General features: G+C 47.9%; 87 protein-coding genes (2 of these 87 running past the window's edge). 46 read left to right on the forward strand and 41 right to left on the reverse strand.

Going from position 1 to position 115,343, the window contains the following annotated elements:
* The 4 genes from ppnN to rdgC all read right to left on the reverse strand — a co-directional run.
* On the reverse strand, window positions 1-1,040 hold the 5' portion of the coding sequence (ppnN, locus tag Q1B47_RS01025) for a nucleotide 5'-monophosphate nucleosidase PpnN (protein WP_299787241.1). Its footprint begins 313 nt before the window's first position; the window shows 1,040 of its 1,353 coding nt (coding positions 1-1,040); it begins with the start codon at window positions 1,038-1,040; its stop codon lies off the left edge, out of view.
* Between the two features lie 111 nt (window positions 1,041-1,151).
* Window positions 1,152-2,708 (reverse strand): GGDEF domain-containing protein, encoded by a 1,557-nt coding sequence (locus tag Q1B47_RS01030; RefSeq protein ID WP_299787244.1) that lies wholly within the window; start codon window positions 2,706-2,708, stop codon window positions 1,152-1,154.
* Window positions 2,709-2,848: 140 nt separating this feature from the next.
* The gene (locus Q1B47_RS01035) at window positions 2,849-5,005 is read right to left on the reverse strand and encodes a tetratricopeptide repeat protein (RefSeq protein ID WP_299787247.1); all 2,157 of its coding nucleotides are present in this window, start codon (window positions 5,003-5,005) and stop codon (window positions 2,849-2,851) included.
* Window positions 5,006-5,576: 571 nt separating this feature from the next.
* Window positions 5,577-6,488, reverse strand: coding sequence for a recombination-associated protein RdgC (gene rdgC, locus Q1B47_RS01040; RefSeq protein ID WP_299787250.1), 912 nt, complete (start codon window positions 6,486-6,488; stop codon window positions 5,577-5,579).
* A 292-nt stretch (window positions 6,489-6,780) separates the two neighbouring features.
* Between rdgC and Q1B47_RS01045 the strand changes: the two genes are divergently transcribed.
* The 4 genes from Q1B47_RS01045 to Q1B47_RS01060 all read left to right on the forward strand — a co-directional run bounded on the left by Q1B47_RS01045 (window position 6,781) and on the right by Q1B47_RS01060 (window position 11,397).
* Entirely contained in the window at window positions 6,781-7,725 is a 945-nt protein-coding gene (locus tag Q1B47_RS01045) for a porin (RefSeq protein WP_299787253.1), read from the forward strand.
* Between the two features lie 258 nt (window positions 7,726-7,983).
* Window positions 7,984-8,673 (forward strand): phosphate regulon transcriptional regulator PhoB, encoded by a 690-nt coding sequence (gene phoB, locus Q1B47_RS01050; protein ID WP_299787256.1) that lies wholly within the window; start codon window positions 7,984-7,986, stop codon window positions 8,671-8,673.
* A gap of 101 nt (window positions 8,674-8,774) precedes the next feature.
* A complete protein-coding gene (gene phoR, locus Q1B47_RS01055) occupies window positions 8,775-10,094 on the forward strand; it encodes a phosphate regulon sensor histidine kinase PhoR (RefSeq protein WP_299787259.1) in 1,320 nt (439 codons plus the stop codon).
* Window positions 10,095-10,425: 331 nt separating this feature from the next.
* The gene (locus tag Q1B47_RS01060; protein WP_299787262.1) at window positions 10,426-11,397 is read left to right on the forward strand and encodes a phosphate ABC transporter substrate-binding protein PstS family protein; all 972 of its coding nucleotides are present in this window, start codon (window positions 10,426-10,428) and stop codon (window positions 11,395-11,397) included.
* A 525-nt stretch (window positions 11,398-11,922) separates the two neighbouring features.
* Here Q1B47_RS01060 and Q1B47_RS01065 read toward each other — a convergent pair.
* Complete coding sequence (locus Q1B47_RS01065; protein WP_299787265.1) at window positions 11,923-12,072, reverse strand: hypothetical protein; 150 nt, start codon at window positions 12,070-12,072, stop codon at window positions 11,923-11,925.
* 812 nt (window positions 12,073-12,884) lie between these two features.
* Window positions 12,885-13,769, reverse strand: a complete 885-nt coding sequence (locus Q1B47_RS01070; RefSeq protein WP_299787268.1) for a collagenase — start codon at window positions 13,767-13,769, stop codon at window positions 12,885-12,887.
* A gap of 155 nt (window positions 13,770-13,924) precedes the next feature.
* On the opposite strand from Q1B47_RS01070, the gene Q1B47_RS01075 reads away from it, so the two are divergent.
* Window positions 13,925-15,715, forward strand: a complete 1,791-nt coding sequence (locus tag Q1B47_RS01075) for a M1 family metallopeptidase (protein WP_299787271.1) — start codon at window positions 13,925-13,927, stop codon at window positions 15,713-15,715.
* A 565-nt stretch (window positions 15,716-16,280) separates the two neighbouring features.
* Here Q1B47_RS01075 and Q1B47_RS01080 read toward each other — a convergent pair.
* Window positions 16,281-16,766: a glutathione peroxidase gene (locus tag Q1B47_RS01080; protein ID WP_299787274.1), complete on the reverse strand. Its 486-nt coding sequence runs from the start codon at window positions 16,764-16,766 to the stop codon at window positions 16,281-16,283.
* A 273-nt stretch (window positions 16,767-17,039) separates the two neighbouring features.
* Between Q1B47_RS01080 and Q1B47_RS01085 the strand changes: the two genes are divergently transcribed.
* Both Q1B47_RS01085 and Q1B47_RS01090 read left to right on the forward strand, forming a co-directional pair.
* On the forward strand, window positions 17,040-17,579 hold the full coding sequence (locus tag Q1B47_RS01085; protein WP_299787277.1) for a YfaZ family outer membrane protein: 540 nt from the start codon (window positions 17,040-17,042) through the stop codon (window positions 17,577-17,579).
* A 183-nt stretch (window positions 17,580-17,762) separates the two neighbouring features.
* Window positions 17,763-19,430: a diguanylate cyclase gene (locus Q1B47_RS01090; RefSeq protein ID WP_299787280.1), complete on the forward strand. Its 1,668-nt coding sequence runs from the start codon at window positions 17,763-17,765 to the stop codon at window positions 19,428-19,430.
* Between the two features lie 41 nt (window positions 19,431-19,471).
* Here Q1B47_RS01090 and Q1B47_RS01095 read toward each other — a convergent pair whose 3' ends face one another.
* From Q1B47_RS01095 to Q1B47_RS01115, 5 genes are all read right to left on the reverse strand, one after another.
* Window positions 19,472-19,639, reverse strand: a complete 168-nt coding sequence (locus Q1B47_RS01095) for a hypothetical protein (protein ID WP_299787283.1) — start codon at window positions 19,637-19,639, stop codon at window positions 19,472-19,474.
* A 267-nt stretch (window positions 19,640-19,906) separates the two neighbouring features.
* Window positions 19,907-21,289, reverse strand: coding sequence for an RsmB/NOP family class I SAM-dependent RNA methyltransferase (locus tag Q1B47_RS01100; RefSeq protein ID WP_299787286.1), 1,383 nt, complete (start codon window positions 21,287-21,289; stop codon window positions 19,907-19,909).
* A gap of 347 nt (window positions 21,290-21,636) precedes the next feature.
* Window positions 21,637-22,425 (reverse strand): transporter substrate-binding domain-containing protein, encoded by a 789-nt coding sequence (locus Q1B47_RS01105; protein ID WP_299787289.1) that lies wholly within the window; start codon window positions 22,423-22,425, stop codon window positions 21,637-21,639.
* Window positions 22,426-22,588: 163 nt separating this feature from the next.
* Window positions 22,589-23,257 (reverse strand): glutathione S-transferase N-terminal domain-containing protein, encoded by a 669-nt coding sequence (locus Q1B47_RS01110; protein WP_299787292.1) that lies wholly within the window; start codon window positions 23,255-23,257, stop codon window positions 22,589-22,591.
* A gap of 45 nt (window positions 23,258-23,302) precedes the next feature.
* Window positions 23,303-23,974 carry a DUF2461 domain-containing protein gene (locus Q1B47_RS01115; RefSeq protein ID WP_299787295.1) on the reverse strand — a complete coding sequence of 224 codons (672 nt, stop codon included), beginning with the start codon at window positions 23,972-23,974 and terminating at the stop codon, window positions 23,303-23,305.
* Window positions 23,975-24,275: 301 nt separating this feature from the next.
* Between Q1B47_RS01115 and Q1B47_RS01120 the strand changes: the two genes are divergently transcribed.
* Window positions 24,276-26,099 (forward strand): S8 family serine peptidase, encoded by a 1,824-nt coding sequence (locus Q1B47_RS01120; protein ID WP_299787298.1) that lies wholly within the window; start codon window positions 24,276-24,278, stop codon window positions 26,097-26,099.
* A 185-nt stretch (window positions 26,100-26,284) separates the two neighbouring features.
* On the opposite strand, the gene Q1B47_RS01125 is transcribed toward Q1B47_RS01120, so the two are convergent.
* The 3 genes from Q1B47_RS01125 to Q1B47_RS01135 all read right to left on the reverse strand — a co-directional run bounded on the left by Q1B47_RS01125 (window position 26,285) and on the right by Q1B47_RS01135 (window position 31,511).
* A complete protein-coding gene (locus Q1B47_RS01125) occupies window positions 26,285-29,281 on the reverse strand; it encodes a PKD domain-containing protein (RefSeq protein WP_299787301.1) in 2,997 nt (998 codons plus the stop codon).
* 242 nt (window positions 29,282-29,523) lie between these two features.
* Window positions 29,524-29,904 (reverse strand): hypothetical protein, encoded by a 381-nt coding sequence (locus Q1B47_RS01130; protein ID WP_299787304.1) that lies wholly within the window; start codon window positions 29,902-29,904, stop codon window positions 29,524-29,526.
* Between the two features lie 8 nt (window positions 29,905-29,912).
* Window positions 29,913-31,511: a S41 family peptidase gene (locus Q1B47_RS01135; RefSeq protein WP_299787307.1), complete on the reverse strand. Its 1,599-nt coding sequence runs from the start codon at window positions 31,509-31,511 to the stop codon at window positions 29,913-29,915.
* 263 nt (window positions 31,512-31,774) lie between these two features.
* Between Q1B47_RS01135 and Q1B47_RS01140 the strand changes: the two genes are divergently transcribed.
* Entirely contained in the window at window positions 31,775-32,509 is a 735-nt protein-coding gene (locus Q1B47_RS01140; RefSeq protein WP_299787311.1) for a DUF599 domain-containing protein, read from the forward strand.
* A gap of 115 nt (window positions 32,510-32,624) precedes the next feature.
* The gene (locus Q1B47_RS01145; protein ID WP_299787314.1) at window positions 32,625-33,698 is read left to right on the forward strand and encodes a DUF6765 family protein; all 1,074 of its coding nucleotides are present in this window, start codon (window positions 32,625-32,627) and stop codon (window positions 33,696-33,698) included.
* A gap of 85 nt (window positions 33,699-33,783) precedes the next feature.
* Here the strand turns inward: Q1B47_RS01145 and Q1B47_RS01150 are convergent, their stop codons facing one another.
* Both Q1B47_RS01150 and Q1B47_RS01155 read right to left on the reverse strand, forming a co-directional pair.
* A complete protein-coding gene (locus tag Q1B47_RS01150; protein WP_299787317.1) occupies window positions 33,784-35,721 on the reverse strand; it encodes an EAL domain-containing protein in 1,938 nt (645 codons plus the stop codon).
* Window positions 35,722-35,930: 209 nt separating this feature from the next.
* Window positions 35,931-37,220, reverse strand: a complete 1,290-nt coding sequence (locus Q1B47_RS01155; protein ID WP_299787320.1) for an aminotransferase class I/II-fold pyridoxal phosphate-dependent enzyme — start codon at window positions 37,218-37,220, stop codon at window positions 35,931-35,933.
* 241 nt (window positions 37,221-37,461) lie between these two features.
* Here Q1B47_RS01155 and Q1B47_RS01160 point away from each other — a divergent pair, with 241 nt between their 5' ends.
* Entirely contained in the window at window positions 37,462-37,902 is a 441-nt protein-coding gene (locus tag Q1B47_RS01160; RefSeq protein ID WP_299787323.1) for a hypothetical protein, read from the forward strand.
* An 8-nt stretch (window positions 37,903-37,910) separates the two neighbouring features.
* On the opposite strand, the gene Q1B47_RS01165 is transcribed toward Q1B47_RS01160, so the two are convergent.
* Window positions 37,911-39,332 (reverse strand): ATP-binding protein, encoded by a 1,422-nt coding sequence (locus Q1B47_RS01165; RefSeq protein ID WP_299787326.1) that lies wholly within the window; start codon window positions 39,330-39,332, stop codon window positions 37,911-37,913.
* Complete coding sequence (locus tag Q1B47_RS01170) at window positions 39,325-40,011, reverse strand: response regulator transcription factor (RefSeq protein WP_299787329.1); 687 nt, start codon at window positions 40,009-40,011, stop codon at window positions 39,325-39,327. The genes Q1B47_RS01165 and Q1B47_RS01170 overlap by 8 nt, the downstream gene beginning before the upstream one ends.
* 202 nt (window positions 40,012-40,213) lie before the next feature.
* Here Q1B47_RS01170 and Q1B47_RS01175 point away from each other — a divergent pair, with 202 nt between their 5' ends.
* A complete protein-coding gene (locus Q1B47_RS01175; RefSeq protein ID WP_299787332.1) occupies window positions 40,214-41,479 on the forward strand; it encodes a hypothetical protein in 1,266 nt (421 codons plus the stop codon).
* A gap of 518 nt (window positions 41,480-41,997) precedes the next feature.
* A complete protein-coding gene (locus Q1B47_RS01180; RefSeq protein ID WP_299787335.1) occupies window positions 41,998-43,005 on the forward strand; it encodes a hypothetical protein in 1,008 nt (335 codons plus the stop codon).
* Window positions 43,006-43,107: 102 nt separating this feature from the next.
* On the opposite strand, the gene Q1B47_RS01185 is transcribed toward Q1B47_RS01180, so the two are convergent.
* Window positions 43,108-44,265, reverse strand: coding sequence for a multidrug effflux MFS transporter (locus Q1B47_RS01185; protein WP_299787338.1), 1,158 nt, complete (start codon window positions 44,263-44,265; stop codon window positions 43,108-43,110).
* A 100-nt stretch (window positions 44,266-44,365) separates the two neighbouring features.
* Between Q1B47_RS01185 and Q1B47_RS01190 the strand changes: the two genes are divergently transcribed.
* On the forward strand, window positions 44,366-45,148 hold the full coding sequence (locus tag Q1B47_RS01190; protein WP_299787341.1) for a helix-turn-helix transcriptional regulator: 783 nt from the start codon (window positions 44,366-44,368) through the stop codon (window positions 45,146-45,148).
* A gap of 113 nt (window positions 45,149-45,261) precedes the next feature.
* Here Q1B47_RS01190 and Q1B47_RS01195 read toward each other — a convergent pair whose 3' ends face one another.
* On the reverse strand, window positions 45,262-46,125 hold the full coding sequence (locus Q1B47_RS01195) for a nuclear transport factor 2 family protein (protein ID WP_299787344.1): 864 nt from the start codon (window positions 46,123-46,125) through the stop codon (window positions 45,262-45,264).
* Between the two features lie 209 nt (window positions 46,126-46,334).
* On the opposite strand from Q1B47_RS01195, the gene Q1B47_RS01200 reads away from it, so the two are divergent.
* Entirely contained in the window at window positions 46,335-47,009 is a 675-nt protein-coding gene (locus Q1B47_RS01200; RefSeq protein WP_299787347.1) for a Crp/Fnr family transcriptional regulator, read from the forward strand.
* 337 nt (window positions 47,010-47,346) lie between these two features.
* Here Q1B47_RS01200 and tsgA read toward each other — a convergent pair whose 3' ends face one another.
* From tsgA to Q1B47_RS01220, 4 genes are all read right to left on the reverse strand, one after another.
* Complete coding sequence (gene tsgA, locus Q1B47_RS01205; protein WP_299787350.1) at window positions 47,347-48,516, reverse strand: MFS transporter TsgA; 1,170 nt, start codon at window positions 48,514-48,516, stop codon at window positions 47,347-47,349.
* A 70-nt stretch (window positions 48,517-48,586) separates the two neighbouring features.
* Window positions 48,587-49,291: a purine-nucleoside phosphorylase gene (gene deoD, locus Q1B47_RS01210; RefSeq protein ID WP_299787354.1), complete on the reverse strand. Its 705-nt coding sequence runs from the start codon at window positions 49,289-49,291 to the stop codon at window positions 48,587-48,589.
* A gap of 248 nt (window positions 49,292-49,539) precedes the next feature.
* On the reverse strand, window positions 49,540-51,342 hold the full coding sequence (locus Q1B47_RS01215) for an HD domain-containing phosphohydrolase (RefSeq protein WP_299787357.1): 1,803 nt from the start codon (window positions 51,340-51,342) through the stop codon (window positions 49,540-49,542).
* A gap of 347 nt (window positions 51,343-51,689) precedes the next feature.
* The gene (locus Q1B47_RS01220; RefSeq protein ID WP_299787360.1) at window positions 51,690-52,052 is read right to left on the reverse strand and encodes an antibiotic biosynthesis monooxygenase; all 363 of its coding nucleotides are present in this window, start codon (window positions 52,050-52,052) and stop codon (window positions 51,690-51,692) included.
* Between the two features lie 187 nt (window positions 52,053-52,239).
* Between Q1B47_RS01220 and Q1B47_RS01225 the strand changes: the two genes are divergently transcribed.
* Window positions 52,240-52,932, forward strand: a complete 693-nt coding sequence (locus Q1B47_RS01225; RefSeq protein ID WP_299787363.1) for a pseudouridine synthase — start codon at window positions 52,240-52,242, stop codon at window positions 52,930-52,932.
* A gap of 3 nt (window positions 52,933-52,935) precedes the next feature.
* On the opposite strand, the gene Q1B47_RS01230 is transcribed toward Q1B47_RS01225, so the two are convergent.
* Together Q1B47_RS01230 and Q1B47_RS01235 are read right to left on the reverse strand one after the other, a co-directional pair.
* Window positions 52,936-54,417, reverse strand: a complete 1,482-nt coding sequence (locus Q1B47_RS01230; protein WP_299787366.1) for an FMN-binding glutamate synthase family protein — start codon at window positions 54,415-54,417, stop codon at window positions 52,936-52,938.
* Between the two features lie 194 nt (window positions 54,418-54,611).
* Complete coding sequence (locus tag Q1B47_RS01235; protein ID WP_299787369.1) at window positions 54,612-56,282, reverse strand: phosphoethanolamine--lipid A transferase; 1,671 nt, start codon at window positions 56,280-56,282, stop codon at window positions 54,612-54,614.
* A gap of 217 nt (window positions 56,283-56,499) precedes the next feature.
* Here Q1B47_RS01235 and Q1B47_RS01240 point away from each other — a divergent pair, with 217 nt between their 5' ends.
* The 8 genes from Q1B47_RS01240 (at window position 56,500) to Q1B47_RS01275 (ending at window position 69,280) form a co-directional block, all read left to right on the forward strand.
* Window positions 56,500-56,943: a hypothetical protein gene (locus tag Q1B47_RS01240; protein ID WP_299787372.1), complete on the forward strand. Its 444-nt coding sequence runs from the start codon at window positions 56,500-56,502 to the stop codon at window positions 56,941-56,943.
* A 170-nt stretch (window positions 56,944-57,113) separates the two neighbouring features.
* Window positions 57,114-58,475 carry a multiheme c-type cytochrome gene (locus tag Q1B47_RS01245; RefSeq protein WP_299787375.1) on the forward strand — a complete coding sequence of 454 codons (1,362 nt, stop codon included), beginning with the start codon at window positions 57,114-57,116 and terminating at the stop codon, window positions 58,473-58,475.
* Entirely contained in the window at window positions 58,468-60,549 is a 2,082-nt protein-coding gene (locus Q1B47_RS01250; RefSeq protein ID WP_299787379.1) for a diguanylate cyclase, read from the forward strand. Before Q1B47_RS01245 ends, Q1B47_RS01250 begins: the two co-directional genes overlap by 8 nt.
* A 219-nt stretch (window positions 60,550-60,768) precedes the next feature.
* Window positions 60,769-61,653, forward strand: coding sequence for a helix-turn-helix transcriptional regulator (locus tag Q1B47_RS01255; RefSeq protein WP_299787382.1), 885 nt, complete (start codon window positions 60,769-60,771; stop codon window positions 61,651-61,653).
* A gap of 549 nt (window positions 61,654-62,202) precedes the next feature.
* Window positions 62,203-63,810, forward strand: a complete 1,608-nt coding sequence (locus Q1B47_RS01260; RefSeq protein ID WP_299787385.1) for an Ig-like domain-containing protein — start codon at window positions 62,203-62,205, stop codon at window positions 63,808-63,810.
* Window positions 63,811-64,677: 867 nt separating this feature from the next.
* Window positions 64,678-66,324, forward strand: a complete 1,647-nt coding sequence (locus tag Q1B47_RS01265) for an amidohydrolase (protein ID WP_299787388.1) — start codon at window positions 64,678-64,680, stop codon at window positions 66,322-66,324.
* 354 nt (window positions 66,325-66,678) lie between these two features.
* Window positions 66,679-67,575 carry a type IV pili methyl-accepting chemotaxis transducer N-terminal domain-containing protein gene (locus Q1B47_RS01270; protein ID WP_299787391.1) on the forward strand — a complete coding sequence of 299 codons (897 nt, stop codon included), beginning with the start codon at window positions 66,679-66,681 and terminating at the stop codon, window positions 67,573-67,575.
* A gap of 28 nt (window positions 67,576-67,603) precedes the next feature.
* Window positions 67,604-69,280, forward strand: a complete 1,677-nt coding sequence (locus Q1B47_RS01275; protein WP_299787394.1) for a methyl-accepting chemotaxis protein — start codon at window positions 67,604-67,606, stop codon at window positions 69,278-69,280.
* A gap of 68 nt (window positions 69,281-69,348) precedes the next feature.
* Here Q1B47_RS01275 and Q1B47_RS01280 read toward each other — a convergent pair whose 3' ends face one another.
* Window positions 69,349-69,879, reverse strand: a complete 531-nt coding sequence (locus tag Q1B47_RS01280) for a GNAT family N-acetyltransferase (RefSeq protein WP_299787397.1) — start codon at window positions 69,877-69,879, stop codon at window positions 69,349-69,351.
* 411 nt (window positions 69,880-70,290) lie between these two features.
* Here Q1B47_RS01280 and Q1B47_RS01285 point away from each other — a divergent pair, with 411 nt between their 5' ends.
* From Q1B47_RS01285 to Q1B47_RS01295, 3 genes are all read left to right on the forward strand, one after another.
* Entirely contained in the window at window positions 70,291-71,043 is a 753-nt protein-coding gene (locus tag Q1B47_RS01285; protein WP_299787400.1) for a hypothetical protein, read from the forward strand.
* A 125-nt stretch (window positions 71,044-71,168) separates the two neighbouring features.
* The gene (locus Q1B47_RS01290) at window positions 71,169-71,738 is read left to right on the forward strand and encodes a Crp/Fnr family transcriptional regulator (protein ID WP_299787403.1); all 570 of its coding nucleotides are present in this window, start codon (window positions 71,169-71,171) and stop codon (window positions 71,736-71,738) included.
* A 101-nt stretch (window positions 71,739-71,839) separates the two neighbouring features.
* Complete coding sequence (locus Q1B47_RS01295) at window positions 71,840-72,346, forward strand: YgjV family protein (RefSeq protein WP_299787406.1); 507 nt, start codon at window positions 71,840-71,842, stop codon at window positions 72,344-72,346.
* 112 nt (window positions 72,347-72,458) lie between these two features.
* On the opposite strand, the gene Q1B47_RS01300 is transcribed toward Q1B47_RS01295, so the two are convergent.
* The 4 genes from Q1B47_RS01300 to Q1B47_RS01315 all read right to left on the reverse strand — a co-directional run bounded on the left by Q1B47_RS01300 (window position 72,459) and on the right by Q1B47_RS01315 (window position 76,403).
* On the reverse strand, window positions 72,459-73,766 hold the full coding sequence (locus tag Q1B47_RS01300) for a DUF3300 domain-containing protein (RefSeq protein WP_299787409.1): 1,308 nt from the start codon (window positions 73,764-73,766) through the stop codon (window positions 72,459-72,461).
* Between the two features lie 179 nt (window positions 73,767-73,945).
* Window positions 73,946-75,346 carry an ATP-binding protein gene (locus Q1B47_RS01305; protein ID WP_299787412.1) on the reverse strand — a complete coding sequence of 467 codons (1,401 nt, stop codon included), beginning with the start codon at window positions 75,344-75,346 and terminating at the stop codon, window positions 73,946-73,948.
* Window positions 75,339-76,034, reverse strand: a complete 696-nt coding sequence (locus Q1B47_RS01310) for a response regulator transcription factor (RefSeq protein ID WP_299787416.1) — start codon at window positions 76,032-76,034, stop codon at window positions 75,339-75,341. The genes Q1B47_RS01305 and Q1B47_RS01310 overlap by 8 nt, the downstream gene beginning before the upstream one ends.
* Window positions 76,035-76,076: 42 nt before the next feature.
* Window positions 76,077-76,403 (reverse strand): PepSY domain-containing protein, encoded by a 327-nt coding sequence (locus Q1B47_RS01315; RefSeq protein ID WP_299787419.1) that lies wholly within the window; start codon window positions 76,401-76,403, stop codon window positions 76,077-76,079.
* 318 nt (window positions 76,404-76,721) lie between these two features.
* On the opposite strand from Q1B47_RS01315, the gene Q1B47_RS01320 reads away from it, so the two are divergent.
* From Q1B47_RS01320 to Q1B47_RS01330, 3 genes are all read left to right on the forward strand, one after another.
* Window positions 76,722-77,702 carry a choice-of-anchor H family protein gene (locus Q1B47_RS01320; protein WP_299787422.1) on the forward strand — a complete coding sequence of 327 codons (981 nt, stop codon included), beginning with the start codon at window positions 76,722-76,724 and terminating at the stop codon, window positions 77,700-77,702.
* 105 nt (window positions 77,703-77,807) lie between these two features.
* Complete coding sequence (locus tag Q1B47_RS01325; protein WP_299787425.1) at window positions 77,808-78,314, forward strand: hypothetical protein; 507 nt, start codon at window positions 77,808-77,810, stop codon at window positions 78,312-78,314.
* A gap of 378 nt (window positions 78,315-78,692) precedes the next feature.
* A complete protein-coding gene (locus Q1B47_RS01330; RefSeq protein WP_299787428.1) occupies window positions 78,693-81,128 on the forward strand; it encodes a TonB-dependent receptor in 2,436 nt (811 codons plus the stop codon).
* 137 nt (window positions 81,129-81,265) lie between these two features.
* Here the strand turns inward: Q1B47_RS01330 and Q1B47_RS01335 are convergent, their stop codons facing one another.
* Window positions 81,266-81,700: a carboxymuconolactone decarboxylase family protein gene (locus Q1B47_RS01335; protein WP_299787431.1), complete on the reverse strand. Its 435-nt coding sequence runs from the start codon at window positions 81,698-81,700 to the stop codon at window positions 81,266-81,268.
* A gap of 169 nt (window positions 81,701-81,869) precedes the next feature.
* On the opposite strand from Q1B47_RS01335, the gene Q1B47_RS01340 reads away from it, so the two are divergent.
* Both Q1B47_RS01340 and Q1B47_RS01345 read left to right on the forward strand, forming a co-directional pair.
* On the forward strand, window positions 81,870-82,760 hold the full coding sequence (locus Q1B47_RS01340; RefSeq protein WP_299787434.1) for a LysR family transcriptional regulator: 891 nt from the start codon (window positions 81,870-81,872) through the stop codon (window positions 82,758-82,760).
* Window positions 82,761-83,142: 382 nt separating this feature from the next.
* The gene (locus Q1B47_RS01345) at window positions 83,143-85,665 is read left to right on the forward strand and encodes a zinc-dependent metalloprotease (protein WP_299787437.1); all 2,523 of its coding nucleotides are present in this window, start codon (window positions 83,143-83,145) and stop codon (window positions 85,663-85,665) included.
* Window positions 85,666-85,858: 193 nt separating this feature from the next.
* On the opposite strand, the gene Q1B47_RS01350 is transcribed toward Q1B47_RS01345, so the two are convergent.
* The 8 genes from Q1B47_RS01350 to Q1B47_RS01385 all read right to left on the reverse strand — a co-directional run bounded on the left by Q1B47_RS01350 (window position 85,859) and on the right by Q1B47_RS01385 (window position 94,833).
* Window positions 85,859-86,110, reverse strand: coding sequence for a hypothetical protein (locus Q1B47_RS01350; protein WP_299787440.1), 252 nt, complete (start codon window positions 86,108-86,110; stop codon window positions 85,859-85,861).
* Window positions 86,111-86,286: 176 nt separating this feature from the next.
* Window positions 86,287-87,921: a methyl-accepting chemotaxis protein gene (locus Q1B47_RS01355; RefSeq protein ID WP_299787443.1), complete on the reverse strand. Its 1,635-nt coding sequence runs from the start codon at window positions 87,919-87,921 to the stop codon at window positions 86,287-86,289.
* Window positions 87,922-88,091: 170 nt separating this feature from the next.
* Window positions 88,092-89,225, reverse strand: a complete 1,134-nt coding sequence (locus Q1B47_RS01360) for a hypothetical protein (protein ID WP_299788772.1) — start codon at window positions 89,223-89,225, stop codon at window positions 88,092-88,094.
* Window positions 89,226-89,593: 368 nt separating this feature from the next.
* Window positions 89,594-90,931 carry an MFS transporter gene (locus Q1B47_RS01365; RefSeq protein WP_299787446.1) on the reverse strand — a complete coding sequence of 446 codons (1,338 nt, stop codon included), beginning with the start codon at window positions 90,929-90,931 and terminating at the stop codon, window positions 89,594-89,596.
* 507 nt (window positions 90,932-91,438) lie between these two features.
* Entirely contained in the window at window positions 91,439-91,726 is a 288-nt protein-coding gene (locus tag Q1B47_RS01370) for a 4Fe-4S dicluster domain-containing protein (RefSeq protein ID WP_299787449.1), read from the reverse strand.
* Window positions 91,723-93,015: an FAD-dependent oxidoreductase FixC gene (gene fixC, locus Q1B47_RS01375; protein ID WP_299787452.1), complete on the reverse strand. Its 1,293-nt coding sequence runs from the start codon at window positions 93,013-93,015 to the stop codon at window positions 91,723-91,725. The genes Q1B47_RS01370 and fixC overlap by 4 nt, the downstream gene beginning before the upstream one ends.
* Window positions 93,016-93,106: 91 nt before the next feature.
* Complete coding sequence (locus Q1B47_RS01380) at window positions 93,107-94,051, reverse strand: FAD-binding protein (protein ID WP_299787456.1); 945 nt, start codon at window positions 94,049-94,051, stop codon at window positions 93,107-93,109.
* A gap of 8 nt (window positions 94,052-94,059) precedes the next feature.
* Complete coding sequence (locus Q1B47_RS01385; protein ID WP_299787459.1) at window positions 94,060-94,833, reverse strand: electron transfer flavoprotein; 774 nt, start codon at window positions 94,831-94,833, stop codon at window positions 94,060-94,062.
* A 1,114-nt stretch (window positions 94,834-95,947) separates the two neighbouring features.
* Here Q1B47_RS01385 and caiT point away from each other — a divergent pair.
* The 14 genes from caiT to Q1B47_RS01455 all read left to right on the forward strand — a co-directional run.
* Window positions 95,948-97,492 (forward strand): L-carnitine/gamma-butyrobetaine antiporter, encoded by a 1,545-nt coding sequence (gene caiT, locus Q1B47_RS01390; protein WP_299787462.1) that lies wholly within the window; start codon window positions 95,948-95,950, stop codon window positions 97,490-97,492.
* Window positions 97,493-97,550: 58 nt separating this feature from the next.
* Entirely contained in the window at window positions 97,551-98,687 is a 1,137-nt protein-coding gene (caiA, locus tag Q1B47_RS01395) for a crotonobetainyl-CoA dehydrogenase (protein ID WP_299787465.1), read from the forward strand.
* Window positions 98,688-98,898: 211 nt separating this feature from the next.
* On the forward strand, window positions 98,899-100,125 hold the full coding sequence (gene caiB, locus Q1B47_RS01400; protein ID WP_299787468.1) for an L-carnitine CoA-transferase: 1,227 nt from the start codon (window positions 98,899-98,901) through the stop codon (window positions 100,123-100,125).
* A 10-nt stretch (window positions 100,126-100,135) separates the two neighbouring features.
* On the forward strand, window positions 100,136-101,689 hold the full coding sequence (caiC, locus tag Q1B47_RS01405; RefSeq protein ID WP_299787471.1) for a crotonobetaine/carnitine-CoA ligase: 1,554 nt from the start codon (window positions 100,136-100,138) through the stop codon (window positions 101,687-101,689).
* Between the two features lie 70 nt (window positions 101,690-101,759).
* Window positions 101,760-102,545 (forward strand): crotonobetainyl-CoA hydratase, encoded by a 786-nt coding sequence (gene caiD, locus Q1B47_RS01410; protein ID WP_299787474.1) that lies wholly within the window; start codon window positions 101,760-101,762, stop codon window positions 102,543-102,545.
* A gap of 198 nt (window positions 102,546-102,743) precedes the next feature.
* Entirely contained in the window at window positions 102,744-103,595 is an 852-nt protein-coding gene (locus tag Q1B47_RS01415; RefSeq protein WP_299787477.1) for a MaoC/PaaZ C-terminal domain-containing protein, read from the forward strand.
* Window positions 103,596-103,887: 292 nt separating this feature from the next.
* Window positions 103,888-104,478 (forward strand): carnitine operon protein CaiE, encoded by a 591-nt coding sequence (caiE, locus tag Q1B47_RS01420; protein WP_299787480.1) that lies wholly within the window; start codon window positions 103,888-103,890, stop codon window positions 104,476-104,478.
* A 276-nt stretch (window positions 104,479-104,754) separates the two neighbouring features.
* Window positions 104,755-105,705, forward strand: a complete 951-nt coding sequence (locus tag Q1B47_RS01425) for an alpha/beta hydrolase (RefSeq protein ID WP_299787484.1) — start codon at window positions 104,755-104,757, stop codon at window positions 105,703-105,705.
* A 467-nt stretch (window positions 105,706-106,172) separates the two neighbouring features.
* Window positions 106,173-107,063 carry a LysR substrate-binding domain-containing protein gene (locus Q1B47_RS01430; protein ID WP_299787486.1) on the forward strand — a complete coding sequence of 297 codons (891 nt, stop codon included), beginning with the start codon at window positions 106,173-106,175 and terminating at the stop codon, window positions 107,061-107,063.
* A gap of 148 nt (window positions 107,064-107,211) precedes the next feature.
* On the forward strand, window positions 107,212-109,518 hold the full coding sequence (locus Q1B47_RS01435) for a penicillin acylase family protein (RefSeq protein WP_299787489.1): 2,307 nt from the start codon (window positions 107,212-107,214) through the stop codon (window positions 109,516-109,518).
* A gap of 299 nt (window positions 109,519-109,817) precedes the next feature.
* On the forward strand, window positions 109,818-110,366 hold the full coding sequence (locus tag Q1B47_RS01440; RefSeq protein WP_299787492.1) for a hypothetical protein: 549 nt from the start codon (window positions 109,818-109,820) through the stop codon (window positions 110,364-110,366).
* A gap of 415 nt (window positions 110,367-110,781) precedes the next feature.
* On the forward strand, window positions 110,782-111,423 hold the full coding sequence (locus Q1B47_RS01445; RefSeq protein ID WP_299787495.1) for an outer membrane beta-barrel protein: 642 nt from the start codon (window positions 110,782-110,784) through the stop codon (window positions 111,421-111,423).
* Window positions 111,424-111,731: 308 nt separating this feature from the next.
* Window positions 111,732-112,934 (forward strand): tryptophan synthase subunit beta, encoded by a 1,203-nt coding sequence (gene trpB / locus Q1B47_RS01450; protein ID WP_299787497.1) that lies wholly within the window; start codon window positions 111,732-111,734, stop codon window positions 112,932-112,934.
* Between the two features lie 343 nt (window positions 112,935-113,277).
* Window positions 113,278-115,343: the 5' portion of an OsmC domain/YcaO domain-containing protein gene (locus Q1B47_RS01455; RefSeq protein WP_299787500.1), read on the forward strand. Its footprint extends 115 nt past the window's final position; 2,066 of the gene's 2,181 nt are visible here — the first part of the coding sequence; its start codon is at window positions 113,278-113,280; the stop codon falls past the right edge of the window.

Raw genomic sequence — 115,343 nt, forward strand, 5'->3', positions numbered from 1 at the left:
CAGTTATATTGATAGGAGTCACCTGAGCTTTTGCGGTGATCCTTGATCACGTCCATACCATGGCTCATGATCCTCGCGACCCGTACCGGATCATCTATCACTATTTCATATTTTGACTGAGCCTCTTCACCTAAGGTTGCGCCAATAAACTCATCGATCTTGAGGAAGTATTCGGCGCTCTCCTTAGGCCCGGTTAATATCAGCGGGAAGGGCATCTGTTCGTTCTCTTTATTAAGCAATATGCCTAACAGGTAGAGTAACTCCTCTGCCGTGCCGGCACCGCCGGGGAAGATCACTACGCCATGTCCGAGGCGGACGAAGGCCTCCAGTCGTTTCTCGATATCGGGCAGAATAACCAGCTCGTTTACTATGGGGTTTGGCGGCTCGGCGGCAATGATGCTGGGCTCGGTCAGTCCGATATAGCGGGCCTGGCTGATGCGTTGCTTGGAGTGACCTATGGTCGCGCCTTTCATTGGCCCCTCCATGGCACCGGGCCCGCAGCCGGTACAGATATTCATCTCTCTCAGACCAAGCTCATAGCCGACTTCACGGGTATATTGGTATTCGTCGGCATTGATACTGTGTCCTCCCCAGCAGACCACCACGTTGGGATCTTCGAAGGGGATGACCCGCCCGTTTCGCAGTATGTCGAAAACGACATTGGTAACATGGCTGGAGTTAGTCAGATTGATATGTCTGAGGTTTTCGTATTTATCACTGAGGTAGACAATATCTCTCAGTACGGCAAACAGGTGCTCCTGGATCCCGGCAATGATCTTGCCGTCGACAAAGGCTTCTTCCGGTGGGTTTACCAGCTCAATCTTGATGCCGCGTTCCCGGCGAAGGACATTAATGTTGTAGTTACTGAACTGTTTGAAAAGATCTTCGGCATTATCGCCCTTAATCCCTGATGCGAGTACGGCGAGGGAGCAGTTACGAAAAAGCTGGTAGAGTTCGCTTTTGGCACTCTGTTTTACGCGGTCGACTTCGAGTTGAGAAAGCTGATCCATGCTTCCTCTCGGGCTGACTTTTACTATCATAGTAACTCCTTAGCTGTGACTGGAGTTCATGGATGTGTTGTAAGAGCACCTTAAAACCAAATAGGTGACAAGCCCGGTTCTTCATGTAGGAGCTGGCTGAATCAGATAGGCTTACACGTCGATGATAACTCTGTCTCTGCTTTCATGTTTGGCTCGATAGAGTGCCGCATCGGCTCTTTCAAAGGTTTCATTGATGAGCTCATTTTCCAAAATTTGTGCGGCACCTATAGATACTGTAACTGTAATCCGCTGATTTTTAAACTTAAAGGGGATACTTTTTACTTTTTCCCTTACTCTGTTTAAAAGATGTTCAATATCTTCGGCATTCACATCGGGGATGATAAGAACAAACTCTTCACCACCATAACGTGCGACAAACTCGGTATCTCGAAGGGAGTTTTTTAAAGCCATAGCAATGACTTGCAGGGTTTTATCCCCGGTGCTATGGCCAAAGTTATCATTAATTGTCTTAAAGTGATCGATATCGGCGACGGCCACCCAAAGGGGCAGCTTCTGGCGCTGAAAGTTACGGAACTCCTGCTCCATTCGCTCTTCGAGGGCGGCGCGGTTAGGGAGCTGAGTCAGGGTGTCAAGCAGGTTGAGCTTTTGTTGCTCGAACAGGCGCTCTTTATAGGTGTTGGCTTCTTTGCTGAGATCATTAAGCTCTTTGCGCATCGTCTCCATCGACTTACGCAGCAGAGTCTGTTCACGATCTTCCAGTGCATCTTTACGCCCGAGGGCGGTGCGTATCGAGGCCAGCTGTTCTGTGACCTGAGACTTGAGGCTTTGAATATCATCGATATCTATGATGGCTTCACCGACATCGTCCACTCTTGAGCTGATCTCGCGGTTAAGTTGCTTTTTAAGCTGAAAACTACGTTGGGTATTGTTATATGAGTCGGTTACCACCTCTCTTACAGCCGACAGTGAATCGTTGAGGGCAAACAGAAACTCCTGAGAAGCGGATTTCTCACGTGCGATATTGTCGAGCAGCAAGCTGAGAATACGCTGATAGGAGTCGATCAAGCTATCGACTTCGATATCGTTAGCCAGTGTCTCTTTAATCACCAGCACCTGATCTCGCTGATCCTTTCTGAACTCAACCTCCGATATCATATTGGCCAGCTCGTGGGCCAGCTGCCGGTGCTTGGGCTGCACCACCAGTTTTTCACCCTGAGCCAGCTGCTCTTCCAGAATCGTTTCGTAAAAGCCGACAAGTTGTTCGACCTTGGGAATATAGTCCCAAAACGTATGGAAAGGCTTGGTGAGATCTTTCTTATAGTAGTTGATCTCTTTTTTTACTTTATCCGGAACAGATTCAACACGTTGGATCTGTCTGATGACTCTGGACAGACTGGCTCTGCTGTCTTCGAGTTGAACCATGACGTGGTTATATTGATGCTTTAGGAGTTGTTCTACTTCGACGAGTTCCGGGAGAGACTCTTCGACATTATCTGAAGTGGTCAGCTGGTGTCTCAGTTTAGCCAGCTTATTATCTAACTCCAGGTTTTGTCCTTTACAGGCGAGGCTTAAGTGACCGATGAATTGGAGCAGTGTTTGTAACTTTTCATTGTTATCTTCCGTCACCTCTTCAAGGGCAACTTTTGCAGAATGAAGTTTTTGTTTTAACAAACTGAGTTGAGAAATGCTCGCCATCGAATCCTTCATTGATAATCACGTCCTACTTGGTCCTGACAAAAGAGAGCGGTACTTATATACAAACTCAAACAAGTATCATTAATGGTATAGCAATCCTTTTGGAGTGCAAATTTGATTTACCATATAGAGACATATATTAAGCATTTTAATTAAATAACTGGTGCCGGTTTGGAATTTTCATCATTTTCCCAGACCGGCCAACTAATTTTTTGCTTATTGCCGTTGGTTTCAACCTTTAGCAGCCCCCTGGCGACCCCTTTTCCTAAGTGCAGGTAGAGCGGGGTTGAGAAGATGGCCGACGGGGCAAAATCGAGTGCCTTGATGGTAACAAAGTAATCGCTCCCGGCTCCCAAACTTTGTGCGGCTGCCAGGGTCATCTGAGCGGCGCCGAAATGGAGTTCGGGAGTCAGTTTTATCTGGGGATCACTGAGCAGGGGGAGTGGAAGGAATCCCATATGAATACAGCCCTTACCCTGAACAGTATCTATGGCCGAACGGCATCTGCTCAACAACTCTGCGGCCGATACGGATTCTCTGATCGAGAGAACAAAGAGTCCCGGTCTCACCAGATAAGCCTGACCCGAAAAGCAGCCGGAGAGCGCGTTCAACTGCTCAGCGACAATGCCGCTGTTGTAATCGATACCTTGAGTGATGTCGTTATTTAATTGATCCGTCAAAGAGAGCAGGGCGATGGACTCAGGTTTAGCCAGCTGCTTATCGTCGAGCGTCTCGATAAAGCCTCTGTATCCGGGCAGGCTGCTAACGGGATCTTGGGTATTGGTTTCATTCACCCGGGCCAGCTCCGCCGTTAATTTTTCTCTGATGCGCCACTGTCCGAAAGAGAAGAGCGATATTAAAAAAGTGACGATCAGCGCCGTGATCAGGGAGATTCGGGTGCGCTCGAATTGAGCCGAACTCTGAGCCTGCTCCGTTTTTAATTGATTGAGTTTCAGCTTTAGTTTCTGTTCCGTCAGAATTGAGGGGCTGTAACTGTTTTTGGGGGCCTCCTTCTCCTGTTTCACCTGAGAGAGGGCAATCAGTTTATCGACAAGGTTAAAAGCAGCGTCATACTGTTTCAATCCCCTCAGGGCCTTGGCCGAGTATTCGAGGGCCTCTATCTGCTCATCTAGCAGGGATAACTCTTCGGCTATCGAGAGCGCTATCGACGCGTGCTTATCGGCCAGCTGCCAATTACTATCACCAATGGCCACCTGAGCGATCAGCAGGTCGCTGTATACCTGATAGTGTTTACTCTTTCGTTCAATAAAGAGGGCGTTGGATTTTTTCAGAAACCCTAAGGCTGTGGCGCTATCACCATTATTGAAGTAAGCCTCGCCAAGGTTATGAAAGTTTAATGCCTGGGCGGTGATATTTTTATTTTTGACATCCAGCTGCTGAGCATTGAGGTAGTAGTCGATGGCTTGGTTCCAGTTGCCCTGATTGGCATGTACCATAGCCATGACGGTCATGCTGTTAGAGCGATAGCCATTCTTCTCCAGCTTTTCAAATCCTTGAGCGGCTTCGTGGGCATATTGAAGTGCTTCATCCCAAAATTCCAGATCTCGATACACGCGGGCAAGTTGAAGTTGCAGATCGGCCTTAAGGAAGGGCCTGTCGAGTCGGTTAGACAGTCGTAAGGCTTCGCTATAGTGCTGCAGGGCGTCGGAGAGTTGATTTCGTTTGCTGTAAAAATTTCCCAGGGAGGCCTCGGCCTGAGCGATAAAGTAGTTATCCCTGAGTTGATAGGCGACCTCCCGGTACTTGGTCAGATGTACCAGGGCCGGCTTATCTTGTCGTATGATCCTATGTAAATTTCCCAGATGATCGTAATCCAGCAGTTTCAGCAGTTGTGACTGAATATCCTGTTCGGCGATTATGGTATTGATGGATTGACTATAGAAGGGGATAGCCGTTTTGAAATCACGAGTGCTTCGGGCGATAAAGCGTCCCTTGAGCATCTCAAGGTAGCCTTTATCGTAGGTTGTGGTACCGATTATCTCCAGGAGTTCGATCAGGGACTCGGCTTTTGCGTATTTATGTGTCGCTTTGATACTGGTATCCAGGTACAGTCGCGCAAGTAACTGCACTTTCTGCTTTAATTCCTCGACGCTGTAGCCCTGCTCGCGTGATATCTGGCTGAACTCGGCACTGGTTTTGGCCTGTATGGGTAAGGAGACAGATGCAATAACCTCTTCATAGAGCTGAGTAGGCGCTTCTCTTAACTTGATCTCGATTGCCATATGCTCTTGAGCATAGGCCATAGCCGAGCAGAGAAGGAGGGTTATTGCGATAAAAATGGTGCGCATAGATAGAGTACCGATACCTTGCCCTCAATTGGGGACTTTGTGTATACCGACTGCAGTTAACTCATGGTTACCTTTACTGCTCAGGATAGCCGATGACTGCATTATTATAATAAAAACCAGCTAACCCCTTTCCGGGAACCTCTGTTCAACGGGGAAAAGCGAGCGGTCAATAAATTCAATGAGTAATAGTGTTTATAGTTCTACTTGTTCGAATTGCTCAGCAATCCTTGTGCTGTTGTTAAAGCTACAGTCGAATGTCGTAAAAACAGACACAATAATAACAGAAGCAAGCAAGAGTGAAACCTGTTGTCTCATCGATTTTAACTTTTAAGCCATTATTCTGCAGACAGTTCAAGCAGTGTTGAACTGACTGGAATAATTGAGCGATTCGCGACATAACAGCTTTGAAGTGGACTCAGCAATGATTGGGGCGATAGTCTGGCGCCGAGTGAAGCCTGTGGCGTGATCCTAAGCTGTTATTTTGAACCTTGGTCAGGGGGGCTCAGCCAGGCTGGGAAGAGTTAATAAAAAAGGCGCCACAGGCGCCTTTTAAAACTGATGGACAAAAGGGTTAAATTGAATCCTCAACACCACCCAGTACTTCGACTAGAGAGTTCATCAGGGCGATTAGCTCGCTGCCCATCAGCGCAAAGTCGGCATCCAGTCGTGCCATAGGATCTTCTGTACCAACTTCATCGTTACCCGCTCTGAACTCCTCTGAGAATTTCAGACGTTTGATGCCGGCGTCTGACTGCAGAAGGAAAGCGATAGATTGGCCGAAGTGCAGTGCAAGTTTATGAACCTGCTTACCCACTTCAAGGTGGGCGAGCACCTCATCTTCGGTAAGATCTTGCTGCTTAAAGCGAACGATGCCGCCCTCATCCGAGTCAGTTTTGAGCTCGGCTTCATCTTGCATGATGAAGGGAGCCGGAGTCGAGTTGCTTTTCAACCACTCGGTTAACTGAGTCTCTATTGGCGTCTTAAAGCTCAACGGAACGATAGGCAGAGAGCCCAGCGCCTTGCGCAGCAGAGCCAGCAGCTCTTCAGATTTAGCCGCACTCGAACTATCGACCAATATCATCTCAATTTCAGGAATGATCAGAGCCCGGATCTGGCTGCGTCGTGTGAAGGCGCGAGGTAGCAGAGTCATGACGATCTCCTCCTTCATCGCGTCTTTCTCTTTCTTAGCCAGCTTGCGGTCTTCTTCGGCCTCAATTTGAGATATTTTTTCTTCCAAGGCTTCTTTTATCACCTGTGAAGGAAGGATTTTTTCCTCTTTCGTCGCGCAAATCAGGTGCCTTTCGCTGGCACTGTGTACCAGAGTCTGGCCTTGCTTTCCAAGTGCATTGGAGAAACCGAATTTGCTGATATCCTGGCTTGAGCATGGGGAGAATGTGAAGTCTTCCAATGACTTTTCAAGAGCTTCTGTATCAACAGAGAAAGGTTTATTAAAACGGTAAACAGTCAGATTTTTAAACCACATAATAAGCGCTCAATCATAAATAAAGGCGCAGTGTAAGCCATTGTCCAGCTCTGGTAAACCGCAAAAACATTTATCGAGATGAGTGGGTCAAACATAATTCATGAAACTGTCATATTCTGCTCGGCTACGCTGTAACCCTTGGTAACTATGACTTTTAACGCTGACAGACCAGGCTTATTTACGTTTAGTGATGAGCTTGAGTTGAATTGAAATAAAACTGAAACAGAAACGTTGCAAACTCTCGTTCGTCCAAACCAATAACCAAGACGAACTGATACGTCGAAAGGATTATATGATGAACGTTTTCTGTAAAACTCTACTGGCATCTGCGCTTGTTACTGCAACTCTGGCTTCAGCGCACGCTGCAGAGCCGCTCACCGTTTACGGTAAGCTGAATGTCACTGCTCAGTCTAATGATGTCGATGGTGATGCAACAACAACCATTCAGAGCAACGCCTCTCGTTTCGGTGTTAAGGGCGGATTTGAGCTCAGTAGCTCTCTGGAAGCTTTCTATACCATAGAGTATGAGGTCGATACCGGTGATGATACCAAAGAGAACTTCAAGGCTCGTAATCAATTTGTCGGTCTTAAGGGCAGTTTCGGAGCCGTGTCAGTCGGTCGTAACGACACTATGCTGAAAAAGTCACAGGGTAAAGTCGATCAATTCAATGACCTTTCTGCTGATTTGAAGAACTTGTTTAAGGGCGAGAACCGCCTTGCGCAGACCGCCACCTATATCACGCCGTCAATGAGTGGTTTTAAGCTGGGTGTTACCTATGCTGCCGAAGGCGATAGCGATCAGCAAGGTCAGGATGGTTTCAGTGTTGCTGCCATGTATGGTGATGCTAAGCTGAAGAAGTCTGCGCTCTACGCGGCCATCGCCTATGATTCAGATGTTAAGGGCTATGAGGTTGTACGTGCAACGGTTCAGGGAAAGCTTGCCGGTCTGAAGATTGGCGGCATGTATCAGCAGCAGGAGAAGACCTTCGATGGCGGGCAGTCAGTGTCTAATGACAGCGACACAGGTTACCTGTTGAGTGCCGCCTATAAAATCGATGCCGTGGTTTTGAAGGCCCAGTATCAGGATATGGAAAACAAAGGTGACTCATGGTCTGTTGGAGGTGATTACAAGTTAGGTAAGCCTACCAAATTGTTTGCCTTCTACTCGAACCGTGCCTTTGAGGGCGATGAAAACGATGATAAATTCTTCGGCCTGGGTCTGGAACATAAGTTCTGATTGCTCCCCCCAGAGATGAAATCAGGAGGCTTAGGCCTCCTTTTTTAGTTTCTCTCTCCGGTCTACCGCTTTCTACCCATTGGGATGACTGACCTGAACAGTTTTTATGCAAAAGCGGTAGTTGTTCATATATGACAATGTGAGGGTTTTATGACAAGTCGGGCCTCTTTATGACAATATAAAGATTGTCGATCATAATTTTGTAATATTACTGACCAATAATAGACGCGTGAACATTCATCGGATAGAAGATCGCATATGACTGCTAGGATATTAATTGTTGAAGATGAGTTAGCTATCAGAGAGATGCTAACCTTTGTGCTGGAACAGCACGGTTTTACCACTACGGCTGCGGAAGATTTTGAGTCAGCTCTGGACATGTTATCTGAACCATACCCGGATCTGATCCTGCTGGATTGGATGTTCCCCGGTGGTAGCGGTATTCAATTGGCAAAGCGCCTGCGTCAGGATGAGTTTACCAGGAAGATCCCGATAATTATGTTAACCGCCAGGGGCGAGGAGGAGGATAAAGTCAGGGGGCTTGAGGTCGGCGCCGATGATTATATGACTAAACCTTTCTCACCTAAAGAGCTGGTCGCCAGGATAAAGGCCGTGATGCGTCGCAGTTCGCCAACCAGCCTGGAGGAGCCTATCGATGTTCAGGGATTGATGCTGGACCCTACCAGCCATCGCGTGATGGTCGATGAACAGGTACTGGATATGGGGCCGACCGAGTTCAGATTACTGCACTTCTTTATGACCCATCCGGAGCGTGTTTATAGCCGGGAGCAGTTACTCGATAACGTATGGGGCACCAACGTCTATGTCGAGGACAGAACGGTTGATGTACACATAAGACGGCTTCGCAAGGCCGTAGAACCTTCGGGCCACGACCGCTTGATTCAGACCGTCCGTGGTGCTGGATATCGTTTCTCTACGCGCCTCTAGTTTTATGCTTGCCGGCATGACGTTAAATGAAGTTAAGTTGGGCACCAGAGGTGATTTAAGTTATCTTGTGTCCAGCTTCTATTTATGGCCCCACAATACATATGTTTGATTCATATTCTGGTTACCGGCTACTTTCCCGCTTAATAACCTATCTGTTGTTATGTTTTATTCTGGGCCTCATTGTCGGTCAGGTGGTTTGGGTACTCCTAATCGGTGCAATCGCACTGCTTTTTTGGCATTACCGTCAACTCTCCCGGCTCAATTTCTGGTTGTGGCGTGACAGGCGCTTAACACCTCCCAACGGCCGTGGTAGCTGGGAAGGGGTATTTAATGGTATCTATCGGCTTCAGGGAAAGAACAGGAAGCGGGTGTCTCAACTCGCCTTCCTGCTAGGTCGCTTCAGGCAGGGAGCCGAGGCCTTGCCTGATGCTGCTGTGGTGCTGGATTCTGAACATAATATTATCTGGTGTAATAAACTCGCTCAGTTGCTGCTCGGGTTTGTTTGGCCGCTGGACAGTGGACAGCGAATAGATAATTTGTTGCGTCATCCCGATTTTTCCAATTACCTCAGGCTTGGCGAGTATCAGGAGCCGCTGGAGCTCGCCTCTCCCCATGCTGATGGGCGTATTCTTGAGGTGAGGGTGATGGGGTATGGCTCTGGCCAGTACCTGTTGATTGCCAGAGATATCACCAGAGTAAGACAGCTGGAGGGGATGCGAAAAGATTTTGTTGCCAACGTCTCCCATGAACTCAAGACCCCTCTGACCGTGCTGCAAGGGTACCTTGAGATGATGCAGGCGATGGCAGAGCCTGGGTCACCCAATGTTAAAGCCGTGGCGCAGATGCAGCAGCAGACCAACAGGATGCGTTCTATGGTTGAGCAGTTATTGGTACTCTCCAGGATCGAGGATTCGGCAGAGATAAACCTCGAGGTGACGGTAAATATGTCGCACCTGATGGAGGTGTTGAAGGAGGAGGCTCATGCGCTCGCTCAGGACGAATATGGCTTGAGCTTCTATTGCGAACCCGATCTCCACCTCTATGGAAATGAACTTGAGTTACGTAGTGCCTGCTCTAATCTGATCTCTAATGCGATTCGATACACAGAGCCAGGAGGGAAGATAGATGTTAGTTGGAGAAGGGTGGCGACAGGAGGACTCTTCAGCGTCACCGATAGCGGTGATGGTATCGCACCACAGCATATTGGCCGCCTGACTGAGCGTTTCTACCGTGTCGATAGTGCACGAACCCGTCAAAAAGGGGGGACAGGATTGGGGCTTGCCATTACCAAGCATGCCCTCAGTCACCACCAGAGCGAGCTGCTGATCAGTAGTGAATTGGGCAAGGGGAGTACATTTAGTTTTCTTATCCCTGTTAATCTAATCGTAAGTCAGAGCAATACAGAGATTGCAGAGGATTAACCCGAGCTGTTAGCTTCTATCCAAAAGAGAAGAGGGCCGTTCAGGTATCGGTTCACATTTCGTTATTGAGCTTAACGAGAAACATACCGAGACTGAAAAACAGGCCTGAAGGCCTGTTTTTCAGTTTTCAGTATATCTACTTACTTTGGTAATAAAAAACTGCATAAACCTCTAATAAGTTGGTCCTTGTCATCTAAGTGTCATATCCGGGTAATAGACTTGTCATCATTGAAACTGATACTGGCTGCAACTTAACTCGCTAGCCAACAGCTAGCAAGTCGACACTTAGTAAGTCAACATCTAGCAAGTTCGCTTAATACTGGAGCAAAGAATGAAACTGAAACAGCTTGTCAGCGCGGTAAGTTTTACAGCCGCTAGTGTATTCTCTGCAGCATCTATCGCTGCAATCGATCAGTCGCTACCTGTTTACGAAAAAACAAGTGGTGTATCGGGTAACCTATCATCGGTTGGCTCAGATACTCTGGCAAATATGATGACACTCTGGGCTGAAGAGTTTAAAGAGATGTACCCTAATGTGAACATTCAGATTCAGGCGGCCGGTTCCTCTACTGCGCCACCGGCTTTGACAGAAGGCACTTCTCAGTTCGGTCCTATGAGCCGTAAGATGAAGCCAAATGAAGTTGAGGCGTTCGAGAAGCATTATGGTTATCAACCAACGGCCATTCGTGTTGCTATCGATGCCCTTGCCGTATTTGTTCATAAAGACAACCCTATCAAGGGACTTAGCATCGAGCAGATCGACGGTATCTTCTCTGCGACCCACAAGTGTGGTGGCAACGATGTGAAGCGCTGGGGTGACCTTGGACTCGAGGGGGGCTGGTCTGCAAGAGATGTGCAGCTATATGGCCGCAACTCTGTTTCCGGAACCTATGGCTACTTTAAGAAGAAGGGGCTTTGTAAAGGTGATTTCAAGGCCAATGTTAACGAGCAGCCGGGATCTGCCTCTGTTGTGCAGTCGGTCTCTCAATCGCTTAATGCCATCGGCTACTCCGGCATCGGCTACAAGACTGCGGGCGTTAAAGCTGTCGCCATCTCCAAGAAAGGCACTAAGTATATCGAAGCGACGGCTGCTAATGCGGCAAGTGGCTCCTACCCACTGTCCCGCTACCTCTATGTTTATGTAAATAAACATCCAAACAAAGATCTGTCGCCGATGGACCGTGAGTTTCTGAAGTTTGCGTTGTCGAAGCAAGGTCAGCAAATTGTTGAGAAAGATGGCTATGTTCCAGTGCCCCTCAGTGTAACGGCTAAAGATCTAGCGAAAGCGGGTATCCGTCTTTAACCGCTAAACAATAAGTTCTACCCCCGCACAATCAAGTGCTTTAAGGCCTCATCGGAGGCCTTTTTTTGTACTTGAAAATCGGCTTTCGCCGTGAATACTTTCTCAACTCTCAACTCTCAACTCTCAACTCTCAACTCTCAACTCTCAACTCTCAATTCTCAACTCGTTATCTTTTTTACCTTTTAAATTTCAGGCAAAAAAAAAGCGACCTTAAAAAGGTCGCTGGATGTCCAATATTCGGAACAGCTTGAGTCGTTGCGCTAGAAACTACTCAAAAGTGGAGATGATGATGAACAATGAAAAAGCTGAAATCGATAACAGGCTAGTGCTAACAACATAAGCTATAAATCCGGTTCATATAGTCAGAGTGCTGTTATCCGGAAAAGTTCACCGCAGTGGTAAAAATAATTAAAAAAAACTAATAAAAATTCACAGCGGTATATGCCGGTGTCGCAATCCTGAGGTATGGGGTGCCTATGTACGTAAGGTAATGCTGTGAAAATAGGGCAAAAAAAAATGGCAACCTTATCGGGTTGCCATAACAAGTTCGGTAAACTTAAAGTGAAGAATCTGACTAAGCGCTAACAGTGCCTGAATCTTCAAACGATAACCTAAGCGGTTACCAAGAGAGATGATGATGAACAGTGAAAAAGCGGCAATCGATAATTTAACCAACTAACCATCGAAGCCATAAATTCGGTTCATATAGTCAGAGTGCAGTAATCTGATAAAGTTCACCGCAATAGTAAAAATTAGTTAAAAAAGACTAAAATAGTTCTAAATTGGAGATGGGTAGCGGGTATCACCGTCTGAAAGGCTGCTTGCCTGTGTAGTGATTAGGCGAACCATGATGGGGAAACCGATGGCAAAAAAAATGGCAACCCTTATCGGACTGCCATAACAAGTTCGGTAAACTTAAAGTGAAGAATCCGGCTGAGCGCTAGCAATGCCTGAACCTTCAAGCGATAACCTACAAGGTTATCAAGGGAGATGATGATGAACGGTGAAAAATGGACTGTCGATGAGCAATCTTTATCTGCCATCGAAGTCATAAATTCGGTTCATATAGTCAGAGTGCTTCAATCTGATAAAGTTCACCGTAATAGTTAAAATAGATAAAAAAATCTGATAAGAGTTTATTATTTAGCCATCTCAGGACTCGGCATCCCGGTTAAACCGATAATGAGGAGTGATCTGGTAAAGGGGTTATCAATCGTGTCGAGGGCGGGGTAAGCGGCTAAAAAAAATGGCACCCCTTATCGGGTTGCCATAAAAGTTCGATAAACTTAATAAAAAGAGATTGGCTGAGCGCTAGCAATGCCGGATCTCATTTTAAGATAACCTAAGCGGTTATCAAGGGAGATGATGATGAACGGTAACAAAACAATAATGATGCAATGTAACGGATTCATAAGTTAGGACCGGGCATTTCTCAATTGGTTCAATCTTTCATCTTTTTTTATTTTGAAACGGTTTGAAGTCTCAAGTTAACTTAAGGTCTTCAGCCAGAGCCGGAATTCCTCATCCATACTGGTTCCCCACTCCTTAACCAGGGCCTGATATCTAGGATAGTCGCCACTACGGGTAAAAGAGAGCATGGTATCGACCTTATCTTTGTGCTGTTCCATCATGAAGCGTACAGCGAGATAACTCCATCGGTAGACGCGCTCCGAGCCACCATTTTTTTCATAGCTGGTATTAAACAGCTCGCTCAGCTGGTAGCTCTCTCCCTCGTCGGAGGGTCTGTTTGCAACGGCGATGGCCGCGGCGTTGTCATCGCCATGGGAGATATACTCCCCTAAGCCTTCGCTCCACCACACTAGATGAGGCAGCAGAGGTGCCGGTTTCGGACAGTATTCGGGAGCGCTGTGAGAGTCATGCAGTGATGCGCAAAAGTCACCATATAAGTTGAAATGGCCATCTAAATAGTGCACATACTCATGTGCCAGATTCCAGATCTGTCCCTTTTTTTCATAGGCCACGAACTCTGCCTGGTTGTTTGCCTTATGTGGCAAGCCCTCTAAAAACATGCCTCCGTTGTCACTGGGCACATTGAAATGCTCGGTCACATAACGTTTGTAATCATCACTCGAGTGATACACATTGGCTCGCATGCTGACATTATTATCATTCATTACCGGTTTACCCTGAGTGCCAAAGAGGCGATGAAATTTCATCTCCTGTTGACTCATTAATTCACAGGCTTGCGCTATCTGCTCCTTGCTTAACGCTTGAGAGCGGATCACTATGGTGTCGCTGCAGGCATGATTTTGTGAAAGAACTTCAGATAGTGGGGCAAGCTCCTCTGCGAGGGTCACAGTTGAGCCCAGGCATACGATGCCGGCAATAGGGAGCAGATGAGATACTTTCACTCGATGTTTCCTTTGGGTTACTTTTGTATACAATATCCCCCAAGTGTTTCATCTTAGGATATTTATGTCAATTATCATGACAAGCCTGTATGTGCTGGTTACTATATTTGTAGCTCAATTCATGTTAACTCTGCGGCTTTTAGAAGGAAGGAACAGTGTCGAATCGATGGGATAATAATCATGACTATCACTCATTCTCCAATGTAGATGAAGTGGCCGTCAGGCACCTGGCATTGACGCTGGATGTCGACTTTAGCGCTAAGCTTCTGTCGGGGATTGCAGAGCTCTCGCTGGAGTTTATCGACGATACCTGTCGTGAGTTGTGGTTAGATCTAAGGGAGTTATCCATTCTTAAGGTTGAGGATGATAATGGTCAGCCGCTTAATTATCAGATAGACAGAGAAGACCCTGTTTTGGGGCAGAGATTGAATATTTCACTGCAGTCGGCCACGGGTAAGGTTAGGGTGCATTATCTTACCTCGCCCGAAGCTCAGGGGCTGCAGTGGTTGAGTCCTGAACAAACCAGCGGTAAGAGGTTGCCATTTCTTTTCAGTCAATCCCAGCCCATCAACGCAAGAAGCTGGATCCCTTTACAAGATACACCCAAAGCCCGAATTACCTTCGAGGCTGAAGTAACTGTGCCTGTCGGTATGCGTGCGGTGATGAGTGCCCTGAACGATGCCGATGCAGGGCTAAATGGACGGTTCTCCTTTGCGATGGAGAAGCCGATGCCGACCCATCTGTTAGCGATAGCCGTGGGGGAGCTTGGGTTTGGAAAAATCGGTGCAAGAACCGGCGTCTATGCCGAGCCTGAACTGCTCGACGCGGCAGTGAAAGAGTTTGAAGATACCGAGCAGATGGTAGAGATAGCCGAGTCTCTTCTCGGCCCCTATCCGTGGGGACGCTATGACATGATAGTGCTTCCGCCAAGCTTTCCGTTTGGGGGGATGGAGAATCCAAGGCTGGCGTTCATTACCCCGACCCTGATAGCGGGGGACAAGAGTCTGGTTTCCACCGTTGCCCACGAGTTGGCACATTCATGGACCGGTAACTTAGTCAGTAACGCAACCTGGCGGGATCTCTGGTTAAATGAGGGCTTTACCACCTACTTTACCAATCGGATCGTCGAGGCCGTATTTGGCAAAGAGCAGGCGGAACTTGAAGTCGTCATAGAGTATGGTCGTCTGAAGGAGGAGTTGGCGACGACTGAGGTTGAACAACAGGATCTACCGGCAAATGTGCAGAGGCAAGATCCAAACGATGCCTTCAACCGCTTTACCTACGATAAGGCTTCTATGTTTGTTCACGACCTTGAGAAGCGGCTCGGTCGTCAGGCGTTCGATAAGTTCCTCTATCGTTACGTTCAGCACTTTGCGTTTAAAGCCATCACCACCGAGGCGTTCGTCGCCTACGCCAGACAGACACTACTGGTTGAGCATAAAGATAAAATATCTGAAGCCGAACTGCTGGAGTGGATCTACGGTTACGGTATGCCCCCATACTTCACTCCCCCCCAGTCCGATAGTTTGGATAAGGTGGATGAAGCACTGTCATTGTGGTTAAAGGGAGCCGCTGCCGAGTCTCTGGTTACGCAGGAGTGGCGTGTGCATCATTGGCAGTACTTTCTTAACAGCTTGCCCGAAGTGTTGTCGCAAACTCAGCTGATGGAGCTGGATGAGTGTTTTAAGCTGACAGAGTCTACCAATGCAGAAATTGCCTGCGACTGGTTCCGTATAGCCATCCGAAACCACTATGATCCGGTTCTTCCGGCATTGACTAAGTATCTGATCCGAATAGGCAGGGGGAAGTTCGTGAGACCACTGTTCTCTGAGCTTCAAGTCGCCGGTTACCATACCGAGATTAAGCAGATATATGGAAAAGCCCGGCAAGGCTACCACCCCTCAATCGTGGTTCAGCTGGATAAGAGTTTACATTATCGGCCGTGAATAGGAGCAACCACTATGATGAAAAGTAGTGGGGAGCTTGAGCTGTTTATGGGGAATCGCTGCAGATATTTCTGAGCCGAACAGGCAAAAAAAATGGCATCCATCTGCTCTTTTGAGCCGGGATGCCATAACAGTCTTAAAAAGAATCTGTTTCAGGAGTCATTAAGTCTTTGGCGCTAGCTATCTACTTAACGTTTCCTGCAGGACTCATTTGAGTCCTAAAGGGAGGTGATGAACCATGATGAAAACATTAAACATGTAACACTAAACTTGCTACATATAGTGAGAGTAACGATATCGGAAAAAGTTCAGATTAAATAAGAAAAAATTAATACTTTTTGGTGATTCATCCGGAAGCAGATCCTGTTTCGGATAAAAAAAGGGCAACCATCTGGTTGCCTGATGATCTCGAAAGATCAAGGGGACCGCGCTAGAAGTCCCGGGAGAATGATGAACATGAAAAAGCCTTTCGCTGTTCATATAGTTTGATGCCCCGGGATGAAAAAAGTTCAAAAAGTAGTCACCTTTTTTGAGTTTTTTTGCTTGGTATCCTTTATGTTATTGTTTACTTTAATAAAGAAATAATACTTTTTTCTATCGACTCAGGCTTAGTGGTTGACGCGAATCGCTCCAGCACCTTACCCTCAGCATCGACAAGGAACTTAGTAAAGTTCCACTTAATCCCTTCACTGCCCAATATGCCTTTGGCCGACGATTTCAGATAACGGTATAGTGGGTGGGCATGCTCGCCATTGACCTCAATTTTTTCAAATAGGGGGAAGCTGACGCCGAAATTCAGTTCACAAAAAGATTGAATTTGATCTTCGCTTCCGCTCTCCTGTTCACCGAATTGATTGCAGGGAAAACCCAGTACGACAAAGTTGTCAGGTCCAAATTTTTCGTAGAGCTCCTGCAGCCCCTTGTACTGAGGTGTGAAACCACACGCGCTGGCGGTATTGACTATGAGCAGCACCTTGCCCTTGAATTTAGAGAGTGGCACAGACTCTCCCTGAATGTTTGTTGCCGAGAAATCGTAAATTGATTTTGTCATGTCTCACTCCTCATAGGTTTCGGATAATATAACAGTATCAAAGCTTGTTGGCAATATAGTTGTGCGCAATCTATTTTATTGGTTTTCTGTGTTGATACGAATTGTTATCTAATGAGGGATGTTTGGCAATTTGTTATCGGCTTGGCTCCCGGCGTGATATTCAGGTTGCGGTACTGTTTGAGTTTTGCTCGGCATTATTCTTTTAAAACAATGTGATACTTGTTGGGCTGGGTGTTTTTGATATCATTGGGGAAACGATAACCTGAGGTTCGTATGAAGCATAAATTATGGAGTTGTGCGCTCCTTCTGTCGGCGGTATCAGTTACCGCTCACGCAAATGATTTTAGTGTTGGATTGAATGATGATGTGATCTCAACCGATCTCATCTTAGATCTTAATAAGCAATCAAATGCCGCACTGGGGTATATCTACTCCAATGACGGCGGCCACCTTGCGTTCGGTGCGATGCATTTAAAACATGATGCCGGAATACACCATTTTGAAATTGGGGCTAAGTTCTCCCATGTTTGGGCAAAACAGAGTGCCAATGGGAGTGTGGTAGGGATTGGTGGCCGTTATGCCATGGACTTAGGCTCTAACCTGTCTTTCCATGCCTCAGGCTACTATGCGCCAACCGTGCTCTCATTTGGTAGCGTCGACGGGCAGTATGAGTTAGACAGCAAGGTGCAATTTAAACTGAATCCGAACCTGGCGTTATTTGCGGGGTATAGAAATATTCGCTTCCAGTATGATAATGCCTCTAACTCGACATTCGATAGTGGCTTCTATATCGGGGGGCAGGTGAGTTTCTAGACCGCCTTACTCTGTTATCGCGTCGGTATCGGGGCGATAGCAGTACGCTCTCCTCTTTCGGCTACGACCGGCTATTTAATTTTCGGTTGTTAAAGCACTGCAAATATGGTCTGTAAAGTTGCAAACTTCCCATTGCGTTAATAGACTTAATCGATCTTGCCATCGGTCTGTGGGCTTTCGTAAATGTTCCAAAGAGCATGGGTTTCATTACTTCTGTGTTTGACTCTGCTCATCGGCAGTTTCGACTCTATTGCGGCGCCCGCTATCGACCAATCGTTTCTGTTTCACTCCTCTGCTTATCAAGAAGTTCCCTCCAGGCACGCCGATGTGATGGAGTGGCTTTCAACGCTCGAGAAAGCCGATAAGATAAGCCTTACCGGTGGCAGCTACTGGCTGGCCATGCCGGTCATGATGTATGAAGATGAGTCTGAATGGGTGATAAACGTCAGAAACTCAGTCGTAGAGTCACTGGATTACTACATGCTTGGTGATGATGGCAGTAACCAAGATTCGCATACCGGCTATTACGCTCCCTATGAATTTCTGTTCGATTATGGCCGAAAGATTAAAATGAGTTATGGTGTTGAGTATTGGTTGATTGTTCAAATTGAGAGCCGCTACTTCTCTTCAGTGCCAAAGGTTGAGCTGAAACCCTTCAGCGAACACAAGCGAAGCTCAGATCTTGAGGCGATGGCGGTAGGTCTGTGTCTTGGTGGCCTGCTGTTCATCGCCCTCTATAATTTACTCATCTACACTTCGATTTTTGACCGGGCGTTTCTCTACTACGGCCTATATGTATTGACCTACTTCGCTGGTTGGGCCTTAACCTTTCATGTGCCGGCGCATTTAATGAATTTTCATAATCTGGAGATCCACCACCTGTTCTTTATCGGTTTGCCGATTTTTAATATCCTGTTTTATAGGCACTTCCTTCAACTCCCCGAGTATTCACCTCTACTGTGGAACCTGAGCAAACTCTTGCTGTGGACCTGTATACTCGCATTGCCGACGAGTATCTTCTGGGTTTCTCATACCGCCCTCATCGCCTCGGTGTTGATAATGCTCTGGATAGCTCTTGCCATCACATGCGGTAATGTTTGTCTGCTCAAAGGTTTCTCTCCGGCCCGATATTTTATTATCGCTTTTACCTGCCTGTTACTGCCATCTGTGCTTATCCTGCCCGGTAATCTGGGTCTTGCCCCTGATTTGATCGCCTATGCCGAGTTGGCGACGCTGTTTGGCGGAACCATCGATGCTCTGCTCCTATCGTTAGCGTTGGCGAGTAAGATCAAGATACTCTCCCGGGAGCGTCAATCATATATAGAGACATTAGGGAGGGCCTGGAAAAAGATAAGGCAGGATCAATTGACTCAGTTACCCAATCGTCACGCATTCGATGAGTTTATGCACTCGCAGCCGTTAACGGGCAAAGAGGCGAGGCAAACGTTACATCTCTTCTTATTGGATATCGACGGCCTGAAGCTGGTCAACCATACACTGGGTCATCAGCATGGGGACTCGCTGCTTCAGTATGCTGCAAAGCAATTAACACTCATCTGTGAGTCTCACGAGAGGGTAAATCTGTTTCGTATAGGCGGAGATAACTTCGTTATCTTGATATCGGTCGAACAAACCTCCTCCCTCAAATTGGAGTTGGAGTCGCTTGCAAAGGATCTTGAGCGGGAGGGGGGGAACGGAACCGGCCTGAGCTATGGTTATGCGTTAAATCATGATGCCAGAGATGCAAGGGATTGGTTGAGAAACGCAGATATCGACATGTATGAACGTAAAACTGAGAAACGTCGACATAGGCAGACCCAGCTGCTGTCGACGACGGGGTCGCTGATCTAGTTCAGTAGAAAGCCCAGGAAGAGCTGGAGCGGGGACCTCCACTACTGCCACTTATGTTCACGGTACTCGCCGGATAGCGCTTCAAGATACTGACGCTTATGGGCCGAATTCTGCCTGCGTCTGTGCTTATTTCGTTTATCTCTCAGCCTGCCTTGCTCCTCCTCATCGCTCTCCCTGAGTCGCGGATTATTATCATAAAAGTTTGTCATCTCTCTCTCCAATTAAAGTCTGACTCATTGAATATAAGCCTGCTTTCCTCCCGGGAACAGATAGAGGCAAGCTGTCTTTATAAAAAGAGTATAAATGGCTTGTGACAAACAGATGACAGGCAGATGATGAAAAGGTGACAGCTCAAAGAGTGCGGTTGACCGGATGAGCTTTTTTGGGAGGAGATAGATGGGGAAGGGCTGGTGGCTGTTGAATAAAAGGCGACCCTAGGCCGCCTTTTGTCGTTATCTATAGCCTGGGGGGCGGGATCAGCGTCGTCTCATTCGCGCCACAAACATGCCGTCACTATCGGCTTCGAACGGAAATACGGTTAGCATCTCTGTCTGTTTGCCGGTGAAAGGGTGCGTGCTCGCCTCTAAGGTGAACTCACTCTGTTCGGCAAGAAAGGCATTAACTACCTGCTCATTCTCAAGGGGGGAGAGTGAGCAGGTAGCATAGACTAAGGTGCCGCCATCTTTAACGGCCTGACTGCTTCGGCGCAGAATATCGAGTTGAAGAGCCGGCTTGTTCTGAACCGTTTCTATGCCATCGATCCAGCGCATATCCGGATTCCGGCGCCAGGTGCCTGTGCAGCTACAGGGGGCATCGACCAGCACACCATCGAAGTGGTTATGGGGAACCGGCAGCTCATCGGATCTCCAGGGGGAGACTGATATTCCCTTAAAGCCGGCGCGTTTGGCTCGCTTGGCTAACTCCTCTAAGGGTTTACGGCGTATATCTGAGGCGACAATATTGCCAGCAGATCGTGGATTCTGCAGGAGCATCAGGGATCTCAGTTGCAGGCTTTTGCCCCCGGCGCCGCTGCAGGCGTCCCACCAAAGGTCGCTCTCAATGGGGGCACAGATATGGCCAATCACCTGAGAGCCGAGATCCTGGATCTCCAGCTTGCCCTCTTTATATAGGGCTAAGCCATTTAAGTTGATGCTCTTATGGCCTAAGTTGATGGCGTCGCTGAAATAGTCACTAGCTGTCGCCGGAACATCTAGCTTATTGAGCTGCTCAATGGCGGTAGCGGTATCGATATTCTGGGCGCGGCTCCAGATAGGGGGGCGCGATGACAGAGACTCGACCATGGCCAGTCGCTGCGCCGCATCTTCGATAGGACAAACCTGCCAGAACCAGCCTGGCACCAGCTCATCGGTAGTGAATGTCAGTGGCGCAAATTGCGCATTCATCCATTCACACTTGCCGGTCACACAAGAGAGCGGCGCATCCAGGCAAGATCCACACTTAGAGTCCGATTTTAACAGAGCCTGACCCGAAAATTCGCTCCAGGCCTGAACTATCTCATGCCACGCATGGGACTCTATGGTTGCACTCGCGCCGAGCATAGCGAACCAGGCCTGACTCGAGCGGGAATCTCCCAGTTTACTTAACCAGCCCCACCAACGGAACAGGGCAAACAGACTCTCACGGATCACCCGCCGGTCTTTAGAGCCATGCTTCTTATTGACCCGAAAGTACTCACTTACGACGCGATCGGCCGGTTGCTGTTCATCCATCACCTGATGAAACAGCTGGTATATGGTGTTGGCGTAGCTGAGCGCCCGCTTCTGAGCCGTAGTTTCAGCCTGTATGTCGGTTATTGAGATTAAGTCTTTCGGGGTTGAGTTACTTATGCTCGAGTTCAAGGAGTCGCCCATGGGTAGTTGCCTAGCGCTGATATTTATCTGGGCGCAAGTGTAACAGAAGTCGGCCAGCCTTAGAATGAAGGCTGGTGGCATTTTTGTTTTGCTAAATGATAATTGTTTGGTTGTTTGGAGGCCGCATCTTTATTGTGCACTTATTCTTCTAAGGCGAGGCAGAGGAGTTTAAAATAGTTAAAATTGATGAGTGTGATGAGTGAGCGCTTCCTCGAAAGCTATTTAGGGTAACCTTAAGAAAAGAGTGAGAATAGCGGCTCACTAGCTTGGATTGAGCCTTGCTTCGCCCTGCTAACCCGAAAATCGAGGGGCCCTGGCGGTCACGTACCTCGCATTTAATTATCTCCGAACCATTTTTGTTTGAGCTTGTCTAGCTCTCCACTCTCTTTGAGTTGTTTCTTACCCTGCTCGAAGGCTTTAAACAGCGTCTCCCCCCTGGGGTTAGTTTTGAGGGAGGCCAGATACTCGTGAGTAGAGTCGAGAATGGCGAGCTTTCGATATCTGTGTTTCCAACCCGCTTGTTTTAAAAAGTAGTCCCAACTGTATTCGTAACCAAGGAGGGCATCGATCCGGTTTGACGCCAACATTTTAAATCCTTGTCGAGTGCTGGTGACATCATACTTAATTATATTTGAGCTTGAGTGCCATTCATCCCCATAGTTGAAACCTCTTTTAACGCCAACGGTTAAGCTCTCCAGGGTTTTTAAGCCTTGCCACTCTATTGCGTTGTCGGCATTGACATACAGCGCAAAGTTGATCTTGCTGATGGGCTGCTCCGAGTAATCAAATACCTTTAGTCGCTCTATGTTCTTTCCTGCGGGAAAGAGAATGTCAACTTTACCCTGCTGTAACGCGTTTAGCGCCCTGGCCCATGGCGTAACCGATAGATGAATCGAGTAGCCCATTTTATGGAAGCTGGCTCTGAACACATCCCAGCTATATCCGCTAAACCCTACCGCATCCTGACCCACAGGTATGAACTGATTACTCTTGCTACCCTCAGCCGCGAAACAGAAGGGAGCGTAATCATTTAAGGTTGCAACACTGATTAGCTTTTCATTGGCGGAGGTTGAACAGCTGAGGAAAACGATAGTCAGGGTGATTAAGAGATGTATATAGCGCATGTAATTATTTTTCGGGAGCAGGGCCATTACTTTTAAAGATAGCATGTGTGTATTAGATCTGATTACTGTCAGATATAAAATTTGATTTGTTGGTTGATTAAGGCTGCTATAGCTAAAAGTCGATTCGGCCTCCATGCCTCGTACCTCGCATTGCACTTAAAGTTTACTTTGTCACCATCTTGTTTATCTCCCTGGCGAGCTCCTCTTTACTTAGTTCTGAGGAGGGCGGGGTGATGATCCCTTGCTGACATGCCGGGCGTCGGCCTAGTTCATCAATCCAGCGCTGCAGGTGAGTCAGACCTTTGATATCGACGCCGCTCCACTCATATGTTCTCACCCAGGGCCAGGTCGCCATGTCGGCGATGGAGTAGTCATCGCCCGCCAGATAACGGTTTTCGGCGAGCCGGTTATTCAACACCTCGAACAGACGACGGCTCTCATGTTGGTAGCGATCGATGGCTGCGGGAATTTTTTCGGGGAAGTAGCGATAAAAAACATTGGCCTGTCCCATCATGGGGCCGACGCCGCCCATCTGGAACATCAACCACTGAATGGCTTGTGAGCGCTCCTTAGGCTTGTCGGGCAGAAATTGCCCTGTCTTTTCGGCGAGATAAAGTAAGATCGCACCTGACTCGAAGACGGCAAAATCATCATTGTCCCTGTCTATGATAGCTGGAATGCGACCATTGGGGTTGATGGCCAGAAACTCGGGCGCTTTCTGCTCGCCTGCCATCAGGTCGATATGGTTAACGCGATAATCAAGCCCCATCTCTTCGAGTGCAATGGAGATCTTGTGTCCATTTGGCGTGGCAGCGGTGTAGAGCTCTATCATAGTTACTCCTTAACTTAACCGGTTGATAAACTTATCGAGTGTAGTTTAATAATCCAGATCCAATGCGAAGCAGAGGTAGCCCATCAGCTTCTGAGTCTGCTTAAATTCGTTGGCGCACCAGCTGACAAAGTTTTTATCGTATACCTGCCTGGCGTCTATATTCTTGACCGCGATGAAGTCTTTGCGTTTAAGTTCCTCGATCATGGGGTGAGCTTTATCATAGCCCCGTGGCGGGCGCATTAAGCTACCTCCTTCCATCTCAAAACCTGCGGCTCTCAGCTGTGCCAGCGCTTTCTTATAGGCGTTGGGATTTTCATCTAGGCAGGTGCGGATCTGACTCAGCGTCTTGGAGTCCGGATGCCAAATGCCGGCACCGAGAAAACAGCCCTCGTTAGCAACATGCAGGTATAAGCCCGGAGCGTGAACATCTTTCCCCTGAAAATGCCTGAACTGAATACCCACATTGGTCTTGTAGGGGGTCTTATCTTTACTGAATCTGGCATCCCGTTGTGGCCGCATCAAGCTGCCCCCAACTTTCTTGGGTACAGCCGTCAGTCTGGGGGAGAGGGAGAGGATATGGGGCTGCATGGCTTCGATGAACTTAAGCGCCGGTGTGCGCACTTCATCTTCATAGCGGGCCTGGTGGGATTTGAACCATTCGCGCTCATTGTTACTGGCGAGCTGAGATAGAAATGAAAAACTTTCCTGAGTAAACATAGAGGTGCGGTCCCGAAAACTTGCTGAACTTGGTAACACTAAAAAGTAACACAGCAAGCCGGATATAGGGAAAATATTAGTTCGGGTGACAGGCAGAATTTAAATGTTACACAAACGTCAGATTATACTTACATTTGTTAATCTTTTGTTGGTCTATTGTTATATTTTGTGATCTCTGTTAGTTTCTAAATCGTAACTCGAACGATAATGCCGAAAAAGGCACGCTCAACAGTGAAAAGTGTTGCGGCATTATTCAGTAGCGATAGTAACTCTATACTAAAAAATAAATCGGAGAGACTTTATGAAATTATCTAAAATTGCGGGTGCGATCATTGCCCTGACAGTGAGCGTATCGACTACCGCAAAAGCAGATGACGATCGTTATATTATTCAAGTGGACAATGACAAGAAGGGCATCGTTAAGGCGTTAGCCAACAAGCTTGGTGCTCAAATACATGTAGATGGAAATGGCTTCATCTCGGCAACTTTTGCAGGCAAAGATCTTTCACAGGTTAAAGGATTACTGAATAACCCACACATTAAACTGGTTGAAGCGGATCAACGTCGTCACCTTATGGCATTCAGTGATGATGCGGGTAACCCTATGACCGAGCAGGTAACCCCTTATGCAGTTTATCAGTCTCAGGCTGATCAGGTTACCTTCAATGCCAGTGCCGGGATGAAGGTATGTGTTATTGATTCTGGTCTGGATAGGAGCAATGGTGATTTCGAATGGAATAATATCACCGGCGACAATGACTCGGGAACCGGTAACTGGGACGATCATGGTGGCCCACACGGTACACACGTTGCGGGTACCGTAGCGGCAGCCGATAATGGTTTTGGTGTTGTAGGTATGGCGCCGGGCGCCGATATGCATATTATCAAGGTATTTAACGAAGATGGCTGGGGCTACTCATCTGATCTGGCCAAGGCGGCCGAACTGTGTAGTGCCGCAGGCGCAAACATTATCAGCATGAGCCTTGGTGGCGGTGGTTCTAACTCTACCGAATCTAATGCATTTCAGGCGTTTACCGACGCAGGTGGCTTGGTCGTAGCCGCTGCCGGTAACGATGGTAACAACGTACGTTCATATCCTGCAGGTTACCCCTCGGTGATGATGATCGGTGCCAACGATGCCAATAATGATATTGCCGATTTCTCTCAGTTCCCAAGCTGTCTGTCTGGTCGCGGTAAGCGCGCAGTTGAAGATGAAACTATCTGTGTAGAGGTGACGGCTGGCGGTGTCGATACACTCTCTACCTACCCGGCGGGAATGGCTACGTCGGCGAACATGAGCGCCGATGGAGTGGCTTATGCGAGCTCGGCAATGGAGAACTCAGGTGCTATCAGCGGAGGTACTTACTATATGGGGACTGCCGAGGCTACCGATAATGGTGCTAACGGTAATATCTGTGTGATCGACCGCGGTAATATCTCTTTCCATGACAAGGTGGCTAACTGTGAGGGCTCCGGCGGTGTCGGTGCCATCATTATCAACAATGAGCCGGGTATGCTTTATGGAACTTTGGGTGATACCAATGCCACGACTATTCCGGCTGTTGGTGCAGCGCTAGAAGACAGGGCGGCACTTATCGCTGCCGGTACAGCCAGCATAGATATCGGTACTTCTGACTTTGGCTTCATGAGCGGTACTTCGATGGCGACACCTGCTGTTTCTGGTATTGCCGCACTGGTTTGGTCAAACCATAACCAGTGTACCGGTACTGAAATTCGTGAGGCGCTTAAGGCAACGGCCATGGACAGTGGTGCTGCGGGTAAAGATGTATACTTTGGTTACGGTATCGTCAACGCGGCGGCAGCTGATGCTTACCTGACGGCAAATGGCTGTGCCGGTAACGGCGGTGGTACTGAGCCTGGTGGCGAATTCACGCTTTCAGCTACCGGCTATAAGAGCAAAGGTGTGAAGAATGTGGATCTGAGCGTTAGCGGTGCAGCAGGCAGCAGTGTCGATCTGTACCGTGATGGCAGCAAGATAGCTACTACTTCGGCAAGCTCAGTTTATACCGACTCTATCAACACTAAAGGTGGCGGTTCATACACCTATAAGGCTTGTGATGAGGGCACTTCGACCTGTACAGGCGAGCAAACCGTTATTTTTTAAGTGGTAGGTCGCTTCGATAGTGTGTTAATCAACACCCGAAGCCACCGAACTTGATTAAAGCCAAATAAAACCGCAGCCCAGGCTGCGGTTTTTTCATGGTGCTTGCGTTGGCGTACCTGCTATTCGATGTTTAATCGATCGACTTTTTCAATCAGATATCAAAAGCCGATTTTAGAAAAACAACTTTAGAATACTACTGTCACCACCTCTGAGCAGTCCCCCCCGCCGACGTTACACACCTGAATCGTATGGCTGCCGCCGCCTTTCTGGCCTGTATTGAGATCATAGCTGTAGGGTTCACCGCTGCCTCCGCTGGCTGGAATAGCATCATTATCGTCAAAGTAGATATCGACATCCTGATATTGATACCACTGAAGAGTGATATGTTTAACGCCCTTAACCTTCCAACCTGTGGCGGTGAGGTTAACGGGGCTGGATGCGAAGGTGGTAGCCGAAGCCGTGTTGGACTCAGGTGAACTACCATAGCCATTAAAAGCTGTAACACGGTAGTAATAGGTTGTATCTGCCGATAATCCGCTATCGCTGAAGGTGGTGACATTAGCACCTACCGAGCCTGCGTTGCTCCAGCTGCTTTGATCGAGTGAGCGCTCGACATTAAAGCCCGATTCATCGTTCGATTCATCCGTCCAGCTGATATCAATCCGGCTCGATGATATCGGCGTCGCACCGAGCTGTGTTGGCGTTGCAGGCACATCGCCACCTTGCAGGGTTTCGCTGCTGATGTAGAGCTCCCGGATATAGACGGTATCTAAGCCTCTGCGTCCAGGGGTTCGGTCGGTATCTTCGACACGTATACGCACATCGCCACTGGTGCCCTGAGGCATGAAGAAGGATATCGGGCTACCACTGCTGCTATTGTTGATCACAAGTAATTCGCTGAAGGCGCCGCCACCGACTGAGTAGGAGAAACGCATCTGCTCGTTATCACTTGAGCCTGTCATCCAGGCATCGAGATGTAGGGTCACTGTGTTGCCCGCTATGATATTGAATAACCAGGTATGTTGCAGGTAACTATAGCGACTATTTTTTTTGCCGCTGGATTCCCGCTCCTGTATCGACTGCACAGAGCTGCTATCTAAGGTATCTGTATAGTCTCCCGTGACGGTGCCCGCACCGAACAGCTCGCTATGGGCGTATTGGTCCAGATAAGCCGGTGGTGAGATGCTGATCTTCGAGAGTATGACGCTATCCTGGGCACCTAAGTTGTCTGTGACGGTAAGGCTTGGGGTAAATGTACCCTGAGCCGAATAGAGGTGAGTCGGATTGGCTGAAGTTGAGCCGTTGCCGTCGCCGAACTGCCAGACATAGCTTATGGTGCCGGACTCATCCTGATCTTCTGAGCCTGTACTATAAAATTGAACACTGTGGGGGGCGGTGCCCGAATAGCTGTCGGCACTGGCTATTGCGACGGGAGCCTGATTGATGACTGAGATAGTTAATGTGTCTGAGTCAGTTAAATTGTCGGTATCGGTAACGGTCAGGGTCACGCTATATTCACCCGGGGCCAGGTATTCATGAGATGGGCTCACTCCGCTAGCCAAGTTTCCATCGCCGAAGTCCCAGTTGTAGCTGGTGATGCCAATATCATCACTGGAAGCCGAGCCATCGAAGAATGCGGTTATTGGTGCGTATCCGGGCAGATAGTCCACCGATGCGGCGACGGCTGCAGGAGATTGTAAATTGCTGGTACTTTGTACGCTACCTGTGATGCTGTAGAGGCCTAGGCTGCCGTAATCACTGTAGCCGGTGGAGAGATCGCCTTTCCCCGTGCCATCGACCTTAAGGTAGTACTCCCCATTGCTGGTAAAGCTGCCGCTTAGCGCCGCCGGTAGTGATGAGCTGGGGTTATTGCTGGCAATCAGAGTGCCTGCGCTATCATAAAGCTCGGCCAGAATATCCAGGTTCGGGCTCACATTCGATGGCGAGATACTCAGGCTGAAACTTCCCGCTCCGGCAGTGAAGCTGAACATATCCATATCATCACGGCGGCGTATCAGGCCGCTACCTTCGAGTAGGGTCGTGTCGCCATTGGGTGTTTCGGTTAATGCCGATGCGCTGGCGATACTGTCGCCATGATCATCGAGCATCAGAGGGGCGCCGTAATTCTGTATTACCTGAATATCATCCTGAAACTGATTGGCCAGAGGGTACTCCCCCTTGCTCCACTGTACGAGCTCGCGGTAATAGCCCACTCCCATGATGGGGGCCCAGCCGGTGGCACCTGAGCCGTGCCCCTGATAGTAGCTGGAGCCACCACTCTGGCCGTCATGGCTCAGCCCCAGGTTGTGACCGGCCTCGTGGGTTATCGCTTCCCCGGCGCCAACAACGCTTGAGTTAAACACGAAGGCGGGTTTGTAGTAATCGCTATAACTGCCGTAATCGTCGAAAATCCTTAAGTAGGCGAAACCGCCGCAGCCACAGTTAGCGAAGTTATCCTGAGTGATAACCACCCGGGTGCCGAAAGTCTGATCGGACGAGGTGGTTCTGGTTATCATGTCCGGAGAGGGCTCCTGAGTGGTCACATTAACGTTAAAAGGTGCAAAATCTTCGGCCACCTGTTGCCACATCAGATAGATTCTATCGAGCTCCAGCTGTGTGAAGGAGGCCGACGTGCCATCTGTGTTATAGGCGGGGGAGTTTATCGTGGCGACATTGTATGAGTTATTCCATGCGGTTCCGGTTGTCGTGTGGCCGTCAAAATCGAGAAATATCGTTCGCGGTGCACCGGGGCGGCTGTTGAGACTAAAGGTCTGGGCTTCGCTGAGTGCGGCCTGGGGTTCACTGCCTGAAGCTGACTCTGATAGCTCGGTGGGGACTGCAATTTCTACGTAGAAGATATGTCCCTTGCGATCTAACCAAACCGTCCTATCGGTTCTGATCAATTTAGCTAAATCTGCGGTACTCATATCATATGCGGCAGCGACATCCGCTAATCTATCGCCCAGCAGAGATATGGCGTGTTCGCCATTAGCGGGTTCGGGGAGATTGATGTCAGGGAAGGCTCTGTGTTGAGAGCCGGGATTAGGAGGTGTGCCGGAGCTGGTGCTTGTATTGGTACTCGTCGTTGGGTTGGCTGCAACGGCATCTGATCCCGATAAACCTGCTGCAGATAAGGACAGGCTTAACAGCGCGATCCTTAAAAATTTAGCTCTGTAATCCATTACCGTTCCCCTTTTTTAAGCGGCCGATAGTTACCTTAAGTCTAGCAGAGGCGCGGGTTTGAATACTTTTGTTACATAAAACTCAGTTCAAGTCGCGCAAATAGTTAGAAATATTTTTTTAGGAAAGGCTGGTGTTTGAAGGAATATGGACCTGGCAAGGCCAGCTGCCATGTGTAGCGAAAGAGATAAAAAAGGCCGCATTTTATTACGGCCTGTTTGTCTTTCTATTAATGCTCTATGGGTTATTCGGGGATGCACTTAGAGAGGGGCAGTGGACGGCTTTGGTCGCTCTTTTCGTGATAGACGAAACACTGTTCGCCCTGTACCAAAAGTTGGATCATATCGGGCATCTCGAAGGTTCGCCCCATGATAAGCTGACCGTTAGGGTCTGTATGGGGGGCACGGCTGAGCGACAAGCGACTGCTTTGCCTGAACGCATCGTCTGCAATGAGTACCTCTTTCACCTTTAACATGCTGGCTATCGCATCCCGGAGCTCAGTGGTGCTCTGGGCTGAACTAGTGGTCAGCAGCGCAGGCGCTGCCTCACTCATTTTCAGATCATGGGCTTGCAGTGAGCAGCCGGTCAGCAGAAGCAGTATGGGTGGTAAGTGATAAGCTTTCATCTCAACCTCTACTCTTGATGTGAGGGCTGTGGGCCTCGGGTTAATATGCGGTTATTGAGTAACACATTTTGCTTGCGACTATCTTCGATTACGAAACCTGGATCGATAACCTGGCTCCTGGGTCTGGCCTTAGCCATATTGCTGACAGTTATCGGACATTGACCGTTGGCGCGGTAGTAGAGCGCCGCGTTGAGTAATCGCTCATCGGTATCGCCTAAGGCGTGGTTGAAGTCATCGCTCAGGCTACACCCCGGAATTTCACTTTCCAGCGTCGGGCTGGTGCTGGGTACGAAACCATCTGAGTAATCGCCGAAGCCCTTATTGTTCTCCCCCTTAAACTGTACGGTAAAAAATGTCGTGCCACAGTTTGGGGTCGGGTAGAAGCCATAGGGTTTACCACAAGTCGTATCCCCTATCTGGATGACCTCAATATCTATGCCTCGCAGACTATTCATCAAGGCCTCACTGGCGGAGCAGGTATTTGCAGTCGTGAGCACAAACAGGCGTGACAGGTTCAGGCTAGGCAGAGACCGTCCGGCGCCGAGTAACGTGGCATTAAAGCCCAGACTCTCGCTGAAGAAGGGCATGGGAGTCAGGGCTTCTCCGGTGACGGGGTTGGTGTTGGGGTGTTTATCGTTGAAGGTGCTACGCTCAAATATCTTCCCCTGGGTCGCCTGGCTGCCGGCTATCATATAACCGAGTTGACCAGCCATCGCCAACAGGCCTCCGCCGTTGTATCTGAGATCCAGCACCAGATCATCAACACCCGCGTCACTAAGGGTGTTGATGGCATCGAACAGGCCGCGCTCCGCGGTAGCGATATGAGCATTAAACTGCAGGTACCCCACCTTGCCGGTCGTAGTGACGATTGTGGTCGTGTTCTGAACCGGAGTTGAGATTATGGTCTGCGCCGTCAGGGTCAACTCGGTAAAAGTCGTTTTATCTAAGTGTTGGAATGTGAACCTGGTCTGTTGCCCGGCGGTTTCAGGAAACAAGCCTCTGTTGAGAATTGCTATGCTGGCGCTATCGGCCGCATCCTTAACATTTACGCCATCGATCTCTGTGACAACATAGCCGCGGGAAACCTCCATCTCCGAGGCCGGTGAGTTAGGTTCGACATAGGTTACGGTAATTTTTCTATCCTGACTGCCGTCTGCCTGCTGAATGAAGAAATGGGCGCCGTAGCCCACTGTGGCACCGGACTGGTTGAGCTGATCCCATTCGCTTGTGGGCATTGAGAAGTGAAACTTATCCTTGGTATTACCCGAGGGCGACAACTCCTGGGTTTTCAATTGATCGAAGTAGGCGAGCACACTGAAAGGAGCCGGATCGACATCGGCTATTTCGTCGTACCAGAGGTAGGTATCGTTACTCCATGACCTTAACCAGAGTTTCTCCGTTAACTCTGAGCCATTTGGATCGGCGACGCATCGGTTGGCAAATTCACTATCGGGAGCAAATACACCCGCCACCCACTGCGGCGTTCCCGTCCCCCCTCCACCCGAGGTATTGTCACCTGAGCCGGAACTGCTGCCACCACAACCTGCTAAGGTAAATAGTGCTGAAGTGAGTAACAATGTCAGTGTTTTTCCAGAGAGTAACGTCATAAATATTCCCTTATTAAACTTATCTCTTGTATCGATACAAAGTGATGGTTATGTTGGCTGTTTGTTGGTGGTATTTATATTTTATACCACAACTTCTTCTCTGCGTATGCAGCTTAAATTTTTTTGACTGACACAGATGCCTGGCCGGGTTAAATTATCTGTGATGAAGGATTTTATGGTGGCGGGTATGAAGTCGCGAATAATGGTCAGTCGAGATTAAAGCTGCTTTAATAGTGGCTTGACTTGAATTTTTTAAGGTAGTTATGGCTTTTTCTGTTTTGGATCTCGTCTCATTTGTCTGTTTTATCTGCTGTTGGGTAGGTTATACCTCTTTTGCCCGGCGCAAGGCCAAGACCACCAACTGTATCGCCCGTTGCCTGCATCAGCATCGTATTCATTGGATGAATGAGTTGATGACCCGTGAGGTGAGGGTGGGGGAAGCGGCGCTATTGGCCAACCTTGAGCGCAATATTACCTTCTTTGCCTCGACGACCATGCTGGTACTTGCCGGTGTGTTGACCCTGTTTTCTCAGGTCGAGCGATTAGAGGCTGTTATCGCGTCAATCCCCTATACCGCGACCCCAAATGATGCCCTGATCCAGTTGAAACTCAGTCTGCTGACCTTTATCTTCGTGATGGCTTTTTTCCAGTTTACCTGGTCGATGCGACAATATGGTTTTCTTAACGTGATGGTCGGAGCTGCGCCCATAGACCCAACGGGGGGCGGGGATGAGAGACTCCGTTGCTACGCCAGACAGATGGCCATAGTGCAAGATCAGGCGGCTCATTCATATAATTATGGTCTCAGAGCCTATTACTTCTCTATGGCGGTGTTGAGTTGGTTTTTTCATCCGGCACTGTTTATCGTGACCAGCCTGTTTGTCGTCTATACCCTTTATGCGCGGGAGTTTAACTCTAAGGCGGTGGTGGCCATCACATCGGGTATGCAGGTGCTGGATGAGCAGGCACAGAAAAATAAAAAGAATTCGGTTAAATGAATAGCGCCCAGCTCCAGGCCTGACACAGAGAGAGTGCCGGCGTATACAGTCGTGGTGTTATGACTGGTTTGCTGCTAGGTTATGACACTTAGTATGGATCAATAGGGATATTGTAATGCAGATAGACGGACACCATGGGTTAACCTATATTGCGGCAAGACTGGCTGGTTTTACCGCCTCCGATGCGCAGATTATCGCCTATAGCGCCCAGTATGTGGATGACGCCACAAATTCGGGCGTTATCCGGTTTGATAACGGGGCCATGTATTCGAGGATCTCATCGGCTCATAAGATGCTGGATTATCGCAACTCCGAGAAGTTAGCCAACCACAGGGTGTGGGCATCGTTTCACTTTCTGCCGGGCAACGGGGGGCTGCCTGCCGGGCTCAACCCCGATGGGAGTTTTATCAATAAGCTGGTTTGTAAGCCCGACAGCTATGTAGCCAGAGATATGCTGCGCCTCTCGATACAGGACAGAGAAAAGCCCTACGGTCTCCACCGTCTGGGCGTTACCATGCATGTCTATGCCGACACCTTTACCCATCAAGGGTTCTCCGGCAATATTCACGAGATCAATAAGGTTGAAGATTTGCAGAGCAGCGATGCTTCCCTCGACCAAAGCTTCTTCTCCAAGATAGCAAACTTCTTCGTCAGCAGTGCCTTTCCTCTCGGCCATGGGGCGGCGTTAAGTCACCCCGATCGCCCCTATATATCATGGAAGTATGTTAACGGCCTCGGGGAAACGGTTGAACGTAACAATCAAACGATTTTCTTCGAGGCGGTAGATATGATGTGCCGCGCGATGCGCTGTTACCTGAGTGGCGATACAGACCTTGAACTCGACAGTGTCGCTGGTATTCCCGAGGCCGATGCGCAGTTGATCAAGTCAATGCTCGACTCGATCCGTGATGATGATGGCGAGGAGCGCCACAGCAAGTGGCTCGAAGCCATTGCCCTCGGACAGTTCTCCTTCGGGGCAGAGCAGGTAAGCTACATTGCAAAGGGGGAGGGTTCCTGGAAGCATCAATCCATAGGGCAGTTAGAAGCTGTAGATGATGATGAGGATGAGTTTGTCTACTCCCCTGCATTTCTGACCTCAGACTGGAAGATGTTCCATGATGCGCTGCAGGCTCACCGCTTCGATATCCTGCATGATGTATTACCTAAGTATGGTATCTGCGCCGCCTGATCCCGGAGGAGATTGAAATGATTTTTAGCCCGGGTAACGCAGGCTATCGCATTGTTTCCCGGGTGAGTCTATTCCCATTAGGGGGTTAGTCTGCCAGATAATCAGCCTCAAAGTCCTCGGCGCTGCTCGGTTTGCCGTAGAGGTAGCCCTGACCATAATCACATCCTTCGCTTTGGATAAAATCATCCTGCTCATGTGTCTCCACACCTTCGGCTATCACGTGCAGGTTCAGCTTTTTCCCCATGGCGATGATGGCCCGAGTGAGCTCTCTGTCCTGCTCTTTTTTATGCAGATTGGTGATGAAGCAGCGATCTATCTTCAGGGTATTAAATGAGTATTTCTGTAGATAACTTAACGAGGAGTAGCCGGTACCGAAATCATCGAGGGAGATACGGATCCCCAATGCCTGAAGCTTCTGAATTGAGTCGTGGGCCAGGTGCTCATCCTGTAACAGTATCCCTTCGGTTATCTCAAGTTCTAATGAGGTGGCGGGGAGTTGGTATAGGGTAAGCAGATCTGCAATATGTTCGGCAAAATTTGGTGCCCTGAACTGCAGCGGTGATATGTTGATGGCAATCCTGAACTCATTTTGCCTCAGGAGTAGCCACTGAGCCGCCTGAGAGAGTGCACTGTGGAGGACGAAGTTACCTATCTCGATGATCTGACCATTATGCTCAGCTAAGTTAATAAATTGGTCGGGTGGTACCTGGCCCAGAACTGGGTTATGCCATCTGAGCAGCGCTTCTGCACCAATAATTTCTTTGGTTTTCAGGCAGATTAAAGGCTGGTAGTTCAGGTATAGCTCTTGATTACTCAGTGCGTCGACCAGATGAGACTCCAGCTGATATCGTTGTCTTATCTTCGAGTGAGTATCTCGATTGAAGAAGCTATAACTGGCTCCCTCTGTTTTGCTTATACTCATCGCCGCGCTTGATTTTTGCAGCAACTCCTCTGTCGTTTTAGCATCCGCGGGAAACTGGGCTATGCCCATGCAGGAGGGAACCGTTATGGTGAAATCGGCGATGTAGAAAGGACTGTTGCAGCAATTTAGTATGTTGGTAATGAGCGACAGTTCATCACGACTCGAGCGTTTATGGGAGTGAGCGATGACAAATTCAGACCCGGCAATACGGGCGATAACAGCGTCTTCGTTTAACTGCCGGGTGATCCTTTGACTGAATTGAGAAAGGATCTGATCACCGACCACATAACCATATGTGTCATTAATGGACTTAAATTTTCTCAGACCAAAATAGAGTACCGTGACAACCTGTGAACCTTTTACCCGTTTTAGCATCTGGTTGAGTGACTCGACTAGACTCGTTCGTTTAGGCAGTCCGGTGAGTTCGTCATAGGTCTTGCTGTATTCCAGAGTATACTCTGCCGAGGTTCTGTCCTCTATCTCCCGGATAAGTTTTGTGCTGAGCTCCGCCAGTTCATGGGTTCTGAGTTGCACCCGCTTTTCCAGAATTCGGTTCAGGAAGCGCAGCTTCTCCTGCTGATATAAGCTGGCGAGATTTGTTATTATCGCCTCTTGGAATCTGGCTAACAAATGGCGAAATTTATTGTTGTAACTGTGCTCCTTGTTGTCGAGCATACAGATGGTGCCGAAGGGCGTATTATCGGGCCAGAGCAGCGGCAGGCCACAGTAGGCAATCATACCGAGTTTCAGGTCCGGATTATTATCCCAATCTCTGTCTTTCAATGCGTTGGGAATATGCAGCTCACTATTTTGAGCGATGACGGTTTCACAGTATAGGCCATGGCCTAAGCTATCTTTATCGTGACGACGGTAGGGATTACCGATACTCCTGCTGCTGGCAAACACCTCCATCTTATTATCATCTTTATGTATTCGCATGATGAGGACGGCCGGGGTATCGACAATTTCAGAGATCAGATCCAGAGTCTGTTGCCAACTATTAAACATATCTTCGGGCACAGCTATCTCGGCGGCAGTGACCGATATCTCATTGAGCAGGTGTTCGTCGTGTAGGTGCCGTTCCGCGGCTTTATCCATCATCTTGCAACTGTCCTTTGCGAATGATTCCTATTAGTAAACTATAGCCCCTTTATTAAATGGTGTTAAGGGCTTAGTTTCTGCTTTTAAAGGCTATTTTATACTATTCACCCTACAGGTTATGCGTTATTCATCTAAATCTGAGCAGAGCTGGGTTATCGGAGGATGGCTGTGGTGACATCCCCCCCGGTAGCTGAGATTAAAGGTAGAACTTATCCCGCCTGCTCAAGTGCCTGAGAAACATCGGCAATGATGTCATCGATATGCTCGATGCCGACCGAGATGCGTATCAGATCTTCACTGACACCGGCCTTAGCCAGTTCGCTTGCGTCCAGTTGTCTGTGGGTGGTCGAAGCCGGATGACAGGCGAGAGACTTGGCATCACCGATATTCACCAGACGCAGTATCATCTTGAGGGCATCGATGAAACGTCCTCCCGCTTCTTTGCCGCCGTCATTTTGGTTCGACTTTATGCCGAAGCTGATGATCCCCGAGGCCTTTCCGCCGGTTATCTTGTGGCAGTTGTCCTGAAAAGGGCTGTTGGGGAGCGCCGCGTAGTTGACCCAACTCACCTTAGGGTGTTGCTCAAGATATTGTGCTAACGCCAGTGCGTTGCTGCAGTGGCGCTCCATTCTCAGAGAGAGGGTTTCCAACCCCTGCAACAGCAGGAAAGCGCTCTGGGGGGCGAGCGCTGCACCTGTGTTGCGCAGTGGTACGACGCGGCAGCGCCCGATAAAGGCGGCTGGGCCGAAGGCCTGAGTGTATACGACGCCGTGATAGGAGGGATCGGGTTCATTCAGCAGCGCGAAACGCTGAGGGTGCGCCGCCCAGTCAAACTTGCCCGAGTCGATGATCACACCGCCGATGGTTGTACCATGGCCGCCGATATACTTGGTCAGTGAGTGGATCACTATGTCGGCACCAAATTCAAATGGCTTACACAGCACCGGCGTCGCCACGGTATTATCGACAATCAGGGGCACGCCATGTTTATGGGCTATCTCAGCCAGACGTTGCAGATCGACAATATTACCCGCCGGGTTTCCGATAGACTCACAAAACAGCGCCTTGGTATTGTCATCGATCAAGGCCTCAAGACCATCAAAGTCATCGAAACCTGCCATGCGTACATCTACGCCCTGACGCGGCAGTGTGTGGGCAAACAGGTTGTAGGTGCCCCCGTAGAGTTGACTGGTGCTGACGATGTTGTCACCTACCTGAGTCAATGCCTGTATGGTGTAGGTGATAGCTGCCATGCCTGATGCCAGTGCCAATGCGCCTATCCCGCCTTCGATGGCTGCCAGACGTTGCTCCAACACATCTGTGGTCGGGTTCATGATGCGGGTGTAGATATTTCCCGGCACTTTCAGATCGAACAGATCGGCACCATGTTGAGTATCGTCGAAGGTATAGGAGGTGGTTTGGTAGATGGGCACGGCCGCCGCTTTCGTCGTCGCTTCAGATTCATATCCGTGGTGAAGTGCTAATGACTCAAGTTTCATATTATCTCTTCCTATTCCTTTGAGTGAAAGTTGAACATAACAAATGGACGTCTGGAAGTCTAAATAAATATCTTTCTTTTCCAATAAAAAATTAATTCATTAAAAAAGAGCCATTTCACAATTATTTACCTTGTTCAGATAAGCTTATTTACAAAGCGGCCGATAACAGTGATACATATGAATACAAATATTGTTGCGTTGCAGTCTATAAGGGAAGTTTATGAACGTATCAGGAATGAGTATGAATAATCCGCCAGCAACTCAAGGGATTAGTCAGGCTAAGGTCGGCTCCTCCACAAAAGCCGAGGCGGGAGCCAGTATCACACAGGGAAGTGCTTCGGCGCAGGGGAATGCCCATGTCTCTATCTCTAAAGAGGGGAGAGATGCACTGGCATCCGAGACGGGTGGCAAGCTTCATGCGCAAGCATCTCAGGCCCAAGCTCAGTCGACCGAGGCCTCGGATAAGCCTAAGAAAAAGATAGATGAGCTGATCGAGGCGCTGAAGGAAAAACTTGAGAAGCTAAAAGAGGAGCTTAAGCAGCTGGAAGGTGACAAGAGCGAGGCGGGCGAGAAGAAGCGTAAGGCACTGCAAAATGAAATTGCGACACTCTCGGCCCAGATAACCGAGCTGACTAACCGCAAGCTTGAAGAGGAGAAGAAAGAGAAGATGAGAAACGGTTAACCCATCAGTTAATCATTGGGAGCCGGAGTTAACCGGCAACTGAATCTGGCTCCGCCTAATTCGCTGCGACTCACCTCTAAGTGGCCGTGCATTCGTCTCGTTGCGGCCTTAGCTATGGCCAAGCCTAAGCCCAGCCCTCCGGTTTGTTGACTGCGACTCCTGTCTATGCGGGAGAAAGGCAGGAAGATTGAATCAAAATGCTGGCTATCTATCCCCGGCCCATCATCGTCGACGCTGATAATAAGCTGACTTAGTTCGTCACTTCTATCATTTTCGTTGGCCTTCATCGTTACAGTTACCAGGACTCTGGATGTTGCGTATCTGAGCGCATTTTTTAGCAGATTATCGAACATCAACCTCAGGTAAGCCGGGTCACATTCGAGTTGCTGTTCCTCTATATCTAATTCGACATCGATAGAGTGCTCTTGGTTTGGCTGCTGCCGCTGGTTTAACACTTGTAGCCGGCTTTGCAGATAATCATCGAGTTTGATGAGTTGCTTGCTCTGGGATTCCTCTTGGCTCAGAACGGCATTAAGCTTAGAGAAAGTGAGTACCTGTTTGGTTAGCTCATCGATGTCGTCGATATAACTGTCGATGTTATCGAGCAGTTCTCGCTGGTCCGCTTGCTGGTTGCTCTTACGAAGTATGCCGGTCGCTAATTGAATTCGACTCAAGGGGGTGCGCATCTCGTGAGGCACAGCCTGAGCGAAGATCTGGTTCTCTTTCACCGTTTCGGTTATTGACTCCGCCATGCGATTAAAGCTGTCGGCCAGTGAATTAACCGGCTCTGAGAATTTTTGCGTAGCCCGTACGTTGAGCTCACCATCGCCAAATTTCCTGTTGGTATCGATGAGTCCCTTAATCTGTTTCTGTAGTTGTCGCACAGGAAAATAGAGGGTGGCACCGATAGCTAAGATAGTAACGAAAAGCAGGATAAAGGGGGTAAGCTCATCGGGATCTTCACGCCATATCTCTATAAGAGTCAATGGCTGTCTTCCATCCAAACCATCAAAAAACAGATTCACGGGAGCCTGATCGCCGATCAAGATGGCTCCACTGCTACCATCGAGGGGATAGGCAGCGAGCAGCTGTTCATCATTGAGTCTATAGATTAATGAGCCGGCTATCTTATTGAGATACTCACACTCCCCACAGTCAGCCTTTCCCTGCCACTGCTTCTGCCATTGAATATTGAAATGGTAATGATTCAGTCGCATATCGTCGAAGTACTGCTGCGGGGCTAAACCAGAGCGGTTCAGGTCTGATCTGATTTCAGTGAAGGCATGATAGGTATCTTCATAGAAGTCGACGATGTCACTCTGTTCCAAAAATTGCTCACTGAAATAGAGTGTGACGAAGATGCTGGCGCATAGCGCCGCAATCATACTGACATAGAGCCTGGTAAACAGCGGGGGAAGATAGTTAGCCATTGGTTAACATATAGCCCTTGTTTCGTACCGTTAAGATGGTCTTGTAGGGGGGCCTATCGTCATTTAACTTCTTTCTTAGCCCCGAGATCCGCATATCGACCGATCTGTCATTGAAGTCATAATCTATGCCTCTCAGAGAGCGGCAACAGTCGTCTCTGGACACGATACACCCGGCATTAGATGCCAGAAGCAGTAACATCTCATATTCGGCGGCGGTCAGTTGCGGCGTGTATTCACCATAGCTGACGAGCTGTTTCGAGGTATCGATAGTGAGTTCACCGACGATAAGTCGATTCTTTGCAGGCTCGGCGACTTGAGTTCGCCTGAGCAGGGCCTCAATTCTGGCCACCATCACATGGGGGCGTACCGGTTTGCTCAGGTAGTCATCGGCGCCCAGTTTAAGCAGGCTGACTTCGCTCATATCATCGGCGCAGGCGGTCAGAACCAGTATCGGGCCGCTGTAGAAGGTGCGCACCTGCTTACAGATCTCTACGCCGTCTAAACCCGGTAACATCAGATCGAGTATGATCAGATCCGGTTGCAGATCTCTCACGGCGCTTACCGCCTGCAAACCATCGTCGATGATCTGTGTTCGGTAATCTTCCGCTTCGAGATACATGGCGGTCAGCCGCGAAATCTCTTTATCATCCTCGACGATGAGTATGTTTGCTTTAGCCACGAAACCTATCCTCTGACTCGTATGATTTTTGTGTCAAAACACCTATGTGTCAGGCCTAAGTTTACAGGGTATTTTCTGTATTGGTAGCGCGCTTACATCCGCTTACATGGGGAGCCACAGAGCTTACACTCTCTTACCCGCCCAGTGAAACTGTAATGCTAATGTGACTTTCCAATAGTTCAGGTCGCAGGAGTGACAGTTAATGAAGAGAGTATTAATGGCGGGTGTACTCGCAACAGGTTTAGTGGGCATCGTTGCATGTAACTCAGATTCAGGCAGCGGGGCAACCGGTACTACTGCGTCCGGGAGCACAAATTCAGGCGGCAGCGGCTCGGTAAATACCGGCTCAACTAATGGCTTGTCTGCTGCGACTCTGGCCCTGGGGATTAAGGGCGTGCCTGACTCTCTGTCGGCGACCTATAGTGCGGCGCTAAAATTTAATCGCTATACACAGGTGAAGGCTGCCAATGGCAAGTCTATCCATATTATCGCCCAGGATAAGCTCTCCGATAATCAGATTGTCAGAGCGCGCTCTATTCTTACTCACTATCTGACTGACCTCCCGGGGTCTGTATATGGCAGTGACAAGTCGGCGGTGGCCAACAAGATGGCCGATAATGGCGCGGTTTTGTTGCTGCTCAACGGCAGTGATGATGGCAGTAACCCAGCGACCAACTTAGGGGGGCAGCCGCTGTATCAAAATGAGATCCAGGTCGAGGGGGGAGATTGGTATATCAATCAAAGCTACGATGGGCATCGTGATGCCAGCTTCGAAGAGATACTGCATCTGGTTCACGACTATGGTATCGGCGTGGATCAAAACAGCCGCTTTATCGGCGCTTTAGCCGACTATCAGGCCGAAATACGCAGCGCCCAAATAACTGCACTCAATGACAAGTTGTGGGGTTTTGCTTCGCCGGACTGGATTGCAGAGCTCACCACTGAGAACAGCCTGTCTCAGGAGTATCTGGCTGCGGTCATCGACTCCTATTATGGTCTTTGGGGCGCCTGGTCCGGCAGTCAGACCCATGGCATGTGGGGAGAGTATGTAGCCAAGAGCAGGAGTGAGATCGGCAGTGAAGATCCATTGGGCGCAGAGTTGATGAATAACAAGTTCTTTCATCCTTATCTTACCTATAATGCGAGAATAGATGAGAGTTTCAGTGGTGATTTCAGCCTGAAGTTTAAACCTGAGCTGAGCTATACCCATCACTCCCGCTATCTTAAAGATGTCACCCTGACGGGAAGTTTAAGCAGCAATGTGGTCGTTAATCAGCTTGATAATCTGATAAAGGGAAACAGCGGCAACAATATCGTTTTCTTCAGCGGTAGTTCATCACAGTACACCGTAGAGAAGCTGGAAGATGGATCTATCTTAGTTACCGATATGGAGGATGGCCGGGATGGTATCAATAAGCTTATCGACATAGAGAGTGTCGCCTTTACCGACAGTACTATTACCCTCTGAAGCCAATTTTTGCAGTTTTTTTATCTAAGCCGTTTCTCCAGACGGCTTAGTTTATCTTTTCAGTTCGATTCCTTTTTTCCTGTTTACTACGGCGCCCCCGAAATAACCGTTTGAGATTGCGACATTTCATCAGGATATGACGATTTCGGACTGGATACCTTAAGTTTAAAACGGACTTAAAATATGAGTGTATATAAGATGTCTGTATATTGCTCAACCCCGCGTCAGCAGTGAGTTTGTACTATATTTTAACCATGTAAATAGTGGTGCATTTTGCGATGTATTTTGTGTCATTAGGGCACGAAATCAGAGCAGGTGTTTGTAAGAAAAAGAATTAACGGATAGATGCTACATACAGGGAAGGGACGATAGTTAAGTAGCTTAAACTCATTCCGATGCAGGCTTCAAAAGCTCATTAATAATGGTCGGAGCAAAGTGTTAAGGAAGTCGAATCGGCACCAGAATTAAACTGCCCCCGGGATAAGCTCGCAGTTTAATTAGTTTTCCAGGAGAAAACGATGAAACATTCCAAAAAGGTTTTAACTGCGAGTATCGCCCTCTTGCTTGGTGTGAGTGGCGCGGCATTTGGTTTACTCTTCTCGGGTAATCTGCTCGAAAACCCAGGCTTCGAGGTCGAAGGCGTTGATGCGGCGGATGCTGCCGATTGGACACAAGTGGGAGCCGCAAGAACTGCAGACACTGGTCATAATACACCAGATTGGTCGATGTATATGACCTCCTTCTTCGATGGGCAGGTAGATGTATTCAGCGGCAGCGCATATCAGATGGAGTCGGTGGAAGGCTGTTCTCCCTATGGACTGGGTTTGTTCGAGGCCAGTGGCTGGCATAATAATGATGGATCTTCAGGGGTTCCTGGATTATCTGTCGACTTCGACGGCACGACATTCTCAGATAGCGACACTGATGTGGCCGGTGAACCCGACGGTTACCAGCAGATGACTTTGGCTGGCAATATTCCGCCTTTCGCTATGATGGCAAAATTTATGGTTAGCGGGGCTGGTGATGGCGTACCAGCCGATTTGCATTGGGATGATGTGGAGTTCTCAACCGACTGTGTCTACGATTATGCTAAGGTCAGTGGTAAGCTAGGTCAGGGAAACAAGGGGAATGGTAATAACGGTATGTATTCCTTCTCTGGTGCAATCGGTACCCTAGAAAGTGAAGCCTGCGGCGCTGCGACCCCTGTAGGTATGCTGCACATCAACTACAAGAGTGAAGGCTTCTCCTGTGACGTCACTCCAACAGATCCTGTTGTTTACGATGATTTCGCCGGTACTGCCACATTAGCCGTGAGCTACCTGTGTGAAATCGTCGATGATGAAGATCTGGAAGGTAGTGCTGAGATTGTTCTCACCCAAGGTGCCGGTGGCGCTGAAGGTCAAGGGAAGAATAAAGACCGTGGTATGATCTCTGTTGATGCCGATGATGATATTCTTGATATCGAGGAAGCATCTCTTGATAAAGGTAATGTAAACCTGATGCAACCAGCTGCATGTCCTGAGTAGCGGCAACTGTTATGTCAGATGCGATGAAAGACTGATAAAGTTGAAAGTAGAAGAGGAGCCATTGGCTCCTCTTCTTTATTGCTTACATTTCTATAGAGTGGTTTATATGCCCTTGATTAATTGAAACCGGGCCGCGCTCTTGTTATTGAACAGGCAGAGCACAGCACTCAGCCCCGCAGCGAGCAGCAACACCAGCCCCAGGTTTTGCAGCCATCCTGCCAGAGACAGCCCCACTCCTAACATCAGGTAGTAGGCCAGGCCGAACAGGGCGCCGGCGCTGCCCGCCTCCTGTTTATAGTCAATCAGCGCCTGAGTGAGAATATTAGGTAGGGCGATACCGAACGCCAACACCACACACACCATAGGCAGCAGGAAAGCCAGGCTAGATTGCAGCAGGCAGACTCCGGCAGCGCCTAATAGCGCGAGTATCGCTGCCAGCCTGATCAGGTTCGCGGCTTGCCAGCCTCTGGACAGCAGTTGATTGTTGAGCAGGCTACCCATCAGTGAGCCCAGAGCCAGAGCCATACCGCTGTAGCCAAACTCTACCGAGCTCATGTGAAAGCCTGCGAAGATAAATGGTGCCAGCGCATAGTAGCTGAAGAGCATCAGGTTAAACAGGGCGACCAGCGCCGCACTGCGCCATATCTTTATATCCCTCAGTATGCGGTTAATCAGTGGCCATAATGGGAGCTGCTGATTTGATATAGGTTGGGTCTCGGGTAAAGCCTTTACACTTATCAGCAACAGCACCATGGCTAACAGCAGCAGTAAGCCAAAGACGCCCGTGTGGCCCAGACTTTGGGCTAAAACGCCCCCAGCCAGTAAGCCCATGACCGGGCTGATCGATATTCCCATCCCCATAAGAGAGAAGACCTTGCCAAGCTCTGCAGCCTGGTAGCTGTCCCGTAACATGGTCTGGGTGACAACCGAGCCCACGGCAGCGCCGAATGCCGAGACGACTCTGGCCAGCAGCAGGACCTCGAACTGTCTGGTGGTTATGGCTAACAGCGCACCTATGCCGTAGGTCAGCAAGCCATATAGCATGGTCTTGCGACGGCCCAGCGTGTCGCATAACCGGCCCCAGATCACCACGCCGATGGCGAAGGCGATAAAGTAGACCGACAAGGTCTGTGACGCCGTTTGTATGTTCACGGTAAAAGCCCTGGATATGTGCGGCAGTACCGGGCTGTAGATGGTTTCTACTATCTGCGGAAACATCAGCAGGGTGACCATAAGCCAGGTTGGTGGAATTTTTTTCATCTCTGTTACTCGTTAATCGCTTTTCAATGACGGCAAGTGTATTGAAGTCGCCGATGTCCGGTTATAATGATAAGAGCATAAAACATCAAAATAGAGACAGATGGCGTTTATCAAGCAAGAGAATCGTTTCGATGTCGATACCCTGGATCTGCCCGTGGTGGGTATCGCGGCCGATGTGGGCCGGCACGATTCGGGGATGCATATGCACCGGAAGGGGCAGCTGCTCTATGCGCCGCTCGGCTGCATGAACATCACCTTGGATAACACTCAGTGTATATTGCCGCCGACTAAGGCGGCATGGATCCCCGCCGGGGTTCAGCATTGTGTTCAAATGCGTAATGTTGTTGCCTATCGCTCTGTCTATTTCGATGCCGGCTCATTTACCGAGCTTCCACAGAAGATGAAGATAGTCTCGGTAAATGCCCTGCTGCAGGCGTTAATCGAGAGAGTGGCACTTTGGGAGTGGGATAAGCCAATTGATGAACAGCTTGCTGTCACGGCCCTCTTTATCGAAGAGTTGGAGTCTGCGCCAGAGGAGTCTTTGCTTCTGCCTTTGCCTACTGACCCGAGGTTGAAGCCCTGGCTGTCTGCCCTGCGCGCCGGGGATGAGCTAGCTTTACCTCTGAAAGTGATGGCAAGAAGTATTGGTGCCAGTGAGAAGACCATATCCCGCATTTTCAGCAGGCAGACGGGGATGCCCTATCAGGCGTGGCGTCAGCAGTGGCGATTACACAGCGCCATCGAGAAATTAGCAGTAGGAGGCTCGGTGTCACAGGTGGCCTTCTCATTAGGGTTCTCCAGCGATAGCGCCTTTATCAGCTTCTTTAAACAGCATCAGGGTAATACGCCGAGTCAGTATATGAAGGCAAAACCGTTCCAGTGAGAGTCGGATTCTTCGATGGTCTACGGTATGAAATGTGCCCGATACTCACTAAGAGTATCGGGCATCTTTTAAGTGTTTAATCGAGGCATTTAGCCCGAAATGCAGAGGGAATACTACAGACCGCCAAACTTACCGTTGTTGTTTTTCCACTCTGAAATTGGCGCGATAGTCTCAATCACATCCCAATGCTCGGCGATTTTACCATTTTCGATACGGAACAGGTCGTAGAATGAAGTCTGCTCGCCGCCCAGGGTTCCCTCGCTGATACTCAATACGAAGTTGCCTTCGCCCAGAACCTTATAGTTTTTGGTATAGAGCATCTCTATCCCTTGCTGAGCCATGGCTTCGATCGCCGCACCTAAACCCGATACACCGTCGCCGATCTGCGGGTTATGCTGCAGATAGTTGTCGCCATCGAAGTAGTTGGCCAGCTTATCGAACTCACCCTTTACCAAGATGGTGTCGACAAAATCGGTCACTAAGGCTTTATTCTCTGCCGTTTTATCTAAGTCTGTTATTGTCGTTGTGCCATCGATCTGACTATGGCCGCTTGGATTTAGCTGCTCTGACTTAACGATCAGATTATCCCAGTGCTCGACGATTAAGCCGTCTTCGAAGCGAAACAGATCGAAACCTATCTTGGGACCGAAGAAGTTATAATCGGTATGGGTGAAAACGAACTCCCCATCTTCGAAAGCGCGGATAACATTGACCCTGGCGCTGCCCTCGGGCAGTGCCTGTAGTACGGCGCCGAATCCTGCCAGGCCATCTCCGACAGCTAGGTTATGTTGGGTATATTCCAGAGGGTTGATATATGAGATCGCCTGCTCATCGCCGGTTTCTATGCTGTTGAGTACCGCAACGGCCTTCTCTTTATTTGATAGAGTCATACTTTCCTCATTTGTGTTTGAATCATCGTTACACGCTGTCAGTGAAACTAACGCCATCACCAGAGCGCTCGCTATAGTCTTTTTCATTGTTTTCCCTCATCTTTATCTCTGTTAATTTTGATGGGGGTAGCTTAAACTTTTGCTCTAAATAACAGCAGGTTAATCGCGGCTAAAAAATGGTGAATATCGAACCTTTGAGCGCTTGTGTGATTCACATCCCCATAATCTCGCATTCATCATTTGCTCGGGTATAATGAGGCTTCAGGCCAATTCAATTTATTACCGATGTATTTACCATGCAGTTAAAACCATTATCGAAAGGTCGTTTTCATACGCTTTGGCAGCAGAAACATGACGAGGTTGAGCAGATCATGCTCGATTGCATCAGTGAAGCTAAGGTGGTGCCGGCGCATCAAAAACTGATGCGGCAGGGAGAGAAGGTCAGTTCGCTTATATTAGTGAAAAAGGGGCGGGTATCATTGGGTTACTGTGCCCGTAATGGTCGCAACTTTCAGCTCGGCACCATGGATTGTGATTCGCAACTCTTTGGTGAAATGGAGTTTTTTAGTGACTACCTGTGTCAGCTGGACATCATTGCCGAAGAGGAGGTTGAGATTGAGGTGATCTGTGGCGACAGGTTGCAGCAGGCATTAACTCATAAGCCTATATTCGCGCTCTTCTTTGCCAGTGCGATGGCTATCGATTATCAGGACACCATAGATATTCTGACTCGGCGCATGTTGTACCCTATCGCCTATAACATAGCCTATGACCTGTATCATCAACACCTTAACGATAGGCCTGTCGATGGATTTACCAAATGTTATCTTGAGGCCGAGAGGTTCGCTACCACCGACCGTGTCTATCGTCGCGCAGTAAAGAAACTGGAGGAGTTGGGGCTGATACACAGAGATAAAGAGGAGGGGATTGTTATCTGTGATCTGGAGGGGTTAAAAGCTTACATCGAATAGCGACTGGCTAATTTTTTACCTGGTTGTTACCCCAGACTATGGTGAAAAAAGCCCCCAAACCAGATGTTAACCTAATAATTAACATCGGGCCTGCAGGGCTTATATCAGATTCAAATTAAACCTTTTCAGACAGAGATAGGCTACGCTATTTCTCACTGTGTTAGCTGGCGTTCATCATCAACAAACTCAGCCGTTTTGCGCGCCTCATCCTGATTTTCCGCACTCTTGCCTTAATCCGAATTGTTCTCATATTTCGCATCTGGCTATCTGCTCAACCTGTCAAAGTTCAAGTTCGATGTGGCAGTAATCATATATACCTATTTGAATCGGTAGTTCATTATGCCTTTACTAATTTGTTTACTGCAGTCTGATGTGAGATGAGCAGCATACTCAAGATCATGGCGTAGATAACCGGAATTGCATACATCACGGTTTGCAGGCCGATAATGCTCTCAAACATCGAACTTATTGCCGGGCTGAACATGGCACCCGCACTGCCGCTGATCAAGATGAAGGAGACATTTTTACTGCTGGCCTGCTTCACAAATGAGACACCATAGGCGATAAACGAGTTATAGAGCGCGGCACAGACAAAGCCGTAGCCGTAAGTGAGGTATGACATCCACTCCAGTTTCTCTGTGGTAACAATCACACTGGTGATGATTAAGGCCAATGTCATCATCCCCATCAGGAAGTGTTGAATCTTAACCCGTGACACTATAGCGGTTGAGAGCAGCGCACCGACCAAGGCGGCAGACCAGTATTGGGTGATGATGTTGCCCGCCTCTTCAAACGGAATATCAAACTTCTGTTTGACGAACATAGGTGCCCAGGTCAGGAAGGTATAGAGTGCCAGCATCCCCATGAACAGGCCGATACCGGCACTGATTATCGATGAGTTCCACTCCGATTTTTCACTCTTACCTGTCTCACTGTCTCTGTGTTTTTCGCACAGTGTGAAGTTTGTCATCAGGGCCATGATAGCCGTACCTAAGGCGACGAACCCGACGGCCAGGTAGCTGTAACTCCATGACAGCGCGTTACTCAGGGCGTAAGTGGTAATGAGCGGAAATATCACTCCGGCGACATTAAAGGTGGCATCTTGCACCACCAGCATGCTGCTCTGGATCTTCTCTTTCCATACCGACACCACGATAGTGCCTGCGATACATAGCCCCACACCGCCACACATCCCGACAAGAGTCATGGCCACCATGACAACACTCAGCGAGGAGGTTAAGTGAAGGGCCGCAGCGCTCAGGGCAATGGTCAGGTAGTTGATCAGGGTGATCCGTTTGATACCTATCTTCTCTATCAGGAAGAAGGCGGCAACGGTTCCGGCTAAGGCACCACCGTTGAGTAGTGAGAAAATGGAGGCGACGTCATTGACGTTAGCCGAAAATTTTTCTGCGATAGGTTCGATCAACATACCAAACTGAGTCGCAAAACCCGCCATGATAAAGTTGGCGAGAAAGCTCAGCAGAGTCAGTGAAATTTTGTTTTTCATCATCGGTCCTTAGTCTCTTTTTAAGGCGCGTATCGGGTCCGTTAACTGTTCTTGTTAACCCCGGTTTCAATCAGTTGCAGGCTGTTTCCAGTGCCAGCTCGATCATCTGATTGAATGACAGTTGACGCTCCTGCGCCGATGTCTCCTCCCCGGTTAGGCAGTGATCCGAGACTGTCAGAATGGCTAAGGATTCTATCCCCTGCTGGTGGGCCAGGCCGTAGAGACCGGCGACCTCCATATCTATACCGAGTACGCCGAAACGCTCCAGAGCCGGGATCATATCTTCATCGGGATCGTAATACATATCGCCACTGAAGATGTTACCTACCTTGACGCTGATCTCTTTATCCAGTGCCGAGGTATAGGCCTTGTGTAGCAGTTCGAAGGTCGCGGAGGTTGCCATCTGGTAACCGCTGCTGCGCTTGGTATTGGTGGGAGAGTCGGTACCGGCTGCCTGCGCCAGGATCACATCATGGAGCTTCACATCCTGCTGTGTCGCGCCCAGGCTGCCGACACGTATGATGCGTTTCACCCCGAAGTCATTGATCAACTCATGGGCGTAAAGCACCATAGAGGGGATGCCCATACCGTGGCCCATGACGGAGATACGTTGGCCTTTGTAAAAGCCGGTATAACCCAACATGTTGCGTATGTTAGTTACCTCGACGGCGTCATCAAGGAAAGTCTCGGCGATATATTTTGCCCGCAGTGGATCGCCTGGCATGATAATGGTTTCTGCAAAGTCGCCCATCTGGCCGTTAATATGTGCTGTCATCGCTAATCCCTCTTACGTTATCTTATGAATCTTAAATTGACTCGATACTACGACCGACGGGAGCAAGCCTATTAGGACAAAAGTCCGCAAGGGGGAATTAAAGTCAGAATTTTTGAATTTGATACAGAAAAGCACGGCTCATGTGGCAATTGACAGCAGGGGCCACAGGGGGCCACCGAGTTTGTACAGATGCTTCCATTACAGCACGATACAGAGTCGCATTAACGGGGAAGTTCTTTTGCCGCCGTTTACTGATTTGCAATCAGCCTGTCATGGACGTGCTTGCTCTGTTCGTTGGCATTTAATATTAACCAGTTATCCAGTTTATCCACTGAGCCGATGCTCTCCTCTTTTATATTGACATGCAGAGTATCGTGGGAAATCCCTGTGCCTTCGAGCAGGGTATCTATAGGGCCTAACTTCCCCTCGATTGGATAGTGCTGCTTATGCAGTACGATAAAATCATCGCCATGTATCCTGAATATCAGGGCGTGAGGAAATGAAACTATCAAGGATTGTGTCACATCGATAAGTATCCTGTTGCCACTTTCCCAGCCTTGCTCTTTATTGTATTGAGTGAAATTGGTCAGTAAAATCAAATTGATGCAGTTGTATGGGGCTTCACTCTGCTTATCACTGTTGAGCAGCAGCATATTGTTCAGGTAGTCACGGTTATAGGCACCGGTTAGCTGATCTTTATAGAAGTAGGCAAACCTCTCCTTCTCTATCTCGTTGACAGGTAGCTGGTTTGATTTTGGGCTGGCGATATCTTTCAGGGCAACCTGAGCCGCCTTAACGACTTCAGCGTTAAACTGCTTACCTGCCAGGTGCTGAAGTTCTTCGAGTGCAGACTGAATTGTTTTCCTGCCCTTGTAGACTCGATCTGTCGTCATGGCGTCGAATGCATCGGCCACACTCATAATTTGTGACAGCATAGGGAGCTGCTCCCCCTTCAGACCTTGGGGGTAGCCATTGCCATCATACTGTTCATGGTGATGACGAACTATCTCTGCAATCCCCTGAAATATATCCACCCGCTTCAACATCTGGTAGCTGGTGACGACATGTTGTTGAATAATTTTTCGTTCCAGTGGCGTTAACTTACCTGGTTTCAGCAGTATCGAGTCGGGGGTGGATATCTTCCCCACATCGTGAACCATAGATGCGCGATAGAGTTTATCTATGGCTCGGTTTCTAAACCCCATCTGTTTTGCGATGAGAGATGCGTACTCTCCAACGCGTTTGGTATGACCGGCGGTATAGCTGTCACGGCTCTCTATCATGTCGACGATGGAGAAGATATGTTGCTCATAATTGGCGATCTTTTCCGAGATATAGCGCCGTGTGCGCCAGTACCCCAGTAAAATTGTCGCCACGCCGATTAGCCAGACCACGACAACATAGGGGAGGCTGGCCTTCAGGCGGGAAACCGCACTGGCGTAATAGGGAGTGAGTGCAATGGATGCCGATATCCCACCACGCACATCACCAACGCTATAGCCTTGATGACCGTGACACTTCAGGCATCCCTCCTCGGTAAATAGCGGTATGATGAGCCTCATATGATCCTGGCCATCTATGGGGTGAATTTCGTGATGGGGAGTTTTTGTACCTTCGATAATATTCAGAGAGTCAGATTCCCACTTATCGGCCTTATTGTCGGGGTTGAGTGGCGTATTACTGACAATGCGTCCCTTAGTACCGTATAGCTCTGAATAGTTTTTCATCGTCTGCTTGATGGCATAAGCGGGGTTGATCAGTGTTAAGCCCTGGCCGTTCTCTGTTTTTATATCACGGTTGGGGATATGAGCCAGATATGGGTTGGGTTGGGTATGCTCGGTTATCGGCACGTAGACTCCACCGTGGGAGGTGACCCAGGAGCGGTAGGCCAGATCCTTTTTTATGCTTACGGTGGCTTCTTTGAATGCCAGCCTTTCTGCGTGTCGATGCTCCTGACTAAACCAATTGATCAGGATGGACACGATTAAGAAGGTCCAGACTATAAACAGCGTTACTACAATGAATTTGAGATACGTGACTTTAGTATTCACTCAACACTCCGCTCTTCCATGAAGCTATGCAGCACTTGGTAATTGTAAGGTTATCATGACCTTTGTCTGAAAAACGTCTCGACGCTACGTTTTTTAGCGATCAATTTTCTTTTCTCTTCAATATCACCTCCCTGATATTGTTGTTAAAAGGTTAAACGTCCTCCTGGGATTACGCAAGTAGAAAAACGTCGAATAATTTGTATATCTATTTGATTTATTTGATGGTGCCCTCTGCTTTAACTCATTGGACTCAGGAGGGGAAATAACAGTGATTCAGGTTGGAGAGTGCTGTAGTGATACTCTTACCCGTCGCTTATCAGTGACGGGTAAGAGTAGAGGGGGGGAGCTTAATCTGATCTTAGCCCAAAGATGGGGGCGTCGTAGTCGTATCCTTCGTCTGTGTAAGCGGTGACGATGGCGTCATCGACCAGGCCATCTTTTGCAATGACCTGTGTATTGAAGAAGTGATGTATCTGTTTACGGCGACCGTGTGCCGCCCAACTCTCGCTATCGGCCCATATTTCATTGAACACGATTGGATAGTTAGTTCGGGTGGCACTGGGGTGGTCTATCTGCCGTGTGAGAATGTACTGAATGCAGCCCTGTTCACGCAGAGCATCGGGTTCGAGTGCTTTGAGCACCTCGAACAGTTCATTTTCACATCCGGCTTTGGGACGAAATTGTGCGATAACATAGACACGACTAGACATTGGCTGACCTCTTTTAATGGTTAAGAGAAGCGTTTAGCAGTTAGAGAGTCGGGCAGAACCGCCGAAGTAAACTCACTGCTTTGTTCAGAAATATTAGCTCATTGTGACCCATGATGGCTAATAGTTGAACTTAACTGATGAATGGGGATAATAGCGCCCTTAATTTCTATTTATGACGGTATTTTGAATGCGCCTCGATAAATTTCTGTGTAAGAGTACCGAACTGACCCGAAGCGAAGCGGTGGCATCGATCGAGGCGGCAGAGGTGAGCGTGAACGGCGAGGTGGTCACCGACTCGGCAGTTCAGGTACATGAAAATAATAATATTACGTTAAATGGACAAGTTCTCACCGCTAGAGCCTCGCGTTATATCATGGTGCATAAGCCCCTGAATACACTCAGCTCAAATGTCGATGGTGATTATCCTTCTGTGATGAACTGCCTCGATATGGAAAAAGTGTGTGATCTACATATTGCCGGACGTTTGGACGCAGATACCACGGGGCTTGTGCTGATCACAGACGATGGGCGCTGGTCGTTCAATATTATTAACCCTAAATACCATTGCGAAAAAGTATACCGGGTGAGTCTGCGCGACCCTATCACAGCTGACATAGCACAAAAATTTGCCCGAGGCGTGCAACTGCAGGGGGAGGCCTCCCTGACCCGGCCCGCTAAATTGGAGGAGCTGGAACCCAAAGAGGTGTTGCTAACGATAACGGAAGGCAGATATCACCAGGTTAAGCGCATGTTTGCCGCCGTGGGCAACCGGGTCAATGCCCTGCATCGGCAGCAGATAGGTGATGTTACTCTCGATATTGATGTCGGTCGCTGGCGGCACCTGACAGCGGCTGAAATTAACTCCTTTTCCGATAACTAGCGTCTAGCTGTAATGTTCGTAGAGTTTATCTAGCGCGACAGATAGACCATTTTCGGTCACAACCCTTATATGTTTTTTGTCTATCTCTCTGGCGTTACTGACACCGCATGAATGAGCGATTAACCCCAGACCGTAGTGGATATACTTGTTGTAGTTAGCCACTCTTCGGGTTTTATCTTTAACATTTAACCCTTGCTGTAACCGTTTGTTATGGGTGGTGATGCCCGTAGGGCAGGTGTCTTTATTGCATTGCAGCGCCTGAATGCATCCAAGGGCGAACATAAAACCACGGGCCGAGACTATAAAGTCGGCGCCAAGCGCGATTGCCCAGGCGACTTTCGAAGGGGTGATCAGTTTGCCCGATGCTATCAGTTTGATGCGATCTCTTAGTTGGTGATGCTCCAGTCGTTTAACCACCTGGGGTAAACTCTCTTTCAGTGGCAAGCCAACGTAATCCATCAGGGATTGAGGCGCTGCGCCCGTACCGCCGTCGGCGCTGTCGATGGTGATAAAATCCGGTGCCGATTGGGCGCCGCGCCGGTTAATTTCCGCCAGCAGTTCATCGAACCAGTCCATCGAACCAAATACGGCTTTAAAGCCTACGGGCTTTCCTGTCTGTGACCTGATAAGGGCTATCATGTCGAGGAGATCCGCCACATTATTCAGCTCTTTATGACCGTTGGGGCTGATAGAGTCTTGTCCCTGAGGGATCCCCCGTATTCTGGCTATGTCGGCGGTCACTTTTTTCCCCGGTAAAATCCCCCCTTTTCCCGGTTTGGCACCCTGGGATATTTTTATCTCAAACATTTTAACTTCCGGGTGAGCGGCGATTTGATTCAGTTTCTCTTTACTTAGTCCTCCCTGTTCATCGTTGACACCGTACTTAGCCGTCCCGATCTGAAATACGAGATCGGCCTTCCCCTCCAGATGATAGGGGCTGAGCCCTCCCTCGCCCGTGTTTAGCCAGCAGCCGCATAGGTGAGCACCATGGGATAGGGCCTGAACGGCAGGTTTAGATATGGCGCCATAGCTCATACCTGAGATATTAAAAATTGAGTTGGGGGTGTATGGATAACGGCACCCTTCACCTATGGTGATCGGAGCGGGAGAGACGGCATTCTCTTCCAGTATCGGGAAGGCGCAGTTCATAAACATGATGGTGCCGGAGGGATCTAAACTGAGTGTCGAACCGAAGGGGACAGTGCGATCCACATTCTTGGCCGCCTTATACACCCAGCTTCTTTCGGCGCGATTAAATGGCATCTCTTCGCGATCCATCGCCATGAAGTATTGCCTGAAAAATGCACCTTGTTTTTCGAGAATATACCTGAACCTTCCGATCACAGGGTAGTTGTGACGAATGGCTTGTTTGTGTTGCTTTTTATCGGCGATATAGAGGTAGATAACGACTAATGCGCCGCTACCTACAACGAAAATAAACAGGCTGGCAAGAAAATCGAGACTAAGAAGAATGAAGTCGCTCATTAATACTCCTCCTCTGATTTAGCCTTCAGGCATCGATGGTTATCCTGGATAGGTATAGCCCTAAGCTGAATATTTAGTATAGCGGTACAATGAAAGAGACCGCTATTATTCTCCCTTAGTTACAAGGCTCGGTGATATTCGTAACCTTATCTTTCACCGAGTCTGGCCGTGCCTGGATTTATTAACAATCGATATCAGTGCAGTATTTGAGTGAGTCTCATGCCTTCTTGAGCAGAGGGGGATTTGCACTGAGCAAATATATCCAGATTTTTATCATATTGCGTCGAGTGAACATTCAACATCCCCAACATGCTGTGGAATATATTATCGTGGCTGAAGCTATCTCCCCTGGCGCGGCTCTGTAAACAGGTTTTATCTATGTAGGGGCTGCGCTGCTCGGGAAACCAGGCTAACAAGGGGATATGTTTCTGCTCTTGTGGTGCGAATGCATAGGGGAAACCATGCAGGTAGGCTCCTGACTCGCCGAGAGATTCGCCATGATCTGAGACATATAGCATAGAGGGCTGTACATCTTGTGGCAGGGTATTGAGGCTGGTAATGACCTCAGACAGTACCAGATCGGTATAGGCTATCGTGTTATCGTAGGTATTAACCAGAGACTGGACAGAGCAGTTTTGTATATCGCTTCGTTGGCAATCGTCTTTAAAGGGGCGTGTTTCGCTCGGATAACGTCTGAAATAGGTAGGCCCATGAGAACCTATCATATGGAGCACAATCAGCGTAGTAGGGGCAGTTAGGTGGGCCAGCTTCTCCTTAAGCGGTTCCAGTAGTACCTCATCGAAACAGTATTCGCCATCACACAGAGGGTTATCAGACTTCACATCGATGTTTATGGTGGGGACGCGCTTACATACGCCTTTACAGCCGTTGTTATCAACCCAAAGTACATCCACCCCGGCGAGGGATACCAGATCCAGCAGATTCTGTTCATACTTGGCATCAAGCTCATCGTAACTGTCTCTTGTTAATGCAGAGAACATACAGGGGAGGGAAACTGCAGTTGCAGTTCCACAGGAGAACATCTTCTCGAACGATATCAGGCCGAACTTTTTGGTGGCCTGATTTGTGGGTCTGTCATAGCCGTTGTATGAGAAGTTTTGTGCCCGAGCAGTCTCTCCAATCACCATGACAATCACTTTTTTCCGGCCACTATCTGAGACCTCAAGAGTGGGGCTGGCATCGAGGATTTTAAAACTTCTCGGTTTAGTAAAGTAATGATCTTTAGAATATTTAAAGCTATCGACCAGATAGGTAAAGGGGATAGATGATTTTTGTAGCTGTCTGTTATTGCGTCCAACGGAGGCATAGTTGGGGTAAAAGAGTGCGACGATGATCACCATGGAGAGTATAGAGATGGTGATCAGTTTTACTCTGGATACCATGGAACTCATTCTCGGCTGGTGCCTGAGCTTTACGCTTAAGATAAACGTGGCCGGTAATATTCCGGTAAACAGAAGGAAGGCCGCCAGGTGCCAGTTCAGGTAGGAGAGTGCCTCCGCGGTATTGGTCTGTGCAGAGTTTTGGATCATACCGTAATCAAATACAACACCGTAAGTGAGCTTGGCATAGAAGACCATGGAGGAGATGAGAGTTAAGCCGATAAGAGCCGGTTTGATAATGGGTCTGGCCGATAACAGTGAGAACAGAATCGTACACAGGTTAAATGCCAGCACCGGGACGGTGGCGAGAAATAACAGGTTATAACTATCTAAGGCCAGCACAGTGCTGGCCACCTCTTTGAGGAAAGGGAAGTTAAATACCAGGGTAAAATAGAGCGCGACTAACAAGATAAGCTGGTTGGTACTGAACGGGTATTTTGAGAGGCGGATTGAGGGAGCTGACATGGCTGAGTGTCCTAAAGTTGTGATGAGACGCAGTGTTAATTTGTGGCTCATCCATAAGCGCAAGCAGCATATCACCGGCATTGACGTCGAAATGTAAGCTGTTGTCCGCCCTGAGTAAGCATTTGTAAGCGTCCGGTAATCCGGGCCGTTTGAGGGGCAGCAAAAACGCAGGAGGTGAACTAGGCTTAAAAACGTGAATCACATGAAGGGAGTGGCTATGAAGCGCGAACCGGTGATCTTCAGCAAACGAGTCAGAGCCGTTTTTCAGCTCAACAGAGACAAGATTGGTTTGCCATTCTTCTCTGGTTTTCCTAAGAACTCCTGCCGGGGGGCCTCTCTCTTTCTGGGCTACCTGCTCAAGGAGCAGTTTCCGGGAACCAAGATAGAGTTGATTCACGGCTCACACAGATATAAAGATGAACACCACTACTGGCTTGAGGTAGATGGTTATACCTTCGATATTACCGCCGATCAGTTTGAGCAATTCTCATCCCCAATCTATGCATGGGTGGCTAATCCCTTAAAGGAGTATTTCTCCGTTGTCGACCGAACTTGTGTGACTAAATCTTTTTTGAAGTACGACTCAATCGGGAGTTGGGCCAAGAGAGATATTTTGAAGCAGTTAAAGTCGTTGTACAGTGGCTGTAAAACTCCCTTTTGAAACAGTTTGGTTATTAGTTGATTTAATAGTTAAAACTGGGAGTAGATCAAAAGAGGTTCACTAATATCCATATCAGGATTGCGATACTTTTTTTTATCGTTATATTAAATGTAACAAAAAATAACAATTAGCTAGAAGCTAGTGATAACCCGGCTGGATTAAGGGCCTTGATGAAGAATAACAAAAGAGTGTTAGTCGCGCTTTACCTTTCCCTGGCAGCTGTGCTCTGCCTGTTGAGTGCGCTACTTTACTTTCATTACGGTATAGATGATAAGGCGCACTATGTTACCTCTCAAGAGTGTCAGCAGTGCCATAATGCCAGATACGACTCCTGGAAAAACCAAACACTTCATCCCATCATGTTTCATCCTGTTAATGACCCGGATGAGATACAGGGAGATTTCGATATAGATACACCTGTGCTCACCTTCAGGAAGGAGGAGGTAGAGTTCGTCATAGGTAATAAATGGGAGCAGGTTTATGCAAGGATGATCGATGGTGAATATTACCCCTTCCCCGCAAAGTGGTTAATTACGACGCAACAGTGGATCCCCTACAAAGTTGATAACTGGCGGGACACCCCCTTATCGACTAATTGTAATGGCTGTCATACAACTGGTTTTAATTCAGATACCTATGAGTTTTCCGAGTATGGGATAGGCTGTGAAGCCTGCCACGGTCCGGCGAGTAAGCATGTAGAGCAACAGCAGCGCCTATCCTCCGACACCCTATGTAGCCTTTGCCATGCTAATGATGCTCCCCCTGAAGATCTGGAGATCATCGTCTCGGTTAAAAACTCCGTCTGTGGCCAGTGTCATAGCCGGGGGCAGCAGAGCCGTGGAAGCGAGCATATGCAGACAAGCTTTAATTTTCCGTTGAACTATACCCCGGGTGAGGAGTTACCGGCCGATTATCAACAATCAACTAAGCAGAACGATACCAAGGGCAAATACTGGTGGGCGAAAGGGTTATCCAAAAACAGACATCAGGAGTTTGCGGACTTTTCGGTGTCGGCGCACAGCAAGTCTCTTCGAAACCTGAAAGAGAAAAATACTCCGGGCAGAGGTGAACTCACCGATGAGTGTCTCAAGTGCCACTCGGCCGATTATCTGTTTGCGGAGCGGGGCAGTAAACCTACGCTGGAAACGGCTCGGGAGGGGGTAACTTGCGTGGTGTGCCACGATCCCCACGGATTAGAACGTGAATTTAGCTCATTGCATGTCAGTGCCGAGCGTTGTGGTTCCTGTCATCTCGATAGCTTTTCAAATAATGCGGCTGACAGCGGCAGGGCACATACCCCTTGTCCGCCGAGTGCGGCTAAATGCGCCGACTGTCATATGCCCTATATTATTGAGACCGGCGGAGCATTTCCTATTCGTAGTCATGCTTTTAAAATTGTTCCTCCAATTGCTACGGCGGAGCTGAACATGCCTAACTCCTGTCAAAATGGGGGGTGTCACTCAGACAGGAGCTTAGAGTGGGCCCTGAAGGCATTCGATAAACATTACCCGGAATATACCGGCAATGAATAGATTAAAAGCTGACAGCCGGAAAATTAAAGACTTTCCTTTTACGAAAAAGATAGGCTACAAGCTCACGGGAAGCTTTCTTCTGGCCATTTTGTTCGTATTAGCGGTGGGGCTGTTTTTCAATCTGAAAATGGTGCAGAGTAATTATTCACACCTGATGCATTCGGAGTTTCAGGGGATCTTAGATGCCCATGAGTTTGCCATAGAGCAGTATATTACCGCATCACAGACCTGGTCGAAGCATTTGGCAGATGAAAGCGGGCTTGAAGAGATATTAACCCGAACCGAGCTGTCTGTACCTGAGATAGAGCAGTTTTTTAAGGAACATGAGGTCGTTTTCTTCGAAAGCACATTCGTGAACCTGCTGGATGGTGAGGGAGAGGTGATCTACTGCTCACACCAATGTGACTATCTCGGTAATTCGCTTGCGGGTGTGGAGCTTATCAGGCAGGTAAAAGTCTCACAAGAGACCAAGAGTGCGATCGTCAATGATAGCGATAAGTTTGCTTTTTACTCTGTCTCTCCGGTCTTTAACAGCGCCCCTTCGAGTGAAAGTATCGGTTATGTTATTGTCGGAAAAATTATTGATGATAAATATCTGTCGGAGATCCAACTGGGTGATGATGACATCGAGATTGCCATCGTTCGTGACAGGGCGGTGATGGCATCGACAATAACCGTTGCAGGACAGCCGCTTATCGATATTCCCATCCCCTATCTGGAATACCTGCAGTTACTAAAAAAAGCAGATGGAATCATTGAGATACAGTTTTCAAAGGTGAGGTATTTTGCAACCGCCAAAGATCTTGAACAGATGAGTGGTGGTCTGTCTGGTTCAATCTTGCTGTTGAAGCCCCGCAAGGAACTCGAAAGTATCGAATCGGCACTCTTTTCCCAGTATCTGTACCTGACGCTTCTCTCTGTGATGATCATCATGGTACTAGGTTCTGTTATCACCAGGCGTCTCCTCTCTCCGGTGCTTAATCTGACGAATGCCTCTATTGAGGTTGCCAGTGGAAAGCACGGGATAAGGGCCGAGATCCAGAGTAATGATGAGTTCGCCGTATTAGCCAGTAATTTCAATACTATGCTAGTAACCATAGAGGATCAGCACAGCTTTATTCAGAGACAAAATGAGTCGCTGGAGGAGAGGGTTGAGGAGCGTACCCAGGACCTGCACCTGGTGATGAACGATTTGAAGAAGCTGACGGTTGCGGTTGAGAAAAGCCCGGTTGGCATGGTCATCACAGATTCGAAGGGAATCATCGAATATGTCAATCCTATGTTTACTGAGCTGTCGGGTTACACCAAAGGGCAAGCCGTTGGACAAACTCCCAGAATTTTAAAGTCATCGCATACCGGCGAAGAGCAGATTAAAGAGCTGTGTCAGCATGTTTCACAGGGCCACTCCTGGCGGGGAGAGTTTTATAACCGGACGAATCGCGGACAGTTGGTATGGCATCGGGTGTTGATCACTCCTATTACAGATGAGTCAGGCCTGATATCTAACTATTTGGGCTCCATAGAAGATATTACCGAGAAGAAAGAGAGTGAGGAGAAGCTGATCCAACAGGCGACATTCGATACCCTGACTCAGTTACCTAATCGCTTCCTGGCCGAATATCGCCTCAATCAGACCCTCTCTGCAGCTCAAAGAGAGGGGAGGAAAGGTGCCCTGCTGTTTCTCGACTTAGACAACTTTAAAGAAGTTAATGACACTCATGGACATCATGCAGGGGATGAACTGTTAAAGACGGTAGCTCAGCTGATGAGTAATGCGGTGAGAAAGGAGGATACCGTTGCCCGTCTCGGTGGAGATGAGTTCCTTGTGATATTAAATCATATTCAAAAGCGTGAAGATGCTGAGTCTGTCGCCAATAAAATCATCGCCCTGGTCGCACAGGAGCCTCTGATTGAAAATTGCTCCATAAAGGTGTCTGCCAGCATAGGGATTGCAGTGTTTCCTGATGATGCAATCAAGGCTAAAAAGTTGATTCAGAAAGCAGATACGGCCATGTATGTGGCGAAAAAACAGGGGAAGAATCGCTTCAGCTTTTTCAGGGAGGATGATAGTTAATTCATTAACATAATAAATTAGTAATAAGACCATTCGTATGAAAAATGATAAGTCTTCCTGCTCTGCTTCTCGGTCCATACTTATGATGGTATTGTCTATAACAGCTTTAAGCTCTATAGAAAGCTAGTTTTGAATGAATGTTTTACTAATTAAAGAGATGCTTGTAAGGTAAGCCATAAATGGCGGCTGTTTTAAAGATAGATAAAAGTAAAGACGTTAATGAAAAGCATGAAAGATGTACCCAATGTTGAATTTCGGGCTCCTAACATTCAAAAGTCTGGTGTAGAAGTTTTAGACCTAGATATATTTTATAAGAAGCTTTCGCAATGTAAATTCGACCCCTCAAAACCTCATCGAATTAACTATTTCTGCTTTATCTATATAACTCAGGGGCAGGGTGGTCACTTCATCGACTTTCAGTATCATACCTTTCAGAAGGGAAGCTTTATATTTGTCAATAAAAACCAGGTGCATGCGTTTGACTTAAAGAGTCGTCCTCAGGGAAAGATGATCAATGTTACCGAAGCATTTTTCGACTCTATTCTGACCAATATTCGCATTCCGCTATTTACGCCCACTCATCTGGTGACTTCATATCAGCCTGTTATAACCTTGAGTGACTCATTGACTGAGACCTGCGATGCGCTGTTGTTGGAGATCGATAGGGCTCAAACACCGACGAAAAGTGACCCTCTGTTGATACAGCTGCTATTCTCTTCTCTTTTGGTCGCTTTAGCACGAGAGCGCAAAAGCAATACCGAGCACTTGAGTGAGACTCAGGCGATGCGCTTTAATCAATTCCTGCTCTCCATTGAGGAGAAGTTCACTCAGACACGAGAAGCGTCTGTCTATGCCGATATGCTACATATATCATATAAGTCATTGAATCAATTGTGTAAGCTGGCATGCGACCAAACCGCCAAACAGCTGATCGATGCCCACACCATATTAGAGATCAAACGTAGGCTCATCATAGATAACTCTCAGGTACAGGAGATCGCCTTTGAGCTGGGCTTCGATGATGTGCCTTACTTCGTCAGATTTTTTAAGCGACATACGCTAGTCACTCCCTCTCAGTTTAAAGAATATTCTAAGGCGAAATAATTCAGTTCCGGCTCTGCCGGTGGGGCTGCCGTTTGTGAGAGGGCGGCCGGCTTTCGCTTGTTCATTTCTATTTCAGCAGGCTCTAACCGGATGTCGTCAGATGAGAGTGTCATTCGATACCTCTTTGAGTTCACAAAATGACAGCAAGGTTCGATAAGTGCAATTTTAAAGTCAATAAGTCTATGCCCGAGTGCGAACCTTTCCACTACTTTTAGGGTATTAAAAAATGAAGCGAGAAGGGTTAAATACATTATTTTTAAACAGTTTAAGTTCGAATCTAACTTTTAGGTTGGTTTTGTTAATGAACGCATGCTTTTATGCATCGACGGTTTAGCTGTAGCTGTGAGTAATGTGATTGTTCCTATCGACTCGTTTCATATTTTAATTGTTATGCTTCATAAGGTTAATTAATTTTTTTGGAGCGTGACGGCAAAATAAAAAGTAGTACTAATCGGAAAGGCAATATGCGCTTTTTAGAGATGGTGCTAACGGTTCTACAATAAAAATAACATCCAATATATTAAGTAATAAATATATTAAGGGCATGTCATGATGAATATAAAAGATAAACAGGTACCATATAAGAAGTTAATACTCGCGGGTATGATCTCTTTACTGGTAGCTTGTGGTAGCGATAACGATGACCCACTCCCGCCACCGGAAGAGAATAATCCACCGATTGCCAATCCAAGCGATGCTGAAACCGTTATCGGCAGCAGTATCCTGATAGACGCCTTAGCTAACGATACCGATCCCGATGGCGATCCATTGACTATCGAAACCGTGAGCGTGACAGACGGAACAGGAACGGCATCGATTCAGGATAATAAGATCCTCTTCGTACCTGAAGAGGTTGGTACCACAATAATCAATTACACTATCTCAGATGGCAACGGCGGCGAGGCAGAGTCGATTGTCACTGTGGTCGTGACAGCAAGCGGGGCGGCTTTGGCCTATGTCGGTACAGAGACCTGTATCGCCTGTCATACGGATAAGAAGACCTACTATGAGACAGGTCACAACTTCAAGCTGACCAAGGTCGAGGGTGAGAAACCTCTTTATCCGTTTACTGCAATTCCAGATGGCATCCTGGAGTTTTTGGATGTAAACAACACGCTGGGTAACCCTTCCAGTTGGGCTGATATCTCTTACGTTATCGGTGGTTACAAGAGCAGCACCATGTTTATCGACCAAAATGGCTACATCATGACCGGGGATGCGGTCGGTACATTCCCTGTTCCGGAGGGGACTGAAGCGACAGCACAAATGACCTGGCCCTGGAGTAAGAATGATGCACCGGATTCACATGGCTATGATTACTGCGGCAGATGCCACACCACAGGTTGGAAGGACTACACTGAGGGCGCAGGCGATAACCGTAACCTGAACAGACAAGATGATATGCCGGGAATGGGTGGCACCTTCGCCATGACTGGTGTTCAGTGTGAAAGTTGCCATGGCGCAGGTAGTGAACATATTAAGGCTCCGTCAAAGCATAATATCGTTAAGTTAGCTGAAGCACGTGTTACTTCAGATTACACTGCCGATGATATGGGATATGGTAAACCTGCCAAGTGTCAGGAGTGTCATACAACAGATGACGCCGTCAGACGTTACCCTTCATATCAGTCTCCCTTTGAGCAGGAGTTTGGTGGCGAAACCCTGAATGCGCGCTTGAAGCTGAACACAGGTTTTGGACCGGAAGGGCGTCGAGGTGGTCGTGGTGGCCGTCACGCGGGGACAACCATAATAGGTACCGACCCGGACACCGGCGAGGCTATGGGTAAGAAGAAGGGCTTCACCTGCTCAACCTGTCATAACCCTCACAGATCTGAACACTACCAGGATCAGCCGGGTCATGGAGACGCAATGGTAAGGCAGTGTACTGACTGTCATACCAAGGAGTTTGCCGACGTCCCTGGCAGCGACATAGCTTCAGCCGCTCACGAGTTCATTGCTGAGTGTACAGATTGTCATATGCCTAGTGAATCTCACCTGTTCAAGATCGATCTCGAGGGGGCAAAAGATGACCCAAGACACTTCTCTGCAGATGGCGTTTACATGAAACCTTGGCTACGTGCCTACGACAGCTGCTCTGGTTGTCATGAGGAGGATTATGACCTGAGAGCCTCTAAGATAGGAAAGATCCATAAATAATCGTTTTCCTGCAACGCTCTAAGGCTATTGCCTTAGCCAATGCCAGTCACAGTGAGTGACTGGCATTTTTTGCCTTGTGAGATAAAGAGTTCGCTCCCCCTGGGTTGTTTGTCGAATACAGCATCCGTTGAACACTGTGCAGTTGAATTCATACCAATCAGTATAAAGATGTGATCGCTCAGCGAGAGTTTAGCGCTTCTGAGGTAAGGCAGCGAGTGAAGAGCATAGTTGTTCTACGTTTAAGCTCGTTAACGCAACATCAGAAGCGCTAAAACTCGCCTTTCAGGAGTGTTTTTGGCTGCCTACTTCCACGTTGAATAGCTTCACAAGGGAGCACCATTGCATCATCTATTCGCCTTGAATTAGTTTGCCAAAAATAACTCTGAGTAGATCACTTTCTTATACTGATTGGTATCACCAATATTTTAGCGCCTGATGCCATGCAGTGCCTGCCAGGTTCGATAATTACCATTTATATGCCGGTTTCTCTATTCCGCTATCCGTGAGATTAGAATATTGTTCCTACTGCAGGGATAAACGAAAGCTAAATGATAATAAAAGGGTCGCTTGATAGATGGACTAATCATAATAACGACGAAATCCGATGACGGTTTGAACAGCGTTCCCTGGCAGTGTGTCCGGAACAGTAGCAAGAGCCGCCATGAGAGTGATTTTGAAGTCAGAGCATCTAACAGCAACAAGACTCATATGTAGATAACATCTCTCACAATCTCTCCCCCGAGCCAATGCCGGTCAATTATATTGACCGGCATTTTTTTGTCTCTGCCCTATTACCCTTTTGATAATTTGCGCAATTATTACCCCGTGATAATATCAAACAGACATATAGGAGCGGATCATAAAAATATGAAAAAAATAATAAAATCACTTCTTGCCAGCAGTATTCTTCTCAGCTTCGGTACTCTGGGAGAAACGAGCTTAATTACCAATATCAAAGGCTATAGCGTCAATGATGGTAAGTTGACCCGGTTCAGTGCCATGACCTTTAAAGGAGACAGGATCGACAGGCTTTTCGTTCAAGGTGAGCCGTTACCAGAAGAGGCGGATATTAAGCATATCGATGGCCATGGACAAACCATGCTCCCGGGCTTGATAGACGCCCATGGACATGTTTTGGGCTATGGGCTCAGCCTGATGCGGGCTCAGCTCAGAGGGGCCGAGTCTGAGCTGGAAGCGGTGGAGCGGGTGCGGTTATTTCGCGCTGAAAACCCTGAGTTGAGCTGGATTCAGGGGCGTGGCTGGAATCAGGTCCTCTGGCCGAACAAGAGATTCCCTACGGCCTCGAGTCTTGACAAACAATTTCCCGACACTCCGGTTTGGCTCAGGCGCATCGATGGACACGCAGGCTGGGCCAACACTGCAGCGATGAAGTTAGCCAATATCGGTGCGGAAACTCAGTCTCCTAAAGGGGGAGAGATCGTTCGCGATGCGAACGGATTACCCACGGGGGTGTTTATCGATAACGCCATGGATCTTATCACCGAGAATATTCCCTCGCTGACGCGCTCCGAGCAGAGGAGTGTGCTGCTAACCTCTATGAATGCACTGGCAAAACAGGGGCTCACCAGTGTACATGATGCAGGGGTTGGTAGCATGACTCTGGAGGTGTACAGGTCGTTAGCTGAGTCGGATCAGATGCCGATACGTGTCTATGCCATGGTCTCGGCGGCTGATGAGAAGTTTGAAAGCCTGATGGAGCAGGGGCCTTACAAGCACAGTTCAGATAAACTTTCGATCAGCAGCGTAAAAATATCATCCGACGGCGCGCTGGGAAGTCGCGGGGCAGCGCTTATTGAAGATTACAGCGATCTTCCCGGCCACAAGGGGCTGCTCCTCTATTCAGACAAGAAGCTGACGGCAACTATGAAGCTGGCTATGGATTCAGGCTTTCAGGTTAATACCCATGCCATTGGCGATAATGCCAATAAACTCGTGTTGGATAACTATGAAACCTTGATCAAGCAGACCGGCACCCGCGAGTTAAGACATAGGGTTGAACATGCTCAGGTGTTAAGGCTCGATGATATCCCAAGGTTTGCCAAGCTCAACGTTATCGCCTCGATGCAGGCGACCCATGCCACCAGCGATAAAAATATGGCCGAAGCGCGATTGGGCAGCGAACGTATAAAGGGGGCTTACGCCTGGCGTAAGGTTCTAGAGTCAGGTGCTATCATTGCCGCAGGTTCCGATTTCCCGATTGAGTCGGCTAACCCCTTCTATGGTTTGCACGCCTCGACTACCCGTCAGGACCATCAAAATCTGCCCGAGGGAGGCTGGTATAGCAAGGAGAAGATGACACTCACAGAAGCGTTGAAGAGCTTTACCCGTGATGCGGCTTTTGCAGCCCATCAAGAGAAGCTGATTGGCCAGCTAAAGCCCGGAATGAAAGCTGACTTCATCTTAATCGATAGCGATATCTTTAATATCAACCCCGAAGGCTTGTGGCAGACCAAGGTCAATCAAACCTGGGTAGATGGACAGAGGGTGTATTGAAGCGGCCGCAGGCAGCATCTTTGCTGCCTCATTCACGCCGGGAATTTGGCAGACTAGCCAAGGGTCTAATGGCTTAGCTGAGCTTTTCAGATAATAATTCAGGGACCATATTATTATCTGCTGTTCAATTGTTTTGCGGATGATTTCGCCTTAAAAAACGGTAAGGGCATTTGAACGAGTCGTATTCCAGTCTCATATCATAAGTGATTGGTAATTCAGCTTAACTTTGCTGAGATGATATGAGCTATAGCCCTGTTTCTCGACTATAGTTTTACTACAGCTTAACTTGGGTTAATAAATCTTGGGTTAACAAATTAGCTAAACGTGTTGGCATTAATTGAAAGGATCTCGAAAATGAAACTCTATAATCTGTTTATCGCCTCGTTTATTTTATGTGGATTGATGTTTGGCTCTACATTGTCAGCTTACGCTGAGCCCACCTCCGCCGAATATGGTGTGATCTTAAACCTCTCCGGAAAGCAACGTATGTTATCTCAGAAGATGTCTAAAGAGGTGACGCTGATAGGGCTTAATGTCGACGCCGAAAAGAACCTGTCAAACTTATCGGCTACATCATCACTATTTGATAAAACCCTTAAGGGGCTGAAAGAGGGGGATGCCACGTTGGGTCTGCCGGCTACCGAGAGTAAGCGTATCGTTCGACAGCTCGATAAGGTTTCAGGCATATGGGGCGAGTTCTACCCTGTCATTCAATCTATTATCGCCTCAAAATCTGTCTCTGATGAGCAGCTGGCTGTGATCGCCAGTCAGAATCTGCCCTTGCTCAAGCAGATGAACAAGGCGGTGGGCCTATATGAAAAAGAGGCGAAGAAAAGCGGGCTGAAAGCCGCCCCCGGCCTTGCAGCCACCCTTAACCTCTCGGGTAAGCAGAGAATGTTGACTCAGAAGATGAGTAAAGAGTTCTTTCTGATAGCCCTGGGCCATGACGTCGAGCAGAATAAGTTGAACCTGCTCGAAACATACTCCCTGTTCGATCGTACGCTCAAAGGGCTGAAAGATGGCGATGAGGTTTTAGGGTTACCAGGTACCAAACCGCAACATATCCGGGATCAACTCGATGTGGTTGACGGCTTATGGGTTAAGTTTAAGCCATTGGTTGAAAAGGGAGCCGACTATAAAACGACTACGATATCTGAGGCGCAAATTGATGCCGTTGCTCAATCTAATCTACCGCTGCTTAAGCAGATGAATGCTGCGGTTAAGCTGTATGAGAAAGAGGCTGCTAAATAGTAGAACTTAACTTAGCGGAGATAACTTTATGCTAATAAAAACAAAGTTATATGCAAGCGGTACTCTACTGTGTGTTCTTCTTATCGGAATTAGTCTGGGGGCCTGGCTCTCTTTTAATGGTCTGTCTCAACGATTTTCTCAGGTTGTCGATGCCTCCTCCAGTAGTGCCAGAAGTGCCGAAAATGCTACTCAGGGCTCTGCCAGCGGAAGTCAGCAACTGGGTGTCATCAATGCCGATATGATGTCGATAGTCGATGGTATCAAGCGTGCAAACCAAAGAACTAAGCTGATCAGCAAGAAGGTCGACGACATCAATGGGACTCTGACAGAGTTGATGAGTACCATAGAAGAGCTTTCCGAAGATGTTAGTGATGAAGATGCGCTCTCTATTCTGGAAGAGGTCAGCGATGAGATAGGTGATATCAGTGAAAGGCTCAGGCGTGAAGCGCTGATCAATATTGTCGACTCGTCGAAAAATATGGACAACTTCAGTACGCAGATCTCTCAGCAGGCCGCTAAAGTTTCCCAGCTCGATGCATTCTTGCGACAGCAAGTTAAGGTGAGTCAGTCAACCATGGACACCAGCGCAGAAATTAAGGCGTTGGCGACTCAGGCCTCAGGGGATGTGCAGTGGCAGCAAAAGCTATTTGTCTCTGCATTAGTGATTCTGGCTCTATTCTCTATGGCAGCAGTGCTGCTTATCGTGAGGGCCGTAATTCACCCCATTAACAAGACAGTGCACCTGATGCAGGATATTGCCGATGGAGATGGCGACTTGACTCAGCGCCTGGAAGCGGAGGGGGATGATGAGATGGCATTGATTGCCGGTGCCTTCAATCGTTTTGTGGCAAAAATTCAGGCTTTGCTTACCGATGTTACTCATTCGATGGAGGAGTTACGTCAGGCCTCGAATCAAACCCTGCAGGCGATGACGGATGGCAATGAGGCGATGCACAAGCAGCAGCAGGAGGTTGAGCAGATCGCCACCGCAATTAATGAGATGAGTGTCACCTCCCAGGAAGTTGCCCAGAATGCGATCGGTGCCGAAACGGCTGCGGTTGAGGTCAATGGGCATGCAGATTCGGGTAAGCTGGTGGTTAACAGTGCCTTGAGTTCAGTTTCCAGCCTTGCAGGAGAGGTGCAAAGCGCGGTCGATGTTATCGACTCATTGGATCAGAAGTCCTCATCTATCTATTCTGTGGTCAATGTGATTCAGTCGGTATCTGAACAGACAAACCTTTTGGCGCTCAATGCCGCCATCGAGGCCGCCAGGGCCGGTGAGCAGGGGAGAGGTTTTGCGGTGGTTGCCGATGAGGTCAGAACCCTTGCGGCAAAGGCGGAAAGTAGTACCAGCGATATTCGGGAGATCATCGTTGAAATTCAGACGCTGACCAAACAAGCCGTGACGGCGATGGAGTCCAGTAAGACGGTAAGTGCCGACACGCTCAAAGGGGCGCAATCTGCGAGTGAGGCGCTGGATGCTATTACCGGTTCTATGCATACCGTGACCGAGATGAATACTCAAATAGCCCACGCCGCAACGGAGCAAACCGGAGTCACCGACGAGTTGAATCAGCGTGTGATTCAGATCAACGAGTTGTCTAACCTGACTTCGATAGAGGTATCGAAAACGGTGGAGACCTGTGAGGCGTTAAATCGTATCAGCGAAACCCTCTCTAATCAGCTGACACAATTTAAGGTATAGAGAGCCGGAGGCAAGGTAAAATGAAAAGCGGGAGCCTAAGTGCTCCCGCTTTTCATCAACAGATCTGTTTACTCACAGTTGCCGATTGCTTTCTCTCGGGTTAAGTATTTATGAAATACCGTGACTTTATGTCCCATAAACCTGTCTCTTCCACGCTCGCTCATGCCCACCTTTCTGGCCAGTGCTTCGGAGCCTCGATTGCCCAGTAAGATTAAGGCTATCGCTTCATCTATTCCAAATTGCGGGAAGATCTCCAACGCCTTAGCTCCGGCCTCGTAGCCAATTCCCTTGCCCCAGTATTGAGGTAGGTAGCGATAGCCCAGTTCGACTTCATTAAACTCGGTGACAAATTTTGGCCCGCAAAAGCCTATGACGCGTCTATCGGCTTTATGCTCGACGGCCCAGCGGCCATAACCTAACTCTTCATAGCTTGGCAGTATGACCTCGTTCAAAATCTGCTCGGCCTGGGATATTGATGACATCGGCTCGCCCGGAATATAGGTCAATATCTCGGGAATACTGTTAAGCAGGTATAGGGCACGAGTATCCGTCTCGTTGAAGTGCCTTAAAATCAGCCTGTCCGTTTCAGCAATAATCAAATCTAGCTCCCCTTCTATCCTTGATAATGAGTGAATTTAACCTATTTATAACATATGCCCAGCCAAGAGTGATAGATATCTGGTCTGCTCTGATCCTGGAAATTTTGTAAGAGAGCGTGTTGATATGCCGGCGACGATAAAGCTTAAGTACAACTGTGTTCTCTTTGTAATGATGGACAAAGAGGCGTTCATCTACTAAAAGATCTTAAGGTGTATCGGAATATTTGGCTGACGGAGATCATCTTGAGTAATATCATTATTTCAGCAGGTTTGACTCTGTGGTCTTGGTTTTTGACTCGCTTATCCGGTTTATGTTTTTATCTCATGCTATTGACGTTTTCTATGGGGGTAACCTTAGGGACATCAATAGCTGCAGAGTCGCCTTCCAGACCATTTCGGATTTGTTTCGAGATGCAAGATAATATGCCATTTATTCAGGGAGTACCCGAAGAGGGGGTCGTTGTTTTAGGTGAACATGGTGTTTTAGCGGATCTGTTAATTCTTACTGCCGAGGAACTTGCTATAGAGTTAAACTTCTCCTTTATGCCCTGGAAGCGCTGCATCCAACAACTGAGCCAAGGAAAAGTCGATGGGATCATTGCCGCCATCTGGGCATCTGAACGTGACTCCTGGGGCGTTTTTCCTAAGGCTGGGGAGGCGGTTGATAATGAGATGGCAATCTGGTTTGTCGATTATCTTATCTATACAAAGTCAGGTTCAGCTCTCACCTGGGATGGAAAAAGTTTTTCCGGAGTCCGCCACGGCATTGCGGCACCTCTGGGCTACATAGCGCATCAAAAGCTGAGTGCAATGGGCGTGCTACATGAACAAAGTCTCTCCCTTACCGATGGTTTCGCATTGCTGGCGCTGGAGCGTCTGGATGGTTATGTTGTTGAGGAGACTATTGGTCGCCGGGTGGTTATGGATCTGCAACTTAGCGATAAGTTGGAGTCGTTAACCCGCCCCTTTATGCGAGTGCATTGGTTTATGCCCGTCTCACATCAATGGTATAAGGCATACCCTGAGTTTTCCCTGTCGTTTTGGTCAACTCTGTCGGAAATTCGTAAAACTCAGGGGAAGCGCTTGTTACAACACTATCTTGAGCAGTATTCTGACCTCAACACCCGACTTAAATCTGCTTCTACCCCCGAACTTAAGCGATAGATGAACCATTAAGGGAAAAGCTTGCCACCTTGGAAAATCTGGTAAGCCTGAACTCATTAAACACGCCCTCTATGGTTAATGTGCTAGTCTTGGCGGATATAATTCCTGGGGCAGGTTGTTTTGTAGTGAGTAAATTCACTGAGGTAGTTAAGTTTTTCTTCGACTTAGGTATATCTGAGCAGATGGTGACATCACAACTGTTCCAATTTAAGTCTCTCTCACTGAAAGCAAGTGAGGTATTACTCGCTCAGGGCGCCGAGCAGGAATATGGCTATTTTATCGTGTCTGGCATGCTCAGAGCCTGTCACTATGGTGAGAGTGGCCTTGAGCGGTGTAAAGAGTTCTATTTTGAGGGGGAACTCTGTTTCCTCTATTCAAGCTGGCTGCAAGGAGTGGCGGCTCAATATCAACTCGAAGCAATCTGTGATGCTGAGGTGATAAAAATCCCCTTGAGTTTGCTGGCGCTGCCTCAATTTTTACCCGCCAAAGTAGCACTTTTGCAGCGACAGTTGATATTCAAAGAGCAGAAAGAGGCCCTACTGTTACTCAATACTCCGGAGCAGAGGTATCGGCATCTACAGAAGTATTGGCCACATTGGCTGAACAAGCTTAACAATATTCAAATTGCCAGCTATATCGGTATCAGTCCCGTCAGCCTGTCTCGGTTAAAAGCCAGAATTAAAAGAGAGAATTAAAAACGAGAAATAGCGAGGCCGGTTAACTTAAGTTAATTTCTCCGTCGTGATTTATCTCCATAATCCCTGCTTATTTTTCATTGTGTTTGCAGGGGGAGCTTGTGTCTCTATTTATCTGGTCTCAGGTATTAATTATCATTGCTATTGTATTCGATCTGGTATCGTTTCAATTTAAGCAGAGGAAAAAAATCGTCGGCTGTTTATGTGTCTCGGGCATCTTGATTAGCGCCCATTTCACTTTACTTGAGCAGTGGACCGCTGCAGGCCTGATGCTGCTGGCGAGCTTTCGTTATTTCACCAGCATCTTTACTACTTCCAAGAAATTGATGTTTCTCTTTTTAACCAGTGCCTTAGTAATCACCTGCATGACGTTTTCCGGCTTAATCAGCTTGTTGAGTTTTGGCGGAACGGTATTTCAAACCACGGCGGCGTTTTGTCAAAGCGATCACCGTCTGAGGCAACTAATGATTGTAGGGACCTCGCTGTGGTTGATACACAATTATCTTGCCGGTTCGCCTACGGCCGTGTTGATGGAGTTCTTGTTTATCGGCAGTAATATCATCGGCTATTACCGATACTATGGGATGAGCCTGCAAGCGCAGCGATGAGCTTGCTTCTTTGGAGAAACGAAAGGTAAGGTTATGCAAAAGAAAATACCGCTAAGTCGCGGTATTTGTTATTTTATTTGAGCTATTTTATGGGAGTAACCGAGCCGGCTCTTTAATCGCGTATCTTAGCCCGGGGGGCACTTTGTTTATGGCCCCCACTTTTATGAGAGTTGCCACTGTGAGCCCTGCTCTTATGGGCAGGGGATTGGCTCGGTCTGGTGGAGTGATGGCTTTTCGTATCTCGCTGATGGCTCAGCTTTGGTTGTTTATAGCCTCGGTGCTGACGGCTTTTCACATCTCGCTGGTGGCTTTCCACTGACTGATGTCTCTTTACAGGCTGATGGCTCTTTATCTGCTTGTGGCTGGGAGCCTGGTAAAGCTTATTGGTAAATTGCTGTTCACGACTCTTGCCTATTTTATGGTTTAGCTGATGGCTCTTCACCCGCTGACGGCTCTCCTTATTAAGTCGGTTGTATTTTGTGTTCCCATGATTTAACTGGTGACGTTCGGCTTTTCTTACCTGTTTGCTATGGGTCATGCTTGGACGCTGGCTGTTATACCTCTGTTTCACATGGTTGCTGCGGTACGCCACTCCCCGTCTGTGTTGTGGTTTATGTTGCCAGCGCTGAGCCCCGTGACTGGTGACGATTCTGCCTCTGTGACGGTAGTGGTGAGAATTATGATGGTGTGTCACCACAATATGATGCCTGCTCCAATGGAACGCACTGAAGTGGTAGTTAAAGGTGATATGTATGCCAGTGTTCCAGTAAAAATGTCCATGGGGGCGGCGTACATAATATGGGTAAGGCGCCCAATATACCGGAGGGTATCTATACCATCGCCAATGGCCATACACGACACGCGGATCGTAGTAGGGCACATAGATCACCTCTGGCTGTGCGGGCTCTATGACAATCTGATTGTTAACCCGTGTGACCGACACATTGTCCATCTGGGATAGGCTATCGGCTTCATCGGCTTGCTGTCTCAACGATTGGATGCTGGCGAGTAGCTTAGCTTCATCCTGAAGGAAGGCATCCCCCAGTTTCTGCGTCCAGCTTAAGTCGTTACTGAGTTTCTCCAGCACGTTTGGGAAGGCGAGCAGAGCCATTACACTGGGATCCCACTCCCTGTTTTCAGCCTTCTCCATTAGCTGCTCGGTCGGCAGCAGCCTGTTTTTATTCTTTAACCTATGAGCTTCGACCACTTCCAGCGGGTAGGTCGCCGCGATGAGAATATGGGTGAGTAGGCTGTCGGGATACAGTGCGATGGGGGCCAGTATCTGCTCGAGCTCAGCTTCGCTGAAGGCGGATTCTATCTCGTTGCTGGTTAACTCCCGGGCTGCGACATCTTGAGTCAGCGCCACTGGAGTGAAGATTAACAGCAGGGATAGATAACACCATTGCATGAATGTTTTCATGTCGTCTCCAAACTCTTCTCTTTGACTTTATAGTCATGATAAAGAGTCGAAGATGAACACAAGCTGAAAGGGCCGGGAGGAGAAGAATCGGGAGCGGTTTCCTTTGTAGGAGCGGCTTTAGCCGCGAAGCATTCTTGGACAAAATTCCCGGCTAAAGCCGGCCTTAGATAAAGTCTACCCTAGCTTTCACCCTGGCTGAAGCCAACCTCAAACTTTGCTCCACCCAGTTTTTGTGAGTCACAGACAGACAGCTTGCCGTTGTAGCTGTCGATAAGATCGCGCACTATGGCAAGGCCTATTCCGTGACCTTGGCCGTAGGAGTCGGCGCGGATCCCTCTCTCGAATATCTGGCTCTGCTGCTCGGGAGTCACGCCCTGGCCGTCGTCCTCTATCGCTATGGTTAACTGACCATCACCGGAGGTGACGCTTAACAGCACTTTGGATTTAGCGGCTTTGCAGGCATTATCGAGCAGGTTACCCAGTATCTCGGTCAGATCGGCCTCATCTCCTTTAAAGATGGCCTCACTATCGACAGATTCGGCGATCTCAATTTCAGGAGAGTGGTAGATTTTCCCTAAGGTTCTGACGAGTTTTTCACTGACCGAGCTGACCCTGACTCCTAAGTGCCACGAAGAGCCAGCAGCACTCTGGGCCCGTTTGAGGTGATGGCCGATGATCTTATTGATCACGGTTATCTGCTCAAAGGAGCTCTGGCTGAGATCTTTTTGACTCTGGATCACGGCTAGGGGAGTTTTCAGGCTGTGAGCCAGATCGGACAGGGCATTTCGGTACCTTTTACGTTGGCTCTGTTCGGTATTGAGCAGGGCGTTAAGCTGGCGCGCAACGGCTTGTAACTCTGTCGGATAATCCGCCTTGAGCTGCATGGCTCGTCCCTGTTCTACATCATTGAGTTCCTGCTTGAACTTGGCGAGGGGCTTTAGGGTCCAGAGCAACCAGGCTAGCTGAATTATGCCCAGCAGCACCATCAGGATAAGCAGCCAGCTCCAGAGTTGCCGGGTAAATTGATCTATCTGCTGCTGAAAGTTGGCCTGATCTTTTACGATATGTATTGTGATGGGAAAGCGGCTATTGTCTCTCTGCTCGAAACTGGCACTGAAGCTATAGATAATATGGGGCTTTCCCTCCAAAACTATTTCACTGAACTCACTGTGACCCGTTGCCGGATGAGGCAGTTTGGGTGGCGCTTTAAACCCAAGAAATGAATCAGATTGCCATAGCAGGCTTTTAGCCGAGCTCTTGTCCGGTGTCGATATCAGTGCATACAAACCTGATTGAATGACATTAAATTGATTTTCAGCCAACAGCTCTGGCATTAACAGGCGACTATTGTCGACCTCGGTGACGGCTAACACAGAGTAGAGATAGGCGCTGAGCTCATTTTTTGCGGCGCTTTTTACCTGTTGCCTGAAGGCGTCGTTAAGGGTGAAACCAATTAAGGGCAGCAGCACCAAAATCAACAGCAAGGCACTGACAATCAGCCTGGCCTTGAGTGAGTTCAGCAGCCTTTTTTTTGGTGTCGCAGGGGGCCCTGATTCAGGAGCGGGTGAGCAGTTACTCATCGCTTTGTTCTGTCTTAGGTATTTGAGTCAGGCGATAGCCCTGGCCCCGCAGGGTTTCTATGAGGCCGAATTGGTTATCCACATCCAGCTTCTTTCTCAGTCTTCTGATAAAGACTTCGATAACGTTAGAGTCGAGATCGAAATCTTGATCGTATATATGCTCCGTGAGTACGGTTTTTGATATCACTTCGCCTGGGTGAAGCATAAAATATTCAAATATCTTATATTCTGTGCCGCTCAGGGTGATCACCTGTTCGCCTTTTTTTACCTCTAAGCTGCTGGTGTTGATGCTGAAGGGGCCATTATTAACCACTGGGCTCGCTTTACCTGCAGAGCGTCGGATTAGCGCCTTGAGTCTGGCGACCAGCTCCTCTGGATGAAAGGGTTTAGTGAGGTAGTCATCGGCGCCGGCATCGAGCCCTTCAACCTTATCTTGCCAGCTGTCACGGGCCGTTAAGATTAAGATAGGGAAATCAATCTCCTGCTCCCGCAGTGTCTTGATCAATGTGATGCCATCGAGCTTAGGTAAACCGACATCGATAATCGCTGCATCGTAACGGTATTCGGTGCCCTGAAACAATCCAATTTCACCATCATCGGCAACATCTATGTTGTAGTTTGCATCTACTAAGTGCTGCTTTAAGTTGGTCTGTAGCTCAATATCATCTTCTACCAGAAGAACTCTCATGGTTTTCTATCCTTACTCATAAAGTGCTATCTGCTTAAGGGGCTAGTTTCTTCGAATGCTGCCGGTTTGGGCATCGACAGAGACATAAAACACCACTCCCTCGTTCGATATCAACTTAATTCTATAGCCCGGATGACCGTTGACCCGGCTCGATTGTGCCTTGAGCACTTTTCCCTGATATTGACGCTTTACTAACTGAATCGCCTGTTCAACACTCCTGACCTTGAGTTGTTGGGGGGCTTTTTTTGATGACTGGGCGGCGATGCTCATCGAAGCAGCGCTAACCCCCGCTAGTTGGGTACCCGATGCCTTTCCGTAAAACGGCATAAGAGTGCAACTTATGAGTACCAACATAGAACCAAATTTCATTAAATGCCCCGCTCGCTGCCAGGATAGCTGTTATAGGCTAGTGTAAAAGATCCCGTCATATTAAGGAACTGCCAATGCCTCATCCTGAATGTCTGCTATCTCTTCCTGCTCCTGCCGCTTGTCAGTCTGTTTTAACTACCCGATATGAATAACCGATCTTAGATGAACGTCAGCTGAATTTACCCGGTCAGGAGAAAGTGGCTGGGTCAAGGCCGGGAGGCGTTGGGTAAACTGTTCAATTTTCAGCGTTCAGCTTGTGTTCACTTTGTTTCGTCTCTAATGGCCATAACAACCGATAATATTGATGAGGCTTTAAATATGAACAGTAACTCGAATATGAGCCATAAGAAGCAAAACAGTGTCCCCGTTGCCGGGCATAGCTTAGGGGGTAACCGGGTCTTTTCCCCTGCTCTGAAATCTGGTGTATCTATAGCCTCTGTATTGAGTGTTCTGGCGTTGAGCATCTCGCTATCGGCGTCTGCCGGCGCAGCTCCATTAAACCAGAGTGAAGTGGTAGATGGCTCCGGCTTGATTCAGCAGAGCTTCTCTGTGGGGCGAGAGACAAACATTGCTCAATCGACACAAGCCGAAGGTGCGGCGCTTGACAGTACTCAGGCGGACAATCAGTTGTTGCAAACGCTCGCTCAGAAAAAACAGCAGCAGCTGATAAGTGGCGAAGCTGAGAACCGTAGTAAGAACAGAACCCGGGAGGAGGTGATTGCAGCTCATAAAAGCGGTCAATCGTCATCAAAGTATGCCAGGCAAAAAGTGGCAGAAGCCACTCAATTCGCTAACCCTATCTTCCATCAGTTTTCAATCTATGAGGCCAGCAGTCGACTGTTTACCGATAATGACTTCGATGGCTTCTATCAGACATTCAGTGTGACTTTCGATGCAGACTTGATTGGCTTTGGCAGTTATGAGCGTGCAGATGTCTATGCGGAGCTGTATCTGAGCCGCAACGGTGGCCCATGGGTACACTACTACTCTACCGATATATTCACCATTATCGGTGACTCCGCTGACGATGACTTCGAGGTGTTAACGACTCTGCATACCGGCTACCCGACAGATCATTACGATGTGCTGATCGATCTTTATGAGGTGGGCTTCGATGACATTGTTGCCACGATCAGCTCGGATGATACCGATAACCTCTATGCGCTGCCGCTAGAGAGCAGTGACCGTGATGCTGTTTATATCGGTGATAGTAGCAGTGAGGGACACGGTGGCGGGTCGCTCTCTCTGCTTGGCTTATTGGTTCTGGGTTGTGTCTCGCTCAAACGCCGCTTATTCTGAGCCATTTTGAACCCATGCATTGTTCTGCTTTATTCGTTGTGAGCTTGGCATTACAATGCCGGGCTCATCAGTTATAAGCCGATACATTAACTAAGCCGCTATTATATGCCAATGACTCAAACGCAAGACCCGCAAACTAACGGTGCTCATCTACCGGATTCTCACTCTCCGCAGAGCGGGGCAGCCTCTGGCCAGATCAAACTTATCGGCTGCAGTCAGGATATAGCACTGTGGATATGGGAGAACCTGGTTCCCTCGTCGGGACGCGCCGATACCCTTCAGGGGGAGGTTATCCGTGCGATCGAACTGCTGGCCTGGGAAGCTCAGAACAATGGCAACCTCAACTGGAATGAGGAGTTCGACAACTTGATAGCATTTCTCACTGAGGTATTTACCTCTTCTGGGTCGGTTATCGCGGCAACAATGAGTGAGGAGGCGAAGTGCTCGGCGGCAGAAGATCTGTACAGGCTCAGCCACTTCCTTCTGCCCACCGAGTTAGATAGCCGTGTCTACATTGAAGAGCTGCCCTATGTGAAGGAAGATCTCTACGATAGGCTGACCGAGCACTTAATCCAATACTGCAGACAGTCACCTGAACTTATCTACCGATAGTCAAAACAGAACCCTCTTCAAATCCGGCTTGGCAGGTTTCAAGTGTGCTGATTCATTATTTCAAATTCAGTCAGAGGCTTTGATTCAAAGTCTCTGACTGTTTCAATAGCCGCCTCTCCTTTACCTCTTTAGATACCTCCTCTGCTTGCGCCGTTTCCTGACAACAATCAGCTCATTAAATAACCGTGTAAAAACAGAATGTGCTGAGGAGATTATCAATGTTGATTAAGAGTTGAGCAATCGCTCGTCTTTACATTGTAAAAGTTCACCCTAAAACCGCCGCAGGGCGCACACATTTGTATCAGGCCATGAAACAGGTGTTGTAATCTAAATGCTAATCGTTATCATTCGCTCAAATATTTGAGGGGATGATAACAGATGAATCAATTTCGTTTTTCACTACTTGCGGTAGCCTGTGCTTCGACATTTTTACCTATGACAGTTCATGCGGTGCAGGCAGAAGGGCTGGAAAACACGGATGTAGAACGTATCACCGTCTATGGAAGACAAAATCAGGTGGTCATGAATTCAGGGCTTGCCACTAAGTCGGATATGTCTTTGATGGAAACGCCTGCGGCGGTTGTGATTGTCGATGAGGAGCTGATTAACGCTCAGGGCGCCAACGGTCTGCAGGACTTAGTGCGCAACATCAGTGGCGTGACGCAGGCGGGTAACAACTATGGTATCGGGGATAACCTGGTTATCCGCGGCCTGGGCGCAAACTATACCTATGACGGCATGTATGGCGGTGCGGGTCTGGGTAACACCTTTAACCCGACACGCTCGCTTACCAATGTCGAGTCGGTCGAGGTGCTTAAAGGTCCTGCGACCGGACTCTATGGCATGGGCAGTGCCGGTGGTGTGATAAACCTGATTGAGAAGAAGCCGCAGTTTGAGTCTAAAAATGAGATCGGTGTCGAGCTCGGTCAATGGGATACCTATTCATTAAGCCTGGACAGCACCGGCGGGTTGAGTGACAAGCTGGCCTATCGCGTCGTGGCTAAGACGGCACGCAGCGACGGTTATCGTGATATCGGCACCGACAGGGATGAGGTGTACAGCTCACTAAAATATGTGTTCGATGATTCACAGGACCTGATGTTGTCGGCCTCATATATCAAAGACGCCATTGCGGTAGACTCAATCGGCCATCCAATCCGGATCTATAATGCCGACTCGGTCGGTGGCAAAACGGCGGGTGAGGCGGGTTGGGAAGACCTGATCAATGATCCTGAAGGTAAAGGCATCCAGTTGACCGACGAGCAGCGTCAGCAGTTAGCAGACTCGTTAGCCGCCAGTGATGGTTTAACCCCTTATGAGTTTGGTCATAATGGGATCATCTCACCTATGGCGAAAGATAACGAGGGGGAAGAGCTAAGGTTCAAGCTGACCCATAACATCTTCTTTAACGATAACCTGTTTTTGAACCAGCAGCTGCAGTACCGTGATTACACCTCAGGTTTCTCACGCCAGACGGGCGCCTATAACTATGTATACTGGAATCGTCGCGGCACCATCAACGCCGATCCCCGTGGTCCCCTTGTCGAAGACGGTGTCCTCTACCCGTATGCCGCGCGCCGCCAGGAGTACCGTCAGGTCTCTGCCGATGAGACCTCATGGCAGTACTTTGCCGATCTCAGATATGACTTCGAATTTGCCGGTATCGATAACGAGTTGTTAGTGAATGCCAACTTCGAAGACAGAGATATTCGTTTCAAACAGTACTCTATCTATGATGCCGATAAGGTGATCAAGAACAGGGCTGGTGAGGTTATCTATCAGGGAACACTGCCCTATATCTATGATATCCGTAATCCGAACTGGGCCGAAGGTAGCTTCGAGGATCACGATCCTCTGATGACCAGCAACTACAACAAGAAGGTCAATGCCTGGGGCGTAGGCCTGCAGCATGTCGGTTACTTCGACTATGGTTTCACGACCCGTATCGGCGTCGCATTCAACGAGATCAAGCAGAGCTATGAGCACTTCGGTGTCGACGCCCGCTATCGCGCCAGCGCCGCAGAGCCGACGCCGGAAGCCGATACAACAGATAACGGCATCACCTATAACTTAGGTGTGACCTATATGCCGACCGATGACCTGTCATTCTTCGTCAACCACTCCAAGGGGCGCACGGCATACAGCATGCTGGGTGGCATCAATGGCGATGGCTCGGACAGGCAGGACTCTGAATCTATCAGCGATGATCTGGGTATGCGAATTAAAGCGTTTGACGATCAGATGCTGACCTCTCTGGTGTTCTTCAAGAGCTCTCGTACCAATTTGCAGTACAGTAATCCGGACTACGAGGCGGGAGTATCGGGTCCAAATGTGCCTGAAAACTTCTATGATGGCAGCGAAGAGACCACAGGCGTCGAGCTGGATATGAATGCACATCTCAATGAGCAGTGGGCCATCAATGTCAACGGTGTCTATCAGGATGCCAGAGATAAGAAAGATCCAAACCGTAGCAGCTATGATACCCGCCAGAAAGGGGTGCCTTACGTCACCGCCAGTGCCTGGGTCACCTATGGCGCCGACTGGTTCTCACTGAGCAGCCCGCTTGAGATCAGCCTGGGGGCGAAATATGTCGATGAGCGCAGCACTAACTCCAGCTCATTCGGGATCCCGACCGGTTATGTACCGAGTTATACCGTGGTAGATACCGCCGTCAGTTATCAGACCGACAGCTGGAAGTTACAGCTTAACGTGAATAACCTGCTCAACGAGAGCTATTACAACAAGGCGATGTTCTTAGGCGGTATGCCGGGTGAAGAGCGCAATGCCAAGCTGACATTCAGTTATCAGTTGTAGGCTTTAAGCTACGAGCTACGAGCTACGAGCTACGGGCCACGAGTAACGAGTAACGAGTAATAAGCTGTAACCTTGATATCAGGCCTCTATTTTTAGAGGCCTGATTTTTTTACTGGTTTAATACAGCCGCAGATTAGTTAGTGTTGCATCTGCGTCGCTAAGGCAAAGCGGTTCCAGGCGTTGATCATTATTACCTGTATCATGGCCTCAGCCAACTGCTCCTCTCCTAACTGCTTCAGGGCTGTCTGATACGTTGCGTCCGATACGGCGGAGTCGGCAATCAGGGTCATCTCATCTGTCAGTGATAAAATCGCCCGCTCTTTGTCGTCGAATAACGGGGATTCCTTCCAGGCTGATATGGCAAACAGTTTTTGCTGTTCGATTCCGGCCTTTAGTGCTTCAGTCGTGTGCATTTCAATGCAGTAAGCGCACTGGTTAATCATGGATGCGCGTATCTTAATCAGTTCTTTCAACTTAGCACAAAGCACTGTTAGCGAAAGATAATTTTCAACATTCAACATGGCGCTGAGGGCCGCAGGTTGTGTTTGAGCAAGATCTATACGTTTAGACATTTCATTTTCTCTGTTTTAATAAAGTGAGCGCAGTATTGCGATGACCAAATTGTGCACTATTCGATATGCTGCTGGAATATTCATTAAAGCTGTAATAGTTTTGCGTTTAACGCAAAGGTTGGGGATACTACAAAGCATCACTCTCAGGTGACTGGTGTAGGAGGAACAGGTGTTAGATTTGATTAAGGTGTTCGATCAGGTTGTCGAGTCAGGAAGCTTCTCGCAGGCTGCACAGGTATTAAACATGGCTCCCTCATCGGTTGCACGCAATATTGATAGTCTGGAGGCCTTGATACAGACCACACTCTTTAAGAGGAGCACCCGTAAGTTAATTCTCACCGAAGAGGGGCAATATTTTCACCTTCAATCGGCTAAGTTACTGCAAGATGCCGATAAGCTGTTGAGCGAGATGAAAGGCAGTAATCCTGAGCCTGAAGGAATACTGCGAATTTCAGTGTTTGAAAGCTTCGGTAATATCTACCTTGCGCCACTCGTTCCAAAATTTCTTGATCTCTACCCGAACGTGAAACTAGAGATAGAGCTGGATAATAAAGTTGTAGACCTTAATAGTGAAAATATCGATCTCGCAATCCGGATTGGTACACCGCAAGACAGTCGTTTGAAGGCGCGAAAGCTTCTTACCAATCATACTTCCCTTGTTGCCTCACCCGACTATATTAAAAGTCATTCAAAAATATCCAGACCGGAAGACCTGCAACACCACAACTGTCTACTAATCAGCCATGAAAGGCAGAGGAATCACTGGCATTTCAGTAAGGGAAAAGTGGAGAAAAAGGTCTCTGTTACAGGAAACTTAATCTCGAAGGGGGGCTCGCCCCTGCTCAGTGCTGCTCTGCAGGGGGGAGGTGTCCTGCTGTTATCCGACTGGATGGTTGAACCCTATGTCGCTAACAAACAGCTTATCGAGCTTCTGCCCGACTGGAAAGCGACTCACGGAGCATTGGGTAGTGGTGAAATATTTGCTATCTATAAAGGCACTCAATACCCCAAGCCCCATATACGTGCTTTTCTCGATTTTCTCATTGAGTGGTTAAGATAAAGTAGATCCTGGATATCGCTCCCCCACTTCATTAGATCCACAAAGCATCTGTTTTACTCATGTCGAGAACACTATCGGCAATTACCGATAGTGTGATAGCGACGGGTCTCACTACTGATATTTAAATTGAACTAAAGTACAACCTACCACTCGAATTGTTTTAACAGATGATTCGTGGATGTTACAGGCAGGTTTTAGTTCAACCTATTGCACTCGTGTAAGTTCAAGCAGCTTCTCGATTAGTATTCGATATCAGGCCCGGGGAAATTTCGATTTATTAATTCTGTGAAACTCTTCTGCAGGAAGAGGGCGTTTGTGCAGCTGAAATTCATGATGTTAAGTGTGCTGAACAAAAATAATAGTCAATCAGAAAGGAAATAAAATGAAGTTATCTACCCTCTCTTTAGCCGTTATCTTATCGATAGCGGGCATGAATCCTGTGTTAGCTGCCGATAGTGAAACCGGGCAGCAAACACTGAGTGATATGTTAGCCGGTAAGATAGAGTCAAAGGGGCTTTTCAGTTTTTACCAGGACAGAAGCAGCGGTGAAACCTTGATGTTGATTCGAAAGGAGCAGCTGAATACACCTCTATTATATGCGGCTCACACCGTCGACGGTCTGGCCGATACCTGGGATTTCAGAGGTTTTAAGCGCGAAGAGAAGATAGTTGAGTTCAGACGCTATTTCGATCGTATCGATATTGTGGCTAAATCGCCTCGCTTTATCTTTGATGAAGGCAGCCCACTCAGTAGGGCCAAGGATGCAAATATCAGCGAGGCGGTGCTGGCGAGCCTGAAAATTGAGGGCGAACAAGACGGCAAGCTGGTGGTTAATGTCGATGAGCTGTTTTTAAGTGATGCTCTCAGTCAAGTCTCCCACCGGGCTAACGGGAGTAGTAATAAAGAGCAGTTTCAACTTGGAAAACTGGATACGGGTAAGTCTCGCATCATCAAGAAACGTACCTATGATAACAATGTTGATGTTGTCGCCGAATATGTGTTTAACAACGATAACCCCAGAGGAGTGGGCTCTGTTGCGCTAACAGATCCTCGGGTGGCGGCCATTAAGATCCAACACTCCTTTATTGAATTACCTGAGAACAGGTTTGAGCCTCGCCGCGATGATGCAAGGGTAGGTTACTTCACCCACCAGTTTGATAATAAAACTTCCACCACATGGGCGCCTTATGAAGATGTGATTGTGCGCTGGGATCTGCAGAAACAGGACCCCTCAGCCACTTTATCTGAACCAGTTAAGCCTATTACCTGGTGGATCGAGAACACCACCCCCTATGAGTGGCGAGATACGATTAAGCAAGCGGTATTAACCTGGAATAAGGCCTTTGAAAAAGTGGGCTTTAAGAATGCCATTCAGGTCAAGATACAACCCGATGATGCCGACTGGGATGCGGGGGATATAAACTACAATGTGTTGCGCTGGATGTCGTCACCTAAGCCATTAACTAACGGTTATGGTGGTGCAGTCTCTAACCCGTTGACCGGAGAGATCCTGGGAGCCGATCTGATACTGGAATATCGTTTCATGAGAAATAACCTGGCTGTCGAACAGATCTATAGCCAGGGAGCGACAGCCTCTCACTATGGGAGTGAAGCACAAGCTTCGGGTTTGAGTGCTCAGCTTAGTTGCAGCTCGGGCCATCAGCTACAAGAGGGCCAGTTATTGGCACAAACCCTGGCCAGTGGTGAGATGACGCAAAAGGCCATCCTGGAGGAGGGGCTTCGTATGTTGGTGATGCACGAAGTTGGGCACACGCTTGGCTTAAATCATAACATGAAGGCTTCAACCCTGTGGGATGAAAAAGAGGTACACAATAAGGCTGTCACTCAAGGGGCGCTCACCGGCTCTGTGATGGAGTATGCCCCGGTTAATCTGGCTCCTATAGGTGTAGAGCAGGGGGATTATTTTCAGACTGAGCTGGGCCCCTATGATTATTGGGCTATAGAGTATGGTTACTCTGTGGCACTGGATGATAAAGTTGCCGAAAAAGAGCGGTTAGATGCCATATTGCGTCGTTCATCGGAGAGGGAATTAGCCTTCGGGAACGATGCCGATGATATGCGCCGCACCGGGATGCATATCGATCCACTCATTATGACCGGGGATATGTCATCTAACCCTGTAGCCTATGCCGTTGACAGAATAGCGTTGATTAACCGAAATTTGAGTGAACTTAAGGGGAAAACCCTAGTAGAGGGCGGGTCCTATCAGCAGTTGTTGACCTCAGTGAATGTTCTCTATGGGGAGTATAAAAAACAAGCTGTGGTGATCTCCCGTCAAATAGGTGGGGTGAATATCGACCGGAGTTTTGTCGATGCAGGCAAAACACCGGGAACTGTCCCATACACCCCCGTGGCAGCTGAAACGCAAAAACAGGCCATGAATGCCTTGGCTGAATATGTGTTTTCCGAGAACACCTTAGCTGCCTTAGAGCCACTTTATGGTTACATGCAGCACCAGCGAAGAGGCTTTGATCATTCAGGAAAAAATGAAGATCCCAAAGCGCACAAGATGGTGCTTAACCTTCAATCTTCGGTGCTGAGTCATCTGTTGCACACCAATGTATTGCAGCGCATTTCAGATAGCGAACTTTACGGTAACGAGTACGGTCTTTATACGTTTATGAATGATCTCACCTCGGCGATCTTTATCGATTCAAAGGCGCTCAAGTCTACCAGCCAGAACCTGCAGATTGAGTATGTGCAGCGCCTGATCAAAGTCGCGGGACTCGGCCATGACTCTAAATACGGTCATCTGGCTAAGTCTTCTGCCGTGAACCAGCTGCAGTCAATTCTGCACAGGAGCCTCCCCTGGGGAGCCGATGAAGCGACCAAGGCTCACAAGGCCTATGTTGATCTGTTGATAGAGAAAGCCTTCGAGGCTTGATGTCTCTCTTTCAATTGCATTAAGCATTAAAGGGGGGTTATATCTGTGCCAAGTAAGATGACCCGGCAGCAATTCGGGTCATCTTCTGGCATAGTCGCTCAAACCGGAACCATCTGAGTTCGGATAGGTAAACCAACATCAAGCCGAGCTCCGGTTTAAAGCAACTTCCTGATTCGGTAGGTGAGGAGCGGAGCTATTTAAACGTGACCTTTCCGCCCACCATCTTAAATGCGGGGGTACCTCTGACCAGAGTGTCCCGGGCAAAGAGCTGGCCGCATCCGGGGCAGGTGCAGGCGAGCTTAGTGTAGTCTTCGACAATACGCTCCTTGAAGCATTTGACCAGGGCGCCTTTGCCTCCCTTTCGATATTTAAACAGCTGGGCCTTACATTTAGCACAGAAGATGTCGACGGTGCGGGTAGGGCCCTTCTTATTGGGTTTTGCCATCAGTTTTATGCTTGTTCAGAGTGAGTGCTCACCGAAATAATGATCAGTGAGGCGCCTATATGGCTAATGTTTGCGAGTATTGTAATAAAAAGAGCTTGGTTTAGCTAAAAAGATAAAGGCTCTGTGGCGATGTGCCACAGAGCCAGGATAAGCGCAGGCTATTATGTTGAGTGGAATTAAGCGGTCTTAAACTGATCCACCATGCTCTTGAGACCCAAAGAGAGCTGGCTTAACTCGATACAGGATTGAGCCGTCTGTCCGGCTCCGGTTGCCGCTTCCGATGAGGATATATTGATAGTTTCTACACTACGGCTGAGATCTTCGGTCACCGAATTTTGTTCGCTGCAGGCACTGGCTATCTGAATATTCATTGCGGCTATCTGAGTGACCGCCTGTTCAATTTCGGAGATCTTCTCGCCGGTGGCGTGGGTCTGCTCTACGCAGGTACGTATCATCTCACAGCTTTGCTTAGTCGCGGCCCCGGCCTCGACGGCGCGAACCTGAAGCTTTTCGATTATCTCTACGATTTGGCGGGTGGAGTCCTGAGTTCTGCCTGCCAGTGTGCGCACCTCATCGGCGACGACCGCAAAGCCTCGTCCCTGCTCGCCGGCGCGTGCCGCTTCGATGGCCGCATTAAGGGCCAGCAGGTTAGTCTGCTCGGCGATGCCCCCGATGACATCGACCACCATGGAGATGCTGGCCGAGTCTTTCTCAAGCTGGGCTACCATCTCACCGGCATTTTCGATCACTTCTGAAACCTGCTGGATCTCAATCATGTTCTGCTGAACTTCTTTATTTCCCTGATCGGCACGTTCGGTTGCCGAATTTGCCGAGCTTGAGGCCTCTTCAGTATTCATGGCGACTTCGTTGACGGTTGCCTGCATCTGCTGCATCGCTGTGGCAACCATAGTGATCTCATTTTGTTGCTGTGACATCCCCTGGGATGACTGCTCGCTGATGGCGCTAACCTCTTCGATAGAGGCACTTAGCTGCACTACGGCACCACCTATCTCATTGACCAGTTCACGCAAGTTCTTCTGCATGCTGATGCAGGAGTCGGCCAGCTGTCCAAGTTCGTCATTGCCTATCTGGTCGCGATCTATCTGATGAGTCAGGTTACCGTTGGCTATCTCCTCAGCCATGGCCATTACGGCGCGCAGAGGATTTCGAATCTGCCGCCCGAGGAAAAGGGTCATTATCGTCATCAGAACAAATAGTGCCCCTACGCCGATGTAGGTCTTCATGGTTGCAGTGCTGACACCTTCAAGGGTATTGATGCGGTCTTTGTCTGTTCGGGCTACGTTGATCTCTGTTAGCTGCGTCAAGGCATCTTGCATCTTGTTAAACTGCTTATATGAGCTCAGCAGATACTTGTTCGCCCCAGACAGATCGTTTTGCAGCACTATGTCATTGAAGCCGCTCTGGGCGCTTAGGTATTTATGCCAGTTCTCCCTGGCCTGGATAAATGCCTGGCGCTCCTCCTCTGTCTGGATGCTCTTTTCATAGGTGTTGATCATCTTAGTGACATCATTGATCATGTTGTCGGTAGTCTGCATCCAGCTCTTCATCGCCGGGTCACCGATACTGGGCAGAAAAGAGAACTGATCACGACGGATGAAGATGGTGACAAACTTTATCTTCTCGACCAGTAACACATTGGGCAGGACTTCATCTGTCAGGGTCAGAATATTATCGCGGGTGTTATTCAGTCCCGATATAAACAGCATGCTAAGGGCAATGACCGCGACGGCGATACAGCTGAAGGCCAGGGCGATTTTGTTATTAACCGATAGGTTTTTAAGGTTGAACATAACCAGAGATCCTCATTCCTTTGGTGATAAAAAAAAAGCCTTCGATAGGGCGAAGGCTGGGTCATAAGATGTCCATTTAATGCGTCGAGATGAGAACGTGCTGACCCTAAATGAGAAGAGGAGCAATGAGCCTGGGTGAAGCCCACTGCCAGCCTCTTCCGTGCTTGTGCTTAGAAGTAGTAAGCCATGCTGATGTTGAAGCGCTTGTCCCAATCATCACCGACTTCAGGCAGACCGATATGGTCGTTGTTTGCCGTTGAGAAGGTCATGTTCTTACCCATGATGAAGTCGATATGTGTATAGGTTGGACCGGCAGAAATGGCCGCACCCAATACGTTTTGCATACTGTCATCGTAGGTTTTGTCGGCAACATCCGGTGTCATCAATCCGAAGTCATTATAGAACTTCACGCTACCCCATTCGGTAGGAATAGTTTTCGATAGGTTGACGTTGTACACCTGTCCCTTAGAGGCAATTTCATACTGCCAGCTGACCACTGAGATGGCGATCTTGTTTTCATCCATGCTGTCAGCCGCATCATATTCATACTGCATGGCTTGAAGCTGTAGGTTCCAACCATTGAACTTGCTGTCCAGGTGAGCGGCAATGGCATATCTGTCGCCATTGTTACCGGTTTTAGAGTTGTAGATCTGACCAGCTTCAACAGAGGCACCAAAAGTGGTTGAGCCGCCCTGGTGTTCCATTGTGTAGGCTTGACGCAGGTTGATCTGGTTTGTCTCTTCGTTGTTATACTCGGTACCGTTGATGGTGCCTGTGTATAGGTCTGCCGCGTACTGCTTGTTCTCACTCGCTGCATATTCGGCATTTTTGTAGAAGGCCATATCCGTATGCCAACCATTTTTCTGGAAGGTGGCTTTCACACCGACATCATAGTCGTCTTCGAAGCCAAGGTAGTATGGCAGACCGAACCAGTAGCTGTTAGAGATATAGCCTATGTTGCCGAAAGGAACCTGGTTGATACCAAATTGCAGCTCCCACTCCGGACTTAGGTCGTAGTAGCCGTAGCCGTATTTAATATAGTTAGTGCTTGATGTGAAACGGTAATCAGATTTTAATCCCCAGTTACCCAGTTTGCCGTCAAAGCGTAGTGATGCCATATCAAATGTTAGATCACCGGCTTTATCTTTTGAGCTCTCACTGTAATCTTTATATGAATAATTAACCCGTACGGCACCACCAATATTAATGCCATCCTCTTCGGCTGCTGCCATGGTGTTGAAGCTACTTAATGCAATAGCGCTTGCAATAAGAGAGACACAAAACGTTTTGTTAGTTTTCATCATCATTATATTCCAATTATATTTAAGTTATACAGTGCTTAGTTCGCACTTATATTTCTAAAGGCTCGTGCTTATATATAAGTAAGGTTGTAATTAAATTCGGGTAATTGAATTTTTGCCCATTTAATTACAGGTCATATATTTGTTTGTTGTTTCCGGACATTGTCGACATCCATTTCTGACTGTGCGGACATCCTCCTTTTTATAAATGATTCTGCCGAATGTACATCTTGATATTTCGACGGTTAAATATTTGGAGCTATAGACTTAAATTATAAGTTTATATCCCAATTTGGTAATCTCTTGAGCCCCGTACAGTATCTGTGCGTATTTTCAGGTGTACGGGACTCCTTTTTAAACTTATATTTACTCTATCTATTTAGTTCAACTGAAGCTGAGAAATCTACAGAGCTTGTTTTTTCGAGAGTTAATCCTCTCGTCTCCGGTGCCATAAATATAGAAACAACCAGTCCAATCAGAGATATCACAGCTCCTGCTAGTAATGTCGAAGATATTCCATAGGTGGCCATATAAATAGGGAGCGCATAAGTCGAGATTATGGTTCCTATTCGGCTGAAGGACATTACCGCACCTACGGCCGATGCTCGGATCTCGGTTGGAAACAGCTCATTAGGATAGAGCCACTGCAGGATCCCAGGTCCACCAGAGAAGAATGCATATACTGCAAAGGCACCTACAATCAACCAGATACTTGGGTCTTGTACTATGCCAAGCAGTGCAAGCGAGGCAGTCATAATACCGAAGCTACCGATCAAGAGTGGTCGACGACCGATAGAGTTCAGCCAGTACATAGCTGGAATACACCCGGCCATGAAGAAGATACTGATAACGATATTACCCAGTGCAGCATCTTGCCCTTCGGTAAAGCCAAGTAGCTCGATTATTTGAGGTCCAAAGGTATAGATGGCAAACATTGGAATTACCTGGCAGCTCCAAATCGTGCCGATAAATATAATTCTTTTTAAATATATTGGTTCAAACAGTTTGCTATATTTAGTTTCTTCAGCCTCTTCGAAACTAATATCAACATCTTTGCCAAAGAATGTATGCATTATTTCGCGGCACTCTTTAACACGGCCCTTTTTGAGTAACCATCTTGGAGATTCCGGAAGATGAAAACGACCCAGTAAAATAACGAGACAGGGGATAACCGCACTACCAAACATCCATCTCCAACCGTCTTGAACATCATAGAGAAGGTAGCCGACCATATTGGCTGCAGTGGCGCCAACGTACCACATGGCGGCGATGAATCCCATTGTGAATGCGCGTTGCTTGGTCGGTGAGAATTCGGCGACCATAGAGGTTGCGATGGGGTAATCGGCGCCGATCACGATACCGATTAAGAAGCGTAAAATAACTAACTCGATGGGGGATGAGACAAACATAGTTGCGAAAGAAAGTACGGCAATTGCAACTATATCAATCATAAACATTTTTTTACGGCCAACAAGATCTGCGACGTAGCCAAATAATGCTGTTCCGATAAATAAGCCGGCCAGAGTTGCGGCACCAACTAAACCTAACCACTGTGCATCTAAACCTAATTCTGGCGTGAGCTGTTGAAGGGCCAGTCCAATTATGACTAATACATAACCATCTAAAAATGGTCCTCCGCTTCCCCAAAGCATGATTTTTCTATGAAGTGGAGTAAATTCCATATCATCGAAGTTTTTCTTTGAATTCATACTACTAACCACCGACTTTATTTGTTCTATTAAGAGTGTTCGCAACAATCCTGGTTACGAAAGGTTATAAAGACGCTTCAAAATTATTATTGAACTAATTTTGTACTAGCGAATATTTCACCGAATCAGATAATCCCATGTCAAAATATTACAATATTTACATTTCAATAATGGTGATGTAACCAGTGTTTTTGATTATATCTTTAATTTTTTTTGTAAATTGTGAAATTTATTTTGTATATAGGGTAATGCTTTATTTGGTTGAGCTTTATTTTTAGCTTCTACCGCGCATCGAACAAATAAGCCTATGGGCTTTATATTTTAAGCACATGCTTGTTCACCAATGTTATGAACTTGCGCGCTTGTTAATTAAGCTAAATCCAAATATTAAAAGTACTGATTGTTGTTATTTAATACTCAGTAACCTTTGTCTCTAAAATATTATTCTGACTCTAAATTTGTAGGGGCCAGAAATATGGGTATCAGAGATACCCAATTTCGTTATGATTATCCGTATCGATATTCGATGCCGAATGTTCCTCTCGGATATTCCCATTTTTCCAGAATGGTGTCACCGCACAGGAATTTGCAGGTACCGCACTCCAGACAGCCGGCAGAATCGAAACGTATGGTCCCATCTTCCTCAAGCTTATATAGTCCGGCGGGGCAGGCGTTCACAAGTTTACGGTATTCACCCATATTAGGATTATCTTTTAAGATAATATGTGGGTGCCCTTCGTCAACATGGAACTTATTGACGCCAAGTTTAACGTCTACATTGACTGGTTCGGTCATATTGCAGTCACTCCTTTAATGCCATCTTTAATCAGGTTCATGTAACCCACTTCTTTACAATGCTTCATCAGGGTCTTACGTAGTGGCTGCGACTCTCTGCCATCTACCGTGAACATGCTTTCCATTATGTCGGCAACCATTTTTGGATATTCGTTGAAGATCCTGGGGGTTTCCATGAATGCAGGCAGGTTTTTATAGAGTTTCAGATCTTTCATCAGGAAGCTGTCTTCCAAAAGAGTCTGATAAGAAGATAAGCCTTGTGCACTGAAATCATCTGTTGCACGTGCCGCTAATACGGCTTTAGCCGCGGCTTCGCCAGAGGCGATGGCAAGATCCATACCGCGAACGGTGTAGCCTATGTTCAGACAGAATCCGGCAGCATCTCCGGTGATTAAAACGCCGTCATCGATCAGCTTTGGTACCATATTCAGGCCGGCTTCAGGTACCACATGCCCCGAATACTCAAGCAGCTTACCGCCTTCAATCAGTGGCTTAATCATGGAGTGGTTTTTAAAATCTTCCAGCATCTGTGGGACGGTTTTATCTGATTCACCAATGCCGTGCAATCCGCAAACGATACCCAATGATACGGTCGTCTGATTGGTGTAGATAAAGCCACCACCCATCAGTCCATTAGATGGTGAACCGGCGAAAAGCCATGCCGCACCTTCGTCATCGGACAGGTTAAATCTGTCTTGAATGACCTCTTTTGGAAGCTCAATAAGCTCTTTTGCACCAACGGCCATAGCATCGGCGTTTACCTTAGGCTTAACCATTCCCAGTTTTTCGCCGAGTACAGGGTTAACACCTTCCGCCAGAATAACTGCCTTAGCTAACAGCTCGTCGCCATCGGCTTGAACACCCACGACTTTACCATCTTTGGTGATGAGTTCATCGACACGAATACCGGTAATGAACTGGGCACCAACCTCTTCGGCTTTCGCCATCAGCCATTGATCAAAATCACCCCTTAATACGGTATATGATTCCTGAACCGAAGTTTGCTCCCGGCCGTTATGGTAATCCAGGGTAACGCCGGTATCATCGGTCAGGAAGGTGACTTTCTCTTTGGTGACTTTTCTTTCAACTGGTGCTTCTTTAGCAAAACCGGGAATAACCTTCTCCAGGCTATGAGCGTAGAGGCGGCCGCCTGTCATGTTCTTACTGCCGGCGTAGTTGCCGCGCTCAATGACGAGAACATCCGCTCCCTCTTTTGCTAAAACATATGCGGCAACGCATCCAGCAAGCCCGGCTCCTACGATAATCGCGTCAAATGCTTCTTCTGACATACAAATTTACTCTTCACATAGTTTTGGTTTTAACACCGGGCTTTTATTTGCCCGGTGTTACGTCGGGAGATAAATCGTGCCCGATCTTCAATTAACCTTTAAAGGCGCTGATCAGTGCCGGAACGACCTTGTTTAGGTCGCCGACAATTCCGTAGTCAGCATATTGGAAGATAGGTGCATTCTTATCTTTGTTTACCGCAAGAATAGTCTGTGAACTCAGTGCGCCTACCATGTGCTGGATCTGACCTGAGATACCCAGTGCCAGATAGAGCTCTGGCTTAAGCATGACACCTGAAACACCGATATAGCGCTCGCGTTCCATCCACTTCTCTGTTTCTGCGATCGGACGAGAGCAGCCGAGTTCTGCGTCGATTGCAGAGCCCAGGTCGGCAACCATCTGTAGGTTTTCCTGCTTACCGATACCACTACCGATAGCAATAACGCGTTTTGCCTTACCTAAGTCAACGCTCTCACCCTGTTTAGCACGGCGTTCGATGCACTTGATAGCCGCTTTTGGCTCGATATATGAAACAGCAACTGCTTCACCGGTCTTTGAGCTGTCGGCTTCGGCAGCTTCAAATACACCATTACCGATAGTGACAAGAGCGATTGGTGATACGATCTTCTCTTCACCGATCGCCAGACCGCCATAGACCATATGTTTAGCAATAACGCCGTCAGCTACAGTGACTTCAGAGGCGTCATTGATAACACCTGCGTTAAGTTGAACACCTAATTTTGCCGCCAGAGCTTTGCCGCGCTTGGTGGCACCGAGGAGCATTAAGGTGTTTGCATCGCCGTTCGAGATAGCGTGTGCCATTGTGTCTGCATAATCTTCGATGACTTTGCCGTCATCTTTTTCACCCAGGTAGTACACATGGGTTGCACCCAGTGAGTAAGCCTTAGCTATCTCATCTTCAGAGCCGATGACGAAAGCAGATACTTTTTCGCCCAGCTCAACACCACCTGCGATAACTTCTGGTAAACGGGAAGCGATATCACTAAATACCCATACATTTGACAGTTTGCTCATCATTTTTCCCCTTACTTAAGTGCTTTGCGCAGGTGTTCTGCAAATTCTGCGACTTTCTCTTCATCATCGCCGTCTATAATGATCTGCTTACGTTCGGCCTGTTTTGGTGCCAGTACTGAAACTGATTCAACCAGAGCCGGAATCTCTGCAACTTCGATCTCTTCGGCTGCTAACTTAGTTACCGGCTTCTTGCCTGCAGCTAAGATTGTCTTCATCGATGGGATAGATGGCTCGTTGATGTCTGCTGAAACAGAGATAACCGCTGGCAACGTGATCTCAAGAACTTCAACTTCATCGTCTAATGATCTTTCAACGGTGACTTTGCCAGGCTCAGCCGAAACGATTTTGCTCACTGCGTTGATGGTAGCTACCTGTAACAGTTCACCAAGTTGCATACCAACCTGTTGAGCGTAAAGGTCACCGGAACCGTCGCCACAAACAATCAGGTCGAAACCTGTTTTCTGTGCTGCTGCGGCAAGGACACGAGCCGTTTGGTGTGGCAGAGTCTGTTCAAATTTCTCATCAACCACTACAGTTAGATCGTCAGGACCGCGAGAGAGGATATCTTTACGTGCTTTAGGGTTATCCAGAGCCTTGCCACCTACACTTAAGGCGGTAATGCTGCATTCACCAACCATGGCTTTGATCTCTACCGCAGCTTCTACCGCATTGAGGTCAAATTGGTTGATCTTTGGTGCTGCTTTGCTGGTGTCCAGAACACCGTCAGCTTTCACTGCGATATCTTGCTCTTCAGGAACGAGTTTGTAACATGTAATAATTTTCATTATTTCTCCAGTTTAGATATTACATACTTCTAAATTCAATATATGGCTATATGTCTATTAACTTACCAGTGCCGCCTTAGATAATGTCTTGATGGTCAAACCGCTGCATGCTTATTGTTTGTTGCCAATCCGGCTTATCAGAACTCTTATCTATAGGTGTTATTAGTAAATCATTTATAGCGATTTCAATATGTATCTAGTATTTAGTTTAAAAGTATATTGTTTTATTACCGTATGTTGATTTAGTAGGCTGTGCAATTATATGGTTAGAATTGTCAGCGCTAATGTTAGACGGGTCACACTTATTAATTGTTTGCTGTTAGGCTTTCTAACGTTAATATTAGCGGTTCTAATAGGCCTGATTTCAGTGACCGTTTAGCTCTTTAAATACAAGGGTTTTTAGCTGGTGTAATAATAATATTAGCCCTGCTAATGCCATCTCTTTTTCAATGTTTTTATGTGGTTTTTTAGCCGCTCTAATATTAATGTTAGCTCTGCTAATACGGGGTTTTAGCCATACTAATATCACTATTAGAAATACTATTTTTGACTCATATTTTTTACCTGTTCTCCACTTGTATTTTAACGGTTACGGGTTTTAGCCAATAATTTTTGCATGATGCTAAGTGTAGTCAAATCAAGTGTTTACGGTTGCCATTTGGTTGTTTCGCTGCTTGTTTTTGTTGTGGTTTCAGGCTGGCTAAAGCTTAAATTGACGCTCCTTTTTACCTCATCTTTACCCCCTGTTTTGTGATGGGGGTAACACCATTTTTTTAGTGGTTTTTTTCAATTTTTTTCTATTTCAAATGAACGTGATAACGATCACTGAATAAGAGGATTAGTGAATGCATTATTCTGCCGTCAGCCAAGAGGTATTAATTGATAAGCTTAAGATGTTTTATTATTGGTTATTATCTATTGGTAAGAAAATGAAAAAGGCGAGTTAGGTTATTTTGATTTGCGTTTTTAATTAAGCTTAATGATTGGCTTGAGTCTAATTTGTTTTATTTTGATTGGGTATGTGCTGATTGTTGAGTCAGGTAAATACACAGATTGAAAGAACTTCGAAGCCTTAACTATTATCCTCCTAAAAAAAAGAGGGAGATGTATTAAGATGAATGAAAAAACTATGGATGTAGATCTCACTGCAGGAAAAAAGAAGAAGGTTACGATTGAACCTAAAATCTTTTTCCCTTCATTGATTGCCGTCATATTGCTCTCTTACTTGACCGTAAGGGATCTGGACGCGGCAAATATCGTTATTGGTGATGTATTTCACTACTTGACCCACTCATGGGGATGGGCATTTGAGTGGTACATGATTTTTATGGCTGCTGGTTGGGCCTGGTTGGTCTGGGGACCATATGCAAATAACCGCTTAGGTCAGGAAAAGCCTGAGTTCAGTACCGGAAGTTGGATCTTCCTGATGTTCGCATCCTGTACCTCAGCTGCTGTACTGTACTGGGGATCGCTGGAGGTCTACTACTATGTGACCTATCCTCCTTTCGAGCTTGAATCTCTCTCGGTTCAGGCCAAAGAGTTGGGTGTTGCCTATAGTCTCTTCCACTGGGGCCCACTGCCTTGGATGGGATATGGCTTCTTCACCGTGGCATTAGGTTACTTCCTTTTCGTTAAGAAGATGGATGTGGTTCGTCCAAGCGGCACATTAGAGCCTGTTCTGGGTAAACATCACAAAGGTGTACTCGGTTCGTTCATCGATAATGTCTATGTAGTTGCCTTGATCCTCGCTATGGGTACCAGCCTTGGTCTGGCGACACCTTTGGTAACTGAGTGTATTCAATGGCTGTTCGGTATTCCACGCACCATCGAAGTCGATACCATCGTTATCTCTGTATGGATTATCTTCAACGCTGTGTGTGTAGCCTTCGGTCTGACCAAGGGTATCAAGATTGCGAGTGATCTGCGTAGCTACCTGAGTATCATCATGCTGTTTTGGGTGTTCCTTATCGGCGCAACCAGCTTCACAGTTAACTACTTCACCGAGTCAGTGGGTGTGATGCTGGACTACTTGCCTCGCATGCTCTTCTATACAAGCTCAATCAGTGAAGGCAGCTGGCCACAAGACTGGACCGTGTTCTACTGGGCATGGTGGGTCGTATATGGCATCCAGATGTGTATCTTCCTGGCTAAGATCTCTCGTGGCCGTACCGTACGTGAACTTTGTCTGACTATGGTTGCCGGTTTGACTGCTTCTACCTGGTTCCTGTGGACTATTCTGGGCAGTAACACCATGAACCTGATGAATGAAAATATCATCAACATGCCACAGCTTATTGCTGACCATGGTGCACCACGTGCCATCATCGAAACCTGGGCTGCACTACCGATGAGCACTATCACCATGTGGGGCTTCTTCATTCTATGTTTCCTTGCAACTGTCACCCTGATTAACGCCTGTTCATACACCCTGGCTATGTCTACCTGTAAGGGTGCTGACGCAGACAACGAGCCACCAGTTTGGATCCGTGTAGGTTGGTCAGTTCTGGTTGGTGTTATCGGTATCGTACTGTTATCACTGGGCGGACTTAAGCCACTACAGACGGCGATTATTGCCGGTGGTGCACCGCTGGTTATCGTCAATATCTTGGTGATTATCTCTTTCTTGAAAGATGCGGGTAAAAACAAATGGGCTTCTTAGTCCTGGCCTGACAGGTCAAGACTTTGAGCCAAGTAGTAGTAATTTATAGGAATAAACGATGGATTTTAAATTAAACGACGAACAAGAGTTATTTGTTTCTGGTATTCGCGACTTGATGGAGAAGGAGAACTGGGAGAGCTATTTCGCAGAGTGTGATGAAAATAGCCAGTATCCTGAAAGGTTTGTTAAAGAGTTAGCCGAGATGGGAATCGACAGCCTGCTACTTCCTGAAGAGCATGGCGGGTTCAACGAAGGCATGGTGACTCTGACTGCTATCTGGGAAGAGCTGGGTCGTTTAGGTGCTCCAACTTACGTGCTTTATCAACTGCCAGGCATCGCGACGGTATTGAGACACGGTAACCAGGATCAGATCGATAAGATCATGGCACTACGTGGTACCGGTAAGCAGATGTGGAACTCGGCTATTACCGAGCCAAGTGCAGGTTCTGATGTGGGTAGCCTGCTAACTACCTATAAGAGAAAGAACGGCAAAGTTTACCTGACAGGTAGCAAGTGCTTTATCACCAGTGCGGCGGGTACACCTTACATCGTAGTCATGGCTAAAGACGCCGATTCAGAGAAGCCAATCTTCACCGAGTGGTTTGTCGATATGTCTAAGCCAGGTATCAAGCTAGGAAAGTTACCTAAGCTTGGTTTGAAGATGGACAGCTGTTGTGAGCTGCAGTTCGACGAGCTTGAGCTGGAAGAGTCAGACATGTTCGGTGAGGAAGGCAATGGCTTCCTGCGTGTGAAGGAGGAGTTCGACTCTGAGCGCTTCCTGGTTGCCCTGACTAACTATGGTGCTGCTTACTGTGCATTTGAAGATGCGGCTAAGTATGCCAACCAGCGTGTTCAGTTCGGTGAGACTATCGGTCGCTACCAGCTGATTCAGGATAAGTTTGCTCAGATGGCTATCAAGCTTAACAGCATGAAGAACATGGTCTATGAAGCAGCCTGGAAGTGCGACAACGGCGTCATGACTTCCGGTGATTCGGCAATGTGCAAATACTTCTGCGCGAATGCCGGCTTCGAGGTAATTGACTCTGCAATGCAGGTTCTGGGTGGTTACGCTATTGCCGGTGAGCATCGCATCAGCCGTATGTGGCGTGACATCCGTGTAGACAGAGTGTCTGGTGGTTCAGATGAGATGCAAATTCTGACCCTTGGTCGTTCTGTGCTTAAGCAATACAGATAGTTAGTGCTGGGTTAATCCGTACGGTAAGGCCTCCGCAGTTCCTGCGGAGGCAAATTGAATTCTTGCTCTGTTCCTGAAAGCGCGCATCACTTTTATCACGTTTTCATGAGCCCGTACGCCTTATCTTCAAGTCCGTTTGAGTCTTTATTAAGACGTTGCCGGCCAAATCGTCGTGCAGAGTCTTTGTTTGAATATATAAGAGAAGGGTATTATGTCAAAGAAATTAACCACTCCTACATTCGGCCCGCTATCCGGGGTTCGGGTTGTATTTTCCGGTATTGAGATCGCAGGGCCATTTGCCGCCCAGATGCTTGCCGAGTGGGGCGCAGAAGTTATCTGGATCGAGAACGTAGCTTATGCTGATACTATTCGAGTGCAGCCTAACTATCCTGAGCTGTCACGTCGTAACCTACATGCCTTATCTCTGAACATCTTTAAAGATGAGGGGCGTGAGGCTTTCCTTAAGTTAATGGAAACCACTGATATCTTCATCGAAGCGAGTAAAGGGCCAGCCTTTGCCCGCCGCGGAATCACAGACGAAGTTCTGTGGGAACGTAACAAGAAGCTGGTTGTAGCTCACCTTTCAGGCTTCGGACAGTATGGTACCGATGAGTACACTAACCTTCCGGCTTATAACACCATCGCTCAGGCGTTCAGTGGTTACTTGATCCAAAACGGTGACAAGGACCAGCCTATGCCGGCCTTCCCTTATACGGCCGATTACTTCTCAGGCATGACGGCGACAACCTCTGCTTTGGCAGCTCTGTACCGTGTACGTGAAACCGGTGTCGGCGAGAGTATCGATGTCGCTATGTATGAAGTGATGTTGCGTATGGGTCAGTACTTCATGATGGATCACTTCAACGGCGGCGAGATGTGTCCCCGTATGACCAAAGGTAAAGATCCATATTACGCCGGTTGTGGTCTCTATACCTGTGAAGATGGCTACGTGGTCATGGAGCTGGTCGGTGCTATGCAGATCGAGGAGATGTTCAAAGATATGAATATCTCGCACCTATGGGGTACCGAGGAGATCCCTGAAGGAACTCAGCTTATTCATCGCGTGGAATGTCCTTTCGGTGAGCAGGTCGAAGAGAGTCTGGATGCCTACATGGCGACTCGAACCATCGAAGAGGTGTTGGCGAGATTTGCAGAGCTTAACGTCGCCTGCGCTAAGGTGTTGACTGTTCCTGAGCTTGAGTCTAACCCACAGTATGTTGCCCGTGAATCTATCACACAATGGGAAAACATCGATGGTAAGACCTGCAAGGGTCCTAACGTGATGCCAAAGTTCAAGAACAATCCGGGTCAGATCTGGCGTGGTATGCCAAAGCACGGTATGGATACCGCAGATATTCTGAGTGACATTGGTTACTCAGATGAAGAGATCCAAAGTTTAAGTGAGAAAGGCTTGGCCAAAGTCTCTGAGTGTAAGTGAGGCATTGATAATGGATATCGTTGGTAGCAAAACAATCAGATGCATGTGGGAAGAGCGTGCGCGTAAATATAGTGATAACACAGCGTTAGTTTTTGAGGATGCTGCTGGCGATGTCCGAGAGTTAACTTATAGTGCACTGAATGGCGAAATAAACAGGGCGGCGAATCTATTTCTTAAGTTAGGGATTAATAAGGGAGATAAGGTAGCCGTACAGTTATATAACAGTCCTCAATTCATATTTTGCTGGTTTGGTCTGGCAAAAATTGGCGCCGTTATCGTTCCTCTTAACACGCAATATGTTTATGGGGAGTGTAAATACATCATCGACAAGTGTGATGTAAAAGCGGCGGTCATTGAGGAGGAGTTCCTGCCTATCTATAAACAGATAGAGCAGGATGATGACAATACGGTTGAAAATATCTTAGTTACCAGGACGGTTAACAGTGATATTTCGGGTGCCATCAATTTCGATACACTCTTGAGTCAACAATCTGCTCAGCTGGATAAAATTGTGCCGTTAAGCAGTGATGATGTCGCTGAAATATTATGTACTTCCGGCACAACTTCCAGACCCAAAGGCGTAGAGATCACTCACTGTAACCTTCTGTTCGCAGGGTATTACACCGCCTGGCAAACCAATTTGAGAGCCGATGACACCTATCTGACGATGATGCCAAGCTTTCATATCGATTTTCAGTGTAATGCGGCTATGGCAGCGTTTACCGTCGGTGCACGTCTTGTCATGCTCGAAAAGTACAGTGCACGCAGGTTTTGGAAACAGATCTGTGACTACAGGGCTACTATCACCCACAGCATGCCGATGATAGTACGAACCCTGATGTTGCAGCCTGTTATGCCCAATGAACGTGACCACTGTCTGCGTGACATGCTGTTTTTTATGCATATTTCAGATCAGGAAAAGTTGGATTTTGAGACACGTTTCAATGTTCAGCTTTTCAACTCCTACGGCATGACTGAAACCTTAGTTGGCCTGATTGGTGATACGCCTGGTGAAGAGCGTCACTGGCCCTCTATCGGCAGGCCCGGATTATCCTATGAAGCCAAGATCACAGATGGCAACGGCGATGAAGTAGGGCCCAACGTTGTTGGTGATCTGCGCGTCAAAGGTGTGCCCGGGAGAACGATTCTCAAGGGGTATTATAAGGATCCCGAAGCGACAGCCGAGGTATTGACTGCCGATGGTTGGCTATTTACCGGCGATAAGGCTTATGTCGATGAGAGGGGCTTATTTTACTTTGTCGATAGAAAGACAAATATGATCAAACGTTCCGGTGAGAATATCTCAAGCAGTGAAATTGAAAAGGTGCTGATGTCGCATCCCGATATTTTAGATGCTGCGGTTATCGGTGTGCCCGATCATATTCGTGATGAAGCGGTCAAAGCCTTCGTAATTTTTAATGAGGGAATGTCACTGAGTATCGATGAGATTATCGATTTCTGCTCTGAAAATATGGCGAAGTTTAAAGTTCCATCTTATGTGGAAATAAGAGAGTCATTCCCAAGAACTTGTACGTGTAAAGTCGACAAAAAACTTCTTGCGTGAATTGAATTAAATAGTGTGAATTGATCTTTTAATCAGAGTCATCTGAGATGGCTCTAAATGGAGTATTAACATGAGCGAATCATTGCACGTCACCCGAAATGGCAGCATTTTAGAAATCACCCTGGATAGACCCAAGGCCAATGCCATCGATGCAAAAACAAGCTTTGAGATGGGCGAGGTTTTCCTGGCTTTTCGTGAAGACCCTGAGCTACGCGTCGCGATTATTACCGGCGCCGGAGCGCGTTTCTTCTCTGCAGGTTGGGATCTGAAGGCCGCCGCAGAAGGTGAGGCTCCGGATGCAGACTTTGGTCCTGGCGGATTTGCCGGGCTGACAGAGATCTTCGATCTGGATAAGCCAGTTATTGCAGCCGTTAACGGTTATGCGTTTGGTGGTGGTTTTGAACTTGCGCTGGCTGCAGACATGATTGTATGTAGCGAAAATGCAAGCTTTGCTCTGCCTGAAGCTAAGCTGGGTATCGTACCGGACAGCGGCGGAATGCTACGCCTGCCTAAGTTGATGCCGCCAGCCATCGTTAATGAATTGATGATGACAGGCCGTGGTATGGATGCCGAAGAGGCGCTGCGTTGGGGTGTCGTTAACCGCGTGGTTGAAAGCGATAAACTGATGGATAGTGCCCGTGAATTGGCGCAAGAGATCGCTCAGGGTGCACCTTTAGCTATCGCCGCGATTAAAGAGATCTACCGTGAAACCGGTGAGCTATCGGTCGAAGAGGGTTATCGCCATATTCGCAAGGGGACTTTGAAAAACTATCCATCGGTATTGCATTCAGAGGACGCGCTAGAGGGACCTTTAGCATTTTCTGAGAAACGCGATCCTGTTTGGAAGGGCAGATAATCTATCGATTAACTGCCTGGCTGTGGGATCCGGTGCTCCCGGTCCCACAGTTATTCCAACTCTGTTAAAAGTTTTTATGGCCCGCCGGGCTTAGTGTCATCTTTTTATATCCATATCCTATGTTCTTCGGAGCACGCTCTGAAGAGACAACTGTTTAAAGTAAAAGTCGATAGTTCAGGTAGATAAAGGGAGTTTCAAATGGCGTTAAAGTTAGAGATGCAGGGGCAGACCTATGGTCCGTTTATTAATGAATATACCGAAAGGGATGTCATGCTGTTTGCACTGGGTTGCGGTGCGGGGAGTGATGGTAAAACAGATTTAGATTACGTGTATGAAAAGAATTTAAAAGTATTACCTATGTTTGCGGCAATACAGATTGTCGACGCCGAGGTGACCAAGACCATAGACTATGGTTTCCAGTGGGGAGGCTCTTTGCATTGGGGCTTCGATCTGCATATTCATCAGCCATTACCCACCCGTCCCGGCAAGCTGAGCACTAAGGTATTGCTTAAAGGTTTGTTCGATCGAGGCGAGGGACGTGGATGTCTTGCCCAGCATATCGGCGAAACCTTCGATGAAGCCGGAACTAAACTCTTTACCAATGAAAGCTGGGACTGCGCCCTCTATGACGGTGGTTTCGGCGGTCCTAAGGCACCAAGAGATATCGTTGAGATGCCTGAACGGGTCGCGGATTTTGAGATTGAACAGGAAATCCCGTTGAATCAGGCGCTGATATATAGGCTCTCCGGAGATGACCATCCTCAGCATGTCGACTGGGAATATGCGCAGAAATTTGGTCACCCAAAGCCGAACCTGCATGGCGTGAGTACTGCCGGCGTTGCCTGTCGCCACATCATTCAAGCGATGTTCCCCGGCGAACCGGAGCGATTGACAAGGTTCAAGACCCGTTTGACACGGTCACTGTATCCCGGCTGTACGGTGAAGACTCAAATCTGGAGATGGGATGACAACTGCATACATTTCAGAATGGTGGATGCAAACGACCCTGAGACGGTCTATCTGAACTTTGGCTTAGTCGAATGGAAGTAATCGAGTGGAAATAGCCGGGTAAACAATAGTCTGATTTACGTTTTGCTGGTGAGCTCAAGCTTTTATGAATTATCTATGACCCCTCGATATTCAGAGCTCACCACACTTTACCGGCGATATGAGAGAGTATCTGTTAGTTTTTTGCTTTTTGTCAAAGAGTTAACCGCTAATCTCTCAAGAAAAGCAAGAGAGTGATTTTAATGGCTTGTTATGGTCTTGAAAGAGTGAAGGCTCAAGCCGATGGTTAAATTGAACAATATGGCAAAGTGGATAGATGAAGTGAGAAATTTTAATGCCCTGTTATGAGTTCGAAGGTTTAGTGCCAGTGGTCGATCCCAGTGCCTATGTTCATCCCTCAGCTGTATTGATCGGCGATGTGATCGTGGGTGCCGATGTCTATATCGGACCGAATGCATCGCTGCGGGGAGATTATGGGCGCCTGATCTTAGAGAAAGGCTCCAACCTGCAAGATGGCTGCATCATGCATGGTTATGCGGGCATGGATACGGTTGTCGGGCAGGACGGTCATATCGGACACGGTGCCATCTTGCATGGCTGCAAAATTAAACAAAATGCGCTGGTTGGCATGAATGCAGTAGTGATGGATGGGGCCGTGATTGAGCGCGATAGCATTGTCGGTGCGATGAGTTTCGTCAAAGGGGGCTTCAAAGGTGAGCCCAGGCAACTTCTGATCGGTTCCCCCGCTAAGGCTATTCGTCAGGTATCTGAGCAGGACCTGCACTGGAAGGGGCTGAATACCTTAGAGTATCAGTTATTGGCGGGACGCTCGTCGAGAAGCATGAAGGAGGTTGAACCTCTGCTACAGGTAGAGGCTAACCGTCCACGACTAAGCGGTTCAACCGAGGTGCAGCCTAAGCCCTAGCCGACCTCGGGTAAATCACGTGACAAGGTGACGTTTACCGTGCCACCTGACGAACTTGATGACTTACATGCGCTATTTTAATTAGCGGCAATCGGTGATTATCAATCCCCACATCGTTTGCCTCTGTTATCGATAGCGGTCGTCAGGTGGCATACCTTTACGGTTCAGGTATGAGATACACACAAGCCAGGTGGCATATGCAGTGTTCAGATGCACCGGATACTAATTCGAATAGAAAAGTAATTTTTATTATCACACTTTGATAAGGAGAGGAGCATGCCGCTCGATCCAAAAGTTGAAACGTTTTTGCAAGAGGTTCGTGATTCAGGGGCCCCGGCCTATGAAGATATGACACCGGCTGAGTCCAGACGAGAGGAGTTGGCGGCTTTGGCATCATCGACGCCCAGTCGTGAGCCCGAGACTGTCGCAGCCGTAGAGCATAGATTTATTCCCGGGCCGACGGCCGATCTGCCAATTCGAATCTATCGCCCGCAAGGTTGTGAAGACAGAACCGAACTGCAGCCCGGACTTATCTTTATTCATGGCAGTGGCTGGGTGGTATCAAATATTGAAACCAATGACTCGTTCAGTCGTGCACTCGCTAACCGTACCGGCAGTGTGGTCATCGCCATCAATTATCAGAAGGCGCCGGAGCACAAGTTTCCTATCCCAATGGATGATTGTTACGCCTCGACTAAGTGGGTGTTCGAGTATGCAGCACATCTGGGTCTGGATGTTAACCGTATCGGTATTTTAGGGGACAGCGCCGGTGGTAATCTCGCCGCCGCGGTATGTTTACGTCTGCGTGATGAAACGGGACCTAAGTTGGCCTATCAGGCTCTGGTTTACCCTGCGGTGCAATATGGATGGAACACGCCTTCAGCCATAGCCAATGCCGAAGGATATCTATTGCAGCGAGCCAGCATGAAATATTACTGGCACCATTATATGCGCAGTGAAGCCGATGCCAAAAATCCCTACTGCTCACCTATGGGGGCGGCAGATCATAGTGGGTTACCCCCGACTTTCATCTACACCGCTCAGTATGACCCCTTGTGTGATGATGGTTGTCTCTACGCTCAGAAACTTCAGGAGTGCGGTGTGCCGGTAAAATACAGGATGTATGACGGCGTCATTCATGGTTTTATTAAGATGTTGGGAGTATTCGACCAGGCCGACGATTTTCTTGATGAGATAAGCGAAGATTTGAATAGTGTGATCGGTTAATTAAATACCGGCTTCATGAAAAGATCATTATCTGCTTAATTGAAAGGCTGCAAATTGACACTCGGTTGAATAGATTTGGACGTTGTTGTTATTAATTGGTAACAACGTCCAAGTTAACGGGGTGTGATCGATTATCTTATTAGTGTAATAGTGGTTAATGTGTCGGGGTTATTTTAACTTCTGGCATTAACCTTGTATTTTGCATTAAGTGTATAGTTATAATTTTATTCATATTTTTACTTATTTTTATATTTTTTATCATAATTGAACTTATATTTTCATCTGTATTTCGGTTTGACTCTTTCTTGCCGCTCACGTTATTGATCCTGTTTGTGAGCCTGGTCTTATTATTAAAAACTCCCGTCTGTTTTAACCAAGGCTTAACACTTTATTGTGCGCCTCATTACATATTTTTTGTGTAAGCCTATGATAATCTGTTTGGAAGTTTTTTCGATATGTAGTTAAATATGAATAATAACATTCCGTTAAGAGCTCTTCAGATTTTTGAGTCCTGTGCAAGACTAGAGAGTTGCTCTCTTGCCGCTAATGAATTGAGTATTACTCAAAGTGCTGTGTCGCAACAGATTAAGCAGCTGGAAGACTACTTTTTAGAGAAGTTATTTTATCGAAATGCAGGAAAGATTAACCTGACCGAAGCGGGCCTCGAGTTGAGACAGAGGCTGTCCCCGGTTTTTTATGATCTTAACAGTGTGTGTGCGAGCCTGGTTCCAACGATGTCGGGCGAGGTCAGAGTACACTCCTATACCTCTCTTGCCGCCAGATGGCTGGTTCCGAATATGGAGAAGCTCAGAAAGCAATACCCTGAATTAAATATCAATGTGGGTATGTTTCAAAATGATATCGAAATGAGCGACATGATTGCCGACATCTTTATTGTGACTAGGGAGTCACAAGATGGTTATCTGTTCAAGCCCTTGATTAAAGAGACGCTGATAGCGTTTTGTAGTCCTGAATATCTGGAAAGGGCCGGGGAGATCACGGCGCAAAATCTACATGAACACTGCCTGTTATTCTCAAAACACAAAGATTATGGCCTGGACTGGGATAGCTGGTTCAGGGATAACGGTGTCGAGATGAGCTCAACTCAGAAGAGACTGGTGTTCAACCATAATATGCTTGCCGTTCAGGCTGCGATATTCGGAGAGGGGATTGTCTTAGGTGTCGAGCAAACCTTAAGGGTGGAAATTGAGTCCGGTAATCTTGTTAAACTGGATCTGCCTTCATGTTATTCGGGCTTTAATTATTCGATAGCCTATAAAGCTTCGAAGCAGCGGGATGCCAGAATCATGAAAATTGTCGACTGGATATGTGACAAGTACCCCAGGGTGAGCAGTTAACTTAAGTAGGGTAAGGGCACGGGCTTAGATTATGCCTGTCGCCTGCGCTTGATACCCTCTGCAGCCGTTTCCCTTCCTCAAGGTGTTTAACATCCCTGTAACTTTCGCTATGATAGACAAAAGCATCTGTTAATCATGGCGTTAGTTTATGTTTAGAATAATAAAAATTCTGCTTCCCGCAGCGTTAACACTCACTTTTATCGCTTCTGTGGGCACCTACCTTGTGCTTCATCTGAGTCTGCCAAAACTATCGGGGCAGTGGGAGAGCGGCGGAATAGCGTCTGATGTTCAGATTGAGCGGGACAGGTTGGGTACCGCGATTGTGACCGGTGACAATCGTCGTGATGTGGCTTTTGCTTTAGGTTATGCCCATGGACAGGATCGCTTCTTCCAGATGGATCTGCTCAGGCGCAACGCCGCAGGTGAGTTATCACAGATATTTGGTGAAAAGGCGCTAGAGCTGGATCAGTCACGCCGTTTTCATCAGTTCAGAAAACATGCCGAAGAGATTGTCGCTAAGATGCCGGTAACCGAAAAGTTGCAGCTTCAGTCCTATGCTAACGGTGTCAATGAAGCCGTGAAGGCGATACCGGTGAACTCGTTTGAGTATCTTCTTACCGGCGCGACGCCCTCGCCATGGGTGCCTGCCGATAGTCTGTTGGTTATCTTTAGTATGTATCTGGATCTGCAGAGTAACACGATTAAACGCGATCTCGTGCTTGAGCAGATAACCCGCTTTTATGGAGAGGAGATGCTGGCGTTTATCACTCAGCCAAGTATCTTTCAGGCAGCGCTCGATGACAGCCTGCTCCCCACCCAAGAGGTCGCAATTCCGAATGTCGCCCCTGAACTTATGGCGAGTGCGGTGATAAGGCCTATCGAAGAGCCGCTGGATATTGGCAGTAATAACTGGGCGGTCACAGGAGCATTGACCGAATCTGGACGTGCCATGCTTTCCGATGACATGCACCTCTCATTTGCTGTACCGATAATCTGGTACCGTGCTCAGCTCAACTATCCCGATCCGATCACGAAAGAGAAGGTGCAGGTTACCGGGGTCTCCCTGCCCGGGGCGCCTGTCATCGTTGTGGGTAGCAATAATAAGCTCGCCTGGGGATTTACCAATGCCTATATCGACACGGCCGACTGGGTAAAGTTAGCGGCCGATGAGATCACCTCATTTGAGCGAGAGCAGATCCCGCTTCCCGATGGCAAGAGTCATGAATATATCATAGAGCTCTCTCAATACGGTCCGGTTCGCACTCTTGGTGGACAGAGATATGCGTTGAGTTGGGTGGCCCATAAAGACTATGCGGTCGATATGGAGTTGATGGGATTGGAGAGGGCGAGAGATGTGTCCGATGCGCTTGAGTTGGCTACATCGGTTGGGATCCCGGTACAAAATATGATGGTTGTGGACAGTAAAGGGAGTGCCGCCTGGAAGCCCACGGGAGCGGTACCCGCCCGCACTAATCCCTCCGATGTCGCTCAAGACTCCTCCCGGTTCCAGCATAGGGAGTGGAATCTTGACGAAACAACACTTCCCAGCATATCTAACCCGGACCATGGTCGATTATGGAGTGCTAATGCCAGGGTGATGTCGTCGAGTGAGCATGTTCGTTTTGGTGACGGCGGTTATGCGTTAGGCGCACGCTCTATGCAGATTCGCGACAAGCTACAAGCTGATCAACAATTTGACGAAGAAGCGTTTTATCGGTTACAGCTGGACAATCGTGCCGAATTTTTAAAGCCATGGCATGCTTACCTGATTGAGCTTCTTTCGACTCAGCCTGAGCGGTTTGCCGAAGATATTGGCTACCTCAGAGATTGGCAAGCTTGCGCCTGTAAAGGCTCGGTGGGTTACACCTTAGTCAGGCAGTTCAGAGCCGGCCTTATCGATGCCAGTTTCGCTCCCATCGAGACGGGGTTATCTAAACATAACTTATCGCTTTCGGTGGTTAAGCGCTACTTAGAGCCAGCCATGTGGCAGCTGCTCAAGGAGCAGCCACAAAGCTGGTTGGCCGATGGTTATGAGAGCTGGGATGAATTTACTATCGACAGTTACCAGCACTCCAGGGCAGAGCTGCTGGCTGCTTTCAGTGACGATGAGGATTTAGCCGAACTGGCCTGGGGCAGAGTCAATGCCCTGAAGATCCAACACCCCTTCAGCAAGCAGTTACCCATCTTGAGTTCATGGTTGGATATGCCAGAAGTTGAGGCTTTCGGTGACACCTTTATGCCTGCCGTACAGCGCAGTAATTTCGGTGCTTCACAGCGCTTTATCGTACAACCGGGTGCTGAGGAAGATGCCATCATGACGATTCCGGGTGGTCAGTCGGGTCATCCGTTATCGGATTATTATCGAGCCGGTTTCGATGAATACGCTCAACAGCAATCTACCCCTCTGTTACCGGGAGAGGTGCTACACTCCATCGTCATAAAGCCTGTGCAGTAAAAAGCCGCGGACGGGTATTCGCAGGGAGTTGAGCCATTTACATTGTCAGTTTTTGTCTGTAACCCTGAGATTTGACCAGCCTGAATTTTTTTCAGGCTGGTCAAATACGCTTGGTTGAGCGTGTGTGGTGAATAGATATTCCTCCTTGCGATTGAGGTTCCAATTTATAGGCTGCTCAGTGGCTATTTAAAGGTTTTTTCTCATCTCTGCCACATTGTAAGTAAGTGTAATGATTTAAAATATGAAACCAGACTCTGTTAAGCTTAGATACAAATAATTACATTAGAGCCGACAGAGCGATGAAGAACACCTGGATTTCAGCACTTATCATGAGTGCCGTTGCAATATCAGGTTGTGATAAAGATGTCTCATTTAAACTGGATGCGGTTTCAGAGTCTGAATTTAGTTCTCAAGACAGTGATGACGTTTTTTTTACCTGTTATCTAAAGGTATATGCCACTAACAACCTGGAATACGGTGTTAAAATTGGCCCTCAAATCACGGTATTTACCGACTCCGGTGCCCATAAATTCCGCATAGACTCATGGGGGGACGATTGGGAGTACCTGATTGCCAACGATGAAGGTGAGGGGAGCCCCAAGCGCCTCTATTTTCGCGAGGACAATGTGCATCCCATGAGCTGTGCCAAGCTTGCTCAGGCCATCAACAGAAAGGCCTTTACGCTTGAACTTAACCGTTGTGAGAAGATAGATCAGACCCCTGCCAGCTGTGATGTCGACCTGGAAGTTGCCAGTGGCGGGGTCGAGCTTCACAATGTCCAGGAGAGGCAACTGCAGAGTTTACAGCGCAAGTTACAGGAGAACGTGGACTCGACTATTCGTTCGTAAAAACACCTTGTAAGCCTTACATTCAGGGTGGAATAGAGCTGAGTCATTACCTCACGCTCCTTCATATACCTCACTACTTAATGCCCCCTCTATTCTTCATTATCAGATGCTTCTTATCTTCGTCATTCCCGCAGAGCTTTTGGGCGGGAATCCATTTAAGGCACCTCTGATTTCAGCACTCCTCACTTCAAAATTAGCTGTTGATATTTATCTTCGACATTGCAGAAAGTGAGCATGTTGGCAATTTGTTAAAAATAACGCTTGTTATAGTTGGTGCTGCTTGAAATGTATCCATTTTTAGGTAGTGTAGCTCGTTGCAGGGAAAACAGTCAGGTCTGAATGACGGAACCTATGGATCGAACTGGTTCTGTGGCCAGCCGTTAAGTCCTATCATAATAATTAAAAAGGAATTTTAATGAGATTACTCTATTCAATTCTGCTATCTATGCTGTTGTCCGCTATATGCTTTGCTGATGATGACAATATCAACAGCAATACCAAAAGCATCAACAACAATACCAAAACCAGCTTCAATAAAATCCATACCTTGGGGATAGGATTCGGTATGTTTTCAGGAAGGATGGACTCCGACTACATACATGGGGAACTCTACGATGAAGATATCAGCTTTTCGGGAGAGTATTTTTATCAATTTCATATAAATAGCAACTGGGCCGTTGCGGCTGGATACCAGGACACAGCTTCAGGGTTCTGCTTCATCTGTGGCCCGATACCTGAAGGCCCTGATACATTCAAAACAAATATCATGAAGGTTGATAATTATTACCTCACTGTACAATATACCTACCCAATATCTCAACGCTGGGCAATATATTCGAAGCTTGGTGTAAACCGATATGACATAGAGTTTGACGATGTAAGGTATACGGGCATAGTTGCTCCAGCTGTAGATGGTGTCGGTGTAGATTTAGCAGCCGGAGTCGGCATTAAATTTCAGGCGTTTAATGGCTTTGGGATTGGGCTGGATTATAAGTACTTAGGTGCAGACCAAGTGCAGACGAAAGTTGGTGTCTTAGCATTTAGTTATTCGTTTTAAAAAGTCGCTATGTCGGTTTTCATTCCAATAACGAGATTAGTTAATCGATCGTTTATAGCACAGACCCAGGTCTGTGCTTCTGGAGCCCTAACTATTAATAGGTGTTTTCCATGCCAGAGACTAAAGCGGGTATCACCATAGAGCTTTATCCGGCCTGCGTTCATTTATGCAGCACTAACCTCTCTACTTCATAGTTATACTAATTGCTATTGGTCTCACCTTGACTCTGTTATATATTGACCGGGTGTATCAAAAACGAACCCAATCAATGTCAAAGTAGAATAAATTCAGAAGTATAGAGAGGTCCTATGAGCAAGTTCGAATTCGCCCCCATGCCAGACAATCAAGGTTTCTTTGGTGAGTATGGTGGCCAGATTATTCCGCCAGAGCTGAAGAGTGCGATGGATGCGATTAATCAAGCCTATGAAGAGATTCGACAGACTCAAGGCTTCCAGGATGAGCTGATGCAGCTGTTCCAGGACTATGTGGGTCGCCCGAGCCCCATCTATCATGCCAAGCGCCTCAGTGAGAAGCTCGGCGGCGCGCAGATCTACCTCAAGCGTGAAGATCTTAACCACACAGGTGCTCACAAGATAAATCACTGCCTCGGTGAGGCCCTGCTCGCCAAATATATGAATAAGAAGAAGGTGATTGCCGAAACCGGCGCCGGACAACACGGCGTCGCGCTCGCCACGGCTTGTGCACTGGTGGGGATCCCCTGTGAAATTCATATGGGCCAGGTCGATATTGAGAAGGAGCACCCCAATGTCACCAAGATGAAGATCTTAGGCTGTAAGCTGGTTGCCGTCACCCAAGGAACTGCAACCCTGAAAGATGCCGTCGACAGTGCCTTTGTGGAATACCTGAAGAACCCTGAAGATTACCTCTATGCCATCGGCTCTGTGGTTGGGCCTCACCCTTTCCCTAAGATGGTGCGTGACTTTCAAAGCATTATCGGCCGCGAGGCCAGAGAGCAGTTCCAACAGAAATTCAATAAACTTCCCGATATCATCACCGCCTGTGTCGGCGGCGGTTCGAACGCCATCGGCCTGTTCAGCGCATTTCTCGATGACAGCGAGGTAAAGATTGTCGGGGTCGAACCCGCCGGTAAGGGGCTGGAAACCACAGAGCACTCCGCAACCCTTACTTTAGGAACTCCCGGTGCCATTCACGGCTTTAAATGCTATGTACTGCAAGATGAGGCCGGTGAGCCGCTGCCGGTGCACTCTATCGCCTCAGGCTTGGATTATCCCGGAGTGGGTCCGCAGCACTGCTACCTGAAAGATATTGAGCGTGCAGAGTATGACTCGGTTACCGATGAGGAGTGTTTGAACGCCTTTATGACCCTGTCGCAGGTCGAGGGCATTATCCCGGCACTGGAGAGTGCCCACGCCGTGGCCTGGGCTATGCGCGAAGCGGCTAAGCTGACAAAGGATAAACAGATCTTGATTAACCTCTCTGGCCGGGGTGATAAAGACGCGGATTATGTGGCCGACAAGCTGGGCCTTTAATTGCTGTCTTTACCCGGTAGGAGATGAGTGATAACCGAAGGGATGAAGTTTTTACTTCGTCCCTTTTTGTTTTCACTCATACCTTAGTCAAAAATTATCTATAGCTGTCGCCTGTTGTTCTATCCCCTCTAAAATCAGCCTCATGATGTAATTAACAGTGAGCCTGCCTTCATTTTTTATGGCACTCCTTCCGGAATAAGCAGGCTTCATTGTTTATGTGCTAAAGGATCTTAATTTACCATTTACGTAATAAACCCAAGACTATTGCCTGAAAAACACCGATAATCCCCCCATTAGTAAGGCATGCCCGCCGATTTACAGCGCAAGACTCTGGACATTATCAATGGAAATCAAAGTTAATTTTCTCGACAACCTCAGACTGGAAGCGAAGTTTGATGACTTTACCGTCACCGCAGATCAGCCTATTCGCTACAAAGGCGATGGCTCGGCCCCCAGCCCTTTCGATTATTTCTTAGCGTCATCGGCGCTTTGTGCGGCCTACTTTATCAAGGTGTATTGTAAGGCGCGTGATATTCCAACGGAAAATATCAGACTGTCACAAAACAACATCGTTGACCCTGAAGATCGCTACAACCAAATTTTCCAGATCCAGGTCGAACTCCCCGATGATATCTCCGATAAAGACAGGGCAGGGATTTTACGCTCGATAGAGCGCTGCACCGTGAAAAAGGTGGTACAGACAGGCCCCGAGTTTAAGATTGAAACCGTTGAAAACCTTGATGAAGATGCCAATGCCATGCTGATGGGGCAACCCGATAGCGATGTCAGCACCTACATCCTGGGTAAAGATCTGCCGCTTGAGCAAACCATCTCGAACATGACGGGGATGCTGGCCGAGCTGGGTATGAAGATAGAGATATCTTCATGGCGCAACATAGTGCCCAATGTCTGGTCGCTGCATATTCGTGACGCCGCGTCGCCTATGTGTTTTACCAACGGTAAGGGAGCGACTAAAGAGAGTGCGCTCTGCTCGGCACTTGGTGAGTTTATCGAGCGTTTAAACTGTAACTTCTTCTATAACGATCAATTTTTCGGTGAAGAGATTGCAGGCAGCGAATTTGTTCATTATCCCAATGAAAAGTGGTTTCCCTTAGAGGAAGATGATTCATTGCCATCGGGCATCTTAGATGAACACTGTTTAGCGATCTACAACCCGGATGGTGAACTGGCCGGTTCTAACCTTATCGATACCAACTCCGGCATGGTTGAACGCGGCATCTGTACCATTCCCTATGTTCGCCACTCAGATGGCGAGACGGTGCACTTTCCGTCGAACTTAATCGAGAACCTGTTTCTGAGTAATGGTATGAGCGCGGGTAACAACCTGCAGGAAGCCAAGGTGCAGTGCTTGTCAGAAATTTTTGAGCGCGCGGTTAAGCGGCAGATCATCGAGCAGGAGATTGTTCTGCCTGATGTTCCAATGCAGGTGCTGGAGAAATACCCGAGCATCCTGGCCGGCATTCAAGGGGTAGAGGCACAGGGTTTCCCGGTTGTGGTTAAAGACGCATCGCTTGGTGGTAAATTCCCGGTCATGTGTGTCACCCTGATGAACCCGAGAACAGGCGGCGTGTTTGCCTCTTTCGGTGCGCACCCGAGCTTTGAAGTGGCGCTGGAGCGCAGCCTGACGGAACTACTGCAGGGAAGAAGCTTCGAGGGCTTAAACGACGTACCTAAACCTACCTTCGACAGCATGGCAGTGACTGAGCCCGAGAACTTTGTCGATCACTTTATCGACTCTACCGGTGTGATCTCATGGCGCTTCTTCAGCAGCGCTCATGACTATGAGTTCTGTGAATGGGACTTCTCAGGCACAAATGCCGAGGAGTCTGAGGGGTTATTCGGCATCCTGGCCGATATCGGTAAAGAGGCATATATTGCCGAATTCGATCAGCTGGGTGCCTCGGTGTGCCGTATTCTGGTGCCGGACTATTCAGAGGTCTACCCGGTTGAAGATCTTATCTGGGATAACACCAATAAGGCGCTCGATTATCGTGAAGATATCTTAAACCTTCACTCGCTCAGCGATGATGAACTCGCCGCCCTGGCAGAGCGTCTGGAAGAGAGCCAATTAGATAACCAGACTGACATTCCGACTCTGATCGGTATCGTGTTTGATGAAAATACCCCTTGGGGTCAGTTAACGATTATCGAGCTGAAGATCCTTATCTATCTGGCACTGGGCGAGCTTGAAGACGCCATCGAGCTGGTTGGTGAGTTCCTGCAGTACAACGACAATACCGTGGAGCGTGGCCTGTTCTATCAAGCAGTTCATGCAGTATTGGAAGTGACCCTGGATGAAGCCCTATCCCTTGAGCACTTTATCAATAACTTCAACAGAATGTTTGGTAAAGAGACCATGGATAACGTGGTGGGCTCTGTGAGTGGCGA

The sequence above is a fragment of the uncultured Shewanella sp. genome, assembly GCF_947501225.1.
Lineage (GTDB): Bacteria > Pseudomonadota > Gammaproteobacteria > Enterobacterales > Shewanellaceae > Shewanella.

Coding starts and splice junctions, on each gene's coding strand:
- Q1B47_RS01030 (WP_299787244.1), bottom strand. CDS start 2,708: ATGAAGGATTCGATGGCGAGCATTTCTCAACTCAGTTTGTTAAAACAA.
- Q1B47_RS01035 (WP_299787247.1), bottom strand. CDS start 5,005: ATGCGCACCATTTTTATCGCAATAACCCTCCTTCTCTGCTCGGCTATG.
- rdgC (WP_299787250.1), bottom strand. CDS start 6,488: ATGTGGTTTAAAAATCTGACTGTTTACCGTTTTAATAAACCTTTCTCT.
- Q1B47_RS01045 (WP_299787253.1), top strand. CDS start 6,781: ATGATGAACGTTTTCTGTAAAACTCTACTGGCATCTGCGCTTGTTACT.
- phoB (WP_299787256.1), top strand. CDS start 7,984: ATGACTGCTAGGATATTAATTGTTGAAGATGAGTTAGCTATCAGAGAG.
- phoR (WP_299787259.1), top strand. CDS start 8,775: ATGTTTGATTCATATTCTGGTTACCGGCTACTTTCCCGCTTAATAACC.
- Q1B47_RS01060 (WP_299787262.1), top strand. CDS start 10,426: ATGAAACTGAAACAGCTTGTCAGCGCGGTAAGTTTTACAGCCGCTAGT.
- Q1B47_RS01080 (WP_299787274.1), bottom strand. CDS start 16,766: ATGACAAAATCAATTTACGATTTCTCGGCAACAAACATTCAGGGAGAG.
- Q1B47_RS01085 (WP_299787277.1), top strand. CDS start 17,040: ATGAAGCATAAATTATGGAGTTGTGCGCTCCTTCTGTCGGCGGTATCA.
- Q1B47_RS01090 (WP_299787280.1), top strand. CDS start 17,763: ATGTTCCAAAGAGCATGGGTTTCATTACTTCTGTGTTTGACTCTGCTC.
- Q1B47_RS01095 (WP_299787283.1), bottom strand. CDS start 19,639: ATGACAAACTTTTATGATAATAATCCGCGACTCAGGGAGAGCGATGAG.
- Q1B47_RS01105 (WP_299787289.1), bottom strand. CDS start 22,425: ATGCGCTATATACATCTCTTAATCACCCTGACTATCGTTTTCCTCAGC.
- Q1B47_RS01110 (WP_299787292.1), bottom strand. CDS start 23,257: ATGATAGAGCTCTACACCGCTGCCACGCCAAATGGACACAAGATCTCC.
- Q1B47_RS01115 (WP_299787295.1), bottom strand. CDS start 23,974: ATGTTTACTCAGGAAAGTTTTTCATTTCTATCTCAGCTCGCCAGTAAC.
- Q1B47_RS01120 (WP_299787298.1), top strand. CDS start 24,276: ATGAAATTATCTAAAATTGCGGGTGCGATCATTGCCCTGACAGTGAGC.
- Q1B47_RS01125 (WP_299787301.1), bottom strand. CDS start 29,281: ATGGATTACAGAGCTAAATTTTTAAGGATCGCGCTGTTAAGCCTGTCC.
- Q1B47_RS01130 (WP_299787304.1), bottom strand. CDS start 29,904: ATGAAAGCTTATCACTTACCACCCATACTGCTTCTGCTGACCGGCTGC.
- Q1B47_RS01135 (WP_299787307.1), bottom strand. CDS start 31,511: ATGACGTTACTCTCTGGAAAAACACTGACATTGTTACTCACTTCAGCA.
- Q1B47_RS01140 (WP_299787311.1), top strand. CDS start 31,775: ATGGCTTTTTCTGTTTTGGATCTCGTCTCATTTGTCTGTTTTATCTGC.
- Q1B47_RS01145 (WP_299787314.1), top strand. CDS start 32,625: ATGCAGATAGACGGACACCATGGGTTAACCTATATTGCGGCAAGACTG.
- Q1B47_RS01150 (WP_299787317.1), bottom strand. CDS start 35,721: ATGATGGATAAAGCCGCGGAACGGCACCTACACGACGAACACCTGCTC.
- Q1B47_RS01155 (WP_299787320.1), bottom strand. CDS start 37,220: ATGAAACTTGAGTCATTAGCACTTCACCACGGATATGAATCTGAAGCG.
- Q1B47_RS01160 (WP_299787323.1), top strand. CDS start 37,462: ATGAATAATCCGCCAGCAACTCAAGGGATTAGTCAGGCTAAGGTCGGC.
- Q1B47_RS01165 (WP_299787326.1), bottom strand. CDS start 39,332: ATGGCTAACTATCTTCCCCCGCTGTTTACCAGGCTCTATGTCAGTATG.
- Q1B47_RS01175 (WP_299787332.1), top strand. CDS start 40,214: ATGAAGAGAGTATTAATGGCGGGTGTACTCGCAACAGGTTTAGTGGGC.
- Q1B47_RS01180 (WP_299787335.1), top strand. CDS start 41,998: ATGAAACATTCCAAAAAGGTTTTAACTGCGAGTATCGCCCTCTTGCTT.
- Q1B47_RS01185 (WP_299787338.1), bottom strand. CDS start 44,265: ATGAAAAAAATTCCACCAACCTGGCTTATGGTCACCCTGCTGATGTTT.
- Q1B47_RS01190 (WP_299787341.1), top strand. CDS start 44,366: ATGGCGTTTATCAAGCAAGAGAATCGTTTCGATGTCGATACCCTGGAT.
- Q1B47_RS01195 (WP_299787344.1), bottom strand. CDS start 46,125: ATGAAAAAGACTATAGCGAGCGCTCTGGTGATGGCGTTAGTTTCACTG.
- Q1B47_RS01200 (WP_299787347.1), top strand. CDS start 46,335: ATGCAGTTAAAACCATTATCGAAAGGTCGTTTTCATACGCTTTGGCAG.
- tsgA (WP_299787350.1), bottom strand. CDS start 48,516: ATGAAAAACAAAATTTCACTGACTCTGCTGAGCTTTCTCGCCAACTTT.
- deoD (WP_299787354.1), bottom strand. CDS start 49,291: ATGACAGCACATATTAACGGCCAGATGGGCGACTTTGCAGAAACCATT.
- Q1B47_RS01220 (WP_299787360.1), bottom strand. CDS start 52,052: ATGTCTAGTCGTGTCTATGTTATCGCACAATTTCGTCCCAAAGCCGGA.
- Q1B47_RS01225 (WP_299787363.1), top strand. CDS start 52,240: ATGCGCCTCGATAAATTTCTGTGTAAGAGTACCGAACTGACCCGAAGC.
- Q1B47_RS01230 (WP_299787366.1), bottom strand. CDS start 54,417: ATGAGCGACTTCATTCTTCTTAGTCTCGATTTTCTTGCCAGCCTGTTT.
- Q1B47_RS01235 (WP_299787369.1), bottom strand. CDS start 56,282: ATGTCAGCTCCCTCAATCCGCCTCTCAAAATACCCGTTCAGTACCAAC.
- Q1B47_RS01240 (WP_299787372.1), top strand. CDS start 56,500: ATGAAGCGCGAACCGGTGATCTTCAGCAAACGAGTCAGAGCCGTTTTT.
- Q1B47_RS01245 (WP_299787375.1), top strand. CDS start 57,114: ATGAAGAATAACAAAAGAGTGTTAGTCGCGCTTTACCTTTCCCTGGCA.
- Q1B47_RS01250 (WP_299787379.1), top strand. CDS start 58,468: ATGAATAGATTAAAAGCTGACAGCCGGAAAATTAAAGACTTTCCTTTT.
- Q1B47_RS01255 (WP_299787382.1), top strand. CDS start 60,769: ATGAAAAGCATGAAAGATGTACCCAATGTTGAATTTCGGGCTCCTAAC.
- Q1B47_RS01260 (WP_299787385.1), top strand. CDS start 62,203: ATGATGAATATAAAAGATAAACAGGTACCATATAAGAAGTTAATACTC.
- Q1B47_RS01265 (WP_299787388.1), top strand. CDS start 64,678: ATGAAAAAAATAATAAAATCACTTCTTGCCAGCAGTATTCTTCTCAGC.
- Q1B47_RS01270 (WP_299787391.1), top strand. CDS start 66,679: ATGAAACTCTATAATCTGTTTATCGCCTCGTTTATTTTATGTGGATTG.
- Q1B47_RS01275 (WP_299787394.1), top strand. CDS start 67,604: ATGCTAATAAAAACAAAGTTATATGCAAGCGGTACTCTACTGTGTGTT.
- Q1B47_RS01285 (WP_299787400.1), top strand. CDS start 70,291: ATGCAAGATAATATGCCATTTATTCAGGGAGTACCCGAAGAGGGGGTC.
- Q1B47_RS01300 (WP_299787409.1), bottom strand. CDS start 73,766: ATGAAAACATTCATGCAATGGTGTTATCTATCCCTGCTGTTAATCTTC.
- Q1B47_RS01305 (WP_299787412.1), bottom strand. CDS start 75,346: ATGAGTAACTGCTCACCCGCTCCTGAATCAGGGCCCCCTGCGACACCA.
- Q1B47_RS01310 (WP_299787416.1), bottom strand. CDS start 76,034: ATGAGAGTTCTTCTGGTAGAAGATGATATTGAGCTACAGACCAACTTA.
- Q1B47_RS01315 (WP_299787419.1), bottom strand. CDS start 76,403: ATGAAATTTGGTTCTATGTTGGTACTCATAAGTTGCACTCTTATGCCG.
- Q1B47_RS01320 (WP_299787422.1), top strand. CDS start 76,722: ATGAACAGTAACTCGAATATGAGCCATAAGAAGCAAAACAGTGTCCCC.
- Q1B47_RS01325 (WP_299787425.1), top strand. CDS start 77,808: ATGCCAATGACTCAAACGCAAGACCCGCAAACTAACGGTGCTCATCTA.
- Q1B47_RS01330 (WP_299787428.1), top strand. CDS start 78,693: ATGAATCAATTTCGTTTTTCACTACTTGCGGTAGCCTGTGCTTCGACA.
- Q1B47_RS01335 (WP_299787431.1), bottom strand. CDS start 81,700: ATGTCTAAACGTATAGATCTTGCTCAAACACAACCTGCGGCCCTCAGC.
- Q1B47_RS01345 (WP_299787437.1), top strand. CDS start 83,143: ATGAAGTTATCTACCCTCTCTTTAGCCGTTATCTTATCGATAGCGGGC.
- Q1B47_RS01350 (WP_299787440.1), bottom strand. CDS start 86,110: ATGGCAAAACCCAATAAGAAGGGCCCTACCCGCACCGTCGACATCTTC.
- Q1B47_RS01355 (WP_299787443.1), bottom strand. CDS start 87,921: ATGTTCAACCTTAAAAACCTATCGGTTAATAACAAAATCGCCCTGGCC.
- Q1B47_RS01360 (WP_299788772.1), bottom strand. CDS start 89,225: ATGATGAAAACTAACAAAACGTTTTGTGTCTCTCTTATTGCAAGCGCT.
- Q1B47_RS01365 (WP_299787446.1), bottom strand. CDS start 90,931: ATGAATTCAAAGAAAAACTTCGATGATATGGAATTTACTCCACTTCAT.
- Q1B47_RS01370 (WP_299787449.1), bottom strand. CDS start 91,726: ATGACCGAACCAGTCAATGTAGACGTTAAACTTGGCGTCAATAAGTTC.
- fixC (WP_299787452.1), bottom strand. CDS start 93,015: ATGTCAGAAGAAGCATTTGACGCGATTATCGTAGGAGCCGGGCTTGCT.
- Q1B47_RS01380 (WP_299787456.1), bottom strand. CDS start 94,051: ATGATGAGCAAACTGTCAAATGTATGGGTATTTAGTGATATCGCTTCC.
- Q1B47_RS01385 (WP_299787459.1), bottom strand. CDS start 94,833: ATGAAAATTATTACATGTTACAAACTCGTTCCTGAAGAGCAAGATATC.
- caiT (WP_299787462.1), top strand. CDS start 95,948: ATGAATGAAAAAACTATGGATGTAGATCTCACTGCAGGAAAAAAGAAG.
- caiA (WP_299787465.1), top strand. CDS start 97,551: ATGGATTTTAAATTAAACGACGAACAAGAGTTATTTGTTTCTGGTATT.
- caiB (WP_299787468.1), top strand. CDS start 98,899: ATGTCAAAGAAATTAACCACTCCTACATTCGGCCCGCTATCCGGGGTT.
- caiC (WP_299787471.1), top strand. CDS start 100,136: ATGGATATCGTTGGTAGCAAAACAATCAGATGCATGTGGGAAGAGCGT.
- caiD (WP_299787474.1), top strand. CDS start 101,760: ATGAGCGAATCATTGCACGTCACCCGAAATGGCAGCATTTTAGAAATC.
- Q1B47_RS01415 (WP_299787477.1), top strand. CDS start 102,744: ATGGCGTTAAAGTTAGAGATGCAGGGGCAGACCTATGGTCCGTTTATT.
- caiE (WP_299787480.1), top strand. CDS start 103,888: ATGCCCTGTTATGAGTTCGAAGGTTTAGTGCCAGTGGTCGATCCCAGT.
- Q1B47_RS01425 (WP_299787484.1), top strand. CDS start 104,755: ATGCCGCTCGATCCAAAAGTTGAAACGTTTTTGCAAGAGGTTCGTGAT.
- Q1B47_RS01430 (WP_299787486.1), top strand. CDS start 106,173: ATGAATAATAACATTCCGTTAAGAGCTCTTCAGATTTTTGAGTCCTGT.
- Q1B47_RS01435 (WP_299787489.1), top strand. CDS start 107,212: ATGTTTAGAATAATAAAAATTCTGCTTCCCGCAGCGTTAACACTCACT.
- Q1B47_RS01440 (WP_299787492.1), top strand. CDS start 109,818: ATGAAGAACACCTGGATTTCAGCACTTATCATGAGTGCCGTTGCAATA.
- Q1B47_RS01445 (WP_299787495.1), top strand. CDS start 110,782: ATGAGATTACTCTATTCAATTCTGCTATCTATGCTGTTGTCCGCTATA.
- trpB (WP_299787497.1), top strand. CDS start 111,732: ATGAGCAAGTTCGAATTCGCCCCCATGCCAGACAATCAAGGTTTCTTT.